100 protein-coding genes (1 of these 100 only partly in view) are annotated in these 115343 nt (G+C 41.3%); 38 read left to right on the plus strand and 62 right to left on the minus strand.

Translation table 11 applies throughout. From position 1 onward, the window contains the following. Together ACW6NC_RS08850 and ACW6NC_RS08855 are read left to right on the plus strand one after the other, a co-directional pair. Positions 1-791, plus strand: the 3' end of a protein-coding gene (locus ACW6NC_RS08850) for a metalloprotease (protein ID WP_457865319.1). The gene continues 2020 nt to the left of window position 1, outside the view; the window shows 791 of its 2811 coding nt (coding positions 2021-2811); its start codon lies off the left edge, out of view; it ends in the stop codon at positions 789-791. A gap of 204 nt (positions 792-995) precedes the next feature. Then, entirely contained in the window at positions 996-3398 is a 2403-nt protein-coding gene (locus ACW6NC_RS08855) for an alpha-ketoacid dehydrogenase subunit alpha/beta (protein WP_457865321.1), read from the plus strand. Between the two features lie 77 nt (positions 3399-3475). On the opposite strand, the gene ACW6NC_RS08860 is transcribed toward ACW6NC_RS08855, so the two are convergent. From ACW6NC_RS08860 to ACW6NC_RS08870, 3 genes are read right to left on the minus strand one after another with little or no spacing between them, the layout of a single operon-like run. Continuing rightward, entirely contained in the window at positions 3476-4996 is a 1521-nt protein-coding gene (locus ACW6NC_RS08860) for a PH domain-containing protein (protein WP_457865323.1), read from the minus strand. Continuing rightward, the gene (locus tag ACW6NC_RS08865; protein WP_457865325.1) at positions 4986-5513 is read right to left on the minus strand and encodes a PH domain-containing protein; all 528 of its coding nucleotides are present in this window, start codon (positions 5511-5513) and stop codon (positions 4986-4988) included. The genes ACW6NC_RS08860 and ACW6NC_RS08865 overlap by 11 nt, the downstream gene beginning before the upstream one ends. After that, entirely contained in the window at positions 5501-6340 is an 840-nt protein-coding gene (locus ACW6NC_RS08870; protein WP_457865326.1) for a 1,4-dihydroxy-2-naphthoyl-CoA synthase, read from the minus strand. Before ACW6NC_RS08870 ends, ACW6NC_RS08865 begins: the two co-directional genes overlap by 13 nt. A 113-nt stretch (positions 6341-6453) precedes the next feature. Here ACW6NC_RS08870 and ACW6NC_RS08875 point away from each other — a divergent pair, with 113 nt between their 5' ends. Then, the gene (locus ACW6NC_RS08875) at positions 6454-6936 is read left to right on the plus strand and encodes a hypothetical protein (protein WP_457865328.1); all 483 of its coding nucleotides are present in this window, start codon (positions 6454-6456) and stop codon (positions 6934-6936) included. Here ACW6NC_RS08875 and ACW6NC_RS08880 read toward each other — a convergent pair. The 5 genes from ACW6NC_RS08880 to ACW6NC_RS08900 all read right to left on the minus strand — a co-directional run bounded on the left by ACW6NC_RS08880 (position 6933) and on the right by ACW6NC_RS08900 (position 11716). Continuing rightward, complete coding sequence (locus tag ACW6NC_RS08880) at positions 6933-7769, minus strand: CvfB family protein (protein ID WP_457865330.1); 837 nt, start codon at positions 7767-7769, stop codon at positions 6933-6935. The genes ACW6NC_RS08875 and ACW6NC_RS08880 overlap by 4 nt on opposite strands. 110 nt (positions 7770-7879) lie before the next feature. Beyond that, a complete protein-coding gene (locus ACW6NC_RS08885) occupies positions 7880-8224 on the minus strand; it encodes a DUF2853 family protein (protein WP_457865332.1) in 345 nt (114 codons plus the stop codon). Positions 8225-8291: 67 nt separating this feature from the next. After that, positions 8292-10025 (minus strand): 2-succinyl-5-enolpyruvyl-6-hydroxy-3-cyclohexene-1-carboxylic-acid synthase, encoded by a 1734-nt coding sequence (menD, locus tag ACW6NC_RS08890; RefSeq protein ID WP_457865334.1) that lies wholly within the window; start codon positions 10023-10025, stop codon positions 8292-8294. Positions 10026-10141: 116 nt separating this feature from the next. Beyond that, positions 10142-11296 carry a chorismate-binding protein gene (locus tag ACW6NC_RS08895; RefSeq protein ID WP_457865336.1) on the minus strand — a complete coding sequence of 385 codons (1155 nt, stop codon included), beginning with the start codon at positions 11294-11296 and terminating at the stop codon, positions 10142-10144. After that, positions 11297-11716, minus strand: a complete 420-nt coding sequence (locus tag ACW6NC_RS08900; RefSeq protein ID WP_457865338.1) for a PaaI family thioesterase — start codon at positions 11714-11716, stop codon at positions 11297-11299. Between the two features lie 37 nt (positions 11717-11753). On the opposite strand from ACW6NC_RS08900, the gene ACW6NC_RS08905 reads away from it, so the two are divergent. Both ACW6NC_RS08905 and ACW6NC_RS08910 read left to right on the plus strand, forming a co-directional pair. After that, a complete protein-coding gene (locus ACW6NC_RS08905) occupies positions 11754-12389 on the plus strand; it encodes an alpha/beta hydrolase (RefSeq protein WP_457865340.1) in 636 nt (211 codons plus the stop codon). Between the two features lie 63 nt (positions 12390-12452). After that, the gene (locus ACW6NC_RS08910; RefSeq protein ID WP_457865342.1) at positions 12453-13721 is read left to right on the plus strand and encodes an Nramp family divalent metal transporter; all 1269 of its coding nucleotides are present in this window, start codon (positions 12453-12455) and stop codon (positions 13719-13721) included. 247 nt (positions 13722-13968) lie between these two features. On the opposite strand, the gene dnaK is transcribed toward ACW6NC_RS08910, so the two are convergent. Then, a complete protein-coding gene (dnaK, locus tag ACW6NC_RS08915) occupies positions 13969-15903 on the minus strand; it encodes a molecular chaperone DnaK (protein ID WP_457865343.1) in 1935 nt (644 codons plus the stop codon). A gap of 206 nt (positions 15904-16109) precedes the next feature. On the opposite strand from dnaK, the gene ACW6NC_RS08920 reads away from it, so the two are divergent. The 4 genes from ACW6NC_RS08920 (at position 16110) to ACW6NC_RS08935 (ending at position 20595) form a co-directional block, all read left to right on the plus strand. Beyond that, positions 16110-17543 carry an L-serine ammonia-lyase gene (locus ACW6NC_RS08920; protein WP_457865345.1) on the plus strand — a complete coding sequence of 478 codons (1434 nt, stop codon included), beginning with the start codon at positions 16110-16112 and terminating at the stop codon, positions 17541-17543. Positions 17544-17645: 102 nt separating this feature from the next. Continuing rightward, a complete protein-coding gene (locus tag ACW6NC_RS08925) occupies positions 17646-18323 on the plus strand; it encodes a CPBP family glutamic-type intramembrane protease (protein WP_457865347.1) in 678 nt (225 codons plus the stop codon). A gap of 66 nt (positions 18324-18389) precedes the next feature. Beyond that, the gene (locus ACW6NC_RS08930) at positions 18390-19394 is read left to right on the plus strand and encodes an alcohol dehydrogenase (protein ID WP_457865349.1); all 1005 of its coding nucleotides are present in this window, start codon (positions 18390-18392) and stop codon (positions 19392-19394) included. A 235-nt stretch (positions 19395-19629) separates the two neighbouring features. Then, entirely contained in the window at positions 19630-20595 is a 966-nt protein-coding gene (locus tag ACW6NC_RS08935) for a formylglycine-generating enzyme family protein (protein WP_457865351.1), read from the plus strand. On the opposite strand, the gene ACW6NC_RS08940 is transcribed toward ACW6NC_RS08935, so the two are convergent. Next, on the minus strand, positions 20592-21053 hold the full coding sequence (locus ACW6NC_RS08940) for a nuclear transport factor 2 family protein (RefSeq protein ID WP_457865353.1): 462 nt from the start codon (positions 21051-21053) through the stop codon (positions 20592-20594). The two genes, ACW6NC_RS08935 and ACW6NC_RS08940, sit on opposite strands and share 4 nt — an antisense overlap. Before the next feature lie 65 nt (positions 21054-21118). Here ACW6NC_RS08940 and ACW6NC_RS08945 point away from each other — a divergent pair, with 65 nt between their 5' ends. From ACW6NC_RS08945 to ACW6NC_RS08955, 3 genes are all read left to right on the plus strand, one after another. Further along, positions 21119-22249, plus strand: a complete 1131-nt coding sequence (locus ACW6NC_RS08945) for a glycoside hydrolase family 18 protein (RefSeq protein ID WP_457865355.1) — start codon at positions 21119-21121, stop codon at positions 22247-22249. A 61-nt stretch (positions 22250-22310) separates the two neighbouring features. Then, a complete protein-coding gene (panB, locus tag ACW6NC_RS08950) occupies positions 22311-23129 on the plus strand; it encodes a 3-methyl-2-oxobutanoate hydroxymethyltransferase (RefSeq protein ID WP_457865357.1) in 819 nt (272 codons plus the stop codon). 47 nt (positions 23130-23176) lie between these two features. Then, on the plus strand, positions 23177-23884 hold the full coding sequence (locus tag ACW6NC_RS08955; RefSeq protein ID WP_457865359.1) for an RluA family pseudouridine synthase: 708 nt from the start codon (positions 23177-23179) through the stop codon (positions 23882-23884). Positions 23885-23910: 26 nt separating this feature from the next. On the opposite strand, the gene ACW6NC_RS08960 is transcribed toward ACW6NC_RS08955, so the two are convergent. Beyond that, positions 23911-25458: a hypothetical protein gene (locus ACW6NC_RS08960; RefSeq protein ID WP_457865361.1), complete on the minus strand. Its 1548-nt coding sequence runs from the start codon at positions 25456-25458 to the stop codon at positions 23911-23913. A gap of 147 nt (positions 25459-25605) precedes the next feature. Here ACW6NC_RS08960 and ACW6NC_RS08965 point away from each other — a divergent pair, with 147 nt between their 5' ends. From ACW6NC_RS08965 to leuB, 4 genes are read left to right on the plus strand one after another with little or no spacing between them, the layout of a single operon-like run. Further along, entirely contained in the window at positions 25606-26778 is a 1173-nt protein-coding gene (locus ACW6NC_RS08965) for a 2-isopropylmalate synthase (RefSeq protein WP_457865362.1), read from the plus strand. After that, positions 26778-28160, plus strand: a complete 1383-nt coding sequence (gene leuC / locus ACW6NC_RS08970; RefSeq protein WP_457865364.1) for a 3-isopropylmalate dehydratase large subunit — start codon at positions 26778-26780, stop codon at positions 28158-28160. Before ACW6NC_RS08965 ends, leuC begins: the two co-directional genes overlap by 1 nt. Before the next feature lies 1 nt (position 28161). Continuing rightward, positions 28162-28776 carry a 3-isopropylmalate dehydratase small subunit gene (gene leuD / locus ACW6NC_RS08975; RefSeq protein ID WP_457865365.1) on the plus strand — a complete coding sequence of 205 codons (615 nt, stop codon included), beginning with the start codon at positions 28162-28164 and terminating at the stop codon, positions 28774-28776. A 57-nt stretch (positions 28777-28833) separates the two neighbouring features. Then, positions 28834-29949 carry a 3-isopropylmalate dehydrogenase gene (gene leuB, locus ACW6NC_RS08980; protein ID WP_457865367.1) on the plus strand — a complete coding sequence of 372 codons (1116 nt, stop codon included), beginning with the start codon at positions 28834-28836 and terminating at the stop codon, positions 29947-29949. Between the two features lie 111 nt (positions 29950-30060). On the opposite strand, the gene argH is transcribed toward leuB, so the two are convergent. The 33 genes from argH to ACW6NC_RS09145 all read right to left on the minus strand — a co-directional run bounded on the left by argH (position 30061) and on the right by ACW6NC_RS09145 (position 66623). Continuing rightward, positions 30061-31344, minus strand: coding sequence for an argininosuccinate lyase (gene argH / locus ACW6NC_RS08985; protein ID WP_457865368.1), 1284 nt, complete (start codon positions 31342-31344; stop codon positions 30061-30063). Positions 31345-31407: 63 nt separating this feature from the next. Next, positions 31408-32475, minus strand: a complete 1068-nt coding sequence (locus tag ACW6NC_RS08990; protein WP_457865370.1) for a M20 family metallo-hydrolase — start codon at positions 32473-32475, stop codon at positions 31408-31410. Beyond that, positions 32472-33248, minus strand: a complete 777-nt coding sequence (argB, locus tag ACW6NC_RS08995; RefSeq protein ID WP_457865371.1) for an acetylglutamate kinase — start codon at positions 33246-33248, stop codon at positions 32472-32474. The genes ACW6NC_RS08990 and argB overlap by 4 nt, the downstream gene beginning before the upstream one ends. Before the next feature lie 84 nt (positions 33249-33332). Beyond that, the gene (locus ACW6NC_RS09000; protein ID WP_457865372.1) at positions 33333-34307 is read right to left on the minus strand and encodes an N-acetylornithine carbamoyltransferase; all 975 of its coding nucleotides are present in this window, start codon (positions 34305-34307) and stop codon (positions 33333-33335) included. An 86-nt stretch (positions 34308-34393) separates the two neighbouring features. Beyond that, entirely contained in the window at positions 34394-35521 is a 1128-nt protein-coding gene (locus ACW6NC_RS09005; RefSeq protein ID WP_457865374.1) for an aspartate aminotransferase family protein, read from the minus strand. A gap of 2 nt (positions 35522-35523) precedes the next feature. After that, positions 35524-36318: a pyrroline-5-carboxylate reductase gene (gene proC, locus ACW6NC_RS09010; RefSeq protein WP_457865376.1), complete on the minus strand. Its 795-nt coding sequence runs from the start codon at positions 36316-36318 to the stop codon at positions 35524-35526. Between the two features lie 79 nt (positions 36319-36397). Further along, positions 36398-37360, minus strand: coding sequence for an N-acetyl-gamma-glutamyl-phosphate reductase (argC, locus tag ACW6NC_RS09015; protein WP_457865378.1), 963 nt, complete (start codon positions 37358-37360; stop codon positions 36398-36400). A 2-nt stretch (positions 37361-37362) separates the two neighbouring features. Continuing rightward, entirely contained in the window at positions 37363-38544 is a 1182-nt protein-coding gene (locus tag ACW6NC_RS09020; protein ID WP_457865380.1) for an argininosuccinate synthase, read from the minus strand. A 49-nt stretch (positions 38545-38593) separates the two neighbouring features. Further along, positions 38594-39220: a GNAT family N-acetyltransferase gene (locus ACW6NC_RS09025; RefSeq protein WP_457865382.1), complete on the minus strand. Its 627-nt coding sequence runs from the start codon at positions 39218-39220 to the stop codon at positions 38594-38596. 351 nt (positions 39221-39571) lie between these two features. Continuing rightward, positions 39572-40846 (minus strand): threonine ammonia-lyase IlvA, encoded by a 1275-nt coding sequence (ilvA, locus tag ACW6NC_RS09030; RefSeq protein WP_457865383.1) that lies wholly within the window; start codon positions 40844-40846, stop codon positions 39572-39574. Position 40847: 1 nt separating this feature from the next. Next, on the minus strand, positions 40848-42323 hold the full coding sequence (gene ilvC, locus ACW6NC_RS09035; RefSeq protein ID WP_457865385.1) for a ketol-acid reductoisomerase: 1476 nt from the start codon (positions 42321-42323) through the stop codon (positions 40848-40850). Positions 42324-42332: 9 nt separating this feature from the next. Next, a complete protein-coding gene (gene ilvN, locus ACW6NC_RS09040; protein WP_457865386.1) occupies positions 42333-42863 on the minus strand; it encodes an acetolactate synthase small subunit in 531 nt (176 codons plus the stop codon). Then, the gene (gene ilvB / locus ACW6NC_RS09045) at positions 42863-44596 is read right to left on the minus strand and encodes a biosynthetic-type acetolactate synthase large subunit (RefSeq protein ID WP_457865387.1); all 1734 of its coding nucleotides are present in this window, start codon (positions 44594-44596) and stop codon (positions 42863-42865) included. Before ilvB ends, ilvN begins: the two co-directional genes overlap by 1 nt. A gap of 11 nt (positions 44597-44607) precedes the next feature. Then, positions 44608-46281 (minus strand): dihydroxy-acid dehydratase, encoded by a 1674-nt coding sequence (gene ilvD / locus ACW6NC_RS09050; protein WP_457865389.1) that lies wholly within the window; start codon positions 46279-46281, stop codon positions 44608-44610. 467 nt (positions 46282-46748) lie between these two features. After that, positions 46749-48278 carry a bifunctional GNAT family N-acetyltransferase/carbon-nitrogen hydrolase family protein gene (locus ACW6NC_RS09055; RefSeq protein WP_457865391.1) on the minus strand — a complete coding sequence of 510 codons (1530 nt, stop codon included), beginning with the start codon at positions 48276-48278 and terminating at the stop codon, positions 46749-46751. A 140-nt stretch (positions 48279-48418) separates the two neighbouring features. Next, positions 48419-49051 (minus strand): response regulator transcription factor, encoded by a 633-nt coding sequence (locus ACW6NC_RS09060; protein WP_457865392.1) that lies wholly within the window; start codon positions 49049-49051, stop codon positions 48419-48421. A 2-nt stretch (positions 49052-49053) separates the two neighbouring features. After that, the gene (locus ACW6NC_RS09065; protein WP_457865394.1) at positions 49054-49836 is read right to left on the minus strand and encodes a sensor histidine kinase; all 783 of its coding nucleotides are present in this window, start codon (positions 49834-49836) and stop codon (positions 49054-49056) included. Next, positions 49826-50542 carry a hypothetical protein gene (locus tag ACW6NC_RS09070; RefSeq protein ID WP_457865395.1) on the minus strand — a complete coding sequence of 239 codons (717 nt, stop codon included), beginning with the start codon at positions 50540-50542 and terminating at the stop codon, positions 49826-49828. The genes ACW6NC_RS09065 and ACW6NC_RS09070 overlap by 11 nt, the downstream gene beginning before the upstream one ends. Beyond that, positions 50542-50928 carry a hypothetical protein gene (locus tag ACW6NC_RS09075; protein ID WP_457865396.1) on the minus strand — a complete coding sequence of 129 codons (387 nt, stop codon included), beginning with the start codon at positions 50926-50928 and terminating at the stop codon, positions 50542-50544. Before ACW6NC_RS09075 ends, ACW6NC_RS09070 begins: the two co-directional genes overlap by 1 nt. A 105-nt stretch (positions 50929-51033) precedes the next feature. Then, a complete protein-coding gene (locus ACW6NC_RS09080; RefSeq protein ID WP_457865398.1) occupies positions 51034-51786 on the minus strand; it encodes a hypothetical protein in 753 nt (250 codons plus the stop codon). Positions 51787-52127: 341 nt separating this feature from the next. Next, positions 52128-52985 carry a 5-oxoprolinase subunit C family protein gene (locus ACW6NC_RS09085; RefSeq protein ID WP_457865399.1) on the minus strand — a complete coding sequence of 286 codons (858 nt, stop codon included), beginning with the start codon at positions 52983-52985 and terminating at the stop codon, positions 52128-52130. Continuing rightward, complete coding sequence (gene pxpB, locus ACW6NC_RS09090) at positions 52975-53706, minus strand: 5-oxoprolinase subunit PxpB (protein WP_457865401.1); 732 nt, start codon at positions 53704-53706, stop codon at positions 52975-52977. The genes ACW6NC_RS09085 and pxpB overlap by 11 nt, the downstream gene beginning before the upstream one ends. Next, on the minus strand, positions 53706-54443 hold the full coding sequence (gene pxpA, locus ACW6NC_RS09095) for a 5-oxoprolinase subunit PxpA (RefSeq protein WP_457865402.1): 738 nt from the start codon (positions 54441-54443) through the stop codon (positions 53706-53708). The genes pxpB and pxpA overlap by 1 nt, the downstream gene beginning before the upstream one ends. Positions 54444-54467: 24 nt before the next feature. Continuing rightward, entirely contained in the window at positions 54468-55688 is a 1221-nt protein-coding gene (locus ACW6NC_RS09100) for an Nramp family divalent metal transporter (protein WP_457865404.1), read from the minus strand. Next, a complete protein-coding gene (locus ACW6NC_RS09105) occupies positions 55685-56830 on the minus strand; it encodes a DUF2891 domain-containing protein (RefSeq protein WP_457865406.1) in 1146 nt (381 codons plus the stop codon). Before ACW6NC_RS09105 ends, ACW6NC_RS09100 begins: the two co-directional genes overlap by 4 nt. Positions 56831-57403: 573 nt before the next feature. Beyond that, entirely contained in the window at positions 57404-58261 is an 858-nt protein-coding gene (locus ACW6NC_RS09110; protein ID WP_457865407.1) for a BadF/BadG/BcrA/BcrD ATPase family protein, read from the minus strand. 98 nt (positions 58262-58359) lie between these two features. Next, the gene (gene gap / locus ACW6NC_RS09115; protein WP_457865409.1) at positions 58360-59358 is read right to left on the minus strand and encodes a type I glyceraldehyde-3-phosphate dehydrogenase; all 999 of its coding nucleotides are present in this window, start codon (positions 59356-59358) and stop codon (positions 58360-58362) included. Positions 59359-59376: 18 nt separating this feature from the next. After that, the gene (pfkA, locus tag ACW6NC_RS09120) at positions 59377-60363 is read right to left on the minus strand and encodes a 6-phosphofructokinase (protein WP_457865410.1); all 987 of its coding nucleotides are present in this window, start codon (positions 60361-60363) and stop codon (positions 59377-59379) included. Between the two features lie 295 nt (positions 60364-60658). After that, positions 60659-60934, minus strand: coding sequence for a hypothetical protein (locus ACW6NC_RS09125; protein WP_457865412.1), 276 nt, complete (start codon positions 60932-60934; stop codon positions 60659-60661). A gap of 197 nt (positions 60935-61131) precedes the next feature. Next, positions 61132-63438, minus strand: a complete 2307-nt coding sequence (locus tag ACW6NC_RS09130; protein ID WP_457865414.1) for a glycoside hydrolase family 65 protein — start codon at positions 63436-63438, stop codon at positions 61132-61134. Between the two features lie 7 nt (positions 63439-63445). After that, complete coding sequence (pgmB, locus tag ACW6NC_RS09135) at positions 63446-64105, minus strand: beta-phosphoglucomutase (protein ID WP_457865515.1); 660 nt, start codon at positions 64103-64105, stop codon at positions 63446-63448. A gap of 12 nt (positions 64106-64117) precedes the next feature. Next, on the minus strand, positions 64118-65470 hold the full coding sequence (locus ACW6NC_RS09140; RefSeq protein WP_457865415.1) for an MFS transporter: 1353 nt from the start codon (positions 65468-65470) through the stop codon (positions 64118-64120). A 112-nt stretch (positions 65471-65582) separates the two neighbouring features. After that, entirely contained in the window at positions 65583-66623 is a 1041-nt protein-coding gene (locus tag ACW6NC_RS09145; protein ID WP_457865416.1) for a LacI family DNA-binding transcriptional regulator, read from the minus strand. A 1267-nt stretch (positions 66624-67890) separates the two neighbouring features. Here ACW6NC_RS09145 and ACW6NC_RS09150 point away from each other — a divergent pair. Continuing rightward, on the plus strand, positions 67891-68106 hold the full coding sequence (locus ACW6NC_RS09150; protein WP_457865417.1) for an alpha-amylase domain-containing protein: 216 nt from the start codon (positions 67891-67893) through the stop codon (positions 68104-68106). A gap of 299 nt (positions 68107-68405) precedes the next feature. Further along, positions 68406-70961 (plus strand): adenosylcobalamin-dependent ribonucleoside-diphosphate reductase, encoded by a 2556-nt coding sequence (locus tag ACW6NC_RS09155; RefSeq protein WP_457865418.1) that lies wholly within the window; start codon positions 68406-68408, stop codon positions 70959-70961. A gap of 226 nt (positions 70962-71187) precedes the next feature. On the opposite strand, the gene ACW6NC_RS09160 is transcribed toward ACW6NC_RS09155, so the two are convergent. Both ACW6NC_RS09160 and ACW6NC_RS09165 read right to left on the minus strand, forming a co-directional pair. Continuing rightward, positions 71188-72081, minus strand: a complete 894-nt coding sequence (locus tag ACW6NC_RS09160; RefSeq protein WP_457865420.1) for a hydroxypyruvate isomerase family protein — start codon at positions 72079-72081, stop codon at positions 71188-71190. Positions 72082-72201: 120 nt separating this feature from the next. Then, positions 72202-72906, minus strand: a complete 705-nt coding sequence (locus ACW6NC_RS09165) for an NUDIX hydrolase (RefSeq protein WP_457865422.1) — start codon at positions 72904-72906, stop codon at positions 72202-72204. Positions 72907-73015: 109 nt separating this feature from the next. Here ACW6NC_RS09165 and galK point away from each other — a divergent pair, with 109 nt between their 5' ends. Both galK and ACW6NC_RS09175 read left to right on the plus strand, forming a co-directional pair. Next, positions 73016-74167 carry a galactokinase gene (gene galK / locus ACW6NC_RS09170; RefSeq protein ID WP_457865423.1) on the plus strand — a complete coding sequence of 384 codons (1152 nt, stop codon included), beginning with the start codon at positions 73016-73018 and terminating at the stop codon, positions 74165-74167. A 4-nt stretch (positions 74168-74171) separates the two neighbouring features. Then, positions 74172-75212 carry a UDP-glucose--hexose-1-phosphate uridylyltransferase gene (locus tag ACW6NC_RS09175; RefSeq protein WP_457865424.1) on the plus strand — a complete coding sequence of 347 codons (1041 nt, stop codon included), beginning with the start codon at positions 74172-74174 and terminating at the stop codon, positions 75210-75212. A gap of 7 nt (positions 75213-75219) precedes the next feature. On the opposite strand, the gene ACW6NC_RS09180 is transcribed toward ACW6NC_RS09175, so the two are convergent. The 8 genes from ACW6NC_RS09180 to ACW6NC_RS09215 form a co-directional block, all read right to left on the minus strand. After that, entirely contained in the window at positions 75220-76896 is a 1677-nt protein-coding gene (locus ACW6NC_RS09180) for a sodium/sugar symporter (RefSeq protein WP_457865426.1), read from the minus strand. 111 nt (positions 76897-77007) lie between these two features. Further along, entirely contained in the window at positions 77008-77997 is a 990-nt protein-coding gene (locus ACW6NC_RS09185) for an aldose epimerase family protein (RefSeq protein ID WP_457865428.1), read from the minus strand. A gap of 19 nt (positions 77998-78016) precedes the next feature. Continuing rightward, on the minus strand, positions 78017-79837 hold the full coding sequence (locus ACW6NC_RS09190; protein WP_457865429.1) for a DUF885 domain-containing protein: 1821 nt from the start codon (positions 79835-79837) through the stop codon (positions 78017-78019). Positions 79838-79844: 7 nt separating this feature from the next. Continuing rightward, positions 79845-81692: a CocE/NonD family hydrolase gene (locus ACW6NC_RS09195; RefSeq protein ID WP_457865431.1), complete on the minus strand. Its 1848-nt coding sequence runs from the start codon at positions 81690-81692 to the stop codon at positions 79845-79847. Positions 81693-81754: 62 nt separating this feature from the next. Continuing rightward, the gene (locus ACW6NC_RS09200; RefSeq protein WP_457865432.1) at positions 81755-83773 is read right to left on the minus strand and encodes a cytochrome c biogenesis protein CcdA; all 2019 of its coding nucleotides are present in this window, start codon (positions 83771-83773) and stop codon (positions 81755-81757) included. Then, on the minus strand, positions 83770-85083 hold the full coding sequence (gene tilS, locus ACW6NC_RS09205; protein WP_457865434.1) for a tRNA lysidine(34) synthetase TilS: 1314 nt from the start codon (positions 85081-85083) through the stop codon (positions 83770-83772). The genes ACW6NC_RS09200 and tilS overlap by 4 nt, the downstream gene beginning before the upstream one ends. 27 nt (positions 85084-85110) lie before the next feature. Continuing rightward, a complete protein-coding gene (gene pabB / locus ACW6NC_RS09210; RefSeq protein WP_457865436.1) occupies positions 85111-86412 on the minus strand; it encodes an aminodeoxychorismate synthase component I in 1302 nt (433 codons plus the stop codon). Positions 86413-86535: 123 nt separating this feature from the next. After that, positions 86536-87096, minus strand: coding sequence for an NADPH-dependent FMN reductase (locus ACW6NC_RS09215; protein WP_457865438.1), 561 nt, complete (start codon positions 87094-87096; stop codon positions 86536-86538). Between the two features lie 229 nt (positions 87097-87325). On the opposite strand from ACW6NC_RS09215, the gene ACW6NC_RS09220 reads away from it, so the two are divergent. After that, a complete protein-coding gene (locus ACW6NC_RS09220; RefSeq protein ID WP_457865440.1) occupies positions 87326-88675 on the plus strand; it encodes a DEAD/DEAH box helicase in 1350 nt (449 codons plus the stop codon). Position 88676: 1 nt separating this feature from the next. Continuing rightward, a complete protein-coding gene (locus ACW6NC_RS09225) occupies positions 88677-89549 on the plus strand; it encodes an aldose 1-epimerase family protein (protein WP_457865441.1) in 873 nt (290 codons plus the stop codon). Between the two features lie 311 nt (positions 89550-89860). Here the strand turns inward: ACW6NC_RS09225 and lpdA are convergent, their stop codons facing one another. Both lpdA and ACW6NC_RS09235 read right to left on the minus strand, forming a co-directional pair. Further along, positions 89861-91267: a dihydrolipoyl dehydrogenase gene (gene lpdA, locus ACW6NC_RS09230; protein WP_457865443.1), complete on the minus strand. Its 1407-nt coding sequence runs from the start codon at positions 91265-91267 to the stop codon at positions 89861-89863. Positions 91268-91369: 102 nt separating this feature from the next. Beyond that, positions 91370-91828, minus strand: a complete 459-nt coding sequence (locus ACW6NC_RS09235) for an Lrp/AsnC family transcriptional regulator (RefSeq protein WP_457865516.1) — start codon at positions 91826-91828, stop codon at positions 91370-91372. Positions 91829-91989: 161 nt separating this feature from the next. On the opposite strand from ACW6NC_RS09235, the gene ACW6NC_RS09240 reads away from it, so the two are divergent. The 12 genes from ACW6NC_RS09240 to ribB all read left to right on the plus strand — a co-directional run bounded on the left by ACW6NC_RS09240 (position 91990) and on the right by ribB (position 103809). Beyond that, the gene (locus tag ACW6NC_RS09240) at positions 91990-93195 is read left to right on the plus strand and encodes an aminotransferase class I/II-fold pyridoxal phosphate-dependent enzyme (RefSeq protein WP_457865445.1); all 1206 of its coding nucleotides are present in this window, start codon (positions 91990-91992) and stop codon (positions 93193-93195) included. Between the two features lie 128 nt (positions 93196-93323). Then, entirely contained in the window at positions 93324-93905 is a 582-nt protein-coding gene (locus tag ACW6NC_RS09245) for an outer membrane beta-barrel protein (RefSeq protein ID WP_457865447.1), read from the plus strand. A gap of 125 nt (positions 93906-94030) precedes the next feature. After that, positions 94031-95509: a Na+/H+ antiporter NhaC gene (gene nhaC / locus ACW6NC_RS09250; RefSeq protein ID WP_457865450.1), complete on the plus strand. Its 1479-nt coding sequence runs from the start codon at positions 94031-94033 to the stop codon at positions 95507-95509. A 162-nt stretch (positions 95510-95671) separates the two neighbouring features. Further along, positions 95672-96310, plus strand: coding sequence for a redoxin domain-containing protein (locus ACW6NC_RS09255; protein WP_457865451.1), 639 nt, complete (start codon positions 95672-95674; stop codon positions 96308-96310). 18 nt (positions 96311-96328) lie between these two features. Further along, complete coding sequence (locus ACW6NC_RS09260; protein WP_457865453.1) at positions 96329-96643, plus strand: thioredoxin family protein; 315 nt, start codon at positions 96329-96331, stop codon at positions 96641-96643. Then, positions 96624-96872, plus strand: coding sequence for a DUF6952 family protein (locus tag ACW6NC_RS09265; RefSeq protein ID WP_457865455.1), 249 nt, complete (start codon positions 96624-96626; stop codon positions 96870-96872). Before ACW6NC_RS09260 ends, ACW6NC_RS09265 begins: the two co-directional genes overlap by 20 nt. Before the next feature lie 128 nt (positions 96873-97000). Beyond that, positions 97001-97501, plus strand: coding sequence for a thiol peroxidase (gene tpx, locus ACW6NC_RS09270; protein WP_457865457.1), 501 nt, complete (start codon positions 97001-97003; stop codon positions 97499-97501). Continuing rightward, complete coding sequence (locus tag ACW6NC_RS09275) at positions 97501-97863, plus strand: diacylglycerol kinase (protein ID WP_457865458.1); 363 nt, start codon at positions 97501-97503, stop codon at positions 97861-97863. Before tpx ends, ACW6NC_RS09275 begins: the two co-directional genes overlap by 1 nt. A gap of 295 nt (positions 97864-98158) precedes the next feature. Then, positions 98159-100531 carry a DNA translocase FtsK gene (locus ACW6NC_RS09280; protein ID WP_457865460.1) on the plus strand — a complete coding sequence of 791 codons (2373 nt, stop codon included), beginning with the start codon at positions 98159-98161 and terminating at the stop codon, positions 100529-100531. Between the two features lie 9 nt (positions 100532-100540). Then, positions 100541-101182 carry a LolA family protein gene (locus ACW6NC_RS09285; RefSeq protein ID WP_457865462.1) on the plus strand — a complete coding sequence of 214 codons (642 nt, stop codon included), beginning with the start codon at positions 100541-100543 and terminating at the stop codon, positions 101180-101182. Between the two features lie 70 nt (positions 101183-101252). Continuing rightward, positions 101253-102632, plus strand: a complete 1380-nt coding sequence (locus ACW6NC_RS09290) for an LptF/LptG family permease (protein ID WP_457865464.1) — start codon at positions 101253-101255, stop codon at positions 102630-102632. 28 nt (positions 102633-102660) lie between these two features. Then, positions 102661-103809: a 3,4-dihydroxy-2-butanone-4-phosphate synthase gene (gene ribB, locus ACW6NC_RS09295; protein ID WP_457865466.1), complete on the plus strand. Its 1149-nt coding sequence runs from the start codon at positions 102661-102663 to the stop codon at positions 103807-103809. On the opposite strand, the gene ACW6NC_RS09300 is transcribed toward ribB, so the two are convergent. Continuing rightward, positions 103806-104438, minus strand: a complete 633-nt coding sequence (locus ACW6NC_RS09300) for an NAD(P)H-dependent oxidoreductase (RefSeq protein WP_457865468.1) — start codon at positions 104436-104438, stop codon at positions 103806-103808. The two genes, ribB and ACW6NC_RS09300, sit on opposite strands and share 4 nt — an antisense overlap. Before the next feature lie 124 nt (positions 104439-104562). On the opposite strand from ACW6NC_RS09300, the gene ACW6NC_RS09305 reads away from it, so the two are divergent. The 3 genes from ACW6NC_RS09305 to ACW6NC_RS09315 all read left to right on the plus strand — a co-directional run bounded on the left by ACW6NC_RS09305 (position 104563) and on the right by ACW6NC_RS09315 (position 106585). Then, positions 104563-105192, plus strand: coding sequence for a SanA/YdcF family protein (locus tag ACW6NC_RS09305; protein ID WP_457865470.1), 630 nt, complete (start codon positions 104563-104565; stop codon positions 105190-105192). A 64-nt stretch (positions 105193-105256) separates the two neighbouring features. After that, the gene (locus tag ACW6NC_RS09310) at positions 105257-105613 is read left to right on the plus strand and encodes a phage holin family protein (RefSeq protein ID WP_457865471.1); all 357 of its coding nucleotides are present in this window, start codon (positions 105257-105259) and stop codon (positions 105611-105613) included. 153 nt (positions 105614-105766) lie between these two features. Next, complete coding sequence (locus tag ACW6NC_RS09315) at positions 105767-106585, plus strand: HAD family hydrolase (RefSeq protein ID WP_457865473.1); 819 nt, start codon at positions 105767-105769, stop codon at positions 106583-106585. 8 nt (positions 106586-106593) lie between these two features. On the opposite strand, the gene ACW6NC_RS09320 is transcribed toward ACW6NC_RS09315, so the two are convergent. Both ACW6NC_RS09320 and ACW6NC_RS09325 read right to left on the minus strand, forming a co-directional pair. Next, complete coding sequence (locus ACW6NC_RS09320) at positions 106594-107355, minus strand: hypothetical protein (RefSeq protein WP_457865474.1); 762 nt, start codon at positions 107353-107355, stop codon at positions 106594-106596. Between the two features lie 55 nt (positions 107356-107410). Continuing rightward, positions 107411-108343 (minus strand): L,D-transpeptidase, encoded by a 933-nt coding sequence (locus tag ACW6NC_RS09325; protein WP_457865475.1) that lies wholly within the window; start codon positions 108341-108343, stop codon positions 107411-107413. A 252-nt stretch (positions 108344-108595) separates the two neighbouring features. Here ACW6NC_RS09325 and ACW6NC_RS09330 point away from each other — a divergent pair, with 252 nt between their 5' ends. Then, a complete protein-coding gene (locus ACW6NC_RS09330; RefSeq protein ID WP_457865476.1) occupies positions 108596-109033 on the plus strand; it encodes a response regulator in 438 nt (145 codons plus the stop codon). 582 nt (positions 109034-109615) lie between these two features. Here the strand turns inward: ACW6NC_RS09330 and ACW6NC_RS09335 are convergent. The 3 genes from ACW6NC_RS09335 to ACW6NC_RS09345 all read right to left on the minus strand — a co-directional run bounded on the left by ACW6NC_RS09335 (position 109616) and on the right by ACW6NC_RS09345 (position 115102). After that, complete coding sequence (locus tag ACW6NC_RS09335; RefSeq protein ID WP_457865477.1) at positions 109616-111430, minus strand: TonB-dependent receptor plug domain-containing protein; 1815 nt, start codon at positions 111428-111430, stop codon at positions 109616-109618. Positions 111431-111623: 193 nt separating this feature from the next. Next, complete coding sequence (locus tag ACW6NC_RS09340) at positions 111624-112700, minus strand: PepSY-associated TM helix domain-containing protein (protein ID WP_457865478.1); 1077 nt, start codon at positions 112698-112700, stop codon at positions 111624-111626. Between the two features lie 47 nt (positions 112701-112747). Then, positions 112748-115102: a TonB-dependent receptor gene (locus ACW6NC_RS09345; protein ID WP_457865479.1), complete on the minus strand. Its 2355-nt coding sequence runs from the start codon at positions 115100-115102 to the stop codon at positions 112748-112750. Between the last annotated feature and the right edge of the window lie 241 nt (positions 115103-115343).

Below are 115343 nucleotides of genomic sequence, written 5' to 3' on the forward strand. Positions count from 1 at the left end.
TCTCTTACAACTATGGTCTTTTCTATGAGAAATACACTCCTTTTCTTGGCTTTTACTTTCGAAACAAATACTTAAGGAATAATGAAAGGCAACGCCTGCTTATCAGGAATGTGAACGTAAGGAGGGATAAAAACCCTGCTGTCCCACTTGACAGACCGGATTATAATGTGTTTAATATTAATTATCAATATAGTAAACCGCATTTGGTGGATTTTCACGGGGCATCCTTTGATTATCAACTTGCTGAAAAATTCAGCAAGGTCTCGATGAGCCTGGAATACCGTAAGCTATTTAAAAACAACCAGCAGATCAATCTAAGGTTCTTTGCAGGAGCATTTATTTATAACGATAGTCAGAAAACCGATTATTTCAGCTTTGCCCTTGATCGTCCGACAGATTACTTATTCGATTATAATTATTATGGAAGAAGCCAGGGAAGCGGGCTCTTCAGCCAGCAAATCATTGTAGCCGAAGGTGGCTTCAAATCGCAGTTGCAACCCGAATATGCTAACCAGTGGCTTACCACGGCCAATGCCAGTACCAATTTATGGAAATTCATTTTTGTCTATGCGGATGCCGGTTTGGTCAAGAATCAATTTGAAAGTGCAAAATTTCTTTACGATTCAGGCATACGCGTTAGCCTGGTAGAAGATTATTTCGAAGTCTTTTTCCCGGTGTATTCGAGTTTAGGCTGGGAATTCGGCAAAGAAAATTATGATCAGAAAATACGCTTCATTGTTTCCCTGGATATAAATACACTGATCAAACTATTTACCCGACGCTGGTATTAACAAATATTTAAAGCATTGGCATATTTATAGCGATACGCGATCCAATTATGCGAAATGCACTCAAACAGTTAAACACATTCATTATATTTCATAAATAGCAATTTGAGTCTTAAAAATTGATTATTTCGTAAAATATTGAGTTTTTAATGAATTGTATATAATTATAGTTTTCGCTACATTTGTTATTCAATAAAATGAACGTTCATGCAAAGCGAAACACAGACTAAAGATTCAATTTCATTTGAAGATTTCAAAGCACAAGTGCTGGAAGATTACCGAATAGCGGTCACCAGTCGCGAATGCAGTTTACTGGGAAGACGGGAAGTGCTCACCGGGAAAGCTAAATTCGGAATCTTCGGAGATGGAAAGGAAGTCCCGCAACTCGCTATGGCTAAGGCCTTTAAAAATGGTGATTTCAGGTCTGGCTATTATCGTGATCAAACTTTTATGATGGCCATTAATGCACTAAGCATAGAACAGTTCTTCGCAGGACTTTACGCCGATAATGACATTAAAAATGAACCCATGTCTGCAGGAAGACAAATGGGCGGTCATTTTTCCACCCATAGTTTAAACGAAGACGGAAGCTGGAAAAATCTGGTGCAGCAAAAGAATTCCAGCGCTGATATATCTCCTACGGCCGGGCAGATGCCACGGCTTTTAGGCCTTGCCCAGGCCTCAAAGATCTATCGCAATGTGGAGGGAATAGATGCGGAAAAATTTTCAAATAACGGGAATGAAGTAGCTTGGGGAACAATCGGGAATGCCAGTACCAGTGAAGGACATTTCTGGGAAACCTTCAATGCGGCCGGGGTCCTTCAAGTCCCTATGGTATTAAGTGTATGGGATGATGAATACGGAATTTCAGTCCATGCCCGCCATCAAACGACCAAGGAAAGTATTTCAGAAATCCTTCAGGGTTTTCAACGCGATGAAGAAAAGAAGGCTTACGAGATCATAACTGTCAATGGCTGGGATTATGTGGATTTGGTTGAAGCCTATGAGAAAGCGGCGACTATTGCCAGGGAAGAACACTCCCCGGTGCTGATTCACGTGAAGGAACTAACCCAACCTCAGGGTCACTCCACTTCCGGATCTCATGAACGATATAAAAGTGAACAAAGGCTAAACTGGGAACGTGAGTTTGACTGTAATGTGAAATTCAGAGAATGGATCATCAGTAATGATTTCGCTACCGACCAAGATCTGGAGCAGCTGGAAAAAGAGGTTAAAAAAGAGGTTCGGGAAGGAAAAAGGACAGCCTGGCTGAACTATTCCAGCCCGATGAAAGAAAAGCAAAGAGAACTGGTTAAACTTCTGGCAGATATTTCAAAATCTTCTGAAAAAAACAACGAACTGGTTAGCCTGGCCAAGGGCCTTAAAGCCATTAAAGATCCGCTTAAAAAGGATGTGGTTTCCACAGCCAGAAAAAGCCTACGCCACCTGGTTCGGGAAGCGCCCGCTTTAAGACAGAAGCTTCTGGATTGGATTGAAACCTATGAAAAGCAGGCAAAAGATGACTATAGCAGTCACTTATATATCGAAAATTCTTCGCCTATTGAAGAAGTGAAGCCTCAATACGGGCCCGATAGTTCTGAAGTAGACGGGCGGATTATCCTTCGCGATAATTTTGACCAGATCTTCGGAAGTAAACCGGAAACCTTGATTTTCGGTGAAGATTCCGGGGAAATTGGTGATGTGAACCAGGGGCTTGAAGGCCTGCAGAAAAAATACGGTAAACTACGGGTTGCCGATGTTGGCATTCGGGAAGCAACGATTTTAGGTCAGGGTATCGGAATGGCCATGCGAGGGCTGCGACCTATTGCAGAGATCCAATATTTGGACTATATCATGTATGCCCTGCAAATCATAAGTGACGATCTTTCAACCTTGCAATACCGTACTAAAGGAAAACAAAAAGCACCCCTTATTATCAGAACCCGTGGCCACAGGCTAGAAGGTATCTGGCATAGTGGCTCCCAGATGGGAGGGATTTTAAACCTGGTCCGGGGAATTTATGTCCTGGTTCCAAGGAATATGACAAAAGCTGCTGGTTTTTATAATACCCTGCTCGAACAGGATACTCCGGCGCTTTTAGTAGAATGCCTGAACGGGTATAGAATAAAAGAAAAGATGCCGCAGAATTTAGGCGAAATTCGCACGCCTATCGGGAAAGTGGAAACCATAAAGGAAGGAAAGGATATTACCCTGGTTTCCTATGGCTCCACTTTAAGGATCGTAGCGCAGACTGCCTATGAACTGGAAGATTTTGGTATTAGCGCTGAAGTGATCGATGTACAAAGCTTACTCCCATTTGATCTGGACCATGAAATTGTTAAAAGCGTCGAAAAGACCAATCGTCTTCTTGTTATCGATGAAGATGTTCCGGGCGGAGCTTCAGCATTTATCCTTGATAAAGTGCTTAATGAGCAAAATGCCTACAGGTTCCTGGATAGCAAACCCGATACCTTAACGGCAAAAGAACACCGTCCAGCCTACGGGACTGACGGAGACTATTTTTCAAAACCTTCTGCAGATGATATTTTCGAAAAGATATATGGCGTTTTCCACGAAGTAAATCCGGAAAAATACCCCAAACTCCGATAAATAAAAATTAATTAGTTAAAGGTGAAAAGCCACGGTTTTTTTAAATCCGTGGCTTTTTTAATCGGTACCTGAATTTCTTACATCCAGTTTTTAGGACTAGCTTCTGCTTTATACAAAACGTAATTGACATACGGCACAATGGCCTTAGTCACGGCATTAAAGCTAAGATCTCCCCCGGCAGTATGAAATACGACATTTACCAGATTTCTGCGACGATACCAGATCGGTTGTTTTACACTGATCGATTGGATTTTGTATAGTTCCAGGGTTTCTTCAGTCTTATTCCAGAAACCCGTTTTCTTTGCAAGGAATTCCTCGGTAAAGATAAGTTTTCGAGCCTTGAATGCCAGAAATAGTATACCTACCCCCGCCAAAATATATAAGCCTGACAGGGTCATCACCGCCCAGGATGCTAAGGGTATAAAACTCGAAAAATACCAAAAAGCCAGAAATACCCCAAGTGGCAATAGCAGCAGTGAGATTTTCCGAAATAACAATAATTTATGCGGGCAAAAGCTCGTTTGAAAGCTGGATTTAGAAGATTCAGGATACAGGAAATATTTTATTTTCGCAACGATATCTTTTCTCAATCCTGGGATCTTTATTTTATTTTTCTGAAGTTCATTCTCGCTGCTGGATAAAGAAATCTGGGCCTCATAGAGATTTAATCGCTGCTGCACCGGATTTGTTTTTACGCGCATCAACTGAAGCCTCCTGGGCTGTAGCGAAACCTTAGTATTGGTGCGCAGTCCCATTTCAACCTCAATTTTATCCTTATTCTGCTGAATTTTTAACCCGTAATACTTAATGAACACTTCAATAATCGTAATGCTGATACTCAGGACCAGCAGCAGTACAAAAAGGATGGCTAAAAACCCTATGGATTGCATTACCCCTGAAAACTGAGAGACATAGACCTCCATATCCTCCATCCGGTCTTTGAAATAGGTATTTATCCTATTGTAAATAGTCATTACAAAAGCGAAGATCAAAGACAAGCCTCGTAGATAATTGGTGCTGATTCCAATTTTCAATAAGGTAGGTATTCCAACTTTATGGGTCCAGACTTCCTGGTTTTCCCTTTCTGAAACAGGTTCTTCACTCAGTTGCTCTGCCTGGGATTTTTCAGATTTCGCCTTTAGAAGGATTTCTGAAAGCCTGTTGGCATCCTCCCTGGAGATAGCCTTTATTTCCACTTCTTTTTTATTGCTTCCAGCGGTATCTATGACCAGGCTATACACCCCTATTAGCCGCTGTAGCACCGAGCGTTTAAAATAAACCTGCTGAATTTTGTCAAAGGGAATCGCGGCATTCTCCGAGGCGAAAACCCCTTTTTCCAAAATAAATTCCTCCCGCTTATAATCTATATAGAAAATAAACCTCCGGTAATACAGGTAACTATAGACCATGGTTAAAACCCCTATTACCAGCACACCCAATCCCGCATAAATAAGCGTGCTTTTACTCGGGTTACTAATTAATAGATAGGCCCCCAGGGCCCAAAACATTCTAAACAATTTATAGATACTGGAAAGGTAAATGAGAAGAATTCCTACTGCGGATTGGTGCTGAGTGGTACTATAGGGATTAGAATTCATCACTGGAAATCTTTACCGCAATAGCTTCTTTTAAACGGAGTGCCATTTCCGGGGCTAAACCGGGAATGACAATATCGCTCCCGCTTCCACCTGCGGTAAAAATATTAAGACTGGAAATATTTAAAACCTTATCCCAAATACCCCTGGAGATAGAAGCGTGTTGCACCCTGTTAAAGGGGATTACAGTTGTTTTACTGAATAAAAATCCTCGTTTATAAATGATATCCTTTTCCCTTAGGGCATAACCCAGGCTTTGAAGCAATTTATAATTGTTCCAAAACCTCAAGAGAAAAACAATTAATATAAGGATAAAGATAAGACCTGGCCGGAACGTGCCCGGTTGAAAAAACCAGAATAATCCTAGTGCGATAAAAAGGATGAGCATCAAAATACCTGTCTGAATATTCATTTTCACAAGGTACTTCGAGGAAACCGAAGACAAAGCTACTGTTTCATATTTGGGTAAGGAAGCCAGGTCTATTTGCTGGTTGCTAAAATCTTTGGTTATGGGATCCATTTTTTATCGAAATTAGGTTTTCTTTTTTCCAGAAAAGCGTCTCGACCTTCTTTGGCTTCATCGGTCATATAAGCCAGGCGGGTCACTTCTCCGGCAAACACCTGCTGGCCTACCATTCCATCATCGGTCATGTTCATGGCGAATTTCAACATTTTTATGGAAGTTGGTGATTTGGCCATAATTTCCTGAGCCCATTGGTAAGCCGTATCCTCAAGTTCATTATGGGGAATTACCGCGTTTACCATCCCCATCTCATAGGCTTGTTGGGCTGAATAATTCCTCCCAAGGAAAAAGATCTCCCGGGCCTTTTTCTGTCCTACCATCTTGGCGAGGTAGGCTGAACCATACCCGGCATCAAAACTCGTTACATCGGCATCGGTTTGCTTGAAAATAGCATGTTCCTTACTGGCAAGGGTAAGATCACAAACTACATGGAGGCTATGTCCACCCCCTACTGCCCAGCCGGGAACCACACAAATTACCGCCTTAGGCATAAATCGAATTAAGCGTTGAACCTCCAGGATATTCAGGCGATGGTATCCGTCTTCTCCGACATATCCCTGGTGTCCGCGCGCTTTCTGATCACCTCCACTACAGAATGCCCATTTCCCGTCTTTCGGGGATGGTCCTTCAGCAGAGAGCAACACCACCCCTATTGCGGTGTCTTCATGTGCATCATGAAAGGCATCCAGTAATTCACTGGTGGTCTTTGGTCTGAAGGCATTTCTAACCTCCGGACGATTAAATGCTATACGGGCTACGCCATTTGCTTTCTTATAGGTGATATCCTCATAGGTTTTCACTGTTTTCCAGTCTATCTTGCTCATAATTTCTATTTTAATGTAAAAATAAGATTTTTTGATGCTTCCGGTGAAATTAATAATTTAAAGGAAAGTCGCTAGATTTGCATTATTTTTGAAGTCATATCAAAAAATCCAAGATGAAGTTCCGATTACTATTTCTTTTTTTCTTCTTTTGTATCACCTCAGGGCTTGTTGCTCAGGAATTTGAAACCTGGAATGCCGCCGATTTTGATCTAAGCCGAAAGGATCTCAATCGAGGTTTGGGAGATTTTGATTTCGGGTTTGAAAAATCCAATTTTAATTTACCCAGCGGAAAATTCCTCAATGTAGATAAAAATAAAAGGAACGCCGTTGACATCGTCGCACTGATCGATGAAAAAAATAACTACCAGCAACGCACGGTTGATATTGGTTCTCCTCTGCCTAAAAAAGAAAGAAAGGATTTTGAATTTACCAATCAAACCGGGTTGTACAGGCGGGCTGAAGTAGAAAACGATGCACTTAATTCAAACCCCTATTATCGCAACCAACGCATTTATCAAAACGCACTTCATAATTCAGGTTTGAGAAGCATGTATGGACGCAGGCCACTGTATTCCCCTTACGGGAGGTATTACTAAGAATCCCTTAAATAGATACCATCCTGAGTGATGTCTATTTTTCGTTGCTTATAAAGGTTCCCTGCAGCGCGTTTATAGCTTTTTTTACTCATTCCCAGAATATTTTGTATCATGGCAGGATCGGCTTTATCCGTGAGCTTTAAATGGCCATTATTTGCAGCAAGTTCATCGAGGATGCGTTGCGCATTGGGTTCAATACTTCTGTATCCTGGTCGTTGAAGCATCACATCGATCTTTCCGTCCGGCCTGGTTTTCTTTATAAAGCCTTTCATTTGATCCCCCACATTGAGCGGCTGGAAAATCTCATCATTATAGATGAGCCCCAGATGAATTTCATTGATGATTACGTTATATCCCAGATCGGATTTGTTGCTAATAATTAGATCCACTTCCTCAAAAGGTTCCACCGTTAATTCGGAATTATCAAGAAAAGCATGAACTTTGCTTGAAGCCACAAGACGATCGGTTTCTTCATCCAAATAACAAAAGATCAAATATCGCCCGCCCTTTTTCATCGGATAGGCCTGTTCCTTGAAAGGCACGAACAAATGTTTCTCCAATCCCCAGTCCAGGAAGGCTCCAAATTCATTTACTTCCACGCATTTTAAAAAGGCAAATTCGTCAAGTTTCACCAGGGGATTTAAAGTAGTGGCCACAGGGCGCTCCTGGTGGTCCAGGTAAACGAATACCTCAAGGGTTCCACCTATTTCCCAGGTTTGAGGAATGTATTTATTCGGTAGTAAAACCTCATCACCTTCTTCACTGGTAAGAAAAAGTCCCGGCTCGGTTTCCCGGTCTATCGTAAGGCTGTGATATTGACCAATTGTCAGCATACTAAAAATTTAAAATGCAAAGATACTTTTTAATTATCGGCTTTCCCTAAAAAACAGAAAATCCGCCAATTGTGACCAAAAAGCGGATTCTCAAATTATTAATTCTCTTCTTATTTATACACGTTTTCTTTCTTGAAATACCTGGTAAGCAGGTAATAGACCACCGCACGATACTTATTACGGTTCGATTTTCCATATTTTTCCATTACTGCATTAAGACCTACATCAAGCTTTTCATCGTCTTTAAGTCCTAGTTTCTTGATTAAAAAATTCCTTTTTACGGTATCCATTTCAGATTCCGAGGAACTTGAAACGGTTTCCGCATCACTTCTGAAGATACTTGGACCTAATTCTTCGGTTACTTTTCTAAGGAGATCCACATCAGGCTCTTCTCCAACTTTTTCCTTTACATCCTGAATATACTTCCCGACTTTTTCTTCTGTTTTAGTTGCCATACTTAATATTTTTTGGTTAATACCCCTAAAATTAGCAAAAACAGGACGCTATGCCGAAAATCAAATCTTAAGATTTCATAAAATTGAAGTATTCGAGCAAGACCTCATCATTGAGCTTTCGGGGAGTGAAAATTTCCAAAAGCTTAGGTCTTTCCGAAGGCTCAAAAAAGTTTTGCATTTCCTTTTTGATATCCTGGGAATCTTCGGCAAAAGCATACTCCAATCCATAATGTTCACAAACCGATCTGGCCTTGAGCTGATGTACCGTTTCGAAATAGGTATCGAAATTTTCGGTATTCTTATTTCCCGGAAGAATTCTGAATATACCTCCACCCTGGTTATTCAACACAATTATCCTGAAATTACCTGGCAAATAATTATTCCAAAGCGCATTACTGTCATAGAAAAAGCTTAAATCCCCTACGATCAAAAGTGTGGGGTCTTCAGAGACACAGGCGGCCCCGGCCGCTGTGGAAACACTGCCATCAATTCCGCTGGTACCACGGTTACAAAATATTGGTAAACTTTCTTTCCACTGGAATAACTGGGCATAACGGATAATGGAACTATTCCCCAGCTGTAGCATGTAATTTTCAGGTACTTCCGGTGCTACCATTTGCATTGCCATTAGATCGGAATAGGGTATCTCATCCATGTACTGCTCGTGCCTTTCCTGGCGTTTCTTCCAAATATTTTTCCAGAAATTTCCATAATCGCTTTTCTGGTGCTTTACCAAAGGAAGAAAATGGCCTAAAAAAGAATTCACATCGGTTTCGAAATGTTTATTCAGACAGAAAAAGGTATTGTAAGCTTTTTTATCATCAATATGCCAATGTTGTTGGGGCTGATATTTTCTTAGAAGGGCCTTGATTTTTTTCGATACGATCATTCCCCCAAAAGTAAGCAGGATCTCAGGCTGGAGTCTCCGGAAGAGCTGATCCGGATCTTCTTCTCTTTCAATTGGTCCAATGACGGTATCAATTCTGGTTATAAAATCGGGGTGATGCAAATTTGAAGTGGTTTCAGTAAAAAAGATGACCGAGTCATCTTTAGCTAGTTCTTCCAGAAATCGCTGTTCCACTGCATTGGGTTGGGCCACCCCCACAATCACCATCTTTCGCTTTGCCTTATTCCAGATATCAGCATATGCGGCTAATTGTTTCTCAGAATAAGTGCGTTCTTTCCGCTCAGGAAGAATTTGGAGGGGATTCACCTTCACATTTTCCACAAGATCATATAAGGGCTCATAAAACGGTACATTGATATGGACGGGACCTTTCCCTTCAATCGCCTTATTCAGGGCCAGGTTTATCTCTCTTTCGTTGTGTTTCTGCGCTTCAAATTGTTTCTGCTGAAGTTTAGGATCGTTGGAGCTCTGGTCTAACACCAATTCTGAGTGTAAATTCGCTGAATAAAGAATATGATTTTCAAAAACATTTTTCTGCCGTATGGTTTGCCCATCCCCTATATCAATACGTTCGACCGGTCGGTCTGCGGAAATGATCACCAGCGGAATATCACTGTAAAATGCCTCTGCGATGGCCGGATAATAATTCAGTAATGCTGATCCGGAACTGCAAACCAAGGCCACAGGTTGTTGGAGTTGTTGCGCCATTCCCAGGGCAAAAAATGCTGCCGATCGCTCATCTACTATACTGTAGGGCTTAATTTCAGGATGATGAGTGAATCCCAGGGTAAGGGGAGCATTTCGCGAACCCGGGGAGATTACTACATGATGAATATCTTTAGCCACACAAAGCGCTACAACCGAGCGGGCAACAGGAATTTTGGAGTATTTCACAAATATATATTTTGAAAAGTGTCACCCTGGATTTAACCAGGGCAGGCTACTTGGATTGTGTAATTTTTGTTGAAGACCTTTAGTTTGTCTTCCAAAATTACAATTTTCCGGCGGAATTATTTAACTAAAACCGCCTTGATGGTCTGGGCTTTATTTTGGGTTTCTTCGAACTCCCTTACCGGATCGGAATCTTTGGTAATTCCACCACCTACAAAGATCTCAGCTTCGTCATCCTCCATCTTCATACAGCGTAAATTCACAAACAAGGAGGTCATAGGGCTTATACTTGCATAAGCCTGGTTTTCCTGATTGCGTCGGTTGGAGCTTCGTTTAATCTCCTTTTTAAAATTCAGTTCACCCAGAAACCCAGTGTAGAACTCGCGATCGTAGTTTTCGTTATTCAATATAAATTCCCTTGCCTGTTCACGAGGCATCCCACAAACGGCAGGAGTGGGATGTAAGGCCGCTATCAGCGCCTTTAAATTGGAAGTGCCTGGTTGAATTTCACCCTGGATATCAGTGCGCAGGTGCAGGAGATTTCCGGCTCTCTTTGTATAGGCCTCAGAGCGGTCTGTTTTTCCGGTAGTTACCGCTTTGACGTTTTCCAGGATATAATCGGCCACGATCTGCTGTTCCTTAATTTCCTTCTTTCCCCAACTTACATCGGTAACCCCTTTAAAGGATTGAGTCCCGGCAAGGGCCATCGTTTGAAACTTATTCCTTTGCACTTTTAATAAGGTTTCCGGAGTAGCACCCAGCCAGGTATCGGTTTTAGGATGAAACCAGAGGTAAACAAAGGCATCTTTATATTTTTTAAGCAAGTCCTTAAAAATCTCGAGGGGACCCAGTTGCGTTTCTACCTCCTCCTTTCTGGAAAGTACAACCTTCTCAAAGACCCCCTCCTTTATGGCGTCTATGCCTCTTTGTACTAAATTTTCATGAATGGTCTTTTCCTTTTGAACAAATTGTTCCGGAGGGAATTCAGTCCCCTCCTTTTCCAGGGCCTTTTCATGGTCTATGAAACCAGAATATTCCGTTTGGAGGAATTCCGCCTTGTCTTGCTCAATGATATAAATGGGCAAGCCTCTTTCAAAGGGCGCGAAAATAAATCCACTTTCTGTGAAATCACTGACTAGGTTTTCCGAGGTATCTTCCTGCAACAGGGCGGTGGTCATCTCCCTGCCCGATCCCGGATCATGCCAGGCAACAAATGGCTTTCCCTGTTGTAATTGTTCTTTAAGCCTACTAAAAAAATCTTCTGCATTCATCATTTACTTATTTTTTGGTAAAGCGATCGTGGTGAGTTTTACAAGAGAAATCAGGTTATCCTGTTGATCGGTTATCCTTATTTCCCAGAGTTGCGTGGTACGGCCCTTATGAAGAACGCTTGCTTTGGCATACACGAAACCCTCAGAGATACTCTTTAAATGGTTAGCCGAAATCTCTATGCCTCGAACGAAGTAATCTTCTGTATTCAAAAATACGTAACTGGCCATACTCCCTACACTTTCGGCCAAAGCGACACTGGCACCCCCATGCAGCACACCATCGGGCTGATGCACCTTTGAGGTTACCGGCATTTTCGCCACAAGATAATTATCTCCAACTTCAGTAAATTCAATATCAAGGGTTTCCATCAAGGTGTTTTTACATACTTTTCTGGAAAGCGCTAAAATTTCTTCTTGGGTCATCACAATAAGATTGGTTACTTTGTAAAAATACGTAAAAATGAGCAGTGAGAAACAGGTTTCCTACCAAAGCATTAACACCTATGAGGTGTTGAATACCTTTACTCCAAAGACCAGAAACGTGTGGGTGGTTTGCCACGGAATTGGTTACTTAAGCAGGTATTTCCTGAAATACTTCCGACACCTGAATTCAGAGGAGAATTATTTCATCGCGCCTCAGGCACCCTCTAAATATTATCTCAACGGAAAGTATACCCACGTGGGGGCTTCCTGGTTAACCCGGGAAAACACTGAATTAGAAATCGAAAACCTAATGAATTATCTCGATGAAATTTATAAAGCAGAGCACCTGGAAAATGCTCCGAATCTACTTCTTTTTGGTTATTCCCAGGGTGTTTCCGTTGTGACCAGGTGGGTAGCCAGAAGAAAAATTGCCTGTAACCAGCTCATTATGCATTCAGGAAGGGTGCCTGCGGAATTGAAGGCAAAAGAATTCTCCTTCTTGAAAGACGCTAAATTCCATTTCATCTATGGAGAACAGGATGAATTCCTAAACCAGGAGATTATTAAAAAGGAAGAGAATCACCTAAAGGCTGTATTTCCAAGAAATTTGGAGATTCGGGTCTTCCAGGGTGGGCATGAGGTCAACAGAAAAATCCTCACAGAATTTGTTTAAATTGTGGAATTTTAATTATAAAATTGCTTTGGTATAAAGAACTGCTCAAGGCTCAAATACACCATGAAACTTAAAACCGCTTCAAAAAAATCTATTTTAAAAAATATCGGCCCTGGATTTTTATTAGCTGGAGCGGCTATTGGGGTTTCTCATTTAGTACAGGCCACCCGAGCGGGAGCCGATTACGGGTTTATTTTAATCTGGGCTTTGATCCTTGCCTGCATTTCCAAATATCCGTTCCTGGAATTCGGTCCGCGTTATGCGGCAGCCACAGGACAGCATCTTATTTCGGGCTATAAACGCCTGGGTAAATTCCCCTACTGGATCTATATTATCATAACTTTTGGTAGTATGTTCATCATCCAGGCCGCGGTTACCATAGTCTCCGCCGGGTTGGCTGAGCGACTGTTCTCCCTGGGATGGTCTCCGTTTCTCTGGAGCCTTAGCATTTTGGGGGCTAGTATCGCACTGCTTTTAATCGGAAAATATCCCGGTCTTGATAAAAGTATGAAGTTTATCGTGAGCTTGCTTACCCTGGCGACCTTGCTGGCTGTAATTATGGCTTTTGGCGCAGGAACCTTGAAAACCGTTCAAAACGCAACAGGGCCCTCCATCTGGACAACCGCCAGCTTTGGTTTTATCATTGCCTTTATGGGCTGGATGCCAATCCCGCTCGATGCTTCGGTATGGCATTCAATCTGGACCCGGGAAAAGGCGATTCAAAGCAAAGAGAAAACTTCGGTTAAAGGAGCTTTCGCCGATTTCAATGTAGGTTATCTGGCTGCTGCATTTATAGGTTTATTGTTCTTCCTACTGGGAGTCTTAGTGATGTTTGGCAGTGGGTCTTCTTTTTCAGGAAATAGCGTAGAATTCTCCAGTCAGCTTGTCGCACTCTATGGGAAAACACTGGGCTCCTGGAGTAAACCCCTGATTTCATTTGCTGCCTTTATCACTATGCTGAGTACGGTAATCACTGTCACCGATGCCTTTCCACGGGTAATCTCAGAATTAAAAAATCCTGAAAAAAACACCCCGGAGGACAGAAGGCAAAAATGGAAGATCTATAGCTGGGCCATTTTTGTTATCCCGCTTTTTTCGCTCTCCATATTATTTTTCCTTTCAGGTTCCTTTACCCTTCTAGTAGATTTCGCCGCCGGACTTTCATTTCTCTCGGCACCATTTTTAGCCTGGTTTAATTACAGACTTGTTACTGGAAAACAAATGCCCAAAAAATACCGCCCGGGTAAAAATTACAGGATCTTCAGCCTGGTGTGCTTCTGGTTTCTGGTGCTGTTCAATTTAGGATATCTCTATTACAGAATCCTTATGTAGGGTAACAACTTGCGGCTTTAAAATAATTGATATTTATAGCTATAGATTCGCCAATTAAGGAATGCTTTATTATAATTTAAAAAGCGCCCACCGATAATCTCGATGATGACGCTTTTCATAAAAAAATCCTTGCAGACCTGATGATCTGCAAGGATTATTATTATTTGATTTGTGAAACCGACCTTAGTCGGATTAAGCGGTCGATTTATTTTCAATGGACTGGGTCCTTTGAAAATAGCCCTCTGGCTTACTTCACTTCTTCAAAATCTACATCTTCAACATCGTCTCCTCCTTTGGAGTCTCCTCCTCCGGCTTGACCACCTTGAGCTCCCGCGCCAGGACCTCCTTGAGGACCTCCGGCCTGGCCGCCCTGGGCTTCCGCCTGTGCTTTGTACATCTCTTCAGATGCGGTTTTCCAGGCTTCATTGATCTTATCCAATGCAGGTTGAATAGTTTCAACTTCCTTGGTTTCATAGGCTTTCTTCAGTTCTTCCAAAGCTTCTTCGATAGGCTTTTTCTTTTCATCCGAAAGTTTGTCACCAAATTCCTTAAGTTGTTTTTCGGTCTGGAAGATCATAGCATCAGCCTCATTGAGCTTATCTACTTTCTCCTTGGCCTTTTTATCGGTTTCAGCGTTAGCCTCGGCTTCCTGCTTCATCTTTTCGATTTCCTCTTCGGTAAGACCTGAAGAAGCTTCAATTCGAATATCCTGAGATTTTCCGGTAGCCTTGTCGGTTGCACTTACTTTAATAATACCATTGGCATCGATATCAAAAGTCACTTCAATTTGAGGTGTTCCTCTTGGAGCTGGTGGAATTCCGTCTAAGTGGAATCTACCAATGGTCTTGTTATCGGCTGCCATCGGACGCTCTCCCTGTAACACGTGAATTTCTACTGAAGGCTGGTTATCGGCAGCGGTAGAGAAAGTCTGTGATTTCTTTGTAGGGATCGTGGTATTGGCCTCGATAAGTTTAGTGTTCACACCACCCATTGTTTCAATACCAAGGGAAAGTGGGGTCACATCTAAAAGCAATACATCTTTTACATCTCCGGTTAACACTCCACCCTGGATCGCGGCACCAATGGCCACAACCTCATCAGGGTTTACTCCTTTAGAAGGTTTCTTTCCGAAGAAAGCTTCTACTTCCTGTTGTATTTTAGGAATACGAGTTGAACCACCAACAAGAATTACCTCGTCAATATCGCTTTTGGAAAGCCCTGCATCATCTAAGGCTTTTTTCACCGGGTTCATAGAACGCTTCACCAATTCATCAGCAAGTTGCTCGAATTTAGAACGGGTAAGGGTTTCTACAAGGTGTTTTGGTCCACTCGAAGTAGCCGTTACATAAGGGAGATTGACCTCGGTTTGAGAAGAAGATGAAAGCTCGATCTTAGCTTTTTCTGCGGCTTCCTTCAAACGCTGAAGTGCCATAGGATCCTTTCTTAGATCGATATCTTCTGCTTTTTGAAAGGTGTCAGCAAGATAATCTATGATCACCTCATCAAAATCGTCACCTCCCAAGTGAGTATCTCCGTTGGTAGATAATACTTCAAAAACCCCGTCACCTAACTCAAGGATGGAGATATCAAAAGTACCACCACCAAGGTCATAAACAGCAATTTTCTGATCCTGTGATTTTTTATCTAATCCATAAGCAAGTGCTGCAGCGGTTGGCTCATTAATGATTCGCTGAACTTTAAGTCCGGCGATCTCCCCAGCCTCTTTTGTAGCCTGACGCTGAGAATCATTAAAATAAGCCGGCACAGTAATCACCGCTTCGGTTACATCTTGTCCCAGATAGTCTTCAGCAGTTTTCTTCATTTTCTGAAGGATCATTGCTGAAAGTTCCTGTGGTGTATATTTTCTTCCATCTATATCTACACGTGGAGTATCATTATCTCCTTTTATCACTTTATAAGGAACTCTTCCAGCTTCTTTAGAAGACTCAGAATATTTGTTCCCCATAAACCGTTTGATAGATGCTACAGTTTTTTCAGGGTTGGTTACAGCCTGACGCTTTGCAGGATCTCCTACTTTTATTTCGCCGCCTTCCACAAAGGCAATTACAGAAGGCGTAGTTCTCTTACCTTCGGCATTAGGTATCACCGTTGGCTCATTACCTTCCATTACGGCAACGCACGAGTTGGTAGTACCTAAGTCAATTCCAATTATTTTACTCATAACTTTATACGTTGAATTTTACTAGATTCTTTTTTAGTTCGCTGTGTTAAAGTCAATCATTATGCCAGCGGAAAACTTCTGACAGGTTGTCACATTATCCTGGAAGGCTTGTCAATTGCGTGTTACGAAATCGTTTTAAACTTTCTGTTATATACTATGCTTTAGCCTGACAAATCCTTATTTTTGCATTCAAATATGAGCTCTGAATGCGAAAAATTGAATGTATAAGTGTTTTTGATATGCTGAAGGTGGGCGTTGGCCCATCTAGCTCGCATACGCTTGGCCCCTGGCGGGCTGCCCAGCGATTTATCGCTGAATTAAAGAAAAAAGATTATTTCGATCAGGTGGAATCGCTCCATATAGATCTTTATGGATCACTTTCTTTAACAGGAAAAGGTCACGCTACAGATACTGCCACACTTTTAGGGCTATTAGGGCATGACCCGGTCACTATGGAAATCGGTATTATAGATAGCGAGATCGATAAAATCCGCCAGCATGGGGAATTACTGCTCAACGGGGAAAAATCAGTTCCTTTTAATCTTGAAGCGGACATAAAATTCAACCGTAAGTTCCTCGAATTCCATCCAAACGGAATGATTTTTAGAGCCGGGCTTTCCAGTGGTAAGAAATATTCTTCTTCCTTCTATTCCATCGGTGGTGGATTTGTAGTAAAAAAGGAACGCAAGAATGCCAGCCAAAAGATGCAGAACTTTTTGGAATTTCCCTATCCCATAGAAAAAGCCAGGGAATTATTACAATATTGTAAAGAACAAAACAAGAGCATTTCAGAAATAGTCCTGGAAAATGAAAGGTCACTACGAAGTGATCAGGAAATAGATCAGGGACTGCGCCAGGTATGGAATGTGATGTTGGAGTCCATGTACATCGGTTGTCATACCGAAGGCACGCTTCCGGGAGGCCTTAACGTAAAACGCCGTGCCTATGAGATGCACCAACGTCTTATAGGAGACCAGCAATACTCCAATCAGGATGAATGGATAAGCGCCATTAGAAGAACGGAGGTTAAGTTCAGGGAGATCCTTAAATGGGTTAGTTGCTTTGCTTTCAGTGTCAATGAAGTTAATGCTTCCCTGGGCAGGGTAGTTACTGCACCGACCAATGGTAGTTCGGGAACGCTTCCTGCGGTGATGATGTATTATATGGTCATTGAAAATCACCAGGCTACTTTTAAAGAACTTAAGCGTTTTATGCTTGTTGCTGGAGAAATTGGCAGCCTCTTTAAAAAAGGAGCTACTATTTCCGCAGCTATGGGTGGATGTCAGGCAGAAATTGGAGTTTCCTCTGCAATGGCCGCCGCGGGATTAACAGATCTATTGGGAGGTACGCCCGAACAATCGCTTATGGCCGCCGAAATCGCCATGGAACATCATCTTGGCCTGACCTGTGATCCTATTGCCGGGCTGGTACAGGTCCCATGTATTGAAAGGAATTCAATGGGAGCCATCAAAGCCATTAACGCCGCAGAAATAGCACTGGAAAGCGATGCCAGTAAAGCAAAGGTCCCCCTGGATAAGGTGATTGAAACCATGTGGGACACCGCAAAGGATATGAACTCCAAATACAAAGAAACCTCTAAGGGGGGGCTCGCAGTGAAAGTGAATTTGAGTGATTGTTAGCCCTTCCACCGGGAAAGACGATACCTATTTAAGTGCATAAGGCCGAAATTATTGGAAAATTTGCCCGAAATTGCAGTGATAATTAAAATTAAAAGCTAAATCTTGCAGTTACTGAAGCTCTCCCCTAAAACCAGGAACCTTTTCCGTAATTACTGGTTAATGTTGGGATCTTATTTTTTATTCTTTTTCCTGTTAGGTTTCATCAGTTCGGTAATTCCTTCGATAGATCTGGAAAAATACCAGCAAACCGAACTGTTTAATTTCATGAATGAAAGTCCGCTGGCCTTCGTTATTATGGCCGTGGTGATCGCTCCAGTTCTGGAGGAAAGTCTTTTTCGGAGCCTGATAAAACCAAGCCTTACCGAAATCTATATATTCTTTTGTGCGGTGTTAAGTTTTATCGCTTTGGGCTTTATTCCCCCAGAGGCCAATGCAGTCCTGAAATACAGCCTGGTAGTTCTTTCTGCCTTTCTTCTTTTTTTGTTTTTTTCTTCCTTAAGGCCAGCAAGGGTTTTGAGAAAATTAAGAGTCTTTCTTTACCGTAATTATATAAGCTTTTGGTTTATTACTGCCGGTCTTTTCGGATTGGTACACATATGGAATTACATTGAAGGTTGGCAGATTGACCTTATTCTTTTCATATTAATATTTCCCCGGATCATTGCTGGATATTTCTTTGGTAAAATAAAGGTGGAAAATCAAAGCCTTATCTGGCCGATCTTCCTCCACGCGATGAACAATGCCGTTGTAGTTTTCTTTCTCTTACCCCGCCTAGTTTAATTTAACAAAGGCTTAAATATTATTCCCTATCTCATTTTGTAACTTAACGACTAAACAAAATAAGTCATGAAAGCTGCACAAATTAAAGAAAAGGGAGGGGATTTTATCATTGTAGATATAGATAAACCTTCTCCAAAGGAAAATGAAGTTCTGATCAAAGTTGAGGCTTGTGGCATCTGCCATAGTGATGCTTTTGTAAAAGATGGAATATTTCCTGGAATTCAGTATCCACGAGTTCCCGGGCATGAAGTCGTAGGGACTGTGGAACAGGTAGGAGAAAAAGTTAAAAACTGGAAAAAAGGCCAGCGAGTCGGTGTGGGTTGGCATGGGGGACACTGCTTTGAATGCGAACCCTGTCGTCGCGGAGATTTTATCAGCTGTGAAAATGCCCAGATCAGCGGAATATCATATGATGGTGGTTACGCCCAATACATGTGCGCTCCCAAAGAGGCGCTTGCAGCCATTCCGGATGCCCTATCCTCTGCCGAGGCTGCCCCACTACTTTGTGCCGGAATCACGGTTTTTAATGCCCTTAGAAATTCAGGAATCAAACCAGGGGACCTGGTAGCTGTACAGGGAATTGGCGGCCTTGGCCATCTGGCTATACAATATGCTTCTAAGATGGGAATGAAAACCGTGGCAATTTCTACAAGCGACAGTAAGAAGGATTTGGCAGAAGAACTCGGAGCTCACCATTTTATCAATACCGATCAAACAGATCCTGCAAAGGAGTTACAAAAGCTGGGAGGCGCAAAATTAATCCTGGCCACCGCACCATATAGTAAGGCGATAACTTCAGTTGTTGGAGGCCTTGGGATTGATGGAAAGTTACTTATGGTAGCTGCAACCGGCGATCCGATTGAGGTATCGCCCATGGAACTGCTGATGGGGAGAAAATCAGTGGCAGGATGGCCCAGTGGCACCGCGATGGACTCTGAGGACACCCTTAATTTCAGTGCACTTACCAACTCCAGGCCAAAAATCGAAGAATTCCCACTGGATAAAGCCAATGAAGCCTATGAGCGAATGATCAATAACAAAGCCCGCTTCCGGGTGGTACTAAAACCCTAAGCTTTGGCCAGATCAGTGAAGTCGGGACTTTTATTACCCTAAAAAAATCCCGACTTCCGATCACATTAATCACAGAGATACCTCAGCATATGCTTTCTTTTAAAAGAATATAACCGGAATTTCCACCTCCTTTAATCTTTCTTATCTTAGCCGAAAATTTGCGGCTATGATCCCCTTATCAAAATTTCCATTCTTCTTACTCCCTCTCCTATTGTTTTTTACCGCTTGCAAAAACATGGAATCGGACAATGAAAACAAAGAAGTCTCCCTTGCTGCCAAGGAGAAGCCTCAGAGTTTTCACCAGAAAATGATGTCGGAGATTGAAAGCATTCAAGTTAGAAGGGATTCTGCCTCAACTAAGGGGATGATAAAAGTTCCGGGAGGCACTTATACCATGGGAGGAAATTCCCAGCAAGCCCGACAGGATGAGTTTCCGCAGCACCAGGAAACTATTGAGGACCTATGGGTTGATCAAACCGAAGTTACCAATGCCCAATTCCGGGAGTTTATTGAAGCCACAGGCTACATCACTACAGCGGAACGGGAATTTGAAGTTAAGGGTGAAACCTATCCACCGGGAGCACTGGTTTTTGACCCTGACAAGCCTCAGGCATGGTGGAAATTTATGGAAGGTGCCTCCTGGAAGCATCCTGAAGGACCTCAAAGCAGCATCCAAGGTAAGGACGACCTTCCTGTAGTCCAGATCTCCTGGTACGATGCGATGGCCTATGCCAAGTGGGCTGGAAAACGATTGCCCACAGAGGCAGAGTTTGAATACCTGGCCAGAGGCGGTAAAGAGAACCAGGTCTACCACTGGGGCGATGATTTTTCAAAAGCTAAGGATTATGTGAATTTTCATCAGGGAAACTTCCCTGATTTCAATTCCCAGGATGATAATTTCGAAAAAGCTTCTCCGGTTAAAAGCTTTCCGGCCAACGCTTTCGGACTTTATGATATTGCTGGAAATACCTGGGAATGGTGCCTGGATACCTACTACCCTAACGCCTATAGCAAAATAGAAAACCGAACTGATGGATATTTCAAGGAGTATTTTAACCCCGAACAACATAAAGTGATCCGGGGCGGTTCCTTTCTTTGTAGTGAATCTTACTGTACTGGTTATCGCAACGCTGCCAGGATGAGCTCTACCCCAGATAGCAGCCTGGAACACCTTGGCTTCCGCTGTGTGAAAGACATCTAATTCTCCTGGCAACCTGTTTTCTTTCGAGTATCTACCAGGTAAATAATCTTCCACTGATCTTCAACCTTCATAAGTTGAAAAGAATTAACCCCACAATGGCTGAATTTTTCATTGAGATAAAAAGAATAGGGCGTGGAAACATGAGCCATTTCTCCATAAATCGATATCTCAAAATCCTGAAGCTTTTCTTCAAAAGTGGTGGTTTCGGCAATTTTACCAATACCTTGTAAAAACCCGGAATAAGAATCAGTGGTGAGTTTGGTGACACCTCCTTTAGAAACCGATATGCTTTGCAAAACAATATCAGGGTGAGCGAAACTTCTGAGCTTTACTGTATCCTGTAGATGAAAAGCTTCAAAGAAGCTTTCAATGAGCATCCTGAGATTTTCTTTTTTTGTATTTTGGCTCAAGACTGCCTGGCTCATCAGTAAAAAACCTATTAGAAATAATTTCTTCATTGGTAAAGATATAATTAAAAGCTAATTTAGTAATTTGAATGTATATACGTAATGCTTTAAATATTATGCAAAAAACTACCACAAGCATTCTTTTTCTATTATTGATGTGTATTTGTACTCCATGGCAGATATACCCGCAGGAAAAGACCAACAAAAAAATTATAGGCTATATTGTTGGACACAATGTAGACGATAAGTTCGCGGAGATTTCAGCGCAAAAACTCACCCATATTAATTACGCCTTTGCAAATATCAAAAACGGAAAGATCATTGAGGGCGACCCAAAGGATACACAACGCCTGAAAAAGATCAACAGTCTAAAAGAAAAGAATCCTGATTTAAAAGTCCTGATTTCCGTAGGTGGATGGTCCTGGTCCGGAGGCTTTTCAGAAGCAGTTGCTACTAAAGCTGCAAGAGAGCGCTTTGCCAACAGCGGAATTTCTTTTCTTCAAAAACACCAAATTGACGGGATCGATTTAGACTGGGAATACCCCGGTCAACCAGGGGCGGGAAACCCACATTCCCCTGAGGATAAACAAAATTTCACATCGATCTTAAAGCTTTTCAGAAAAAAATTGGATTCTCTGGGAAAAATAGACCGGACCAATTATCTGCTGACCATTGCCACGGCCGCGAACCAGAATTATCTTGATCACGTCGAATTGAATAAAATTCATCCCTTCCTGGACTTTATAAATATTATGACTTATGATTATCAGGGAGGCTGGAACGATTCCACATCACATCATACCAATTTGTACGAATCAAAAACAGATCCTGAACCTTACAAGCAGAGTACGAAAATTGCCGTTGAAGAACATCTGGCTACAGGAGTCCCCCGAGAAAAAATCATTGTAGGGGTCGCTTTTTATGGAAGAGGCTGGCATGAGACAGAGAATAAGAATTTTGGATTACATCAAAAATCTCACGGAAATAGCTTCACTATCAATTATCGCGAATTAAAGGATAGTTTAAAAAGCGGGAAGTATAAACGCCATTGGGATCAAGCGGCCAAAGCGCCATTTCTTTGGAGTGAAGCTACCAGAACATTTATCACTTATGACGATGTAGCTTCCATCAGGGAGAAAGCTAAATTTATCGAAGAAAATGGTCTAGGTGGTGCCATGTTTTGGCAATATCACGGAGATGACGGGGAATTACTTAGCACCCTCTACCAGGAACTTAAAAAACAATAAAACGACCGCTATTATCTTATGACCACTCGTTTTTGTACTTTTACCTTCCAAAATTAAAAATATGTCTGTTGCAAAGAAGGAGTATAAAAGGGTTACTACTAAATCCCTGGTAGATATGAAACAAAATGGCGAGAAGATCGCCATGCTCACCGCCTACGATTATTCTATGGCAAAAATAGTTGATGGGGCCGGAATCGATGTGATTCTGGTAGGTGATTCGGCCAGCAACGTGATGGCTGGACACGAGACTACCCTCCCGATAACCCTGGATCAGATGATCTACCATGCACAAAGTGTGATCAGGGCTATTCATCGAGCATTAGTGGTGGTTGATCTTCCCTTTGGAAGTTATCAAAGCGATCCCAAGGAAGCCCTTAGATCCGCCATACGGATTATGAAAGAAAGTGGGGCACACGCAGTAAAATTAGAAGGAGGAAAGGAAATCAAGGAATCGCTTAAACGAATTCTTCACGCCGGGATTCCAGTGATGGGACATTTAGGGCTAACTCCGCAGTCTATTTATAAATTCGGTACTTATACCGTCCGAGCCAAAGAGGAAGCGGAAGCCGAAAAATTAAAATCCGATGCAAAACTACTTGAAAAGATCGGGTGTTTTGCCATAGTACTTGAAAAGGTGCCTGCCAAATTGGCCAAGGAAGTTGCCCAAAGTATCAGCATTCCAGTAATTGGTATCGGTGCAGGAAATGGCGTGGATGGCCAGGTATTGGTAGTTCACGATATGCTGGGAATGACCCACGAATTCAACCCGCGTTTTTTAAGACGATACGCCGATCTTCATGCTGATATGACCAAAGCTTTCGAAAATTACCGGGATGATGTGAAGAATAGGGATTTTCCTTCTGACCAGGAACAGTATTAATCTAATAGACGCTCCATTGCAGCAGGTAGCTGAGTTAAAGTTTTCGCTTGGAAAAAATCCTTTCAAATAAAAATAACCTTCAGGTACTTTACCAGGACAATCACATTATCGTGGTAAACAAACGCCCCGGAGATATTGTCCAGGGCGACAAAACCGGTGACAAGCCTCTTAGTGAAGTGGTAAAAGCCTACCTTAAGGAAGAACACAATAAACCCGGAAACGTATATCTTGGAGTAGTCCACCGGTTGGACCGGCCTACCAGCGGAATCGTGGTTTTTGCAAAAACCTCCAAGGCTTTGCCCCGACTCAATAAACTTTTTCAGAAGAAAGAGGCTAAGAAAACCTATTGGGCCGTGGTAAAGAATAAGCCTGCAAAACCGACTGAGACCTTAACCCATTTCCTAAAACGAAACCCTAAACAAAATAAATCTTATCCCCACACAAGGGAAGTACCTGGGAGTAAAAAAGCCATTCTCCATTACCGGGTGATCAAAAAACTTGATCATTATTACCTGCTGGAAGTGGATTTAGAAACTGGCAGGCATCATCAGATCCGCAGCCAGTTATCAGCCATCGGCAGTCCAATTAAAGGCGATCTTAAATACGGCTTCGATCGCAGTAACAAAGATGCAAGCATCCACTTACATGCCAGGGAAATAAGCTTTATACACCCGGTAAAAAAAGAGGTGATTCATTTGGTAGCCCCTTTGCCAGAAAAAGATCCTATTTGGCAAAGCATCGCCGCTGATTTTTGAAAAACCGGATCATTAGCAAAAGTTTTTCAAGACCGGCCTCTATGGGATAATTTCCTTGAAATCACCTCAGCCACCGGCCTGTTTTCTATCTTGCTTTCCAGCCAGGAGATTATATCTAAATATAAAAAGGCACGACGTTCGTAGGGATGAGTTTCATATTGCTTTAAGGTATCGTGTAAACGGCGAAATTCATCTTTGATATCCAGGGGAGAAACATCCGGTAAATGTCTCAGGAAACGAATCATTTCTTTCTGTACCTCGTGCAGGTCATCCATCTTAATGAGAAACTTATAGGTGGATTTGATGAGACTTTCCAAATGGTAATCCATCCCGGCCTCATAATGAGCCACAAGGTTTAGAATTCTGGAAAAACACATCAGATCCTCGCGCATCTCAAGAGATTTATTATCGATGATCTTTTTAAGAAACAAAATGCATTGCTTATTATCTCCATTCCCGAAATACAGACAGGCTATCTTATAATAGAATACCATTATATGGTGTTCATCTATACGCCCTTTATATTTTTTGATCTTTTTCTGTATCTTCCCTACCAGCTCTTCTCCATTGGCAAACTCTCCCTTCATAAAGCGTAAATTCAATTTATTGGAGTACAGGTATAGAAAGGATAGCGCCTTAATATTATCATCATCCGGAATTTTAGGATCCTTAAGGGTAGCCTCCATTTTTTTTAATACTTTCTCAAACAACCTCACATGATTCAGGTAAAAAAGCGACTCCAACAAGTAATGGTTCCCTTTTATATAAGAAACTGGATGTAAGGACACCAGATGTGGATATTCATTAAAGAGGTCTATCCATTTCATCGAGTAGCGGTAACAGGCTAAAAAATCCTGGGTGATAAAGCTAAACCATAAGTGTGCTTTATAAAGCCAGAGCTTCTCGTGAAAACCCAATTCCTTGAAGGAATATTCCGGGATGTTCTCATGGAAATAGCTTCTGATAGTAGCAGCTTCTCCCTGGGTCCTGGCATAGCCCATTTTCAGAAATATTCCGTAGAGTTGTAATGATAGGTTTGATAATTTAGCATTCAACTGGGTCCGTGCACTGAGATCTTCGGTTTGTTGAATCAATAGCTCAGCTCGGTTTCGTATACTCCTGGTGATGTATTGTGATTCTATGATCTTTTCCAGCTCAAGGATCTCATAGGCCAGGCTTTTTTCCTCGTAATGTAAAGCAGTAGTTTTGGTTTTATCAAGGAGTTTGAGAGCCTGGTTATATAAACCTTTTCTATAAAGTATATAGGCAAAATCCAGTTGTTCCCTGATTTGAACGGGCACCGTTTGATTTGCAGGATTAAGTCTTAAACTCACCAGGATCTGTTTGTATAAATGTGCTTTTACATTGGAAAGCTGCTGCTTACTGATCCTGGTTTTCTGTAATATTTCATTTTCATTATACTTCTTCATCTTGGTCATCACCTTAAATAAATTCAAAAATTTACTATCGGTGTTCACTCCAATTCTGCCTACGTATAAAGAAAATTGACGCTTTTCAGAGGGCGAAAGTGACTTAATTAACGAAAACAAATTATCGGTCAATTCATTAGTCATTGTAACAAGTAGGTTTATAAAGTGCTGTAAATCAGTTACATTACAGCCTATCATTAGTTTTTAATTATCGTAATACTCGTCCAGAAAACAATTTAAGGGCAGGCTAAAACTATACTTTAGTTAAAGATAAAGCAAAATAAATCTCTTATGAGCACAGAAAAGGTAGAAATTTTTGACACGACGTTACGAGACGGAGAGCAGGTTCCAGGATGTAAATTGAACACCAGCCAAAAACTCAAAATCGCTGAGCGCCTTGATGAGCTGGGAGTAGATGTTATTGAGGCGGGGTTTCCTGTTTCCAGTCCTGGTGACTTTCAATCGGTTAATGAAATCTCTAAGCTGGCAAAGAATGCTGCCGTATGTGGACTCACCCGTGCTGTAAAAAAAGATATTGAGGTTGCAGCCGAAGCTTTAAAATATGCAAAAAAACCGCGTATTCATACCGGGATCGGTACTTCAGATTCTCATATTAAATATAAATTCAATTCAACCAGGGAAGAAATTATTACGCGTGGGGTAGCCGCGGTTAAATACGCCAAGAATTTTGTAGATGATGTTGAATTTTATGCAGAAGACGCAGGAAGAACTGATAATGAATTTCTTGCCCGGGTGTGTACCGAGATGATCAAAGCCGGTGCAACAGTGCTAAACATTCCAGACACCACAGGATACTGTCTACCGGAAGAATATGGGAGAAAAATTAAGTATTTAAAGGATAATGTAAAAGATATTGATAAGGTAAGGCTTTCCTGCCATTGCCATAACGATCTTGGACTAGCTACGGCAAACGCTATTGCGGGAGTCATGAACGGAGCCCGCCAAATCGAATGTACCATAAATGGCATTGGTGAGCGTGCCGGAAATACCGCACTTGAAGAGGTTGTCATGATCTTAAGACAGCATCCTACCTTAAATTTAAACACTCAAATAGATCCAAAATTTCTTTTTGATACCAGTTGTATGGTCTCCCGGGAAATGGGAATGCTAGTTCAGCCAAACAAGGCTATAGTAGGGGCCAACGCCTTTGCCCATAGCTCCGGAATACACCAGGACGGGGTGATTAAAAACCGTGAAACCTACGAAATTATAGATCCAGCTGAAGTCGGGGTAACGGAATCGGCCATTGTGCTAACCGCAAGAAGCGGAAGAGCAGCTTTAGCCTATAAAGCTAAGAAAATGGGATACGATTTGACCAAACTTCAATTGGATACGGTATATCACGAGTTCCTGAATTATGCAGATTCCAGAAGATGTGTGGAGGACAATGACATCCATGAAATCATGGAGATATCAGAAAGAAAAATCAGAGCGATAGCCTAATGAAGAAAACATTATTTGATAAAATCTGGGATAGCCACGTGGTAGAATCCATACCCGACGGACCGGATATTTTATACATCGATAAGCACCTGATCCACGAAGTTACCAGTCCACAAGCCTTTAATGAGTTGAAGGAACGTGAGATTCCGGTATTTCGACCGGATCAGATAGTGGCCACGGCAGACCATAATACGCCTACTGAAAACCAGCATCTACCGGTTAAGGATCTGTTGTCAAGAAAACAGCTTAAAGAATTGACCCAAAATTGCGAGGAAAACAATATAACCCTTTACGGCCTGGGACATCCCTATAACGGGATAGTTCACGTAATGGCTCCGGAACTTGGGATTACCCAACCGGGCATGACGATGGTTTGCGGAGATAGTCACACCTCGACCCACGGTGCCTTTGGTACAATTGCCTTTGGAATCGGCACCAGTCAGGTTTCCCAGGCATTTGCCAGCCAGTGTCTGCTGGTTGAAAAGCCTAAGAAATTACGCGTCAATGTCAATGGGAAACTCAAAAAAGGTGTGTTACCCAAAGATGTGATTCTCTATATTATCAGCAAACTGGGCACAAATTCAGGTACCGGTTATTTTTGTGAGTATGCCGGAAATGTTTTTGAAGAGATGTCCATGGAGGGCCGGATGACCGTGTGTAATATGAGTATAGAGATGGGGGCTCGTGGGGGCTTGATCGCACCTGACCAAACGACTTTCCAATATGTAAAAGGAAAAGAATTCGCTCCAAAAGGACAGGATTTCGACGCGCTAAAAGCTTATTGGGAAACGCTAAAAACCGATGAAGGTGCGACCTTCGACCAGGAATACTCCTTTGATGCAGAAGATATTGAACCAATGATCACCTATGGGACAAACCCCGGAATGGGCATTAAGATTACCGAATCCATACCGACAGAAGGTAGCAAAAGCGATGCAAAAGCCTTGGCTTATATGGGCTTTAACCCTGGTGAATCTTTACTTGACAAGACCATTAACTGGATTTTCATCGGGAGTTGTACCAATTCCCGTATTGAAGACTTCAGGCAGGCCGCCTCTTATATAAAGGGTAAACAGAAAGCGGGGAATGTTAATGCGCTTATCGTACCGGGTTCTCGCCAGGTTTCCGCTCAGATAGAAGCCGAAGGATTACGTGAAATATTTGAAGATGCCGGCTTCAGGTTAAGACAACCAGGTTGCTCGGCCTGTTTGGCTATGAACGATGATAAAATTCCTGCAGGAGAATATTGCGTGTCGACCAGTAACAGAAATTTCGAAGGAAGACAGGGCCAGGGTTCGAGAACCATCCTAGCAAGCCCTTTAACGGCAGCAGCTACGGCTATTTCCGGTAAAATAACCGACTTTACAAAACATCTAAATTAAAATGGAAAAGTTTATCACATTAACCGATACGGCGGTTCCTTTAGAAATAGAAAACATTGATACCGACCAGATAATTCCAGCCCGGTTTTTAAAAGCAACGGATAAAGCTGGATTTGGAGAGAACCTGTTTCGAGACTGGCGATATGATAAAAACAACGAGAAAAATCCAGATTTTGCTTTAAACAAACCAGAATATAAAGGATCCATTCTTGTGGCGGGAGATAATTTCGGTTGTGGTTCCAGCCGGGAACATGCTGCCTGGGCTATTAAAGCTTACGGATTTACCGTCGTTGTTTCCAGTTATTTTGCGGATATCTTCAAGGGAAATGCGCTCAATAATGGTTTGCTTCCAGTTCAGGTTAGTCCGGAATTTCTGCAGCAGCTCTTTACGGAAATATATAAGGATCCGACGGTAAAAATAAAGGTTGACCTGGAGGCTCAGACCATCGGAATCCCCGAGCGAGAAATTTCAGAGGCCTTTGAAATAGATCCTTATAAGAAAACCTGTATGATCAATGGATTTGACGATATAGATTTTTTGGTAAGCAAACTCGATGCGATCAAAAAATTTGAAAAAGAACACGCTCCGAAATTAAAAACCCACACACTTATCTAGCTTTTTAAAAACTGAAAGACCGGAAGTTATGGAGAAACCACACATAAAGAAGAAAAAATGAAATTAAAAATAGCAGTTTTACCCGGAGACGGGATAGGTCCCGAAATCACACAGCAATCAGTAAAAGTTTTAAAAGCTGTAGCAGATCGTTTTGATCACCACTTTCAGTTTGAAGACGCCCTGGTAGGAGCGGCAGCAATAAATTTGCTGGACAATCCGCTACCTGAAGCTACGCTGGATTTGTGTAAGAATTCTGATGCTGTGTTGTTTGGGGCTATAGGAGATCCAAAATTTGACAATAATCCCGATGCAAAAGTAAGACCTGAGCAGGGCCTTTTACAATTGAGAAAAGGACTCGGACTTTATGCAAACATAAGACCGGTAAAGGCCTATGACAAGCTTATCGCGCAATCACCACTTAAGGAAGACCGCATTTCAGGGGCTGACATGGTGATCTATAGGGAACTTACCGGTGGGATCTATTTTGGGGATAAGCATACTGCAGAAGATGGCCAAAGCGCTACCGATGTTTGTACTTATTCGGTAGAGGAAATCTCCCGGGTGGCTCACCTGGCATTTAAAGCTGCCGAAAAACGTTCCAAAAAACTGACCCTGGTGGATAAAGCCAATGTTCTGGAAACTTCCCGGCTCTGGCGTAAAACGGTCACTGAAATTGGAAAAAAGTATCCAAAAGTGGAGCTGGACTTCCTTTTTGTCGATAATGCCGCCATGCAGATGATCCTTAATCCTACCCAGTTTGATGTGATTCTTACCGAAAATATGTTTGGCGATATTTTATCCGATGAAGCCAGTGTAATTGGAGGTAGCATCGGCCTGCTGGCATCGGCATCGGTAGGAAAAGAAAACGCCATGTTTGAACCCATTCACGGATCTTATCCGCAGGCAACCGGTAAAGGAATTGCAAATCCGGTAGCCTCCATTTTATCCGCTGCGATGCTTTTGGAACATTTCGGACTCACCGAAGAGGCCGAAGCCGTTAAAAAAGCGGTGGAACTAAGTATTAAACTCAATGTTTGTACCATAGATATCAATAAGGACAACCATTATACCACTGAAAAAGTTGGTGACTTCCTTGAGGGACTTATCAGTGAAGTTGATAATATCACCATTAATAACGAAAACTTAAACTTAGGTCAAATGACCATTATCTAAGATTATTTTTCTTCATTTATGTTTTGAACCTCTCGCATTTCGTGTGGTTTTGCGGGAGGTTTTTTTTATTAACTTTTTCAAAGTCGTAAGGCGATTTGGACCTGGATAGGACTATACCCTTATAGCATTGATCTTCTTGCGGATTTCCTCAAGAGCCAGGTTATCCTTACTTCCCAAATGCGAATGCTTTTTTCCCTCAGTAGCCTGGTAGGTTTTTGCCTGAACCTGTTCCCCGATTATTTGATAAGCTTCCCTAAATGATTTGCCCTGTATTACCAGGTCATTGATGCTATCCACGGTAAACAAATATTTATATTTTTCGTCTTCCAGGTCGATATCTTTAACTTTAATTAAAGCGATAGCATGGATCAGAACATCCAGAATTTCTTTGATGTTTTCTACCGAATAAATGCTGTTTTCCTTGATCAGCTGGTAATCCCGGTGATAACCACTTGGTAAATTATTAGTAATGAGAATCATTTCATTGGCAATGCTCTGAAGTTTATTGCATTTTCCACGAACCAATTCAAATACATCCGGATTTTTCTTATGAGGCATGATACTGGAACCCGTAGTGAGTTCATCAGGAAATGTGATAAAATCAAAATTCTGACTCATATACAAACAAATATCCATCGCAAAACGGGAAAGGGTATTGGAAACTGAGGCGATATTGGAAGTCACGGTTCGCTCGCATTTTCCTCTCCCCAATTGAGCAGCCACCACGTTATACTTAAGAGTCGAAAATCCTAATTCTTTGGTGGTAAATTCCCGGTCTATAGGGAAAGAAGAGCCGTAACCAGCTGCAGAACCCAAGGGGTTCTGGTCAACTACCTTTAACCCGGCTTGTAATAAATAAAGATCATCGATTAACAATTCAGCATAGGCTGAAAACCATAACCCAAAACTCGATGGCATGGCTACCTGCAAATGCGTATACCCCGGGAGCAATTTATCCCGGTGTTCTTCTGCAAGTTCTAAAAGCACGGTAATCAATTGCTTTGTTTTATCTGAAATCTCTAGCAGATTCTCCTTAAAATATAACTGCATCGCCACCAAAACCTGGTCGTTTCTGGATCGTGCTGTGTGGATTTTTTTTCCTGTATCCCCCAGGGATTGGGTTAATTCGAATTCAATTTTTGAATGCACATCTTCAAATCCTTCCTCAATTTCAAAGGTGCCATCCTCGAGTTGTTTTTCCAGCTGAGATAGTTCCCTTTCAATATCCTTTACCTCTTGCATGGACAAGATTCCGATTTTCCCCAGCATTTTTGCATGGGCCTTGGAAGCTTTTAGATCGTATTGTGCCAGATGCATATCCAATTCCCGGTCATTGCCTACGGTAAACCTTTCAATCTTTTTGTCAATTGCTAATCCTTTGTCCCAGAGTTTCATAATTTATAATTTTATTTAATCTTTAGACCACCATGGTTTTGGGAACCAAGGCAATCCTAATTCCTATTTACAAGCTTTCTCAAGCAATTTAATATAAGTATCAATCCCTTCGGTTATTTCTCTGACATAAATAAATTCATCGGCGCTGTGTGATCGTGTGGAATCTCCTGGTCCTAATTTCAAGGAAGGACAACTAAGCATGGCCTGATCCGAAAGAGTTGGAGAACCATAGGTTTCCATTCCCAGGTCAAGACCGGCTTTGATCAGCTTATGTTCTTTTATAATTGATGAGGAATTCAGACGCAAGGAACGGGCCTTTATCTCATCTACCGGTGCTTTTTCCTGTAAAATCTGATTGATTTCAGCATTGGAATAGGCGTCGTTGACCCGAACATCGATCACCAAATCGACGTGCCCTGGCACTACATTATGCTGGCTCCCTGCACTAATTTGAGTAACGGTAAGTTTGACTTTTCCCAGAGCCTCGGATTCCTTCGGAAAATCAAAGCTTTCGAACCATTTTAAAGCATCGGCGGTTTTATAAATCGCATTATTATTATTTGGATGCGCTGCATGGGAGGGTGTACCCTTAACTTTGGCATCAAAAACCACAAGGCCTTTTTCCGCTATGGCCAACTGCATCAGGGTAGGTTCTCCTACCAATGCTACATCGATTTTTGGCATTCTTGGCAACAGGCATGCAATCCCGTTTTCTCCGTTAATTTCCTCTTCTGCTGTTCCGGCAAAAATCAAATTATATTTCAAATCTTTAACATGGTAAAACCAGGTAAAGGTGGATAGCAAGGAAACTAGGCAGCCCCCCGCATCATTACTCCCTAAACCAAATAATTTTCCATCCTCTATTTTGGCCTCAAAAGGATCTCGCGTGTATGCGGAGTTCGGCCTAACCGTATCATGATGAGAGTTCAACAACAAACTTGGCTTTGTGGAATCAAAGTATTTGTTGGTAGCCCAAACATTGTTCAAATGCCGGAAAAAGCTCATCTCATTTTTCCTAAACCATTCTTCGAGCAAATTGGCTGTGCTATCTTCCTGGGTAGAAAAAGATTCCGTAGCGATTAGCCTTTTGAGTAAATCTATTGCCTCTTTGTGTAATTCTTGAGGTTTCATAAAGTGGTTATTTTAGTGTGGATCGATTCTTTTTTTAATAACCTGAAATCACCCAGGAATATTTTGTTTACCCCAGCTTCCAGGGCTTCAAAACAGTTATGTAATTTGGGAAGCATCCCCTGGCTTATTACCTTTTCCTCCAGCAACTCCTCATACTTTTCCCTGTTAATTTCTTCTATAACTGAATCATCATCTTGCGGATCGCCTAGAACCCCTTTCTTTTCAAAGCAAAAATAAAGCTCAGTATCATATATTGAGCCCATTGCCTTGGCCAGGGCGGCAGCCACAGAGTCGCCATTAGTATTTAAAAGCAAACCCTCCCGGGTGCAGGAAATCGCTGAGAAAACCGGTATGAGCTCTTGTTTTAAAAGCCCTTGTATAAACTTTGAATTTACCTGCTCCACATCACCTACAAAACCAAAATCTACCTCCCCGACAGGACGTTTCTTTGATACTATACTCATTCCGTCAGCTCCGCACAGTCCGATGGCATTATTAGCCTGCGCTTGAAGTTTAGCTACGATATTTTTACTGATAAGCCCTCCATATACCATGGTAATCACTTTCATGGATTGCGCATCGGTAATGCGACGACCTTCAAACATATGGGTGGGGTAACCGAGTTTTCCTGCAATTTCAGTGGCCAGATTCCCACCGCCGTGAACCAGGATCTTTGGCCCCTCCAAAGCTGCGAAATCCTGGATAAATTCAGCGAATTTAGCCTTATTCTCAATTAACTTCCCTCCTATTTTTACAACCTTTAAAACTTCCATTTTTATTAATTCTTACTTGGTCCCTTTCGACAGCCCCAAAGCTCAATGGCTTATGCCATAGCCCGGGTTTCTTCTGTGATCTGGTTATGCATTTTTTCCTAATTCCCTTGGCATTACCTTCTCCTCTAAAATCCTTTTTAATACTCCCTGCGCAGCAAAGGTCCTGTTTGCGGCCTGCTGGATAACCACGGCATTTTCTGAATCCAGCACCTGATCAGTAATTACCATATTTCGTCTTACCGGTAGACAATGCATAACTTTAGCGTTTCTGGTTAGGCCCAATTTATCGATGCTGAAAGTCCAGTTTTTATCTTCACTAAGTTTCTGTCCATAATTCTCATAACTACTCCAGTTTTTCACATAGACAAAATCGGCATCTTTCAGGGCTTCTTCCTGATTGTGAATTACCGGAACATTTTGAGTGATTTCAGGATTCAAATCGTAACCTTCCGGATTGGTGATCACAAATTCCACATCCATTTTCTGCATTATTTCCGCAAAGGAATTGGGTACGCTTTGAGGCAGGGCCTTAGGGTGCGGCGCCCAACTAAGCACCACCTTCGGCTTACTTCTCTTTCTTAATTCCGTAATGGTCATGGCATCAGCAAGAGCCTGAAGGGGATGCCCTGTTGCACTTTCTAGATTCACTACAGGAACCAAGGCATACTTTTTAAAACTATTGATCACGGCTTCCGCCTGGTCTTTCTCCTTATCCTGCAATTCAGGAAAGGCTCTAACACCAATAATATCGCAGTATTGTGACAAAACCGCCGCGGCTTCCTTGATATGCTCCGCTTTATCACTATCCATTACCACACCATCTTCAAACTCCAGTTTCCAGCTATCGCTACCTGCATTGATAACACTTACCTCCATGCCCAGGTTTTTTGCTGCTTTTTCGGTACTCAAACGGGTTCTCAAACTCGGATTGAAAAACAGCATCCCCATGGTTTTTCCTTTTCCGATTTCCATGGTTGAAGCACCCTTTTTTAATTCCAGAGCTTCTGTGATCAAAGCTTGTAAATCCGTTATATCTGATAATTCTGTGTAATTCTTCATCTTATATTATTTTTCCAGATTTTGTATATTTTATTCAGGGAGCCCCATTAAATATCCGAATTTGGAGAACCTCCCCAGTTTTCCCTCTAATTCAAAGCCACTTTCAAAGCTTGAAATAACTCATCAAAATGTTCCTTGTTCACATTTAAGGGCGGTAAAATCCGGAGTAGCTTTTTGTTGGCAGCCGCACCGGTAAATATCTGATGCTTATACAAAAGGGTTTTTCTTAATTGTGAAATCTCAAAATCGAATTCCAAACCAATCATTAATCCCCGACCTTTGACTTTCTTTATCTGTGGAATTTCCTCCGACTTATTTTTGACATAGTCGAAGAGTTCCCTGGCATTTTTTAGCAGGTTTTCCTTTTCAATTACTTTCAGAACTGAAATCCCTGCGGCACAGGCAAGATGATTGCCACCAAAGGTAGTCCCCAACATACCCGGTTCAGCCTTTATCTCCTTATCGATTAAAATTCCGCCAATCGGAAAGCCATTGCCCATTCCTTTAGCTATGGAAATAATATCAGGACGAATGCCGTGTTTTTGAAAAGCAAAGAAATCTCCGGTTCTTCCATAACCAGATTGCACTTCATCAGCGATTAAAACCGAATCAAACCTTTTACACAATTGGGAGGTTTTCTGATAAAATTCAGTGGATGCTTCCTCTAAGCCCCCGACCCCCTGAATCACCTCGAAAATCACTGCAGCCACATCGCCCTTTTTCAATTCGGTTTCAAGAGCATCGACATCCTCAAAAGCCAGTTTGGTTACCTTATGATGTTGGTTATAAGGCGCTTTGATCTTTTCATTATCCGTGATCGCAACTACTCCTGAAGTCCTTCCATGAAAGGCCTTTTCGAAATAAATAACCCGCTCTTTACCGGTGTGGAAAGAAGCAAGCTTTACGGCATTTTCGTTGGCCTCCGCACCCGAATTACATAAAAACAGGTTATAGTCCGATATGCCAGAAAGCGTTTCCAACCTATCGGCAAGTTCTTGTTGTAAAGGGTTTTTAACCGAATTCGAGTAAAACCCGAGTTCAGCAACCTGGTGGGAAATGGCATTGATGTAGGCCGGGTGAGAATGGCCGATTGCAATTACGGCATGGCCGCCATAAAGATCCAGGTATTTATTTCCTTCCTTATCAAAAATATAAGCTCCCTTTCCCTTGACAGGGCTTATATCATAGAGTGGGTATACATCAAATAAATCCATAATTAGTCAGTTGTAATGGTGTTAATTTTTTTAAATGAAGCCTGAATCCCTTTGATCAAAGAAGAACTAAGTCCGTTATGTTCCATTTCGTTCAAACCTTCGATCGTACAGCCACGTGGGGTGGTCACCTTATCGATTTCTTCTTCCGGGTGGTTGCCGGATTCTATGAGCAGACTCGCGGCACCAAGGCAGGTTTGCATAGAAAGTTCATGAGCGTCTTTGGCATCGAAACCGAGCTGCACAGCACCCTGTGTCGTTGCCCGGATAAGGCGCATCCAGAAAGCAATTCCACTGGCACAAATTACCGTGGCCGCCTGCATTTTGTTTTCCGCAATAATAATACTTGTACCTAGTCGGTTAAAGATAGCCTCTGCAATGGCAATGCGATGGTTTCCTTTTTCGTTACTGCACAGACAGGTCATGGATTTTCCTACGGCAATTGCCGTATTAGGCATTGACCGAATGATAAACTGTTCTTTTCCTACAATGGCTTCCATAGCAGCGATCTTAAAACCGGTAACGGTGGAAATAAGGACATGTTTTTCGGTGAGAAGGTCTTTTATTTCCTCCATTATAGCCTCCATTTGAGTGGGCTGGACGGCAAAAATCAGAATATCGGAATTTTCAACCGCAACCGAATTATCCTTTGTCACCTCAACTTTTGCATATTCCTGAAAGTGTTGAATCTCCTGGGTGTCCCTCTTAGTGAGATACAGGCTCGTATAGGCATTATTAAAGATAAGCCCCTTTGCAATGGAAAGTCCCAGGTTACCAGCTCCAATTATCGCTATTTTCATTTGTCAGATTTTATTTTTTATTTTCTCAGTTTTTCAACTTCAATCGATGTGATCCATGCACGGGCCGATACCCCATTGCTTAAAAATAATTGGCCTTCAGTTGTAAGCCTGCGTTTTCCTCAAATCCAAACATCAAATTCATATTTTGTACAGCCTGGCCTGAAGCTCCTTTCAGCAAGTTATCAATAATGCTGGTTATCAATATATTATCCTTAAACTTCTGTAATTTCAGCAAACATTTATTGGTGTTGACGACCTGTTTTAAATGCAAATCTTCCTCAACTACAAAGGTAAAACGGGCATCTTCATAGGCTTTGGAATAAATAGCTTTAGCCTCCTGGAGGTCTCCCTTAAATTTAGTGTAGGCTGTGGCATGAATTCCCCTGGAAAAATTACCTCGATTGGGAATAAAATTAATCTCCGGCATAGGATCATCCTGCAAGGCTTTGATGCTCTGCCCAATTTCATTCAAATGCTGGTGTTCAAAGGCTTTATAACTGGAGAAGTTATTGTCTCGCCACGAAAAATGGGTAGTTGCCGAAAGTGAGGTTCCTGCACCAGTGGCCCCGGTTACTGCGTTGACATGTAGTGCTTGGGTTAACAAATTTGCCTGGGCAAGTGGTAGAATAGCAAGACTGATTGCTGTAGCAAAACAACCGGGATTTGCGATATAGTTCGCTTTTTGAATTTTTGCTTTATTATATTCAGGCAGGCCGTAGACAAATGAATGCGTCCCATACATTCTGTAATCCGTACTAAGGTCCACAATCTTTGTATGTTGTGAAAACTGGGTTTGAGCCAGAAATTTCTCTGAATTTCCATGTCCCAGGCATAAAAAAACAACATCTACGTTTTTGTTCACCTCCCCGACAAACTGCAAATCGGTTTCTCCAAGTAAATCCTGATGAATTCCGGCAACCGATTTTCCCGGTTGAGAAGTGCTATACACAAAATCCAGTTTCACCTTGGGATGATGAATTAATATCCTTATCAATTCCCCGGCGGTATATCCCGCCCCTCCAATTATTCCAACTGTTTTCATATTCATTTATTTACGTGTTGGTAGATCTTACCTGCATTGGATAAAATCCTGATGAATCCTTTTGCATCATCGGCCGTCCAGGCTTTATTTTCCTCTCCGTAGTTTCCAAAGCTTGAATTCATCAAATCCTTCTGAGATTTTATTCCATCCAGGGTGAATCGGTAAGGATGTAAGGTTACAAAAACCTCTCCACTTACCTGCTCCTGGGAACTTTGCAGGAAAGCCTCCAGGTCTCTCATGACAGGATCAAGATACTGGCCTTCGTGCAAATGCGTTCCGTACCAATTGGCCATATAATCCTTGTGCTGTAGTTGCCATTTACTCAGGTTATGTTTTTCCAGCAAATGATGAGCTTTAATAATAATTAGGGCTGCCCCAGCTTCAAAACCAACTCTTCCTTTTATACCGATAATGGTATCTCCGACATGAATATCCCTGCCAATGGCGTATTTGGAGGCGATCTCTTCGAGAACTTCAATATTCTTCTCCGGGGAATTCTCTTGGCCATTAATCCCAACAAGTTCCCCCTTGTCAAAACGCAAGCTAATCTCCCTTGCCTCTTTTTCCTGAAGTTGCGAAGGATAGGCACTTTCCGGCAAGGCCTTTTCTGAGGTCAGGGTTTCGGCTCCTCCAACACTGGTTCCCCAGAGCCCCTTATTGACCGAATATTTTGATTTCTCCCAATTCATCTCCACGCCCTGCTCTTGTAAATAAGCGATCTCCTCTTGTCGACTAAGCTGCTTATCTCGAATGGGGGTGATGATCTCAATATCCGGGGCCATGATCTGAAAAATCATATCAAATCTAACCTGATCATTCCCGGCGCCGGTACTGCCATGAGCGATATATTTGGCACCGATATCTTTGGCGTAATTTACAATTTCTATGGCCTGTACTATCCTTTCAGCACTAACTGAAAGTGGATAGGTATTGTTCTTCAATACATTCCCAAAGATTAAATACTTCACCACTTTCTGATAAAATGAGGAAACCGCATCGATATTTTTATAGGTCTTTGCCCCTATTTTTTGGGCGTTCTCTCCTATTTTTTTTATTTCTTCCTCCGAGAATCCACCGGTATTGACACTCACGGCATGCACCTCAAAATTCTCTTCTTTAGATAAATATTTTGCGCAGTAAGAAGTATCTAAACCTCCGCTGTATGCAATCACTACTTTTTTCATTTCTTTTAAAAATTAAACCGTAGCGTACTCCTACGATTATACTGATAATCTATTTTTCTTTTTTATAGAACAAAGTCTGTTTTATGCTCTTTAATCTCTTAAATGCCTTACCATTAAAACTTTCCTTCTTTTCTGGCTTTTCCGGCTCCTTTTTTCTCTCAGGATCATACATCATCCCTGTACAAAGACACATTTTACGCTCAGTTCTGGTAAGGATATCGTAATTTTTACAGGTTTGGCACCCTTTCCAAAAAGCATCATCATCGGTAAGTTCAGAAAAGGTAACGGGCTGATACCCCAATTCATAATTTATCTTCATCACGGCGAGTCCCGTGGTAATTCCAAATATTTTTGCATGGGGGTATTTCTTCCTGGAATGCTCAAAGATCACCTCCTTTATGCCTTTAGCCAGTCCCTGGTTCCGATAATCCGGGTGCACAATTAAACCTGAATTTGCCACATACCTTTCGTGGCTCCAGGTTTCGATATAGCAGAAACCGGCAAATTTTTCACCGTCAAGAGCGATCACGGCGTTGCCTTTTTCCATCTTATTGATGATGTATTGTGGTGTTCTTCTGGCGATCCCGGTACCACGGACCTTTGCGGATTCTTCGATAGTATCACAAATGATCCCGGCGTACTGGGAATGGGAATTATTAGCAATGAGTATTTTCACTGGCTAAGAAATTAAGGATGAATTGAAATTAAATTACTTGGTCGCTGATGGGGAACCGGACTCACCTGAGTTCCAATAGAATTACACACGCCAGGGGCGGCGGCGAGTAAAACGGGGGTTCCTTCCCGGAACCATAGTAAATGCAGGATTTTCAGAAAGATTTCTGAAGAAGTCTGAAGTAAATATGTAAAAAAGTTTTTTCAAAATGTGATATTCAAATAATATTAAAAAAGCAGAACAGGTTAATCGCTTAGCAACGGCGAATGCGGCGCAAGCGAGAAACGGGGAATATTATTTGTGTCATTTGTATCACGCTGTAAATGTAATGCATTTTTTTAACCAACAAAAAATTCACACCAAAAATTGAAATAAATTTGGTTTATCATTTAAATATTCCCCATAAAAATTCTTCGCTTTCATCCGGGCTACTAAAGGTTCAAAGTCTACCGGATCATTCAGTTCTATCCCAACAACCGCTGGGCCATTTTCCCGGTGATGTTTCTTTGAGTATTCAAAATGAGTGATATCATCATTAGGTCCCAAAACTTTCGCTACGAATTCCTTCAGGGCTCCGGCCCTTTGTGGAAAGCTTATTACAAAATAATGTTTCAGTCCGGCATATAACAGAGCTCTTTCCTTGATCTCTGCTGTTCTGGTGATATCATTATTGCTGCCACTGACAATACACACAACATTTTTGCCTTTAATATCCTGGGCAAAATAATCCAGGGCAGAAATAGCCATAGCTCCTGCCGGTTCCACAACGATGGCATCCTGATTGTAAAGATCGAGAATGGTTTGACAAATTTTTCCTTCAGGGATGGTGATCATTTTATCGAGATTCTCCTTACATATCGCGAAATTTCTGCTCCCCACCTTTTGCACGGCTGCCCCGTCCACAAAACGTTCAATTTCTCCCAGTTCCACCACTTTCCCCTGTTTCAACGAAGAGGTCATCGATGGCGCTCCTTCAGGTTCTATACCGATTATTTTGGTGTTCGGGGAAAGTTCCTTGAAAACCGAGGAAAGGCCGGCCAGGAGGCCTCCACCTCCTAAGGGTGCAAAGACGTAATCTATAGGTTCACTGGATTGCTCCAGGATCTCCAGTCCGATAGTGGCTTGTCCTTCTATGACTTTCTCATCATCAAAAGGATGTATAAAAACCAAACCATATTTCTCCCGGTGTTGCATCGCATTTTTAAAGGCATCATCGAAGGTATCTCCTTTTAGAATGACTTCAACCCAATCTCCTCCAAACATCCGTGTTTGTTCCACCTTTTGCCGTGGGGTGGTACCGGGCATATATATCACGCCCTTTGCCTGTAGTTTATTACAGGCAAAGGCAACACCCTGTGCGTGATTTCCGGCGCTGGCACAAATCACTCCCTTCTCCAGTTGCTTCTTTGGAAGGCTTGAGATCTTATTGAAAGCCCCCCGAATCTTATAGGAACGTACCTGTTGCAGGTCTTCTCGTTTCAGCAAAATATTTGCTGAGTAGCGATTACTGTAGGTAAAAGAGGGTGCCAGCGGTGTTTTAACCACCACCTTTTTGATTCGCTCCACAGCTTCTTTTACCGATTCGAGACTGGGTTTATAAGTTTTGGTTTCTGCCAGCAAAGTGCTCATCTTATTGGTGTATTTTCTTCATTGCGGTCATCGCCTGTCGTAATGTGGCGCCTACCTTTTCTACGGGGTGATTTCTGATCCCGTCATTTACACTGATCAACTCTTGGTTATCAACCCCGGTATCCTCTGTTCCGTAATTCTGACCTATAACAGCAGGCTCAAGACCACTTACATAGTCTTTCAACAAAGGTTTAGCCGCATGATCAAAGAGGTAACAGCCGTATTCGGCAGTATCTGAAATGATGCGGTTCATTTCATATAATTTTTTCCTTGCAATGGTATTGGCAATAAGGGGAACCTCGTGTAAGGACTCATAATATGCCGATTCCTCGATGATCCCTGCCTCCACCATAGTTTCGAATGCAAGCTCCACGCCTGATTTTACAAAGGCTGTAAGCAGGACGCCTTTATCGAAATATTCCTGTTCACCGATCTTCTCAGAAGTAGCTTCGGTCTTTTCAAAAGCGGTCTTACCGGTTTCTTCGCGCCACTCCAGGAGTTCTTTATCATTGTTTGCCCAGTCCTGCATCATCCTGCTGCTGAAAGCACCCGAAATGATATCATCCATGTGTTTTCTAAAAAGCGGACGCATTTTCTGTTTTAGTTCTTCCGCGATTTCATTGGCTCTTAATTTGGCAGGATTGGACAGGCGGTCCATCATATTGGTAACCCCACCATGCTTTAGAGCTTCGGTAATGGTTTCCCAGCCATACTGAATTAGTTTTGCGGCATATTCCGGTTCAATACCATCGGCCACCATTTTATCAAAGCTCAGAATAGACCCGGTTTGTAATACTCCACAAAGAATGGTTTGTTCTCCCATAAGGTCGGATTTCACTTCCGCTACAAAAGAAGATTCCAGCACTCCAGCCCGATCTCCACCGGTTGCCACAGCATAGGCCTTCGCCCATTCCAAACCTTTACCCGCAGGGTCGTTCTCCGGATGCACCGCTATGAGTGTCGGAACTCCAAAGCCACGTTTGTATTCCTCCCGCACCTCAGTGCCAGGACATTTGGGAGCGACCATAATTACGGTAATGTCTTCCCGAATCTTCATCCCTTCTTCCACGATATTAAATCCATGGGAATAAGAAAGCACTGCATCTTTCTTAATATGAGGTTGGATCGCTTTGATAACCGGAGTATGTTGTTTGTCCGGTGTAAGGTTGATCACAAGGTCAGCCTGCGGAATAAGTTCCTCATAAGTACCAACCTTGAAGTCATTTTCTGTGGCATTTTTATAGGATTGACGTTTCTCACTAATTGCGCCATCTCTAAGGGCGTAGGAAATATCCAAACCGCTATCACGCATATTGAGTCCCTGGTTGAGTCCCTGGGCTCCACAGCCAACAATTACTATTTTTTTGTCTTTTAAGGCAGCTACACCATCCTTGAATTCTTCGGTTTGCATAAAACGACAGGTCCCTAACTGAGCCAGTTGTTCTCTTAATGGCAAGCTGTTAAAATAGTTTGTCATAATTTCTAATTAATTGATTGTATTAAATTTTTCTAATAATCTTGAGATCTGCATCTCTTCTTTGGTTACAGCAATAGTGCCCGAACGCACAAACTGCATCAACCCGTATGGTTTTAGTTTTTCGTATAGACTATCGGTCTCACTGCGCTTCCCGGTTTTTTCTATCACAAAGAATTTTGGGGTTACCGTTACGATTCTGGCGTTGGTTTCCTTGATAAAATCCTGAATGCTCATATCATCCACAAATTCCTGAGAATTCACCTTGTATAAGGCGGTTTCCTGATAGATCATTTCCTGATCGGTATGGTAAAAGGCTTTGATTACCTCTATTTGTTTCTCAATCTGCTTAACGACTTTTTGCACCTGCTCTTCATTAACCTCTACTACGATGATAAAGCGCATCACACCCTCCACCTCGCTTTTGGACACGGTAACACTTTCTATATTGATATGCCTCTTAAGGAAGATCGCAGCAATACGACTCAACAGGCCAACATTGTTTTCGGTATAGATTGAAATTGTATAATTCTTCTTTTCCATTACTCCAATAATATTTCTGAAACTGCCGCCCCGGTTGGAACCATGGGAAATACATTTTCTTCCTGTTCAACTTTTACTTCAAGGAAATAAGCTTCCTTGGATTCCATCATTTCCTTAACAGCCTCTTCGAGTTGAGCCCTTTCGGTAACCTGATTCGTTTTGATATGATAACCTTTGGCAATGGTCACAAAGTCAGGGTTAACCATTTCCGTAGAGGCATAGCGCTTATCAAAGAAAAGCTGTTGCCACTGTCGAACCATACCCAGGAAACCATTGTTGAGGATCACGATCTTCACCGGAGTTTTCGTTTGAAAAATGGTTCCCAATTCCTGGATGGTCATCTGGTATCCGCCGTCTCCAATAACAGCTACGACCTCCCTGTGGGGAACCCCCATTTTTGCTCCAATGGCTGCTGGAAGGGCAAAACCCATAGTACCCAATCCTCCGGAAGTCACCTTACTACGCGTTTGATTAAATTTGGAATACCTGCAGGTCACCATCTGGTGCTGCCCCACATCGGTAACGATCACCGCATCCCCCTTTGAACAGGTATTGATCTGGTCGATCACCTCTGCCATTCCTATTTTCCCTCGTTCGCTGTTAAGGTCATTTTTGATGATCTTTTCAAACTCAATCTTATAAAGATCCTTGAACTGTTGATGCCATGATTTGTGCTCCCTGGCTTCAACAAGATCAAGCAATAAGGCTAAGGTTTTATTGACATTTCCTAAAACAGGGATATCCGCTTTTACATTTTTATCAATCTCAGCAGGGTCTATTTCAAAATGAATCACCTTGGCCTGTTTGGCATATTTATCAAGGTTCCCCGTTACCCGATCGTCAAATCGCATCCCAATGGCAATAAGCACATCGCATTCGTTTGTCAGCATATTAGGAGCGTAATTACCGTGCATTCCTACCATACCAACATTGAGCGGATGATCAGAAGGAAGTGCCGAAAGCCCCAGAATGGTCCAGGCAGTCGGAATTCCGGTTTTATCTACCAATTGCTTCAAAAGTTTTTCTGCACCACCCAGGATGACACCCTGACCAAAAACGATAAAGGGCTTTTTAGCCGAGTTGATGGCCTGGGCAGCTTTTTCAAGCTGAGCCGAACTAATTTCAGGTTCGGGTTTATAGCTGCGAATTCCTGAGCATTTTTTATACTCAAATTCCAGGGAAGCGAATTGAGCATCTTTAGTGATATCGATAAGAACCGGTCCCGGTCTTCCCGACCTGGCAATAAAGAATGCTCTGGCCATTATCTCCGGAATTTCTTCGGCTTTGGTAATCTGGTAATTCCATTTTGTAATTGGGGTAGAGATTCCCACAATATCGGTTTCCTGGAAGGCATCGCTACCCAGCAAATGGGAGCCTACCTGCCCGGTAATGCATACCAGCGGAGTAGAATCTATTTGAGCATCAGCAATCCCTGTAACCAGATTGGTAGCTCCGGGTCCGGAAGTGGCAATAGCCACTCCAACTTTTCCCGTGACCCTGGCATAACCCTGGGCAGCATGAGTAGCGCCCTGCTCGTGACGGGTAAGGACGTGGTGAATCTCATTCTGATATTTATACAATTCGTCATAAACAGGCATTATAGCCCCTCCCGGGTACCCGTAAATGGTTTTTACACCCTCCTCCAATAAACATTTTATCACGGCTTCAGCTCCTGAAACTGTAGGGGTGGCAGGGGTGGCAAGCTTTTCGAAACTAGCTGTTTTTACTTCCATAATTCACCATATTAAAATTCGTCAGTTACGCAGCCCTGTGAAGCTGAAGCAACCGTTCTTGCATATTTATAAAGCACCCCTTTGCTGAATTTAAGCGCGGGAGCTTTCCAGTTTTTCTTTCTTTCTTCTATTTCCTGTTCGGAAAGTGCTACCTCAATCCTGTTGGTTTCTGCATTGATAGTGATCTGGTCTCCATCCTTGATAAAAGCAATAAGGCCACCTTCCTGTGCTTCAGGGGTAATATGCCCTACTACAAAACCATGTGTTCCGCCGGAAAACCTTCCGTCAGTGATCAGGGCCACATCTTTCCCGAGTTTCGCCCCCATGATTGCAGAAGTTGGTTTTAACATCTCGGGCATTCCCGGACCACCTTTAGGACCTTCATATCGTATTACTACCACATCGCCTTTTTTCACCTTCCCTTGAGAAATCCCATCATTAGCGGCATATTCCGAATCAAAAACCCGTGCTTTCCCGGTAAATTCCAGGCCTTCTTTACCAGTGATTTTCGCTACCGACCCCCCTTTGGCCAGGTTGCCATAAAGCACCCGGATATGGCCGGTTTTCTTGACCGGGTTATCCAGATCGTGAATCACATCCTGTCCGGATTCCAGATCAGGAACATTCTCTAAATTTTCTGCTAAACTCTTTCCGGTTACGGTAAGGCACTCTCCATGGAGCATCCCATTGTTTAGCATATATTTTAGGACAGCGGGGATTCCGCCAATTCTGTGAACATCTTCCATGGCATATTTCCCACTGGGTTTGAGGTTAGCTAAAAAAGGCGTGTTATCACAGATTTTCTGAAACTCATCTAGACTAAATTCCACTTCTGCCGCTTTGGCTATAGCCAGAAAATGCAACACAGCATTTGTAGACCCCCCAAGCACAGTAAGAAGCCTGATGGCGTTTTCCAGTGATTTTTTCGTCACGATATCCCGGGGTTTAATATCCTTTTCAAGAAGCAAACGCATTGCTTTTCCGGCTTCAATACTTTCAGTTCTCTTCTCCGATCCAGTAGCTGGGTTGGAAGAGTTATAAGGCAGAGACATTCCTAAAGCCTCAATAGCTGAGGCCATTGTGTTAGCGGTGTACATCCCGCCGCAGGCACCCGCGCCTGGACAGGCTTTTTCAATAATACTTTCGTATTCCTCATTATCGATATCACCCGCTGTCTTGGCGCCCCAGGCTTCAAAAGCAGACACCACGTCCAATTTCTTTCCGTTATGACAACCGGAAGCTATGGTTCCACCATAAACCAAAACAGCCGGACGATTAATACGCAACATCGCCATAAGCGCGCCGGGCATGTTTTTATCACATCCTACTACGGTAACCATTCCATCATAAGACATTGCGTGCACCACGGTTTCCATAGAATCCGCAATGATATCACGAGATGGAAGGGAATATCTCATCCCAGGGGTTCCCATGGAAATTCCATCACTTACGCCAATGGTATTAAATATCAAACCAACCAGTTCTGCATCGGAACAACCCTGTTTTACCAGTTTGGCAAGATCATTAAGATGCATATTACAGGGGTTTCCCTCATAACCTGTACTGGCAATCCCCACAAAAGGTTTTTTAAAATCTTCTTTAGTAAGCCCTATCGCGTGCAACATTGCCTGCGAGGCCGGTTGCGAATCGCTTTGTGTTAAAATTTTACTGTATTTATTAGGCATTGCTTTATTTTCTTTCTTTTATGAAAGATTAAAAGTAGCCTGATAAGATTTTGATCTGAGCTGTTAAGCCCTTGCTTAATTACTTTCAGGATGTTTTATTCAGGTTTAACACCCTGTTAATCAGTGACTTGAACTCAATATAATTACGATAGCTGAAAACAGTGCTTTTTAAGAAAACAATTATAGGCTCTAATTGTACTGAAAAGTACTAAAAACAAGGCCTTTGCAAGATTCTTATTCTTTATTCGCTTATTTTATAAAATGAGATTTTTAAAGAGCAATTAATGAGAAATCGGCAATCCTCCGTATCCCTGGAAGATTTTTAAAGTCCGAAGAAAAATAGGGGTAAAAGAGATGTTTTTCACCTTATCCAAGCCCATGCCCTGGTGTCCTATGCCAGTTGATTTCCCGAGGAATTTTCATAGGGATCAAGGTTAGTAAATCTTCCGAAATTATTTCCTGGAATTCTATTTCTTTTTTTTCAGCGAATAGAGGTCCTTTCGTCGGTCTTTCATATTTCTTACACTCCCGAAATTATGAAGCTCCTTAAGCAGGTCCAGATCAACATCAGCCAGCAGTGTACTTTCTGTATTCGGTGTGGCTTCAGCCTTGATCCCGTTCACCGGAAAAGCAAAGTCTGATGGGGTTAATACCGCGCTTTGGGCATATTGAATATCCATATTATTTACCTTAGGTAAATTCCCCACCGATCCGGCTATGGCGACATAGCATTCATTTTCAACTGCCCTGGCCTGGGCACAGATTTTCACCCGGGAATAACCATTCTGGGTATCGGTCATAAAGGGAACAAAGAGAATATTCATACCTTCTTCAGCAAGAATTCTTGAAACCTCCGGAAATTCTATGTCATAACAAATTAAAACCCCAACCTTTCCGCAATCGGTATCGAAGGTTTGGAGCTTACTCCCCCCTTTCATCCCCCAGGCTGTTTCTTCTGCAGGAGTGATATGCAATTTTTCATAACGCTCGTAAGTTCCATCCCGTCGGCAGAGCCAACCTACATTATACATATGTTCACCGATAACCATAGGCATGCTACCGGAAATGATATTGATATTATAGGTGACCGCGAAATCCCTAAAAGTTTCCAAAAGACGTTCGGTGTATGTGGAAAGTCCGCGAATGGCTTCAGGTTCATTCAAATGATTGTACTCTGCCATTAGCGGGGCATTGAACAGTTCCGGAAAAAGAATAAAATCACTTTGGTAATCGCTAACGGCATCCACAAAGAATTCAATCTGGGAAACAAGGGCATCATAATCCCTGAAAAGCCTCATCTGCCATTGTACTAAACCAAGCCTGACTACGGTTTTCGGAGTGTCTATCAGCTTTTTGGTTTTGGTGTAGTAGATGTTATTCCACTCCATAAGCACCGCATATTCCTTGCTTTCTAAATCACCTGGAAGGTAACCTTTGATCACCTTTTTAACATGAAAATCATTGGATAACTGAAAAGACAGGACTGGGTCATGGATTTCCTGCAATTTTACTTTTTCTATATATTTTTTGGGCGTAAGTTCCTTGGCATATTTGGAAAAGTTTGGAATTCTTCCCCCGAAGACAATTGATTTTAAATTTAGTTGTTCACAGAGTTCTTTCCTGGCCTCATATAAACGCCTGCCCAGGCGCATACCGCGATATTCAGGATGTATAAAAACATCTATCCCATAAAGCACATCGCCATTTTGGGTATGGGTTGAAAAATTCTCCCCGCCAATGATCTCCTCATAGGTATGGTTCTCGTCGAATTTTTTGGAATCTATGATAATTGCCAGTGCACAACCCGCGATTTTATTATCGATCTCAATACAAAACTGTCCCTCAGGAAACTTGTTCACAAGATTCCTGATTTCATCTTTACTCCAATACTCATCGGGCATCTTTTGATAACTCTTTATCATGGATACCTTGAGTTCCTGGTAATCCTTCAGTCTTAGGTTTCGGAGTTCTATTTTAGGTGTTTCATTCACGATCATAAGGTTTTACAGCCAGCGAAGATACTGCGGAAATTAATGCTTTGAAAGCGCTTAATCTTAAAGAAGATCAAAAAATCAAGCCGGATTTCAGAAAATGCTCCCGGGGTCCCTTTGGAAAATCACCTTCCTCCCTGGTCGAGCTATATCAGGTATATTTTATGTTTTATGGCAAATAAGACCAGGCCAATGCGGCTGCGGACATTGAGCTTATTAAAAAGACTTTCCCGGTAACCGTCTATGGTCTTCGGACTTAAATTCATCTCAGCGGCCACTTGTTTGTAGGTCATTTCAGTACAGGCCAGGCTAAGAAATTCCACTTCCCGAGCAGTTAGATTTTCGAAGGATTTTGCCTTCCCGTGGTTCTCTATGGCTTCCGATACCTCATCGGTATAATAATACCCATCCTGGACCACTTGCTTTAAAGCGTAATGAAATTCATCGGGATCAATATCCTTGAGCAAATAGCCGCGGCAGCCTAGTTTGACCATTCTAAAAATGGTTTCTTCATCATCCTCCATGGTCAGGGCCAGCACTTTTTGCTCAGGAAAATTTTCCTTAAGCCAGGCCATAGTTTCAGGCCCATCCATAACCGGCATTTTAATATCCAAAAGGATGACATCCGGTTTGGGACGGTTGGCACCGAAGAAGTCGACAAGTTCCTGGCCATTTTTATATAGCCCGGAAACCTCAAAATTCCCGAAGGAATTTACCAGGTTTTGTAAAGATTTTGCGAATAAATTGTGATCATCAACAATCGCGATGGTATTACTCATAATTATTTTTGCCCCTTTGTTGGATAGGCTAAAGATAAGCAAGTTCCCGTACCTATCGAAGAATCCAGCGAAAACTTAGTGTTAACCAGTAATGCCCTGCTCTCCATATTAAAAAGCCCGGAATTTCTGGCGATATGGTCCTTATCAAAGCCCTTACCGTTATCACAGGCTCTAATCCTTATCTCTTTCGGCTCATAAGCTATATGAACCTCTAACTTTGAGGCCTGTGCATGCTTGATAACATTGGAAAAGAACTCCTGGAGTATTCTAAATAAGATAATGCTGTGTTGCTGCGGAATCTCCTGTTTTTCCCCGGAAACCTCCAGATGGGTTTCAATTACACCCATTCGCTGAAATCTTGCGAGTTCATTTTCAACAGAAGGAATCAACCCGGCATAGCCAATAACCTGATTATTCAATGATTTCGAAAGCGATCGCACCTCCTGAAGGGAACTGGCCACGGTTTCTTTGATTTCCTGGATTGAGGTTTTCCCGGATTCAGGTTGAGTTTTGGCGAATATATTGAGTTGCATGTTGGCCACCGAAAGGAGCTGACCAATATTATCGTGCAACTCCCAGCCCACATCCTTTAAGGTTTGTTCCTGCATTTCGATACGGGAACTGGCTATTTCCCGTTCAAAACGTTGCTGGGTTTCAAACTGTTCCTGTAGCATCTTATTCTTTCGTCTTTGATACACCACAAAAAACACGATCACAAAGGCCGTAAGTAAAAGAATAACAACGATAAAATAGACGATGAGTAAGAGTTCTTCTTTAGAAAGCATTCTTGAAATTCTTTGGGTAAGACTTCTCTTTGTTGGCCAGCCATAAAAAAACACTGCTGTAGGAGCTGTACATAAAGATATTCATTGCGATTAAAACTATACTACTAAGTTCTATGAATTCAGGACTTTTGTTGGTAAAATACCTGTAGTAGATAAAAATAGGGGTTGTGGTTAAAAAATATAATAGCGTTATAATCGAAATATAAAAACTAATCTCTCTTTTAATGCTAAGAATCCTGGAGCTCAATAAAATTTCAAAATAATAATAGAAAATAACTCCTAGAAGCAAAAAACTTCCTCCTACGTAAGTTAGCGAAGAATGGCTTTGAAAAAACACATCTGAAAAAATTAAGTTGACAATACAGACCACGACATAAACCATCAGTATTCTTTCAATAAGTTTGCCTGCGCCCACATTAGATATGTTCGATTTAAAATAAAGGACATATACGACAAAGCTGATAATCGAATAGGGATTATAGAGCCAGAAATTACTGTATAAAAAAGTGCCTTTAAGGAAATGTAAGGGCTCATTCCAGTAGATAATTGTAGGAATTAAAGCTAAAACTTCTACAAAAAAGGTCAGCAACAGAAAATATGAAAAGAAACCGACTGATTTACTGGTCGGTTTCTTTTGGTAATAATAAAGCCCTGAAATAGCGGCAAAGCCTTCGAGTAAAAGTACTAGAAATCTTAGGTCCTGCATTAATAATTGGTTGGAGGATAACCACCGTGGGTCATATTCATGGGTTCTATTTCATAATTATTGGGATCGGAATCCTCCTGGGTACTTTCCTGATCTCCCCCGGCCTCTTTGGTAGGGGCTAAAAACATGGTGGTATAGCCTTTTTCGTTCTTGGTTTTAGGATAAGCACCTAAATAAAAACGAATACCCGGTTTCTCAACCCCCTGTTCTTTGGATTTCTCCCGCACATAATCAAGATATTCCTGTAATTCATCCAGGCTATACCAGAATTCACGGGTATCTTCATAACCCTGTCCCCTTTGTATTTCTCTCCCGCGGGTTCGCACCCATTCGTCTTGTTCCTTGCGTGCATCTTCGACGCTAATGCATTTTTTTGGTGTTTCCATTTTGTTGGTTTTAGCTAGTTTCCTTAAAATTTTGTTAAGTTAAATCTATATAAAGTTTTTGACGTAAACAACTCTTTCTGCAGGAACAACCCAACCTGGTTGACTTTATCCTGTATGCTTGGATTCAATACTTTGCTCTCTTGTTTTATTAAAGATCAGCACCATAAATCCAATGATATACATGCCGTAAAGAAAAATATTGGCATACCTCAAAACAAAAGCAAAAAGGTTAATAAAATCCGGATTGGATTTTGAAAAATAAACCGAATAGATATTCAGAGGCTGAACGATTAAAAAGTGAATCAAAATTGCAGTAAAAACATAGAAAAACATGTTTTTATTAAAATGTAGGATCTTATCACTGGTAAGCAAATCATATAAATAGCCCCCTATACTTATCAAAATCCAAATGGCACCCACCAACAGGATGGGCAGGTTATAAGCCGTAAAAATATCACTGCCCAGAAGGATTAAACTAGCAGCATACAGCAGGTATAATCCAGTAACAATCCTGATTAAGGATTTTAGTTTAGCATTTAGAATTTCCGACTGAATAAAATAGGCATAACACGAGATAAAGTATATCTGTGCTAGATTAAAATACCAGGTATTTCTTGAAAATGAAGAATCCTTCAGAAACGGCGCTGATTGATAATTGTCAAAATACGCCCATAAGGAATAGCCGCCAAAAGTATCTATGAGAAAGACTGACCAGAGAAAATATACAAACAATCTTTTATTTCGCGCCACATTGGGATTTAGTAACAGGAACATACTGCCAGAAAAAGCAGCTAAAAATTCCATTAAAAGGCTTACATAGATTTTATTTTCAATATTGAATTCAAAAAGCTCGTTCAAAAATTTAAATTGTTTAATGAATAACTCTGCACCAATAGACATATTCCACTTCCGAAATATTAAATCTCCTTGTGCCTGTTTAAAATCAGCGGTAGCATTGAAGGTACACACTGTCAAAAAATAAAAAAGTGCCGTCTCGGTTTTTCGGAAAACTAACTACCCTACCAATTAGTCTCCCACCTTAACGACACTTTTTTGCCCCAAAACACTTTAGCTAACTAAAATGACTGATACAAATGTAGCTGAGAAGGTATTCCTCTACAAGGGGAAAAATCCCCTTTCTAATACAAGCAATGAAAAAAAGTAAATAATATTGTTAAGCCCGCCGGTTATAATGATTTTCAGTAGCTCCAATTAAAAGTCACCTTCTCTCCTGTCATCTTTTGGGCAAGGATATTGAGAGAATGCTCCTTTAGCTGAAGTATTCTGGGATAACCTCCCGTGGTCTGGCAATCTCTCATTAAAATAATGAGATTTCCTGCCGGGGTGAGTTGCACGGTACCTGGTAAGACCGGTCCGGTGATAATCGGTTTCAACTGGTTTTCCAGTTTGTTCTCTAACTGAACCGCCATACGGTTATTATACTTGCTAACAGGCAATGAAGTATGCCGGAGGTGGTATATAATTTCTTTTGGAAGACGCTCAAATTCAGGTCCTGGATAAACATCCAGCTGGGAGGCATCCAGATAAGAAGCATCGAATTTAAGGGAAGCCAGAGTTTGTTTTATTTCTCCTCCGACCGCATTATAAGGTAAACCTTGTCCTTTCTCTAATTTGTTAAATGCTGTAATCCCTTCATACCAACTACGGCTATCCAAAACTTTTTCGGTCTGGAAACCCCCGGCGATAGCCAAATATGCCCGAAAACCCTTTACGGGTCTTCCAAAACTGAGAATGTCTTCCTTCTGGACTTTTATAACCTGATTATTGGCTATAGCCTGATCATTGAGTTTGGGACTTAGATAAGCTCCGCTGATAGCGATCTTGGTAGAGGCCGGGAATTTAAGTCTTGGGCCCAACTGGGTAATTTCCAAAACAGCTGCATCGGCTTTGTTCCGCAAAATGAGGTTTGCAGTTTTTAATGCCAGGGCATCCATAGCTCCGGAAAAAGGAACCCCGTATTTCTGAAATCCTCTCCGGCCAAAATCCTGAATACTGGAAAACAAACCCGGCTGTAAAACTTCGATATCAGCTTTCATAGTTTTCTTTTTTAAGCTGAAATTTACCCTGGGAAACCCTTTGGGAAATCGCATTGAATTCTTCCTTTGAAACCGAATAAAATCTCACCTTATCCCCCGGGGAAATCTCACAAGGGGGATTGGAGTTTTTATCAAAAAAATTCACCGGACAATTCCCTAATATTTGCCAGCCGCCAGGACTGGATTTCGGGTAGATTCCCGTCTGATTTTCCCCTATACCCACAGCGCCTTTTTCAATCTTTAATCGCGGTTGTTTTTTTCGTGAAATATGAAGGTTTTCATCCAAACCTCCCAGGTATAAAAAACCAGGTAAAAAACCTATAAAATAAACCGTATAAAGCGGGGCGGTATGAAGCTCGATAACCTGTGATTCCGTCAGCTCCTTCTGTCTGGAAATTTCCTCAAGATCCCATCCAAATTCCCTATCATAACACACAGGCAAATGAAAAATCCTCCTGTTGGTTAATTTTGTTATCTTAGCCTCATCAAAGAGGCGTTTTAAAGCCGAAACCTCTCCATAGACATCTTCTATAGCAAACATATAATTAATTAATAACGAGTTATATGTGTTAATTACTTCAACCTTTACTTCATCATAAAGTTCTTCCAGCTTATTTTTATAGAAAAGTAATTTCTCGAGCAGGTTTTCATCGATTTCAGGCTCAAATTGAACCAAAACTGCCCGTTCCCCCATCACAGATATTTTTGGAAATTCAGCCATTAGGTGTTTTTAATTTTTATGTTTTCTTCTGCCAGCCTCCCATGGAGATATTTAAGAATTTCCATGGAATTTGGGGTGTCGCTATGCAGGCAAAAAGTGTTTGCCTGAGTATTGATTTCCCTGCCGTTTTCGCAACGGATTTTTCCCTGGGAAACCATGGTAAAAAGATGCTCAAAAACCTTTTCTTTTTCAGTGATAAGGGCATGGGGTTTTGACCGGGAAACAAGGCTGTAATTTTCATTGTAATTTCTATCTGCAAAGGCCTCAAAAATCATTGGGATTTTTCCCTTTGCCATATCAGAAATCACCGAATGTTCAGGAACAAAAAGAGGAATCCTTAGATCAAATTCCAACACCGAATCAATTATGATCTGAGCGATATTTTCATTTTTCGCAGCCTCGTTATAAAGCGCCCCATGAGGTTTAATATGGCTTAGTTTTCCGCCATTGGCTTCAGCTATCTCTTTAAGTCTTGAGATCTGGACTATTATCGAACCTTGTAAATCACCCCCTGTAATTTCCATTGTTTTTCTGCCGAAATTCTTTTTATCGGGATAGGAAGGATGCGCCCCTATTTCAACATCATACCTACGTGCCAGAGCTATGGTTTGTTGCATTGTCTCCAGGGTGCCGGCGTGGCCACCACAAGCGATATTACAGGCCGAAATAAGCGGCATTAACTGCTCATCGTTATTACCGCCTTCTCCCAGATCGCAGTTAATATGAATTTCTTTCACAAGTCAAGGTTTTATCAATAAGGTTCAGGAATTACCGATCACACTTATTATGGCTTTAACGCCTAAAAATAAGGACAGTGCGATTACCAGAACCCCCAAAATATTTTGCCAAATACTGTTGCGATAATGCCCCAGTACAGCATGTTTATTCACTACCCAAAATAAGAAAATTGCGATGACAGGCAATAAAATTCCATTGGCTATTTGAGCAAAACGAATAATCTCGATGGGATTGATCTGCAAAGACGAGAACAAAACACCAAGGATCAGCACTATTGTCCATACCATTTTGAATTTTGGAGAAGCCATTCCTTCTTTCCATCCCAGAGAACCCTGCACCACATAAGCTGCCGCCAGGGGCGCTGTAATCGAAGAAGTGATTCCGGCCGCCAATAACCCAAGGGCCATAAACCAGGTGGCGAATTTACCGAAAAGCGGCTCCAGGCTTACAGCCATATCGGCCGCTGAATTTACATCGGTGATTCCGGCTGAAGCAGCCGAAATAAGGATCGCCATTGACACGGTGCCTCCCAGTAGGATCGAAACTACCAGTTCTTTTCTGGCTGTAGGCAGAAAGCTGGCATCCTTCCATTTTTCACCTACCAGGGAAGCATGTAGAAACAAATTATAGGGAACCACCGTAGTACCCACAATAGCCATAACTGTAAGCAAACCTGCGGCATTGGTCACTGGAATGAAACCTTTGAGGACCTCGAAGAAATTGGGTTTAGTAAGAATGGCCGTAAGGACAAAACTGAAACTCATTAGCAAAACGAGGCCTATAAATACTTTCTCAAGGGTTTTGTAGCTTCCTGAGAATAGCAAAAGGAAAGCGATTAAACCGATGATCAGGCTCCATAGATTAAGCTCGAAATCACCCAGCTGCAAACTTGCTTTTCCAAATAAGGCTTGACTTCCCAGCACAGCACCGGTTATATTACCAGCTTCATAGGCGGCATTACCCACTACAATAGCTGAAAAGATCAGAATGATAGCAAGGGTTTTCAAAATTGGATTTTTAATTTCCAGTCGAATCACTTCACTGAGTCCTTTTTGCGATACCACTCCTAAACGGGCAGACATTTCCTGCAATATAATACAGGAAATAACCGAGAGTAAAAGGGCCCATAACAGGCTATACCCAAACTCCACTCCAGCCAGGGTACAAACCGTAACGGTTCCCGGACCGATAAATGCTGCTGAGACCAGGATACCAGGTCCTAGGTTTTTTAAAAAACTTTTCACTGGCCCTGACGGGATTCATTGAGGGCATATATAGCAAAGCTACCTAACCAGTGTCCTCCTTCATAACTATCCCCTACCAGATTGGGAAAAGAATAAGCCACATGGCTATCGGCAAGCTTTTTTAAGTGCCCGAATTCTTCAGGATATTGATTGGCCAGGCCATAGAAAACCCAGGCGCGACTAAAATTAAGGCCATCGAGATGCACTAGTTTTCCATCGCTACGATCGGAAACCTCGCCTACTTCTATATCAAAGCTTTCCTCTTTAAGATTAGGCATAAAATCATCCAACCACATCATAAAGGCATTTTTGGGTAAAACACGGCGCATAATATTGACCTCTTCCAAACAGGGAGAAAGAAAATCGAAACCACTGGGTTCCCAGGTTATGGGACACTGGTCATCACTGAGGTAAAAATCCCTCGCCCGCTTTGAAATAAGCTCTTGGAATTTTTCATTCTCGGCAACAATGGCATAATCCCAGGCGTAAGAAAGCCCAAATGCGGTATTTTCGTGTTCTCCAACCCTGATGGGGTAATTGAGTTTGGGTAGAAATTCCTCATAGCGCTGCACAATGAGATTGGTCAGAGGCTGGAGATTTTGATCAAGTTCTACGGCCAGGGGATCCTCCCAGGTCTTTAGTTCCTGTGATAATTTGAGCAACCAGGCCCAACCATAGGTGCGTTCATAAGAATCACTTTCAGCTCTTGTGAAATACTCCAATTCTCCCTGAATATTCTCCCGGGAAAGACTCTCTTGTAGTAATTCTCTGATTTCCTTACGCTTTTCAAGTTTTGGAAACTGTTTAAGCAGACTTACCAGTGACCAATGCCCGTGTACCGAGGAATGCCAGTCGAAACAGCCATAGAAGGCCGGATGTAACTGGTGAGGCTCCCCTATGGCTTCCTTGTTTTCAAGGGTTTGTCCCAGTTTATTAGGGTATTCAGTTCCGATACAATTCAAAGGGAGCTCAGCCAGTTTATTGGCCTGTTCTAGATCCAGGTCAATACTTTCACTTAGTAAAGTATCGCTGATATCGGTCTCTTTAACACTATCAGCCTGCTTTCCAGAAGCCGATTGAGGGTTCTCGTTATTTTTACAGGCGGACATTATAATTAAAAGCAGCAGGATAATTCGTTTCATCGGTTTTTAGATTGTGAACTAGTAAAGATAAAAGTTTATAAATAAACCTTTTGAAAATTTCCACTGATTTATGGCTATGAATTTGAATAAGGTTGGAATTGCCATGTTTTAAAGCACCACCTGAAAGCGCCTTGGAATAGGAAATTACTTAAGCCATAGCCTTAATGGCGGTCCCAACCCTTTTTGTCGGGCCAGATTAAGGCATGGAAATATTCTCGGCAGGATTCTCAATGTCGCAAGAACAACGGCATTGCTTCTTGCAGCCGGGATCCCCAGGGTCTGATAAATTTGATTTCAGATTACCAGCATTTACGGGAATGACCTGGAATTTCTTAATGAGTAATAGGATCCCTGGAAAAAAAGCACTTGATTTATTGAAACTGACAAGCGCTACTTCTCTGTTAATCCTCTGGAAAGTTGTCTTTGGTTAAGAAAGGCCCTAAGAAGGAATCCCATCGGCGGGCCTAATTTTAAATCTACAAAAATACCTGGTGGACTTACCTATCAAGGACATCATCTGAAGTCCTGTGCAGTGGTATTGATCTTGGAAAGAATCAAAGAATAAAAGGCGTGTTAAACATTTAATACGTTCTCCCTATAGTAGCCAATAAGACCATCAATAGGTCTTCTGACGATATTCCCGATCTCGATACCATAGGGCTGAGCCACAGCACGAATTATATCTTCGCTAAAATAAGCAATACTCCCTATAAAATGTACCGGTACATTTTGAGCCTGTTTATAGGAAAGCACCCTGGAATGCATAAAATCGGTAATGCCTTCGTGAACCAGTTTATAGAAATATCCGTTTCGCTCATTGGTAAAGATGAATTCCGCAAAGTTTGCGAGATAAGTATTTGGATTGTCTCTACGGTAAAGGTTTTTCTTAATCTCGTCTGACCGAAGGTCGTATTTTTCCTCGAAAATAGACACTAATTCCGGGGGCATTCTTTTGTAATAATAATCCCGAATAAGCCTTTTCCCGAAATAATTACCACTGGCCTCGTCCATTAGAATATACCCCAGGGAATGAACAACCTGGTGAATTTCCTTTCCATCGTAAAAACAGGAATTAGAACCTGTGCCCAGGATACAAACTATACCGGGTTCTGTAGTGGCTGCATATACAGCAGCTACGATATCTTCTTTCACGATCACTTCGTCGGCATTGGTAAAAAAGTTATGAAAGATATCTTCCAAAAGTTTACGGGGGGTATCAGTCCCGCAGCCTGCACCAAAAAAGTGTATCCTTTCTACCTTATCTTTTACTTCACGTAAATCTGCATTTTCTTCAATTCGCTGTTCAAGAACCAACTCAGGAAATACCGCTGGGTTAAGCCCTTTGGTCCTGGTTTTTAAAACCTGTTCTCCTTGGGCGTTAAGTAAAATCCAATCACATTTTGTTGAGCCACCGTCTGCTAATAAAATCATTGTCTTAGTGTGGTTTAAAAAAAAGCCTGACGAAAACGGCTGCAGATTTAATAAATCTTACAGTTCCAATCTTCCTTCAGGCTTTTTTCATTTGAATATTATAATGATGCAACGTGCATCGCCAGTTTAATTATTGAGGCAGAATAACCATATTCGTTATCATACCAGGCCACTAATTTAAAGAAATTATCGTTTAATGCAATTCCGGCTCCTGCATCAAAATTACAGGTGTGGGCTTCAGAGACAAAATCTTGAGACACAACGGCTTCTTCAGTATAAGAAATCACTCCTTTGTAATCTCCTTCAGCGGCTTTTTTGAAAGCAGCTTTTACCTGATCGTAAGAAACAGATTTGTCAGTACGTACGGTAAGGTCTACTGCGGAAACATCTGCAGTGGGAACTCTAAAGGCCATTCCCGTAAGCTTACCGTCCAATTTAGGAATTACTTTTCCAACGGCCTTGGCAGCTCCGGTTGAAGCAGGAATGATATTCAGTAACGCACTACGGCCACCTCTGAAATCCTTTTTAGAGGGACCATCAACGGTAAGCTGCGTAGCAGTAGTCGCATGAACAGTAGTCATTAATCCTTCAACGATTCCAAACTCATCATCGATCACCTTGGCCAGCGGAGCCAGACAGTTGGTGGTACAGGAGGCGTTTGAAACGATATTATCATCGGCTTTCACATCTTTATGATTAACCCCCATTACGAACATTGGTGCATCTTTAGAAGGCGCTGAGATCACTACTTTTTTAGCTCCGGCATTAATATGTGATTGTGCCTGATCCTTCCCGGTAAAGATTCCGGTACATTCCAATACCACATCTACATCCACATCACCCCATTTAAGATCTTCTGGATTTTTTTCTGCCGTTACACGAACGCTGTTCCCATTGACGATAAGATTCCCGTCTTTCACATCAACATCACCTTTGAATTTTCCGTGAACAGAATCATATTTAAGCAGGTATGCCAGGTGATCCACATCAAGTAGATCATTGATTGCAACAACCTCAACATCTTTATTTTCAGCCGCAATTCTAAAGGCTATTCGCCCAATACGACCAAAACCATTAATTCCAATTTTAGTACTCATAATTTTAAATTTTAAATTTTACACTGAAGTGATGTTTGCCACCCTTCTTAATTCTTTGTCTAACTTACGCTCCTCTTTAAGCGCTTTTTCCAGTAATACATGAACCACCTTCTGATGGTGCACGCCAATCATAATATTGGATTTACCATCGGTAAGTGCTTCTACTGCCCCGACCCCAAGTTTACTTGCCAGCACCCGGTCAAAACAACTTGGAGAACCTCCACGCTGTATATGCCCCAGTACGGAAACCCTGATGTCGTACTCTTCATATTTCTCGCCTATATGTTCGGCGAGTTCAAAAATTGTTTTTCCGCTTTTCTCTCCTTCTGCTACCACGATAATGCTTGAGGTCTTCCCGGATTTTTTACTTTTTTCCAGGGATTCCATCATCAGCTGGATTCCATCATCTTCTTCAGGGATAAGAATTTCTTCCGCACCTGCCCCAATTCCGCTGTTCAAAGCAATATCACCGGCATCGCGGCCCATAACCTCCACTAGAAATAACCTGTTATGCGAGCTGGCCGTATCCCTAATTTTATCTATGGCTTCCACCACGGTATTTAAAGCTGTATCGTAACCAAGGGTGTAATCGGTACCACTGATATCGTTATCGATGGTCGCCGGAATTCCAACTACCGGAAAATCGAACTCCTGATTAAATAAAAGTCCTCCGGTAAAGGTTCCATCTCCCCCGATGACTACAAGTGCATCAACATTCGCTTTTTTAAGGTTTTCATATGCTTTGGCCCGGCCTTCCTTGGTTTTGAATTCCATGGAACGGGTAGATTTAAGGAAAGTACCGCCTTTATTAATTACATTTCTTACGGATCTTGCGTCAAGCTTTTCAAAATCCCCTTCAATGAGACCCTGATAGCCACGGTAGATACCCGTACAATCCAGATTGTAATAAGAACAAGCCCTCACAACGGCTCTTATTGCGGCATTCATTCCGGGTGCATCTCCCCCGGAAGTCAAAACTGCTATATTATTAATATTTTTCACCATTAGCCCAAAGCTATTTTAATTAGTCAATATAACCTAATTTTCACAAAAACTAAATCGTTTTCGGTTAATAACTAAGAAAAACAGCCCTCGGAAGCGGGCTGTTTTTAATAATTTAGGAGTTTTTTTAGTTTTTTACTAATACCTCATAGTTCCAGGCTTGATATTCCAGATTATCATTTTCTTTAAATTCCCGCCTTTTTCCTGTTAAATAATTTGTATAAGCCCCATTTAGTTCGAGAGTAAAACTAATCGGAGCATCACTAAAATTGGCGAGATAGACAACCTCCTGTCCTTTTTATTCGCGTTTGAAAGCCATGATTTTCTCCTTCTCGGAAGTTTCCAGGGCCTTATAAAAGGCTGCCTTTTTTGCACCATGCAGAGTAACATTTTCATTCTTAAGCTTTCCTAACTTCTTAAGGAGTGTCCATACGTGACCATTTTCTTTCGAGATGGTATCCTTTTCAAAAAAACGAAGTCTTTTATCCATATCATATTCCTGTCCACTATAAATAAGAGGCATAAAGGAAATGCTAGCATAGTTTCTGAGGTTAATTCCAGAGGGTTTTTCCATTGGATTGCCTTGTCAGCGGGAAAATGGCTTTTATCTACATTGCATTAAGATATTACCTTTACCATTTTCACCGGATTATATTATGAGGTTTTCAAAAAACTTTTGATGCCAAAAGTATAACTTAGGTAAGGCAACTGCCCTAATATTTTTCATCCAGGAATAATTTGAGTGTCTCAACTTTCCTGACAGAATAGATATTACATGATCTTCTCCTCATTGGGTTTAATCTCCACTGGTTCACCATCAACTTTAATCTCAATTGCATTGTCTCCCTCAAGGAAAAAGCTCGTCTTATCAAGGTTTACAGTAACCTTTAGGATCTGGTCTCTAAAATTAACTTTAAAGGAATACTCCTGCCACTGTTCAGGAATTTTTGGGGAAAATTCAAGCTGATCATCCCTCACCCGCATGCCTCCAAAACCTTCTACAATACTCATCCAGGTTCCGGCCATACTGGTAATGTGACAACCTTGTTCCACTTCATTATTGTAATCATCCAGATCCAGTCGGGAAGTTCTCAGGTAAAATTCATAGGCCTGTTCCATCCTTCCCAATACCGCAGCCTGAATGCTGTGCACACACGGAGACAAGGAGGATTCGTGAACGGTAAGGGGCTCATAAAAATCAAAATGTTTTTCTAGCTCTTCCCGGCTGAAGTGATCTTCAAAGAAATAAAAGCCCTGGAGCACATCGGCCTGTTTTATATAACAGGAGCGAAGAATACGGTCCCAACTCCATTTTTGATTAATAGGTCTTTGATTTCTGGCGAGTTTCTCTACCGGTTTTATCTCCTTATCCAGAAAACCGTCCTGTTGAAGAAAAACCCCATCTTTCTCGGAAAAGGGAAAATACATCTCATCGGCGACTTCGTTCCAGGCAATCAACTCTCCATCGGTGAGGCTGGTATGACCCATGATCCGCTCATAATCCTCTTCATAACCCTGCTTCACCTTTTCGATCATTTCCATGGTGTATTCCAGGCACCACTTAGCAAGGTAGTTGGTATACCAGTTATTATTTACATTGTTTTCATATTCATTGGGTCCGGTGACCCCCAAAATGACATATTTATTCTTTTCACTGCTGAAGTTGGCTCTTTGGTGCCAGAATCTGGCAATGGCGATCATCACTTCCAGGCCTTTTTCAGGAATGTATTCAAAATCCCCGGTAAAACGAACGTAATTATATATAGCATAAACCATAGCACCATTTCGGTGGATCTCCTCAAAGGTGATTTCCCATTCATTATGACTTTCCTCCCCATTCATTGTCACCATGGGGTAAAGGGCAGCACCTTTCTTAAAACCTAATTTTTTGGCATTTTCAATCGCCTTTTCGAGGTGATTATAGCGATAGGTCAGCAGGTTCCTTGCTACCTTCTGGTCTTTAGTGGCCATATAAAAAGGGATGCAGTAGGCTTCGGTATCCCAATAGGTACTTCCGCCGTATTTTTCTCCCGTGAAGCCTTTAGGTCCTATGTTCAGTCTTTCATCTTTCCCTAGATAAGTCTGGTTAAGCTGAAAGATATTAAATCGTATTCCCTGTTGAGCTTTAACATCCCCGGTTATGGTAATATCTGCCATTTCCCAAATCCCGGCCCAGGCTTCCTTTTGCTGCTCAAGGAGTTTTTCAAAACCGCATACCATTGCCCTTTCCAAAAGCTTTTGTGCCGCAGCTATTAGTTGGCTCCTCTTGTGGTTCATATCGGTCACATAACCGGCATATTTTCGAAGACTTACTTTCTGGCCCTTTTCCACATCAAGAGTATAGGAGAATGTTAACTTATCCTCGGTCTTGGTTTCTTTGACTTCCAGGTCCTTCTTTTCTCCATCAACCAAAACTTCTGACTGCATAAAACTCCCCACATGGAATTCAGTTTTTAGTGTTTTGGAAATGACAAAACCCTGTTCTCCCTGAGTATTTACATCCAGGGTTTTCCAGAAACGCTCCTCCCAGTTGGCGTCGGTATTGGTGATCCCGCCATCGAGATAGGGTTCAAAACAGAGGCTAGCCTCACCATTTAAGACTTCGACCTGAAAATCGATGGCCCCCAGTTCATCCTCTACTATAGATAAAAACCTGGTGGCCTGAACAGAAATTTCCATGTCATTGGGAAGAACGGCCACAAAACTGCGTCGATGATAACCCTCTTTCATATTCAGCTCACGCTTAAAGCCCTTTACTTCTTTACAGGTAAAAAGATCCAGGGCCTGGCCGTTAACAAATACATTGATGCCTATCCAATTTGGCGCATTGAGCACTTTTGCAAAATATTCCGGATAACCGTTTTTCCACCAGCCCACCTTTGTTTTATCGGGATAATATATCCCGCCAATATAGCTTCCCTGGAAACTTGGTCCCGAATACTTTTCTTCGAAATTGGCACGCTGGCCCATCGCCCCATTTCCCAAGCTGAACAGGCTTTCCGATGATTTTACGCGATCGACATCGAAACCTTCTTCAAGGATGGACCACTTATCTGGTTGTATATAATCCTGATTCATTTGTCTCTTATTTTCTAAGTAATTGTTCTAAAAATTCTTCTTCTATTTCGGTAAAATCGGAAAATACATAATCGGCCTGCCCTAAAGTCAGGCTATCGCCTATTCCAATACTGATCATCTTAGCGCGGTTGGCCGCCAAGATCCCCGCTACTGCATCCTCAAAAACAACACTGTCTTCAGGCTTTATTTTCAATTTTTCAGCAGCGATCAAAAAGACTTCGGGATCGGGTTTGGCCCTGGTCACATCGGTACCATCAACAATAGCATCAAAGCTTTCCAGCAAATCCATTTTCTCTAAGATATTACGGGCATTCTTACTGGCAGAACCCAAGGCAAAGGGGATATCATTTTCATTAAGATAATCCAGTATTTTTGAGACTCCCGGTAAGATTTCCGACTTATCCATTTCATTAACATAAGACAAGTAATTTTCGTTCTTTAGGTCCATTTGGCGCTGGAATTCTTCTTCGGAAAGGGCTCTACCACCCCATCTCAATATTTTCTTTAGGGAATTTACACGACTTACTCCTTTGAGTTGCTCGTTTTGTTCCTGGGTGAAATCGAAGCCCAGGTCGTTGGCCAGTTTCCTCCAGGCCAGGAAATGGAATTTAGCCGTGTCCACTATGACTCCGTCAAGATCGAAAATCACTCCTTTTCTCTTCTTCATGTTCATAATTTATTATTTTACTTCAACGGGTTCATCCACATCATAGATTCGTATGGTAAGCAAAGCGGCTATAAGGAAGGCTACACCACTGGTTACAAGGGCGTAGATAGGATTTCCTCCGTATAGGTATTTCACCATCGGTCCCCCAATAAGGGCATTGATAATTTGAGGTATCACGATAAAGAAATTGAATATCCCCATATAAACGCCCATTTTTCTTGGCGGGATCGAACCGGCAAGAATCGCATAAGGCATAGCCAGAATACTCGCCCAACCAATCCCTATACCTACCATAGAAAGTAGCAACCAATATTGGTCCGGTGCGATATATATGGATAATAAACCAAGGCCTCCTATAATAAGAGACACCATATGGGTGCTTTTTCTACCGATCTTAAGGGCTATAGCAGGCAAAAAGAATGCAAAAACAGCCGATACGCCGTTGTAAACTCCAAACAGGACTCCTACCCAGTCACCGGCATCCTGATAGGTCTCACTGCTATTGTCGCTCAGGGGTAAGTCGTAAATATGATGCGCAATTGCCGGGGTGGAAAACACCCACATTCCGAATAAGCCAAACCAGGAAAAAAACTGGACCCAGGCTAGCTGCCGCATGGTAAAAGGCATATTTTTAAAATCTGTGAAAATATCCCACAAGCTTGATTTTTTTGCATCTTCAGACAGCTCTTCTTCCTTGTGACCATCCATTTTTTCAAGCTCCTCAGGAGCGTATTCTTTAGTAGTCAGGACAGTGACCAGAATACTTGTGACCAGTATCGCTGCTCCGATCACAAAAGAAAGAAGCAGGTTTAAAGGAACCTCCCCGGCTATGGTACGGTTACTTATATCAAACCAATTAGCCAGCACATAGGGCAGCCAGGAACCGATTACAGCACCGATTCCGATTAAAACTGTTTGTACGCTAAAACCAAGGGTACGTTGGTCTGAAGGCAGATTATCTGCCACCAGGGCTCTAAAAGGTTCCATAGCAATATTAAAGGAAGCGTCCATCACAAATAGCATACCTGCTCCTATCCACAGAGAAGGCAAAATCGCTATGAACATATCGGCATTGGGCATTAAAATTAGACCAGCCGCTGCAAGAATAGCTCCTGTAAGGAAAAAAGGACGACGGCGGCCAAGTTTGGTCCACGTCCTGTCACTATAATATCCAATGATGGGTTGGACAACCAGTCCGGTGATAGGCGCAACCAGCCAGAACCACGAGAGTTCATGGACATCGGCACCAAAAATTTGTAAGATTCTACTCGCGTTGGCATTCTGTAGAGCAAAACCCAGTTGTATTCCCAGGAATCCAAAACTCATGTTCCAGATCTCCCAAAAACTCAAACTTCGTTTCTGCATATCGTAAGTTTAAATGTGTTACGATAAGCGCTATGACTTATCAAAACTTATTAAGGTAGGAAGTAAAATATAAGTTCTGATTATTTGAAACTGGGACAAATATAATGAAATTTTAAAAGCAATCCTCTTTATCCGTTTTTGTAGATTCCCTGCAAACCAGACTGGTTTCTACAATTACAGTTTTATAGAACTCTACCTCATCTGGTTTTCTTTCCAGTTTATCGATCAGTAGCTGTGCTGCTTCTGCCCCCATCCTACTCCCGTGTTGGCTAACTGTGGTCAGGCTTGGGATGAAGTTCTTGGAAAGTTCCCCATCTGTAAATCCAACAACCGAAACATCCTCAGGCACATTTCTTCCCTGGCGTCGTAAGGCCCCTATTGCAGAAACCGCGAACTGCTCATTTACAGCGAAAACGCCATCCACGTCTCTTGTCCTAAGAAACTCGCTAATTTCCTTTTGGCTGTTTTCCATATCTTCTATCTTTAGGATAAGGTCTTCATCTACAGGATAAGCATTCTCCTCAAGAGCTTCGATATACCCTTTAGTTCTCAGTTTACCTACACTGACATAATCAACCGTAGTAAGAATCCCAACCTTTTTACAACCCGAAGCGATTAGATGGTCGACCGCTTTTTTAGCACCAATGATATCATCAATAATAACCTTATCGCAATGAACCTGCTCGGCTACCCTGTCAAAAAGCACCAAGGGCATCCCCTGGTTTATCACCTCGGTAAGGTGATGGTAATCCTCCCGTTGCATGGTTTCCTTGGCCAGGGAAAGGATAAAACCATCGGTACTACCGTTGGCCAAAAGATCAAGGTTAAGGACCTCTCTGTCAAAGGAATTATTGGAAAGACAAACAATTACATTATAACCTTTTTCATTGGCTACCTTCTCGACTCCGCTGATCACTGTCGTAAAAAAATAATGCACGATCTCAGGAATGATAATCCCAATGGTCTTGGTCTTTCGGTTTTTAAGGCTTAAGGCAATGTTGTTGGGTTTGTAATTATAAAGTTTTGCAAAGGCTTTTATTTTCTGTTTGGTGTCCTCCCCGATTTCAGGGCTGTTTTTAAGAGCCTTTGAAACGGTAGAAATGGAAACATCCAACTCTCGTGCAATTTGCTTTAAGGTTAGTTTAGGGCGCATAATTTTAAAAAAGAAATTAATAAATCAATAAGCGTAACACAATTGTAGGGTAAAAATATCACAATCTTTAGAGGCAATCCCTTAAACTAAAAAAGTTTTCAACACGAAAACGTTTTCGAATGATTGTTTAGAGGATAATTAGGATAAAGGCATCGAAATTTATTTACTTTTAACCGTAGGAAGTTAAAATATAAGATTAATACCTAGCTAACACAAAAAAACAAATAATGAAAATCAACGCTAAAGCACGTAGTAATTGCTGCCCCTACTACACAATCAGTTTCTTCGGTTAATAAGGGATTACCTTAATTATATAACTCGGATAAAGGAGATCATATTCTCTTTCTAAGGTTGATGCAACTAAAGAATTTCGAAGATGAATGAGCCCCCTATTGATGTGCTAGGTGAAGATACAACTACAACGGAAGAAATCGTATTGATAGTCTATAAAATCCTAAAGAATGGAAATTGAACCTTCAGATTATTTTAATTTTGAAAAAACGACCCCTACCCTATTTCTATCTAATTAGGATTGAAGCTTCACTGGAAAATCTAATAGCCAAATCGACTGATCTCGATTTTGAATTCATCGACAATATGATACTGCATCATAACTCAGCTAGAGGAAAATGATAGATACCTCAATTTAACCTGCCCCCAGGAAATACCTCCAGTATTTTTCCAGTATTAATTCACGAATATTTTCCAAAATCACCAGTTAAATAATAAGAATCCTTCGTTTTTTAAAGAAAGGAACCCTGGACATCACTAGGTAAAAGGCTGGTTATAAATTATGTTATGGCATTCGAACCCTGAGTGGTAAAGCTGGATGAAAAGCTGGCGGGTTTTCAGTTGCGGAGTTTTGAGATGGAAATGAATCAAACCTGACCAGTTACCTTGAGGATCCTTAGGGTAGAGTATTTGATTTTGCCACTTTTTATAAACTGGATGAAGCCTTTGATCGTCACAGGGATCTTACTTATTTAGTACAATGATTTGCTATGGAAAACCCATCCGGATAAAGCGGTGAGTTTTACTGCTAATCATGATGCGGAGAAAATTAGCAATGAGGACAGTAATATTTCGGTAGAAAATAAAATGAAAGACTTATGTTTTTATTTTAACACATCCAGGATATCCCACTATTTTTTATTTAGATTATGAAAATGATAATTTTAAGCCGGGAAATCGGCAATTAATTAAAATTCATAATAGCCTGACTCTGAAGGCCACTGAAAATCTACATGTAGATAAAGATAAATACCTCATGAAAAAAAGTGGAGATAATGAAAACCCCGGATTAATTCTTTATATTAGCACCGGCGATAATATCAAACGCCGAAATGTTCAAACAAATTGGAAGAATGTTACCCTTATAGATTATAATGGTGACTCAACATACACCCCTACCTCCGATGAAAGCGGAACAGTCAATCTGGAAGCTCCTGCAAATGGATACGCCATTTGGTCTGTTTCAAAATAAGAATCTATTTTGAATTTTCATAGGTGTTAATTCAAAGAAGGCCGGCTAATTTTTAGTCGGCCTCTTTTTTTGCCTTAAGTTTCAGGCGCTTATTTCTCACCAAACTTAAATTAGCTTTTTTTCAAAATTTGTAAACTTTTAACTGTTAATAAATTTTTAAATTACTGATTTTTAGCCTATTAACAATTTGTTTTTGATAACTTTTTATTTTTAAGATGTAAAATGTTGTTTAGGTTTATCTATATTTACAAAACAGTTTTTCAAGAACTGGATTACTAACCTGAAAATTTAAATAGAATATGAGCGCGCCAACAACTACCGCCCCTCCTAAAACTTACGGTCAGGATGAAGCCTATAAGGCTTCCCTGGAGTATTTTAAAGGAGATGATTTAGCTGCCCGGGTATGGGTAAATAAATATGCCCTGAAAGATTCTCAAGGCAATATTTACGAACTTACTCCTAACGATATGCATCGCCGTATTGCTAAAGAGATTGCCCGAGTAGAAAAACGCTACCCTAATCCGATGAGCGAAGACGAGGTTTTTGATTTGATCAAGGACTTCAAATACATCGTTCCACAGGGAAGCCCGATGGCAGGAATTGGCAATCCATACCAGATCGCCTCGCTTTCCAACTGCTTTGTGATAGGCAATGAAGGAAATTCCGATTCCTATGGTGGGGTTATGAAAATAGATCAGGAACAGGTGCAGCTGATGAAACGCCGCGGTGGTGTGGGTCATGACCTTTCTCATATACGCCCAAAAGGTTCTGCGGTAAAAAATTCAGCCCTTACTTCTACCGGGATCGTTCCTTTTATGGAACGCTATTCCAATTCAACGCGTGAGGTCGCCCAGGATGGTAGACGAGGTGCCCTTATGCTTTCTGTTTCTATTAACCACCCTGATTCTGAAGATTTTATCAATGCCAAAATGGAGCAGGGAAAAGTTACAGGTGCCAATGTTTCTGTTCGTATTGATGATGAATTCATGCGTGCGGTAAAGGACGACAAAAATTACGTTCAGAAATACCCGATCTTCAGTGAGAATCCCAAAAACACCAGGGAAATTGAAGCAGGTAAACTTTGGAAAAAAATTATTCACAATGCCTGGAAATCGGCCGAACCAGGAATCCTTTTTTGGGACACCATCATAAATGAATCAGTGCCGGATTGTTATGCCGACCTGGGTTACAAAACAGTGTCTACAAATCCATGTGGTGAAATTCCACTTTGTCCTTATGATTCCTGCAGACTTTTGGCCATCAACCTTTATTCTTACGTAGAAGACCCTTTTACCGAAAAAGCAAGTTTTAATTTCGAGTTATTCAAAAAACATATTGCCGCAGCGCAGCGAATTATGGATGACATCATCGATCTTGAACTGGAAAAAATAGACAAGATCATTGAAAAGATCGATGCCGATCCGGAAGGTCTTGAAATTAAAGGTGTTGAACGTGATTTATGGTTGAATATCCAGAAAAAAGCCAACGAAGGTAGAAGAACTGGAATTGGTATCACAGCAGAAGGTGATATGCTGGCTGGATTGGGAATTAAGTACGGTAGTGAAGATGGTATTGCCTTCTCCACAGAGATACATAAAACCATTGCTCTTGAAGCCTATCGCGCATCGGTTTATGCAGCAAAAGAACGCGGGCCTTTCGGAATTTTCGACTCGGAAAGGGAAAAGAACAATCCATTTATTCTTCGTCTTAAAGATGCCGATGAAAAACTTTATTATGATATGCTGGAATACGGCCGTAGAAATATCGCCTTACTTACCATTGCACCCACAGGAACCACAAGCCTGATGACTCAGACTACTTCCGGAATAGAACCGGTATTTTTACCTGTTTACAAACGCAGGCGAAAGGTCAATCCAAACGACAAGGATAGCAGGGTGGACTTTGTGGATGAAGTCGGTGATTCCTGGGAAGAATATGTTGTTTTTCATCATCGCTTTAAAGAATGGATGAGAATAAAAGGTCATGATATAGACCGTCCTTACACCCAGACCGAACTGGACGAACTGGTCAAGGCCTCACCATATTACCAGGCCACTTCCAATGATGTGGACTGGTTGAGTAAAGTGCGCATGCAAGGTGCAGTGCAAAAATGGGTGGACCACTCCATCAGTGTAACCATCAACCTTCCTAATGATGCTACTGAAGAACTGGTTGGACAACTTTATCTTGAAGCCTGGCAGGCCGGCTGTAAAGGAGTAACGGTTTATCGCGACGGTTCTCGAAGCGGAGTGCTTTTATCCAATGAGGATAAAAAACAAGAAGAAGAAACAAAGAGTAACTCTCCTTTTCCAACCACCAGACCGGAAGTCCTTACTGCCGATGTGGTAAGATTTCAGAACAACAAAGACAAATGGATCGCTTTTATAGGACTTATTGACGATAGACCCTACGAGATCTTTACCGGTTTCTCCGATGACGAAGATGGGATTCTTATTCCACGCTGGGTCAACGAAGGCCTGATCATCAAAAACAGAAATGAAGACGGAAGTTCGAGATACGATTTCCAGTACCAGAACAAACGGGGATATAAGACCACCATTGAGGGCTTATCCCATAAGTTTAATCCGGAATACTGGAACTACGCAAAACTTATTTCAAGTACCCTTCGTCATGGTATGTCTATCGAGAAAGTCGTAGATCTTATCAATAGCCTGCAACTGGATAGCGAATCTATTAATACCTGGAAAAATGGGGTAGCACGAGCCCTGAAGCGTTATATCGCCGATGGTACCATGGCTCAAAAACAGAAATGCAGCAATTGTGGTTCATCTAATCTTATGTATCAGGAAGGCTGTTTGACCTGTCAGGACTGCGGTTCTTCCAAATGTGGATAGACAACTCTTGTAGGATTAGATTAAAAAAGGTCTTTTAGAAAAGAATATCTAAAAGACCTTTTTGTTTTTAATGCACTTGGTATTCTTTAAGCTATTGCAATACCTACGCCCTGTTTATCTTTCAGGCGCTCTCTAATCCAGACCGTAAAGTATGCTATTCACCCCTCCTGGAGAAATAGGCTTTACAGTGAAAACTGCCAATTTAAAATTCATTTCATCGAGCTTCTTAGACATCACAAATTTCAATAGCTTCTTTAAGAGCCGCTATTTTATTGTCGTAGGTTGGAATAAATTCTTGAGCAACAAAACCATCATAACCGGTCTCCAAAATTGCCTTCATAATAGCCGGATAATTTAGTTCCTGGCTATCATTGATTTCGTTTCGTCCTGGAACACCTGCCGTATGGTAGTGGCCAATATGCTGGTGATGTTCTTTTATTGTGGCAATGATATCACCTTCCATTACCTGCATATGATAAATATCATAAAGCAGTTTAAAGTTAGGCTTATCCAGGGCTTGGGCTAGGGCCACCCCCCATTTTGTATTATCGCACATATAATCCGGGTGATCCACCTTGCTATTGAGCAGTTCCATGACCAGGTTTACATTTTTTTGCTCTGCGTATTCGAGCAAAGGCTTGAGACCTTTGACACAATTTTGTATTCCGGTTTCCTCATCCATTCCCCGGCGATTTCCGGAAAACACTATTACATTTTTTATCTTATGGTTTGCAGCTTTATCGATAAGATCCCTGTAATTATCCTGAAGGGCCTGGTGATTTTCAGGAGCATTAAAGCCATTTTCTATATCTGCAAAATCATCGGTAGCCATAGAACACACAAGACCATGCTTTTCTACCGTATCCCATTCGGTAGGCTTCAAAAGATCTATGGCCACTATCCCTAAAGCTGCACATTGCTGGGCGAATTCATTGAGGGGAATATCCTGAAAACACCATCGACAGACGGAATGATTTATCTCCCGGCCTGTTTTTCCTTCATGGTGGTTGTCGATCATATTTATAGCTGCAAAAGATGAAACCACTCCACCTATGCTAAGTGCCCCGGAACCGATAACCATTGTTTTAAGTGCATCACGCCTTGAATATTTGTTGCCCATAACGCTTTTCTTTTTCTGAATTCCTATAAATGTAAATTTTACGATTAAATTGCAATTAACAAAGGAATTAGTCTTAATTTTTTTAAGAATAATTTTAGATTCAAACCTACCACGACACTCTCAGGTTATTTCAAAATTATATCCTGATTTGAGTAATTTCTGATAGTTTTTATGATCAAACTTATAGAGAAAGGCACCCCGACGGGAAGACGATTTGTCTTTTTCATCCAGCTTAATCAACACATTTAGAGAAAGGAGCTTTTTACGAAAATTCCTTCCATCGAGTTCCTTCTGGTAAATTACCTCATAGAGTTTCTGCAACTGCGGTATGGTGAATTTTTCCGGTAAAAGTTCAAATCCAATGGGTTGGTACCGTGCTTTTCTTCTTAGTTTCTCAAGCCCATCGGCCAGCATCTTATCATGATCCAAGACAAGTTCGGGCACCTCTCTTATATCAAACCAATGGGCTCCATGATTTTCCACCAGCTGTTTATCATAATCGTTTATCCTTATCAGGGCATACTGGGCAATGGAAATTGTTCTATACCCTGGATCCCGAGCTGCCGCCCCGTATGCCCCGAGTTGTTCCATGTAAACGTTTTCCAGCCCGGTAATTTCGGCAAGAACCCTTTTGGCGGCCTGATCCACATCTTCATTAAGATTCACAAAACTCCCTATTAAAGACCATTCTCCTTTCCTGGGCGCTACCCTTCGTTTGAAAACCAATAATTTTAACTGCCCATCATCAAATCCAAAGATCAAGCAATCTGTGGCGACATACATTTTTTCACTAGGGGTATAAAAATCAATAAGGGCTTCAGACATTTAAATAAATTTTTGTTTAAATATATGCAAAAAGAAAAATTTCCTTCTAATTAAATGAATGTAATTTTTACATTTATTATCTTTGAAATTCATTATAAAAAATAAAATATTGGACAGCGAGTTTAGCATCAGAAGTTACGAAGAATTTTTGGGCCAGGTTACCGTGGAATCTCCCGGTAGAATCAACCTCATCGGAGAACACACCGATTACAATAATGGTTTTGTGATGCCTACGGCCATTGACAAAAAAATTTATTTCAAGCTTCGGGAAAACAATTCAGACTCCATTTGCCGAATTTACAGTGAGACCTTCGATTCCACCTTGATATTCAATTTGAGAGATTTTAAAAAGAGTGAAAATGCCTGGGAGAATTATATCCTTGGTGTGGTCAGTGAAATTCAAAAATTAGGAAAGAAACTCAGAGGCTTCGATGGGGTGATAAAAAGCGATTTGCCCATTGGGGCGGGCATAAGTTCATCCGCAGCATTGGAATGCGGTCTGGCCAGCGGGTTGAACGAGTTATTTGATCTAAAGCTAACCAAGATGAATATCATTGCCCTGGCTCAAGGGGCAGAACATAATTTTGTGGGCTCCAATTGCGGGATCATGGACCAGTATGCCTCTGTAATGAGCAAAAAGGATCATTTAATTCTTCTTGATTGTAAAAGTCTCGATGCCCATTATATTCATGCCGATTTCAAGAATTGTAAAATTTTACTTCTCAATACCAGGATCTCTCACAGTCTTGCTGATAGCCAATATAATAAGCGAAGACAGCAATGCGAAGAAGGAGTCAGTATTATCGCAAAGGCCCATCCTGAAGTAAAAAGCCTCAGAGATGTCGATACACATCTTCTTGAAGAATTTAAAACTCGTTTCCATGGAAGAATCTATGACCGGTGTCGTTATGTGATCGAGGAAAACAAAAGGGTACTTATAGCTGCTAAGGCCATTAAAAATCGGGATCTTAATCAATTTGGTGATCTGATGTACGCTTCTCACCAAGGACTTCAACATCAATATGAAGTAAGTTGCCGGGAATTGGATTTTCTCGTGGATTTTACTCGTGAAAAAGATTTTATTTACGGAGCCCGAATGATGGGCGGTGGCTTTGGAGGCTGCACCATCAATATCATTGAAACAGATCAAATTGATAATTTTATACGCGAAGTGGAAAAGGCCTATTTCAAGGAATTCGGTCTTAGGCCCGAACCCATTACCGTACAGGCCGATGCAGGCACCCTTATTTACAAAAACTAAGATCATGAGCACAACTATCAATACCACACCACATAGAAGATATAATATCCTAACCGGGGAATGGACCCTGGTTTCACCCCACAGGACCAAACGACCCTGGCAAGGAAAAACCGAAAAACAAACCACCGAAAAAAGGGAAGTATACGAGCCTACCTGTTACCTCTGTCCTGGAAACACCCGTAATAGCGGAAAAACCAATCCTGATTACCAAAAGCCCTTTTCTTTTGTTAATGATTTCCCCGCACTACTCCCTGAAAATTCATCGCAAGCAAAGGAGCAGGGTCTTCTAAAAGCTGAACCTGAAAGCGGCATTTGTAAGGTGGTGTGTTTTTCCCCAGATCATTCCCTTACCTTACCCCTTATGAAAATTAAAGCTATCACCGATGTGATAAAGCTATGGAAGCAGGAATATGCAGCTTTGGGAACTCAGCCGGACATCAATTATGTACAGATCTTTGAGAATAAAGGAGAGCTGATGGGCTGTAGCAATCCGCATCCCCATGGGCAAATCTGGTCCCAGAAATCAATTCCGACCGAAGTCCAGAAAAAAACAGCACAACTAAATCAATACTGGAAAGAAAATAATCGCAGCCTTTTAGGTGATTATTTAAAGCAGGAGCTAAAGGCAAAAGAACGGATCCTTGAAGTGACCGAACACTTTGTTGCCCTGGTACCTTATTGGGCCGTTTGGCCCTTTGAGGCTATGATCATTCCAAAAAACCATTATCAGCATATCGGGCAATTAAATCAGGAGGAGGAAGTCGATTTTGCCAGGATAATAAAGAAGCTTACCATTAAATATGATAATCTTTTTGAGACATCTTTTCCTTATTCTTCGGGGATTCACCAGGCGCCTACCGATGGCCAGGAACACCCTCACTGGCATTTTCATATGAGTTTCTACCCTCCTCTTCTGCGCTCGGCTACAGTGAAGAAGTTTATGGTAGGCTATGAAATGCTGGCTGGCCCGCAGCGTGATATCACAGCGGAACAGGCAGCACAAAGACTAAGGGAATGTCCGGAAGAACATTACACTTCCCGGTAAGGGTTTCTTACCAAAACAATGCATAGAGCATAACCAGAATTAGCAAAAGCGTAAAACTTCCAATATTAAAGGCGGAGCCTGTTTTAAATAATTCTTTACTTAAAGGAATGGATTTTTCGTGGTTTTCACCCTTGCCCTCCACCAGGCTGATAATGACCATTATGGCCATGGTTAAAAGCCAGGTCGCCATCATTTGATGCATAAAAGGAAGATTAAGGAAGAACGGGCTTTCCACCCATCCGTTTGGTCCTATTTTGAAATAGAAGGCAATAGGAATAGAAGCCAGGACTCCGTAAATGGCCGCCTTATTAGTGGTTTTTCTCCAGAAAAGCCCAAGGATAAAGACAGCCAGAATTCCCGGGCTTACCACCCCTGTATATTCCTGAATATACTGAAATACCTGTCCCAGGTTCTTTAATTGCGGCGCCAGTATTACCGCAATAATAAGCGCAAGTCCTGCAGAGATCCGGCCTACTTTCACCAAACCTTTTTCAGAATTCCCTTTCTGGAAATAAGGTTTATAAATATCCATGGTAAAGATAGTTGCCGTGGAATTAAGCATGGAAGCCACTGAGGAAACGATTGCCGCAGCAAGGGCTGCTAATACAAGCCCCTTAAGTCCGGCTGGAATGAATTCCCTGATCAACCAGGGAGCTGCATTATCATTGATCACATTTCCTGTACTCGAGAAAAAAGAAATATCGGTGAAAGCTGAAGCGATCTCTCCGTTGGGACCGGTATTCATCACAAAGGCAATAATACCGGGAATGACCACGATTAATGGAATAATCAACTTTAGAAAAGCGGCAAGCACGATCCCTTTTTGAGATTCTCTTAAACTTTTTGCTGCCAGGGTCCTCTGAATGATATATTGGTTAAAGCCCCAGTAATAAAGATTGGCTACCCACATCCCACCTATAAGAACGGCAAGACCCGGAAGGTCCCACCAGGCATCTTTACCATTGGGTGTAATGATTTCTCCCTTTTCCAGGATCATGGAAAATTTCTCGGGCACCTGATCATATATAGAGACCATTCCGTTGATCACCCCACCCCCTTCAGTAACATTATCCAGAGCGATATAAGTCATAATCAATCCGCCGATAATAAGGAGAATAACCTGTACAACATCAGTCCAGGCTACCGCGGAAAGACCCCCATAAAGTGAGTAAGCCGCAGCAAAAAGTGCAAGGCCAAAGATCGAATAAAGGAATAGGGAACCATCTCCATTACCAATTATGGTGTCCAAGGCAGTAGCCCCAAGATAGAGTACCGAGGTAAGATTCACAAAGATAAATAGTGCGATCCAGAATACCGCAAGGATGGTTTTCAGGCTTGTCCCATAACGCACCTCTACAAATTCAGGGATGGTATAGAGGCCTTTTTTTATGAAGATAGGCAGGAAGAATTTACCCACTATAAGAAGGGTAAAGGCAGCCATCCACTCATAAGAAGCAATGGCAAGACCGATGGCAAAACCAGAACCAGACATTCCGATAAATTGTTCGGCCGAGATATTAGCAGCGATTAGCGAGGCTCCAATAGCCCACCAGGGGAGTGATTTTCCTGCCAGGAAGTAATCTTCAGAAGTGCTCCCTTTACCCCGGGAAACCCATAAGCCTATCGCTACAATGCTTAAAGCGTAAATTACAAAGACAACCTGATCTAAAAAGCCAAACTCCATACCTAATTCATATTTGTATTAAAAAGCTTTCCTATTCTCAGAAACCTCCTTAAATTTTTGATAAAAAAAGTGCAAAATTTTAATAAGCTTCATTAATACGCTTATTTTTTTTCATGATACAACCTTAAAGCTTAGAGTGATCTTATTGCTATAGGTGTCGCCGGGTTTAAGAACACTGGAAGGAAAATTTCTGAAATTCGGAGCATCGGGAAAATTTTGGGCTTCCAGACAGATGGAGGGATATTTATCTGAAATCTTGGTTTTATACTCCAGGTCTTTTGGCAAGTCTTCAGGGGCATAAGCCACTAGTGCCGGTTGATTCGTTTTAAGCTCCATTTTTATCCCGGTTAAAGGGGCAAACAGCACCGCGGCATTTTCACTCTCCTCATTATCAAGTACAAAACTGTCATCCAAGGGACGATTTCCGATAAGTTTGCTTTTGCTAAAATCCTTAGGGTGATTTTTAAGTTTTACCAGGTCCCCCGTGGGCAATAGCTGATCGTCTACCTGCAAAATTTTCCTGGCGGCAATTTGGAGAAAATGATCGCTCACACTTCCTTCTCCATTGAGATTAAAATAGGCATGATTGGTCAGGTTGATCACTGTTTTCTTATCGCTGGTGGCGTTATACTCAATTAAAATTTCATTTTCTTCCGTAAGGGTGTATTTCACAAAGGCCCTTAAATTTCCAGGATACCCCTCTTCCCCATCTTCACTTAGATAAGAAAGTTTAACAGATGGGTTCTCCCCTGATGTTTGGGTATCTATTTTCCAAATTCTATAGGCAAACCCATAATCCCCACCATGCAAATGCACACCATTTTTCTCATGAAGCTCATAAGTTTTATCATCAAGTTTGAATTGTCCACCCGAGATACGGCCGGCATAGCGCCCTACGGAAGCTCCAAAACATTTATTATGCTCCTTATAAACCGGCTTTACAAATTCACTTGCCCGGGGAGAAACTATAACATTCGTAGCCTCCTCCTTTTTATCCTTAATTACAAAACTAAGGATGGCCGCACCATAATTGAGAATTTCCAGCTTGCTTTGCTGTTTGTTCACCAATTGGATTGTCTTCAACTCGTCTTCTGTGATCATTCTCAATATCGCTGTTTAATTAGTTATATTCTTCTATCCAATTCATCACTCTTTCCTCTAGAATATTTAAGGGCATTGCCCCATTTAATAGGATCAGGTCATGGAATTCTCTTATATCAAAATCATCACCTAACTCGTTCCTGGCTGTCTCCCTTAATTCGAGGATTTTGTTCATTCCCACTTTATATGCCGTGGCCTGCCCAGGCATAACAATATGCCTTTCTACCATCTTTATAGCATCGCTTTCGGCATTGGGGGTGTTTTGTTTATAATATTCAATACCTTCTTCCCGGGTCCATTTTTTCGCATGGATTCCGGTATCTACCACAAGGCGACAGGAACGCCAGAGTTCCATAGCAAGCCTGCCAAAATCCGAATAAGGATCCTTATAAAATCCTATTTCCTTGGGAAGAAGTTCACTATATAACCCCCATCCTTCAATATAGGCGGTATAAAAGCTGTGTTTTCTAAATTCAGGAATATTTTCCAATTCCTGGGCGATAGCCAGTTGCATGTGATGACCGGGTATACCCTCATGATATGCCAGGGCTTCCATCTGATAGATCGGCATAGCTTTCATATCGTACAGGTTGGCATAATAAGTACCGGGCCGGGAACCATCTTTAGCAGGTAGCTGATAAAAAGCCTTTCCTGCACTGCGTTCCCTAAAAGGTTCTACTGCCTTTACCACAATATCAGCTTTGGGCTTGGTTAAAAAGAGTTCATCAAGTCGGCCTTTCATCGTATTAATAATCTCAGTGGCATTGGCCAGGTACCTCGCACGCCCTTCTGGAGAATCTTCATAATAGAATTGTGGATCTTCCCGCATAAAATCAAAGAATTCCTGCATTGATCCCTCAAATCCAACTTCATTCATGAGCACTTCCATTTCAGCATGGATTCTGGCTACTTCGGATTTTCCCATCTCGTGAATTTCCTCAGCAGTGAGATCAGTTGTGGTATATCGCTTTAAAGCATTGTTATAAAATTCAATTCCCTTTGGGAACTTCCAGGCTCCGGCATCGATATTAGCACGCTTTTGCTGATTCTCCAGGGTAGCGATCAGGTTCTCATATGCGGGTTTTACCTTATCGATAAGAGCCTGCTGTGCTTCATTAATAAGTCTTCTTTTTTCCTCATCCGTAATATCCAGTCCCTGCACCTTGGTATAAAAGTCCTTTAATAATACACTGCGCTCCTTGGCTTTACCAAAAGGTTTTCCTTTAATAACATTCCTACTGTCTTCCAGGACTTTATCAAAAACAAATTTTGGAGGGACGATGCCATTTTGCTCCCTTATTTTAATATTTCCTATAATATCTTCTACCAGTTCGGGAAAAGCTTTGAGGCGCGCAATATAGGCTCGGGCATCACTGATTGAATCGATCCGGTGCATGTTGATAAGAAAGGCAGGCAGCTCCGATTGGTACCCGTGCATCTGGTTTACCGGATAATTATAGAAGCGGTAATCATAATCAGCGATCTCATTTTCGATTTGCTGTTTATACAACCTGTAGCTTAACCGGGTTTCTTCATTGAGGGCTTCTACATCAACCGTCTTTAGGTATTCAAGACGTTTTTTGGCTTTTTTAAGATCTTCTGCATATTTAAGGTGAGAAAGATCATCCCATTTATCATAATCTGATTTCTCGCCCAGCCTGGTCTGCAACATTGGAGAATCATCAACATCCTTCTGAAATTCCATTTCAAAATACTGGTTGAGCTTCTCCGATGCTTCTTTTTTTTCAGCCTTCGAATAATTGTTTTTTTCTTCTCCGCAAGCCACTATAGCCCCCAGCAGAAGTATTAATATATAATGTTTCTTAATTCTGAAATTCATTAAACACTTAATTTATAATTTCGATGAATTTAATCTTGGAATCACCATAAACCGTATGTGTTTGCGTTTTGAAATCTTCTTCTGAAGCCTCAAAAATATTCGGCACGTAGGTCTGAGGGTTAAGATCTATAAGGGGAAACCAGGTACTCTGCACCTGAATCTGCAATTTATGTCCTTTCTTAAAGGTATGGTTTATGTCCTGAAGCTTAATGGCCACTTCGGTTTTTTGATTGGGCACAAAAGGTTCAGGATTTTCAAAACTGTTTCTAAAGCGACCGCGCATTACTTCACTTCGAACCATCATATGATAGTTATCCATATCCAGATGAGGCATGGTTTCTTCATAATCCTCGGCATCCATAGGATATACATCGATGACCTTAACGATCCAGTCAGCACTGGTCCCGGTAGTGGCAACCTGAAGAACAGCCTCGATTTCCCCTGCGAGTTTCATATCCTGCTCAAGACGCTCGGTTTCAAAAACAAGCACATCTGGTCGTCTTGCGGCAAAACGCTGGTCACCAGTCATATATTCACGAGGGGTGAAAACCGCTTTAATCTCATCATTATAAGGTACCGGCTTTTTTATATCACTGACAAAACGCTTTTCTGTTTGGCTAGGCTCATCGGTAAGCTTTTGATCAGGCCCCAGGAAAAAAACCTTTTCCTCTCCCTCTGGCGGCCATTGGTCATAGGTATTCCATTGGCGCTGTCCAGTGTCATACAAATAGGCTTCCGGCAATTCGGGATCTTCATTGGTATCCCCTTTCAGGAAATGATTGAAGAAGACTGTTTCGATATTTCGCTGGTAATCCTCCGAGAGGTGGTCTCCAAAATAAACGTTTCCCACGGCCTGCCGCTGGCTTAAACGCGCCCAGTCACCATGACTCCATGGGCCCATAACCATGGTATTGTAATTATCGCTTCGCGCTTCAATATTTTTATAAGTCTCGAAAGGTCCATAGAGATCTTCCGCATCAAACAAACCTCCCACGACCATCACCGCAGGTTCAATATCTTCCAGGTGTTGTATGATTCCACGGCTTTGCCAGAATTCATCGTAATTAGGATGTTCTTTTAACTGTTGCCAGAATTCATTATCCTCACCGTAATATTTATCGAGATTGCTCAAAGGGCCTACGTCCAGGAAAAACTGGTACTGGTCCTGGGTTCCCAGTCCGGGAAGTTCATACCAGGGCTCATCAGTTGGACCCTCTTTTTGGTAGCCAAACAGGGCCGTTGCTCTCCAATAACTTAAAAGATAGGCACCATTGTGATGGAAATCATCAAAATAAAAATCTCCAATACCAGCCTGAGGAGAGGCTGCTTTAAGAGCCGGATGTGCATCGAGCAAGGAAGCTACCGCGTAATGTCCGGGATAAGAAATCCCCCAGGTACCGACCCGGCCGTTATTGTTCTCAACATTATTGATTAACCATTCAATAGTATCATAAGTATCACTGGATTCATCGGTTTGATTCCCTTTTTTTTCAGGAATAAAAGCCCTCATATTATCATACTTCCCTTCACTCATCCATCTGCCCCGTACATCCTGATAGACAATAATATTACCTTCCTCCATCAAGAACTTATTGGGTCCTATAAGGGATCGAAATTGATCTTCCCCATAGGGTCGGGCACTGTAAGGAGTACGTTGCAAAAGAATAGGGTATTCTTTGGAGGTGTCTTTAGGCCGATAAATTGTGGTATGCAACTCAACCCCATCCCGCATTGGAATGGCAACTTCGGTTTTATGATAATGCTCTTTTACCTCAAATTCCTGGGATTGCGCAACAATTTGCAGGCTAAGGGTACTGATAAACAATACAATAAATACATTCCGGAGTAATTTCATCTTAAGGCTATATTTTTAAAGTTCCTAAAGATAGAAATTACCTGCATAAAGAGGAAGAAAATTTAATTTTTAGAATCCTCCCGGAATTTTTCCAGTCCTTCCTGCAACCAGTTGTAATACCTACCGGCATCGGGCATATACCCTACCGGCTTATGCAACATATTGACCTCCGGGTCAACCAGAACATAAAAAGGTTGCGAATTGTTTCGGAAATTGATAGTCTGAAAAGTGGCCCATTTATCACCAATTGTTTCAATAGGCTTTATACTGCCATTTGGTCTAATATAATTAAACTGTTGGTCTTCTTCCAGATCTTTGCGATCATCCACATAAAGGGATATAAGGATATATTCATCCCGAATAGTGCGAAATACCTCAGGTTCACTCCAAACCTGTTCCTCCATTTTACGACAGTTTACACAGGCCCAGCCGGTAAAGTCCAACATGATAGGTTTGTTTTCCCTTTTGGCTGCCTTAAGCCCTTCATCCCAATCTTTATAGGCCTCCAGACCAAGCGGTGCTTCGGTGTCCTTATCATACACACTGTAAAATAAAGGAGGTGGAAATCCGCTTAGTAATTTCAGGTTAGCATGGCTGGTATTGGTAAGTCCTGGTATTAAATAGATCACAAATAAAAGAAACAGGATACCTACTCCAAAACGGCCTTTACTGATTCTTTGCTTAGGCCCCTCATGGGGAAAACGAAGCAAGCCAAAGAGATAAGCTACAAGCCCTAAGCCAATAAGGATCCAAATCCCGATAAATATCTCGCGTTTTAAAATTCCCCAGTGTTGCACCAAATCCGCATTGGAGAGAAATTTAAAAGCCAGGCCTAGTTCAACAAAACCTAAGGTCACCTTTACGGTATTAAGCCATCCACCACTCTTTGGCAGGGAATTCAACCAGTTCGGAAATAGGGCAAAAAGAGCGAAGGGTAAGGCCAGGGCAAGACCAAAACCTCCCATTCCTACGGAAAGCTGCATGGCTCCCCCATCACTGGTCAAGGATCCTCCAAGCAAAGAACCAAGGATAGGCCCGGTACAGGAGAACGACACCAGGGCCAGGGTTAGCGCCATAAAGAAAATTCCTATGAATCCTCCAACACTGGAGGCCTTATCATCCATTTTACTGCTCCATGAACTGGGCAGGGTTATTTCATAATATCCAAAAAAGGAAAAAGCAAAAATGATAAATATGATAAAGAAAAGCACATTAAGACTAACATTAGTGGAGATATTATTCAGTAATTCAGGGTTCACACTGTCCAAAAGGTGAAAAGGTATACTGAGAATAAGGTAGATTAAGACAATAAAAAAACCATAGGAAATAGCATTTACAGTGCCTTTCTTTTTGTTTTTAGCTCCCTTGGTAAAGAAGGAAACCGTTAATGGGATCATAGGAAATACACATGGGGTCAGTAAGGCGATGAGTCCTCCCAGAAAACCAAGAAAAAATATACTGGTAAAATTATTACCCTCTTCTTCACTGGTCTGGTAAGCTTCCATTCCCTGAAGGTTCATATCCAGGGCATCGGCAAGCTCCTGATCTTTCTCGGTAACCTCAAGGTCAGTAAAACCGGAGGTGACCTTTTTGTTCTCAAGGGCTATGGTAAAACGCTCGGTTTCCGGAGGCAGACATTGCTCATCGTCACAAACCGAAAAATAGACCTCAGCAACCACTTCCAGGCCTTCCGGATTAAAAACCTTGATTTTCTGAGTAAAGACCGCCTCATCATCAAAATAAATAATATCAGCACCAAAGACTTCATCATAATAGGGTTCGGCATCGGGCTCTTCGGTCTGGCCTATTAGTTCATAGGTATCAGGAGCATCATTATAAGTGAATTTTGTTGGAATGGGTGCGATTTCAATATCGGCTTCCTGCTGAGAATACAGGTGCCAGCCTTCTTCCAGGGTAGCGGTAAATATTAGATTGTATATACTATCGTTTTCCTGGGTGACCTCTGCTTCCCAGCTAATTGGATTAGAAAACTGATAATTTTGTTCATTGTCATCAAAAAACTGTGCATTAGCCGTTGCAAATGAAAAAACTAATAGACACAGACTTGCCAGGTACCTCATAAACTATAGGTGATTTTTAATATTTTCTGATCGGGTGAAGTTATTGCGAATCGATTATCCGCACGTTTATTGATCACCCAAACAATTTTTTCTCCCGAACACAGCAACCAGCTGTTCTCCTTTTCGGGAATGGATAATTTTTTGTCCTTAAAGAAGTCGCTAAGCTTTTTCTTTCCTTTCATTCCAAAGGGATAAAAGTAATCCCCTTTTCGCCATTTACGCACAACTAACGGATACTCAAGTAACTCCGGGTTAACATAAATACTATACGTAGTCTTTTCCTCTATTTTCCTAACCTGAGAAAATGTAAAGGTACCCATAGGTAACATGACAACTTCCTCATCCTCCTCAATTTGAAATTCCCTCTCAAGGTTTTCCGAGGGAAGTTCGGTAAGTATAAGTTTTTCCCTGTCCTTTATCAACCTGTGGGTTGGTGAGAAGACCATCTTCCCGGGCTGAGCATCCAGCAGGTTATACACATCGTTCCATTGGGTAAAACCAAAAGTCTTTAGCATTTGGTAAAGCACCGATTTTGTATTGGGTATCTTTCTAAGAAAGGCAATATCAAGCTCATAACCCAACTTTCCTTTTTCAACAACCTCCGGATATATAAGGCTGATATAGTCCTCCACCAGCTCCTGACTTTCCTTTAAATGCGCTTGTGTTTGTAAAAATGAATTTAAAAACTCAGGGTTAAGTGCTTCGAAGAGAGGAACCATTTCGTGCCTTATTTTATTTCTGAGGTATTTGGTAGAGGCATTGCTGCTATCTTCCCTCCATACAACACCATGGTCCTTGGCATAGGCTTCAATCTCCTTCCGTGAGAATTGCAACAAGGGACGAATTACCCTGTTATTTTCCGGTCTGATCCCTGAGAGGCCTTCCAGCCCTGTACCGCGAACAAGATTTATAAGAAAAGTCTCCAAATCGTCATTGGCGTGATGTGCCGTAAGAATATAATCCAGTTTCTTAGTGACTCTTATTTCCTCGAACCAATGGTAGCGCAAGTCTCGCGCCGCCATTTGAATTGAAAGTTTTTTATCCGCGGCATATTCAGCGGTGTCAAATTTCTGCAGGTAAACCTCTACCCCCATCTTCTGGGCCAATTCTTTGACAAAGCGCTCATCAGCATCGCTCTCTTTCCCCCGAAGATTAAAATTACAATGCGCAACGGCAAAATCCAGTTTGGCCTCTTTGCATAAATGCAAAAGCACTGCACTATCCAGACCACCACTTACCGCCAGCAATAACCTGGAATTACAGAGGTAAGAAAAATCATTCTTGATCAGATTCTTAAAGGCTTTTTCCATCACCATCCAAAGATACAAAAGCCGCAATTAAGAAAGCACCTGCCGCATCGCTTTTGCCTTTAAAAGACATTCTTCATATTCCTTCTCGGGAATGGACTGGGCCGTTATGGCACCCCCCACCGAGAAAGACACATATTCTTTTTCAGAATTGTACAGTATACTGCGAATGACTACATTAAAATCAAAATCGCCCTCCGGAGTGAAATACCCCACCGCACCACTATATAGACCACGTTTGGAATCTTCCAGTTCCTCGATGATCTTCATGGCAGAAATCTTAGGTGCTCCAGTCATACTGCCCATAGGAAAGGTCAAGCGTAAGCTCTCCACCGGCGGTATATCATCTTCAATTTCTGCAGAGACCGTAGAGATTAACTGGTGTACCTGCTTAAATGGATATACCCGACACAGCTCTTCCACCTTCACACTTCCTTTTTTTGCGATCCTGGAAAGGTCATTGCGTACCAGATCCACGATCATTACATTTTCCGAATATTCCTTGGGGTCTTTTGTGAGGTTTTCAGCTATAAGGGAATCCTCATCCTTGTTTTCTGAGCGCCTGGCTGTTCCCTTTATAGGTTGGGAAATAAGTTTGGATCCTTTTTTCTTCAGGTAGCGCTCGGGCGAGCTGGAGAGCATATAAAATTCTTCCAGCCGTAAAAACGCAGCAAATGGTGGTTCAGAAATAGCATTGAGATCCTGAAAAACCCCAATGGGATGGATCCGCTGATTTTCAAGGTAGAATTCCTGACAAAGATTGGCCTCGTAAATATCACCTCGTTGAATATGATTTAGCATTCGTTCCACTTTTTCCAGGTAGTTTTTCTCAGAGGTCCTAGCCTGGATTTCAGATACCTTGTAAAGAGGCACCTTATATTCATGGTCAGGGCTGGGGTCACCCTTTTTAATCTGAGCCAGGTCATCTTCCATTTCATCGTCTATCATCCTTAGGTAATGCATCTCCAGGGTATTACCCTTAAGCAAAAATAAACGCTGAGGCTGAAAAAAATACATATCAGGAAAGCCTAAACCATCATAATTTTCACTGCGAAGCATTTCCACGTCATTCTTAAGATCATATGACAAATAGCCAAAAATCCAGTCCCTGGTTGTCTGCTGATATTCCTGAAGTTGTTCAAAAGCCTGATGATAGTCAGTTTTAATAGCGGTAAAGGCTTCCACTGCAAGCAAGGCATCGAATTCTCCATGCTTTTGAGAATAATCATTGCTATCGAGCCAGACCACCTCCTGAAACTGCCTGCTCCATCGAAGCAACTTTTGTTTAAAATCTCCGGGGTTTTCTACGGTAAATTGTTTTAGGCTTCGCACGAGTAATTAGGTTTGGGAGGCAAAGGTAAAAAGACGAAAATTAAAGCATGAAAGATCGAACCAGGCTTTTTCTTATGGTGGTATTTATTCCAGCCGGTCTTTTTAACAGAACCATGGTAAGAATTACTTATCAATATCCTTTTCCGGGATTTCTTCCACATCCTGGGAAAAACTGGTTAGCACATCCTGGACCCCTAACTCCAGCACTTCGTTTATTATCTCACCATCCTTGAAATTATCCCGAAAGGAGGGAAAACTAAAACTCTGCACTATCTTTCCTCCAAAACGGGGAAAAATAGTTTTACAATATTCCAGTGCTGCAGCTCCACCACGGGCTCCCGGAGAGGTGCTCATAAGCAGTATCTTTTTGCCCGAAAGAAAACTACGATCAAGCCTTGAAAGCCAATCGATAATATTTTTAAAAAAGGCAGAAATATTCCGGTTATGTTCGTTAACTGTAATGACAAGGGCATCATGTTGTGCAATCTGGTTCTTAATAATACTTGCATTTAGTGGGATGCCGCGCTGGGTTTCAATATCTGCACTATATATCGGTAGCTGGTAATCGGTTAGTTGAATGATTTTGATCTGGTGTCCCTGTATGCGATCTGTGATATGGTTTAATAGTTGCATATTGATAGACCGACTGCTGTTAGAGCCCGTAAAGGCAAGAATTTTCTTCATAACTACTTAGACTTATCTCCAAAAATATAGAATCTAAAAGCTTTTCAACCAGATTTTATGATTTTCCTTAACATTTTCACAGGATCATTTTACCCCGGAATCAAAGCTCTGAAGTCAACGAGAGCCCAACACTTAATCCCCCCGGCCTATCAAATGCTTTTAAATGTTCCCAGGGGCAGATTTAAAACAGAGTTTCACTAACTTTGCCGACCCATAAAAACTTCAAACTGTGACTTTTCAGGATTTAAACATTACCACTCCTTTGCGCAATGCCCTGGATGATATCGGAATTACTTCTCCGACCCCGATCCAAGAACAAAGCTTTTCTACTATAATGTCCGGCAGAGATATGGTGGGAATTGCCCAAACCGGAACGGGAAAGACCTTTGCCTACATCCTTCCGATTTTGAGATTGCTTAAATTTTCTAAGCAAAAAAACCCCAGGGTACTTATTATAGTGCCTACCAGGGAATTGGTAATACAGGTCCTCGAAGAGATTGAAAAACTTACGGCCTATATGAATGTTCGCACTGCCGGGGTCTATGGTGGGGTAAATATCAATACGCAACAGCAAAGGCTTCTGCAGGGCCAGGATATTGTAGTGGCAACCCCCGGGCGTCTTTACGATTTGGTTCTCAGAAGAGCATTACAGTTAAAATCCATTCAAAAACTGGTGATCGACGAAGTAGATGTTATGCTAGACCTGGGATTCAAATTTCAGATCAATAATATTCTAGAATTGCTTCCAGAAAACAGACAGAACATCATGTTTTCAGCTACCATAACTGAAAATGTTGAAAGCCTTATCGAGTCCAATTTCAAACGCCCTGAAAAAATTTCTGTCGCAGCCAGCGGTACACCCCTGGACAATATCGAACAATCCGGGTACAGAATACCGAACTTCCACACCAAAGTTAATTTCCTAAAGCATATTCTCCGAGATAAAGAAAGCTATTCCAAGGTACTGATTTTTGTGGCTTATAAACGAATAGCTGATCGGCTTCACCAGGAACTTGAATCGCATTTCCCTGATCAGGCCACAGTAATCCATTCCAATAAGACCCAGAATTACAGGCTTCGAAGCATCAAGCAATTCAGTAGCGGGTTTTCCCGGATTCTGGTTGCTACCGATGTGATGGCCCGGGGTTTGGACATTGAAGCTGTGAGTCATGTGATCAATTTTGATACGCCAAAATATCCCGAAAATTATATGCACCGTATCGGCCGAACGGGAAGAGCCGAAAAAGAAGGAAAATCCTTATTATTAACCACAGAAAGCGAAATGGGATACCTGGAGGATATCGAAGCCTTAATGAAAATGGATGTTCCGGTAAAAGCGCTCCCGGAAGAAGTTGCGATTTCCAGGGAACTTATCCCGGAGGAGCAGCCCAGAATCTTGGAAACAAACAATCCTTCAAAACCCTCTGATGTCTATACGCCCGGGCCTGCTTTCCACGAGAAAAAAGAGAAAAACAAAAAAGAAAACCTCGGGGGATCTTATAAAAGAGAAATCGTTAAAAAATATAAGAAACCTAAAACCCGGGGAGATAAAAATGCTAACCGAAGAAAAAAGAAATAAGATGCATAAACTTAAAAATAAGTTTCTAAATATCGAAGTTAATCCTGTAGGCGCTGAACTTGCCAGTATCAAAAACCTGGAATCGGGAATTGAATACTTATGGCAGGGAAATCCTGATATCTGGGCAAACCAGGCTCCGAATTTATTTCCGGTGATTGGAATACTGAAAAACGGGCAATACAAATTCGAAGGTAAATCCTATAATATGCCTAAACACGGGTTTGTGCGTTACAATGAAAACATGGTACTGAAATCCAGCAGCAATGACCAACTGGTTTTCGAATTAGGTGCTTCCCAGGAAAGTCTGCAGTATTACCCGTTTCGTTTTAGTTTTGAAATCAGCTTCAGACTTAATGGAAAAGCATTGGAAGTTTCTCACAAGGTCACTAACCTGGATGATAAAACCATGTATTTCTCCCTGGGGGGCCATCCGGCATTTAACGTTCCTCTTTCCAAAAATGAGGATTATCAGGATTATTACCTTGAATTCGATCAAAAGCTGGACCTACGCAGTTATCTGCTGAATGAAGAAGGCCTGGTTAGTGAAAAAACAGAAGGAATCCTGGATAATGAAAATAAAATATGGTTAAAAAAAGATCTCTTTGAGAATGATGCCCTTATTTTTAAAAATATTAGCTCCAAAAAAGTCACCCTTAAAAGCAAAGCTCATGGCGCTGTATTAAGTATGGGATATCCAGGTTTTAAAAATCTCGGAATTTGGGCTAAACCCGGGGCTCCATTTGTTTGCATAGAACCCTGGCTGGGCATTGCTGATGTGGAAGGCACTGATCAAAACCTTAAAACCAAAGAAGGCATCGAGCAGCTGGAACCCAAAGAAAATTTTGAAGTGACCTATGTGATCACTATTCACTAAAAGAGCTACTAAAGAATAGCCATTCTGGCTAAAAAGAAAAATCCCGACAAGGCGGGATTAATTTTAGCTACTTTTAAGTCCTGTTCTTTTTCTTAGCGGCCTTGGCAGCCCGCTTTTCCTTTAAGCTCAATACCGGCTCTTTTTTGGCCGAATTCTTCGAGGGTGATTTTCCTTTTGGCATTTTTTCTATCTTTAATTTCAACCCCTAAATATAGGCAAAGAACAGCTACCAAATTGAATCCCAAGGAATAAAAAATCAAACCCGGAAATCAGAGGATTCCCGGGTTTGAAAATTTGATTTCCGGTATCAACTATACGTGCAACGGACGGTTGTCAGTAGCAGCAAGTGCCGCTTCCTTAACGGCTTCCGCGTATGTTGGATGTGCGTGGCTCATTCTAGAGATATCCTCAGCAGAAGCACGGAATTCCATAGCCGTAACTGCCTCAGCAATAAGATCGGCAGTTCGGGCACCTATCATATGGACTCCAAGCACTTCATCGGTCTTTTCATCTGCTAGAATTTTGACGAATCCATCTATATCGCCACTGGCCCGCGAGCGTCCCAGGGCACGCATTGGAAATTTTCCTTCTTTATAGTTTATTCCTTCTTCCTTAAGTTGTTCCTGAGTTTTACCTACCGAAGCAACCTCGGGCCAGGTGTAAACTACCCCAGGAATCAGATTATAGTCGATATGAGGTTTTTGTCCTGCAATGGTTTCAGCAACAAATGTTCCTTCTTCCTCAGCTTTATGCGCCAGCATAGCTCCGCGTACCACATCCCCAATAGCATAAATATTCTCTACATTGGTCTGAAGATGGTCATTCACATCGATGGTTCCCTTATCGGAGACTTTCACCCCGGCCGCCTCGGCATTGAGACCATCGGTATAAGGACGACGCCCAACCGAAACAAGGCAATAATCTCCCTTTAATTCAAGTTCTTTACCTTTTTTATCATCGGCTTTAATAATCACCTGATCGCCGTCACGGGCCACCGATTTTACTTTAGTGGAGAGGTGGAATTTCACCCCCTGTTTCTTTAAGACTTTCTGCAGTTCTTTTGAAAGAGCACCATCCATGGTCGGAATAATGCGATCCATAAATTCAACGACGGTAACTTCAGCTCCCAGTCTGCGGTATACCTGTCCAAGTTCAAGACCGATCACCCCACCCCCTATAACGATCATGTGCTTAGGGACCTCTTTCAGGGTTAAAGCTTCTGTAGAGGTGATTACCCGCTCCTTATCTAATTCGATAAAGGGAAGATTGGAGGGCTTAGATCCGGTAGCTATAATTGTTTTTGCAGCCTCGATGGTTTGTGTTTTATCATCTTTATTTTTGATATTGATATGAGTATTGTCCTTAAAAGACCCCATACCTTCATACACATCGATCTTGTTCTTATCCATAAGGTATTTAACACCATCTGATGTCTGCTTCACCACAGAGGCCTTTCGCTGGATCATCTTTTCCAGGTTGACCTTTATCTCTCCCGGAATCTCGATTCCGTGCTCTTTAAAATGAGCCACCGCATCGTGATAGTGATGGGAGGAATCTAGCAAAGCCTTACTTGGGATACATCCCACATTAAGGCAAGTACCACCAAGGCTAGAATATTTTTCAATGATCGCAGTTTTCATTCCCAGTTGTGCGCAGCGTATGGCAGCCACGTAACCTCCGGGGCCTGAACCTATAACTGCAACATCATATTTACTCATAATTCAATGGTTTGTGTTGATTTTTATACAAATTAAGCACAAAAGTACAACTATTCGTGCCAATGACCAATGTGGAGACCCTTCCTGTCAAAACTTTAAGAATTAAAGTTTAATTGCCGTGGTATTTTTCACCTTTTCAATCGTAAAGGTACTCTGGGTACTGCCTATATGATCCAGGGTGGTAAGTTTAGTTACCATAAATTCTCTATAGGCCGCCATATCTTTAACCAGCACTTTTAAAATATAATCATACTCCCCGCTCACATGAAAACATTCTAAAACTTCAGGTAGGCTTGTAACTTCAGCTTCAAAACGAGTAAGATAGTCTTTGGTATGCTGGATTAGTTTTATCTGGCAAAATACCGTAAATGCCTTTTCCACCTTATCAGGGTTTAACAAGGCCACATATCTCGAAATCACTTCTTCCCTTTCCAGACGTTTGATCCGTTCATACACAGCAGTTACCGAAAGGTCCAATTTTACCGCAATCTCTTTATTGGTCATTTTACTGTCCCCTTGTAAATGCTGTAAGATCTGCAGGTCTTTCTCATCGAGTTTCATATGCTGAAAAATTTTCTGTTCTGAAAACCAAAAATACATAAGACTAGATTAATATTTTTAATTTCCACCTTTTAATAGTTTATTTTTCTAAATATTAAATTTAGGGTTGATTTTTATTCTAATAAACCTGTTATTTGGTAATACCTTAAATTTAAATTTTTATGAAATACAAACCAGCAGATAAAATCCAGGATTTACAATACTTTGGGGAATTCGGAGGAGTGAACCCTTCTATTTCGGATTCTTCCACATATACTTTCCTTTCGGCCAAAACCATGTTTGATACCTTTGAGGGGAATGCGGAAGGCTGTTATCTTTATTCCAGACATTCTTCTCCCTCGAATCTTTATCTAGGAGAAGCCCTGGCAGCCATGGAAGGCACTGAAACTGCGAACGTCGCCGCCAGTGGAATGGGTGCGATAACCCCCACCCTACTTCAGCTGTGCCAGGCAGGAGATCATATTGTTTCTAGCAGAACCATTTACGGGGGAACCTATGCGTTTCTGAAAAACTTCGCACCAAGACTAAATATCAACACTTCATTTGTTGATATTACCGATGTGGAAAAAGTCGAAGCTGCGATAACTGAAAAGACAAAGGTTTTATATTGCGAAGCTGTGAGCAACCCCTTACTGGAAGTGGCCGATCTCCCTGAACTGGCCAAAATTGCAAAAAAGCACGGGCTCACTTTTATTGTAGATAATACCTTTTCCCCTTTATCGATAAGCCCGAAAGTAATGGGTGCCGATATCGTGATCCATAGTTTAACCAAATTCATTAATGGTAGTAGTGATACCGTTGGTGGAGTAACATGCGGAAGTCAGGAGTTTATCGATTCCCTTAGAAGTGTGAATGACGGTGCTTCCATGCTCTTAGGTCCAACCATGGACAGTATGAGAGCTGCCTCGGTTTTAAAAAACCTGAGGACCCTGCATATTCGCATCAAGCAGCATAGCCACAATGCGATGTACCTGGCAAAAAAATTCCAGAATGAGGGCCTTAGAACGGTATATCCGGGTCTGGAATCCCATCCTGGACATAGCACTTTCAAAAGCATGATGAATGAAGATTATGGATTTGGAGGCTTGCTTACCCTCGATGTTGGAAGTCTGGATAAGGCTAATGAACTTATGGAGTTAATGCAGAAAAAAAATCTAGGTTACCTGGCTGTTAGTTTAGGCTTTTATAAAACCTTATTCAGCGCTCCAGGGAGTTCCACTTCTTCTGAAATTCCCGAGGAAGAACAAAAAGAAATGGGACTAAGTGATGGGCTGATTCGTTTCAGTATAGGCTTGGATAATGATATTGAAAGGACCTTCCAAACCATGAAAGAATGCATGGTTGAAGTAGGAATCCTTAAAAATTAATTTCCCCGGCATCTCCGGAGTAATCATTCCTTACAGACCTCATCGTTATTGCGCGATGAGGTCTTTTATTTTAAGTTACCTATCTTTAATAAAAATAATCCATTTCCTGCATTCAATATCGACAAATCATGAAGACCTTAAAATATTGCTTAATCCTTGTTCTTCTCAATTACCCCTTTACAGTCTCAGCCCAGAACCAAAGTGAATTAAGGGGGTATTATGGAATTTCTTCTTACCAGTTAGAGGGGAGCCAAAACCTTGACGGGGGCTCAAGTTATGATCCCGAAACCGCTTATGAACTGGGCTTACGATATATACTTCGATTACCCAATGGTCTTGGACTTGAAACTGGAGTTGGATTCTGGACTGGAGATATCGGAATTCATTCAGCCCCGTCGCTCGAACAAACTTCCAGAAGAGAAAGACTTCAAATCACCTCAATCCCGGTTTTACTTAATTACAGGTTCCTGAATTATTTATTTGCCAATGCTGGACTGGTTATGGATTTTCAGAATTCAGACAATAGTTTTGATTCCCAATCCGGTATTGGTTTTAGTGCCGGAATAGGTATAAATCACTATATCAGAAACTTCCAGATGTTTATCATCCCCAATTACAAACAATTTGCATTGGTACCCTTTGAAAAGGAAGATCATCATTTTAAACTTTCAGGTTTGGGTATTCAGTTTGGAATGGGCTATAGTTTTTAATTATAGACCCATGTAAAACTTGTTGGTTTTACAGTAAAATCGTAAAATTACGGGCAGAAACGATATTTTAACTCCGCTCCCCGGGAAAAATAATCTCTGGGAAGTTTTATCACACCAAAGCCCTAATGGAAAACGAATCAACCAGCCCCCAGGATGAACAAATTGTTGAGAATAGAGAATTAAATATTTGGGAAGCATTAATTCCTGTTTTCGCTTTAGTAGCGATGCTTGCTTTTAATGTTTATGTTTTTGGAGATGACGCCCTTAGTGGTTCCAATCAATTTATTCTTTTACTCGGAGGAGCGGTTGCGGCCATTGTCGGATACTTCAATAACACAAAGTACGACAAAATGATCGATGAGGTAGCCTCTAATATCCAGAGCACTTCCGGAGCGATCCTTATTCTTCTGATGGTTGGAGCCCTGGCTGGAACCTGGCTTATTTCGGGAATTATCCCTACCATGATCTATTACGGGCTACAAATTTTAAATCCCACTATATTTCTTGCAGCCTGTGTGGTGATCTGCTCGGTAATCTCGGTAGCCACCGGGAGTAGTTGGACTACTTCAGCTACAGTGGGTATTGCCTTGATTGGGATCGCGGAAGCTTTGGGAATCTCAGTTGGAATGACCGCAGGTGCGATTCTATCTGGGGCATATTTTGGGGATAAATTGTCTCCATTGAGCGATACCACCAACCTTGCCCCAGCTATGGCAGGAACCGACCTTTTTACGCATATCCGATACATGACCCTTACTACCGTGCCCACAATTTTAGTGACCATCACCGTGTTTGTAATAATTGGCTTAAACCTCGAACCATCCGGCATCACCGATACTTCCTCGATACTTAAATCTATCGAAAATTCATTCACGATCTCTCAATGGCTTTTTGTAGTCCCCCTGCTGGTAATTCTTTTAATCGTTAAGAAGGTGTCCCCACTTATTGCACTTTTACTGGGAACATTATTGGGAGCCGCAGCTGCACTGATTTTTCAGCCTGGAATTGTCGCACAAATTGCCGGGTCTGACAACCTAACCTTTATAAGTGGTTATAAAGGAGTTATGCAAGCTATTACGGTAGATACTGCCGTGGAAACCGATAATGAAAACCTTAACGACCTCTTTTCGGCAGGAGGAATGGCCGGGATGCTCGGCACTATCTGGTTAATCATTTGTGCAATGGTTTTTGGCGGAATAATGGATGCTATTGGCGCTCTTGCACGCATAAGCAAAGCCTTGCTAAATTTATTCCATACTACCTTCGGACTTTTTGCAAGTACAGTGTTTAGCTGTCTTGCTCTTAATGCTACGGCCTCCGACCAATACCTGGCCATCGTGGTCCCTGGGAAAATGTTTGCAAAAGCCTATAGGGATAAGGGACTTGCACCTGAGAATCTAAGCCGGACCCTTGAGGATTCAGGTACGGTAACCTCAGTATTAGTTCCCTGGAATACTTGTGGCGCCTATCACAGTGGGGTTCTGGGAGTCCCCGTAGCCTCATATTTCGGTTATGCCATCTTTAATTACTTAAGCCCGTTTATGACCTTGACTTTTGCAGCTTTTGGAATTAAGATCAAACAGCTCAAGGAAAAAACTGCTTAGGAATCGAATAGAGCTTTTCTATTTATTTTCACTAAAAGCATAAACAAAACTTATAATCAGATAAACAATAAAAATTTGAATCTGTAGTAACTTTGAAGTCATTCTCTAAATTTGCACGCAGAAATAAAAACCAATAAATTAAATTTTAAAAATTAAAACAATATGTCATTAGTAGGAAAAAAATTTCCAAACCTTAGCGTAGATGCAATGAATGAAATGGGTGATACTTTCAAGATCAATGTTCTTGAAGAAGCTCAGAAAAACAACAAAAAAGTATTGCTTTTCTGGTACCCTAAAGATTTCACCTTTGTTTGCCCCACGGAACTTCACGCCTTCCAGCAAGCTTTGGATGAATTTGAAAAAAGAAATGTTATGGTAATTGGAGCTTCTTGTGATACTCCAGAAGTACATTTCGCCTGGTTAAACACACCAAAAGATAATGGTGGTATTGAAGGTGTAACTTACCCTATCCTGGCCGATAGTAACCGTAACCTTAGTTCACGCCTTGGTATTCTGGACATTACCGGAGAGTCTTATGACGAGGAAACCGGAGATCTTACTTTAGAAGGTGACAACGTCACTTATCGGGCTACTTACCTTATTGATGAAGAGGGAAAGATCTTCCATGAAGGTGTAAACGATATGCCATTAGGTAGAAACGTTGCTGAATTCTTAAGATTGGTAGATGCCTATACTCATGTACAGGAAAAAGGTGAGGTTTGCCCGGCTAACTGGGAAGAAGGTAAAGAAGCGATGGACGCCAACCGTGACGGAGTTGCCTCTTACCTAAGCTTAAATTAAAAAAAGAAAAACACTGTTATGGTAAAGGAATTAGATCAGGATAACCTGGGCGAGATTGTGGAGCAAAATGACACCGTTGTGGTCCAGTATATGGCCGGATGGTGTGGTAATTGCCGTTTGATGAAGCCTAAGTTCAAGAAACTGGCTTCTGAAAACGAGAACACCACCTTTTTAATGGTTGATGCCGAGAAATTTCCGGAGTCCAGAAAACTGGCTAAGGTAGACAACCTTCCCACATTCGCGACTTTTAAAAACGGAAGTTTTAAAAACCAGGTTCAAACCAATAAATTCGAGCCTTTAAAAGACTTAGTAAATGAAGTTACCAATAATTAGACACCTGCAGCGCAATAACGAGCTGGAAAAGCTTGAAAATGCCATAGAGGTTCTGGAAAATTATACCGAACATCGTGCTGTCAAAGACGAGGAAATGGATGTGATCGGGGAAATGGTCTCTAACCTTTGTGGAGCTGTAGAAGTGCAAAAAATGATCGATGGAGGCGCCGATGAAAAGGATGCCGCCAACGGGTTTATGAAGAAGGTGATTGGCTCTATAGACCAATAGACTTTTCTCAAAAACCCTTAAAAACAGGCCGCTTTCGAAAGAAGCGGCCTTTTTGTTTTTATGATAATTTTAGTAAAAGCCTATCGCATAAATCCTAAATTTATCTTCCTTAACCAATAAAATATATTATGTCACAGATCACATTAAAAGGAGAGCGGGTTAACACCTATGGAAGCCTGCCTGAAAAGGGAGAGAAAGCTCCCCATTTTCAACTCTTAAAAACCGACTTATCAACGGCTACCCTAGAGGATTTCAAGGGAAAAAGAGTAATTATGAATATTTTTCCAAGTATTGATACCGGGGTATGTGCTACTTCAGTTAGGAACTTCAATCAAAAAGCAACCGAGCTTGACAATACCGTGGTGCTATGTATTTCGAGAGATCTACCATTTGCTCAGAAAAGGTTTGTAAATGATGAAGGATTAAAAAACGTAATAAATCTTTCAGATTTCCGGGAAAGAAATTTCGGAAAGGATTACGGACTTGAAATGATCGATGGCCCAATGGAGGGTTTGCTTTCCAGGGTGGTCATTGTACTGGATGAGGATGGACAGGTTATTCATAGCCAGCAGGTGCCCGAGATCTCCGAGGAACCTGATTACCTATCGGCACTTAAAAATCTTCTGTAATGCGGGATTCTTTTCTCGGAAAGCGCATTAGAGGTGGAGGATACGCCATAAAAGGAGCCTGGCTTTTAATTCGGCACGAAGCCAGCATTCAAGTCCAGCTTGCAATAGCTGTTATTGTCACCATAACAGGAATCTATTTTGATATCACTAAAACCGAATGGCTGTTCCAGTTTACAGCCATCGGGGTGGTGATGGCAGCCGAAGGCCTAAACAGTGCCATAGAAGCCCTGGCAGATTTTGTCCATCCAGACTTCCACAGTAAGATCGGTCATATTAAAGATGTGGCAGCCGGTGGGGTTTTCTTTGTCGCCTTGATTGCTGCCATTATCGGTGCGTTTATTTACTTCCCTTATATTTTCTGAATTACAGGTGGAACCATATCAATTAAGCCTTTAACACTTTAGCAGAATATTGCAGATTCTCCCTGGCTGCATTTACTTAGCTTGTGTTTTTTCCCACTTTCCAATTACTGAGTAATTTTCAGTTTATTTATATTATCAATGCAGTTTGGATAAAAGATTTCGTATCCACCGGGCCATATTTTTTCAATTTTTGAGTTAATCCTATATCGAAAATGTTAATTTTAAATACAAAATAGCTTTTCCGTACATTAGATAATCTAATTTGTATTTTTGCCCAAAATCTCTCAATGCTTATATGGCCAGAAAAAAAACCAAAACAAAAAAAAACACCACAAACAAAAGCAAAAAGGTCTCTCTCAAATTAAACAGGCAGCAAAAGGTGGTTCTAGGGAGTTTTTTAATGTTATTTGGCATTGCCCTAATCATAGCTTTTACCTCATTTTTGTTCAATTGGCATGCCGATCAAAGTACGCTTTCTGAATTCGGCAACAGGGATATTGAAGCCAGGAACTGGCTAAGCAAATTTGGTGCATTGGTCAGTGACTTTTTTATGTATAAGGGTTTTGGCCTGGCCTCCTTTGTCTTTGCAGGCCTAATTGGTATAAGCGGCATATATCTCTTTTTTAATCTCAAGTCATTAAAACTAGGAAGTTATTGGTTTTGGGGAATTTTAGTGATGCTTTGGATTTCAGTTTTCTTTGGTTTTTTTGCTCAAAGCAATGCACTTTTAGGAGGAAGGGTTGGTTTTGAAACCAACGACTTTCTCCAGGATTATCTCGGTTTCTTCGGTACAGCGCTTTTAATGTTGTTCCTGTTAATCGCCTATCTTAGCCTTAGGTTGAAAATCACCCCTGAAATGGTGGGGGGCTTTATTAGTAAAAAACATAAGAGTTTACAAAGTGAGTTCTCGACTAATAAGGATGAAATCTCGGAAACCGATGAGGAGCTAAACTGGAAAGAAGAGACCATAAATACCCCAGAGCCGCAGACCTCAGAAGTTAAGCTGGACCCAGAATTATCCAGGGACAAAAAGAAGGAATCGCCGGTTCCTCCGGAGAAAAAAACCGATTCTTATGATGAAGTGGCTATGGAAGTTGAAACCCCACCTGAGGAAGATGTAGAAGAAGATAAACAGAGCAGAAAATTGGTAGAGGATTTTGGTGAATTTGATCCCACCCTGGAACTTCGCAACTACACCTTCCCTACTCTGGAATTATTAAAAGATTATGGTGGAACTATCACCGTAGACCAGGAAGAGCTTGAAGAGAATAAGAACCGGATCGTAGACACCCTTAAGAACTATAAAATAGAGATCGCACAAATAAAGGCGACAGTAGGACCTACTGTTACCCTGTATGAGATCGTGCCAGAGGCAGGTATCAGGATTTCCAAGATCAAGAACCTGGAAGATGATATCGCGCTTTCTCTTTCTGCTCTTGGAATAAGAATTATTGCGCCAATTCCGGGAAAAGGAACTATCGGGATCGAAGTTCCAAATAAAAATGCTTCCATAGTTTCTATGCGCTCGGTGATCGCCTCCTCGAAATTCCGAAATGCCGAAATGGAACTTCCTATGGCTCTGGGAAAAAGCATTTCGAACGAAACTTTCGTAGTAGACCTAGCAAAAATGCCTCACTTACTTATGGCCGGGGCCACAGGCCAGGGAAAATCGGTTGGCTTAAACGCCATTCTGACCTCATTGTTATATTCCAAACATCCTGCTGAAGTAAAGTTTGTGCTAGTGGATCCGAAAAAAGTTGAACTTACTCTTTTCAATAAGATAGAGCGCCATTACCTGGCTAAATTGCCCGATACTGAAGATGCCATCATAACCGATAACACAAAAGTGATCAACACCCTGAATTCCATGTGTATCGAGATGGACAACAGGTACGAACTGCTAAAGGATGCGATGGTGCGCAACATAAAAGAGTATAATATCAAATTCAAAGCTCGTAAGCTCAATCCGGAAAACGGACATAAATTCCTGCCTTATATCGTATTGGTGGTGGATGAATTTGCTGACCTGATCATGACGGCCGGAAAAGAAGTGGAAGCCCCTATTGCCAGGCTGGCGCAGTTAGCCCGGGCTATTGGAATTCATTTAATAATCGCTACCCAACGTCCCTCGGTAAACGTGATCACGGGAATTATAAAAGCCAATTTCCCTGCAAGAATAGCCTTCAGAGTGACATCGAAAATAGACTCCAGGACCATCCTGGATGGCCAGGGTGCTGATCAGCTTATTGGCCGGGGAGATATGCTTTTTACCCAGGGAAATGAATTAAAACGATTACAATGTGCCTTTGTCGACACTCCAGAGGTCGATAAGATCACCGAATTCATTGGCTCTCAGAAGGCCTATCCTGATGCTTATCAATTACCTGCCTATGAAGGCGAAGATAGTGGCACAGGAGTTGATATAGATGTGAGCGAAAGGGACAAACTCTTTCGGGAGGCCGCAGAAGTGATCGTAACAGCGCAACAAGGCTCGGCTTCTTTATTGCAACGTAAATTAAAACTTGGCTACAATCGTGCAGGTCGAATTATAGATCAGCTGGAGGCTGCAGGAATAGTGGGACCTTTTGAAGGAAGTAAAGCCCGACAGGTATTAATTAATGATCTCGTTGCACTGGACCAATTACTAAATGAAGAACCAAACAATTAAAAAAGAGTAATGAAAAAGTTAGTATTTATTATTGCAGCCCTGGTGAGCATCAATCTTAGCGCCCAGAATTCACAAAAAGCTGAAAAGCTATTAAATGAGGTTTCCTCAAAAGTGAAAGCCTACGATAATATGGTAATCGATTTTAAGTATTCCCTGGAGAATACTGCCGAGAATGTTAGTCAGGAAACTCGTGGGGATGTAAGCATTAAGGGAGAAAAATACCTTCTTAATCTAATGGGGACAACCCAATTATTTGATGGAAACAAGATTTACACCATAATTCCCGAAGATGAGGAAATTAACATCTCTACCTACGTGGAAGAGGACGAGAACAACATCACCCCTTCCAAAATGTTTAGCTTCTATGAAGACGGGTATAATTATCAATGGGATGCGACCCAAAATGTAAATGGCAGACAAATTCAATATATCAAACTTACCCCGATAGACAGTGATGCCGAAGTAAAAAACATCCTGCTGGGCATTGACAGTCAGACCAAGCACATTTACAACCTTATTCAAACCCAGGATAATGATACCAAAATCACCATTACGGTAAAAAGTTTCAAAACCAATCAACCCCTTTCACAAAACCTCTTTACCTTTGACGAAACTCGCTATGATTCATTCTATATAAATAGGCTCGACTAAATTGAAAATATTAGACAGGTACATATTAATCAGCTACCTCAAGACATTTTTTACAGTTTTTATTATCCTTATGTTCATCTTTGTACTCCAAACTATTTGGTTGTACATTGGTGAACTTGCTGGTAAAGATCTTGATGCAGAGATTATTTTTAAGTTCCTGCTCTATTTTTCTCCAAAACTAGTACCTCTGGTTTTGCCCCTGACCATTTTGCTTACCTCTATTATGACATTCGGGAATTTTGCCGAAAATTATGAGTTTGCTGCGATGAAATCCTCTGGGATTTCCCTGCAAAGAGCCATGCGAAGCCTTACCTTTTTTATTCTTCTGGTAAGCCTTACCGCTTTTTTCTTTGCCAACAATGTGATCCCTGCAGCCGAATTCAAATCCATCAACCTTCGGAAAAATATCGCACAACTTAAACCGGCCATGGCCATCACAGAAGGAGTTTTTAATGAAGTGGGCACTATCAATATTAAAGTCGATGAAAAAAGCGGTCCAAATGATCAGTACCTCAATGATGTAATCATCCACCAAAAAACTGCAAGAAGCGGTAATTTCACTGTGATAAAGGCAGTAGAAGGAGAGCTTGTAGGAAGCACAGATTCCGAAGTGCTTTCCCTTATTTTAAAAGATGGAAATTACTATGATGAGATTCAGCCCTCAGATCTTTCAAAACGTAGAGATAAGCCTTTTGCCAAAAGTCATTTCAGGGAATACACCATCAATCTGGACCTATCGGAGATCAACAATGTTGACCTGGAAGACGAATCCTATAGTAATACTCAGGGAATGCTCAAGATTTCAGAATTAAACCAAAGTATTGATTCCTTTTCTACCAGTTATAATACCAATATCAAGCAGTTTTCCCGTAGTATGTTCAACCGAACAGGCATGCGCAACATTAACACCAATCTCCAACCGGCAGATACCGTAACGGTGGTTGAAAATTCCCTATTACAGGAGTATGACAATAACCAGGCGGTCCAAATCGTAAATCTCGCATTAGGAAGTGTAAACGGTGCCATGTCTCATATTATCTTAAAAAAGAACGAATTTAGAACAGCTACCAAACAACTCAACAAGTTTGAGATCGCGCTGCACGAAAAATACGTACTGGCCGTTGCATGTATCGTACTGTTCTTTGTGGGTGCCCCGCTTGGAGCCATAATACGAAAGGGAGGAATGGGCTTACCAATGGTCGTAGCGATACTTATTTTCCTTACCTATCATTTTATTGGGATCTTTGCCAAAAACAGTGCAGAAGACGGTAGTATAAGCCCTTTTATTGCTAGTTGGCTATCTACCCTTATTATGTTGCCCCTAGGAATTTACCTCACATACAGGGCTACTACGGACCAAGGGCTTTTTGTCTTTGATAATTTAATTGAACCCTTTAAAAAGGGCCTTAAAAAAGCCGGCTTATTGCGCCGGAAAACCGAAATAGAATAAATATCTTTGCAGCCAAATATCCGCAAAAATGCCGCATAAAACTTCAACCCAGCAAAATATTAAACTGCATAATATCAAAGACGCCATAGATGATATCCGTGCAGGAAAGGTCATTATAGTTGTTGATGATATCGATCGTGAAAATGAAGGAGATTTTGTTGCGGCTGCTGAAATGGTGACCCCAGAAATGATCAATTTTATGGCCACCCACGGACGCGGGCTAATATGTGCACCGATTACCGAAGAACGATGTCGGGACCTAAAACTTGAAATGATGGTTGGTAAAAACACCGACCCTCTGGAAACCGCTTTTACTATTTCTGTAGATCTTAAAGGACATGGGGTGACTACTGGAATTTCAGCTGCAGATCGGGCCAAGACCATAAAATCCCTAATAGATCCATCTACCAAAGCCACCGATCTAAATCGACCAGGTCATATTTTTCCCCTCAAAGCCAGGGAAGGCGGGGTTTTAAGAAGAACGGGGCATACCGAAGCAGCAATTGATTTTGCTCGTCTTGCTGGCTTTGAACCAGCCGGAGTGATCGTAGAGATCATGAATGAAGATGGCACCATGGCCAGGTTACCTCAGCTTATGGAAGTTGCCCAACGTTTTGATCTAAAGGTAGTATCCATTGAAGACCTGATTGCATACCGAATGCAACACGATTCTTTAATAGAGAAAAAAGAGGATTTTGACATTGAAACACGCTTTGGGAAATTCAGACTAAGAGCCTATCTGCAAACCACCAACAATCAGGTTCATATCGCCCTTAGCAAAGGTGCCTGGAGTCCTGATGAAGAGGTCCTGGTTCGCGTTAATTCGACGCTAATTAACAATGATATCCTGGGAACCTTAACCAATAATGCCGATAAAAAATTAGATAGTATGTTCCGGGCAATTAATGAAGAAGGCCGTGGAGCAATTGTTTTTATCAATCCCGCCAGCCAATCTTTAAACCTTCTCAATAGGCTCTCTGAACTTAAAGACCTTCAGAAACAAGGTGAAACAAAAGCACCCCCCATTCATATGGACAATAAGGATTTTGGAATAGGCGCCCAGATACTACATGACCTGGAAATTCATAAATTTAAATTGTTATCCAATTCACAGCAAACCAAAAGGGTAGGAATGATTGGGTATGGCCTGGAAATCACCAGATATGTAAATTATTAATCGATTTCAATAATCACCTCTTCCAGGGGTCTGCGCACTTTCTTGAAGTTTGAGAACATATCATCAGCTGCACGATAGCCTACAGGGAGGACCAGTACGGATCTCAGGTTGCGTTGCCCAAGATCTAATAATTTATCATATTCTTCAGGCTGAAAACCTTCCATGGGACAGGCATCAATCTCTTCTACTGCACAAATCGTAAGTAAGTTGCCAAGGCTTAAATAAGCCTGGTTTATAGCCCACTGTGTAATCTCGGCAGAAGCTTTCCCCTCAAAATCTTCTATTAAAAATTCTTTGAAAGGTTCCAGAATCTCCTCTGGGGTCTCCCTCACATGCTTTACCAATTTAAAATAGTTTTCAATAAATTCTTTCCCAACTTTCTTTTCGATACATATAATTAACACATGAGAAGCCGTTCCTACCTGTTTCTGGTTAAATGAAAAAGCTTGTAACTGCTCTTGGAGCTTTTTATTCTTAACAATCACCAACCTTAAAGGCTGTAGACCATATGAGGTCGCAGTTAGATTAAAAGCCTTTTTAAGAACTTCAATTTTCTCCGTGGTTAATTCTTTTTCAGCATCAAATTTTTTGGTAGCATATCGCCATTCCAGTGCTTTTATATTGCCCATATACTGTCCTTGTATTTTCAGGCAAAGGTAAACAATGTTGTAAGCCCGGTAAACGTTAAGGAATAAAATAAAACTATAGGTAAATAATATAAACTATATTTATCCAGTATAACAGCAGGAGAAAATGAAACAAATCAAAAAGGTAATTCTCACCTCAGTACTTTTCTTAATTATTGCCATTTTGATTGTTCTGGGGCTTAAAGCTTATATTGAAAGAGATACCCAACACCTTATTTTTGAAGACATGTCCCTGGTTCCCTCATCAGAGACTGTTATAGTTCTTGGGGCGAGCGTTCACTCAGATGGGCAACTATCCCCAATTCTAAAAGACCGGGTCGATACTGCCATTGAATTATATAGAACTAAAAAAGTAAATCGCTTCCTGGTCACCGGTGACCACAGCACTGAAGATTACAATGAGGTAAATGCCATGGGAAATTATCTTATGAACCGGGGAATTCCTAAAGACAAAATTCTTCTTGACCATGCCGGCCTTGACACTTATGACAGTATGTATCGGTCCAATGCACTATTTGGAATCGAGGACGCTATTGTGGTGACACAAAAATTCCATTTACCCCGTACTATTTTTATCGCCAAAGGCCTAGGCCTTCCCTATACCGGATATGCCGCGCGAAGTCATGAATACAAAACTACCAATAAAATAGAACGCCGGGAACTACTGGCTAATTTCAAGGCGCTCTATGAAGTGCTCTTAAAAAAAGAACCCACCACCCTGGATGAGAGGCTATAATATTTTAATTTTTTTTACGGTTTTTTTGTACCTTTAATAGGACTAACCTGATAACCCAACTGCAATGTTTCAATGGCTCGTCCATATTATCATTGATGCTTTAGTACTGCTTGCTGCAGCTCAAATGATGCCCAAAGTAACACTCAAAGGTTTTAAAACGGCAATTATTGTAGCCCTGATTATTGGAATACTTAGCTTCTTACTAAGTTGGGTACTCACCGCCATACTTAATGTAGCCACCCTCGGTATATTTTATTTCCTGGGTCTAGGCTTTATTACCCGGGTAATTGCCTACGCAATAATCATTGAAATCGCTGATAAATTCAGCACGGGGTTTAAAACTGTTGGTTTTCTTCCTTCACTTTGGTTAGCTATAATTTTGGCTGTTGTAGGAGGGATTGTAGACGCCATCTTATTTTAGGTTAAGACCTCTTTTTCAGAAAGTCTTAATAGAAAAAGTCCAAAGCATATATTTTGGCATTAATACCTGTATAAACAAATTTGATACAGAATTAACACCAGAAGGCCATTGATACCCTATATTTGTAGGTTTGATGCTGAATCGGATTAAACTATGGAAACACTTAAGGGCCAAAAGAATATAAAACTAATCGTGACAGATATGGATGGAACATTGCTGAATGATCAGCACGAAATCCATCCTGATTTCTGGGAAATAGAAAAAAAGCTTACGCAGAAGGGTATTATGTTTTCCGTGGCCAGCGGCAGGCAATTCTACAACCTTGAAACCAACTTCGAGCCCATTAAAGACAGGATCATGTTTTTTGCGGAAAATGGAACTTTCGTTTCACACAAGGGCAAGGAGTTATATGTCAACCCTTTAAATCATCAGGATGCTATTGGTTTTATCGAAATGGGCCGAAAACTGGAAGACACCAAATTGGTGCTCTGTGGAAAAGAATCCGCCTATGTGGAAACAGAAGACGAGGATTTTATCGCACATATTTCTCAGTTTTACCAACGCTTAAAACCAGTTGATGACCTTACCAAGGTCAACGACGTCATTTTAAAAGTGACCCTATGTAATGATAAGGGAGTGGAAGAACATACCTACCCTCATTTTGTAAACTATACCGACAGGTTTAAAGTTGCCATTGCAGCAAAGGTTTTTATCGATATAACGGCCTTGGATGCCAATAAGGGAAATGCCATAAAGGATATACAACGGGAATTGAATATTAGCCCGGAGGAGACCATGGTGTTCGGGGATTACCTAAATGACCTGGAAATGATGAAAAACGCCAAATACAGCTTCGCAATGAAAAATGCTCATCCTGAGATCAAGCAGGTAAGTAATTATATAACCCGTTATAGCAACAATGAAAATGGAGTTTTAAAAACCATCGAGGAGCTAGGCTTGCTATATAATTAAAATTTGAGCTAATTCACAAGGATATTTACCTTATCCAGACCTGTATTTCCGGTTTTTGGATCATAAGCATACACGGTAATTTCATACTCCCCTTTTTCGAGTTTAAGAGTATGAGAAAAAGTACTCTCTTTATCGGTTGGATTTAAATTGATTTCCTTTTGCTCCTCCCCTTGCGAGGAAATAAGAGCTTTTATCTCATAACCAGAGGCATCCCAAGTACCTCCTTGGGTTACCGGACATCCGCACATCATCACTATATTCGCCTTAATTTCTACCTCGGTTTCAGCACTAATGGTTTCATGGGTTTGAGGTGAAAGAATATCTATCACAAAACCGGGGATTTTCAAAATGATTCCATCCCCTGTGATGTCTTTTCCGGGAATTACCCACAATTGGGTTGAAGCTAATACTTTAGCCTGTTTTTTATTCATGGGACCCTGAGCTTCTATACTCACAAAGGTTGGTTTTTTTACGTTCAGGCTAGCTAGGTACCCAGCAGTTTGGGCAGTGGTAATTTCCTTATATCGTTTAGCGGGTGAGAGTAGAATCGCCTCAGTATCTCCCGTACTTCCTGTGGTAAGACCTTCATCCAGTATGCTACCGGTTTCGACATCCTTTACAATGATTCTAGCTCCGCCCATAGAAGTTCCTATGAACTTAGCATCATTGGCCAGCGCCCTGATCATAATCTTTGTTTCCTGAGCAAACAGGTCCCCCGGGGAAAGCATTACCATACTCAGGAGCAAAACTAGGCTGAAAATTTTTTTCATAATAAAAGTGTTATGCGTACTAATTTATAAAAACCCATAATGATCTGGTATTAATTTAAAGCAAAACTTGCTTTTCCAAAGAAATCGCCTTTATAAAATTTAGGGAATCAGCCTGAAAACGCTGAATGTAATTTTTTATAGTATCGAGTTCTTCCCTATTGATAAAATTTGACCTTGGATCTTCAGCTAGTTCAAGCCAGGGCACCGGCGCAATGAAATCATAGCTTCCAAAAATCATAATGGGTGTTCCATTTCTCTTTATTTGGTCCCCGCTTAACTGCCACATATCTGCCCAGTAATATATATACTTTGCATCTTCCATGAAAAGCCTGACACAGGAGTGGCTAGCTGGAAACCCAGGTAAGGTATACTGGTGTAAAGCCAGGCCTTCAAAATTCATAAAATTAAAATAATAAGGCATAATCCAGGAAGCGTTCACCGTACTTATTTTCCTTTTCGCTTTATAATTTGCATAATGGAGACCATTTGGAGTTGGTGTTGATTGTTTTCCTGAGCTTACCGGTCCCCAACGACATAAGGCTCCATTTTCATATATTGCGAAAGCCTGTACTCTCTGACTGACCAGGAGGGCCTTCGGCAGGGATTCCAGAAGTTCCAGATTTTCGGGAAAGGGACTATAATCGAAGAAACGCTCAGAAATGCTGTCTGGCAAAATGAGTATTAAACCAGGTACGATGCGTTGTGGGTCTATTCTGTTAAGACTATAAATTATTTCTTTTTGTATCGCAGAATAATCTTGAAAAAGGGCTTCAAGATGAGAATGGTCTTTTATTGAATCCAGGTGATAAGAGGGACTATAAACTTCAGTACCACTGTCTGTAACAAGGCTGATAACAGGCTTCTCATTCCTTTGGAAATTTCCAGGCAACATCATCCCTTCCTTTTCCAGATCCTTTCCACATCCAAGAAGAAAAAAAATAGAAAAGCCAATCAGACACCAGTTGATATTTTGAATGTATTTTTTCAAAAATAAAAGCTTTGAAATATTAAGTATAGCCCTATCTAATATATATTTTACCTCTCTTATTATTAGCCAAGAAAGCGTTAAAAAGGCCAGGAGACTGCAGCGATTCTCTACGATTTTGAAGTAAAACCTCCCCCAGGGATGATCCTGATCAGTTATTTTATATTTTTTCTTATAATATTAATTTTAAGCCCTTTGGTTTTATACCTTTACAGGCCTTCAGATTTACCTGCTGGTTTATAAACTTTCGGTTAAATGACCAAAACAACCTCCTTAGAAATACTGATTGCCGAAGACGATCACCTTATTACTGAGTTACAAAAAAGACAATTGGTTAAACTGGTTGATTCTCCCCTTAAAACCTTTTGGAATGGCAAAGAGTTAATGAGTTATTTGCAAGAAATAATTCAAAAGAGGGAATCCATACTTATTTTTTTGGATATAAATATGCCCATAATGGGGGGTTGGGAAGTATTAGAGCAAATCAATACCCTATACGCAAATAAGAATATTTTTGTAGTTATGCTGACCTCCTCGGTATGTCCTGCAGATAGGGAAAAAGCACTTTCCTACCCTCAGGTAATTAGTTTTAACGAAAAATTTCTGGAACGCGAGGATTACAAAAAATTGCTGAACCTGAAAAACCTAAGTCCGTTTTTTAATTCTGAAATTACATCCGATCAATTTCCTTGAAAAGGCCTTGCCCCCCTTTTATAGACAAAACACCTTCTTTTTCGGATCAACTACATTCTAGGTTAAATTTTTACAATTCATTTAACGCAGTGATCCTTATGTCGCTATTTAATAGTGTATAAATTTGGGGTGTCAGCATCAGCTTTCTAATTGTTAAACCCACCGGTTAAGGAATTTGAAATCAAAAATTTTGGATTATCTCTTAATTATTATCGCTGTTTTAGCCTGCTCCGTTGGAGGAGCTGCCCTCTACCTCCTGGTTAAATTCAGTAAAAAACAAAACCGGGATCAATCTTAATTTCTGATTAATTATTTTATAAAACCAGAGCCTGCGTTACTTTCCTTAAAAACAAACTTGCAGGTTAACCTATACAGAAAGAATGATCAACAGTAGCAAGGAGGGTTATAAGTACACTGAATATCCAGTGAAAATTGTATTTTTTTTTAGGTAGCCTTTTTGAATAAGCTGGAATTAAACTTTTTTCCTTGCTCTATATAAAAAGGTTTGCCAATGCAGCAAACCTTTTTATATCAATAGAAATATCAATTTAATTTCTTCCAGTTGAAACTAAAATTTTTTAATTATTTAAAATTATATCTGATTCCAAAAAGCATATTCCCTTTAGGCATTGGCACCAGATTGGTTTCAGTATACTCAGTATTGAAAATATTATTGGCCATAGCATAAATTTCAAATTCTTCCAGGCTTAAGCTAATGTTAAGATCTACAACACTGTAAGAATCACCCATGGTACGCTCGGCATAACTATATATAATAGTGTGATTAAGATTCTTAATAAACTGCGAGGTGTATGCCGCAGTAAAATGATGCTTGAGCGAATTAATGGAGTATTGGGAGAAATCAAGAGAAAGATCTTTTACTTCATCGCTCAGATAGGTATATCCAAAATCCATGCTTTGCTGGTAATTTTTAATGGTGTAGGCATAAGTCAAATTAGCCTCTACCCCTTTTGAGTTAACATCCCGCACATTTCTTGCCTGCCAGAGATCGTCTTCATTCTCCTTTACATAATCTATTAGGTTTCGTGCATCTCGATTGAATAAGGCCACAGAAAACTGCAAATGGGGTGCTATATATTTCAGACCTATTTCTTCTGAAATAGCTTCTTCCGGTTCAAGATCTGCATTACCAATAGTGTTAGGGGAGGCATAATAAAGATCGGTGTAAGTAGGTATTCTATAGGTGTACCCCATATTCCCGTAGGCTCGCCAATTATTTGCCACCTGATAACCTATATCAACTCCAGGGAAGGCGTGAAATTTGAAATCAGAAAAATAATTGACAGCTACCCCCGGGGTGATGTCAAGCCTATCACTTAATAAACTAAACTGATGCTCCAAAAACACAGTGGTCATGAAGCGTTCTCTATCCCCCAGATTATTACTGGAAAGAAAAACCTTGGCCATATCAACGCCAAATCCAGTGACCCCGAGGCCGGAAACATAGGAAGCATTTAATTCTGCCCCTACTTTATTACTGATATGCAAATTTCGGTATACCGAAGGATCCTGTCGTAAATAAATATATTCATCTTCATTTCTTCGCCAGTAAATCCTAGGTTTCAGGCTTAGATTACCTTTTTCTATTAAACTGGAAAAACCAAGCAGGCTAGCCTGGGTTTCTTCATACTGATCAGTAGCCTCAGGGGATGCATAAAAACCGTTAGCGCCAAATTTACGGTCGGCAAAAGCTGCGATCATTTCAATAGGTAAACTTTCAGACTTGAATTTGCTTTTTATAAAGTACTGTTGATTATCATAATCCGTGTTATAACGATAACCGTCTGAAAGTTGTCGGGAGTAATTTACAATATGAGAGGATTTTTCCAGGTTGCTACTTACGGTTAATGAAGCGTTTTTTTGAGAATAGGAACCACCTTCAAGCTCAAGGGAAACTCCATTATTTACGGCATCCTTTGTAACAATATTAACGGCACCTGTAAAAGCATTTTGGCCGTATACACGAGCCGCTGGGCCTTTAATTATTTCTATTCGTTCGATAACTTCCATTGGTAAAGCCAGATTGAGAGTATGATGACCGGTTTGGGCATCTTCCACTTTAATCCCGTCTATTAGAAGCAAAGTTTGATCAAAGCTCCCCCCGCGTATGTAAAGGTCCGCCTGTGCTCCGCCAACCCCTCTGCGCCGAATATCCACGCCTGTGACTTGCTGAAGGAGATCGGCAAGATTATTCGCTCCGCTGTTTTTTATTTCTTCTGAAGAAATGATCTTAATTGTTCTTGAATTCTTGGAAAACGACAGATCGATACGGCCTGCAGTTAATGTTACTTCTTCGAGTTGTTCAGTGTTATCCTGGGCTCGGCCCACACCGAAGTTCAGAAGTAAAACGGTAAAAAAAAGTAGGTTTCTTTTCATTTTTTGGTTGTTTAATTGATAGTAAAAGGAGGATTTAACCCCTTTATAATCTCAAAAAGTTCTAAAATTCAAGCCGGCGAAGATAAAAATTATTTCCAAGTAGGTAGCATTTTAGTTTTTTGAACTAAATTATTAAAAAACCTAATTACCCAACTGTTTGTTTACTGTTCCAGGTACGGAATTAATCCAAACCCTATTGTTTCCTGGTGTTAATTCGGCTTCCTTTTCTCCTTGAATTTCTCCTTCTTCCTTTCAACCAGATTAGAAAACCGGTAATAGAGAGAAAAGGTCCGGAAAGCCCTATGAAGGAATAAAGGATTTTCACGGTTAATCCTCCAAATTCGGCATAATGCAATGGCATTACTGTACTGGCAAGTTTTTCAGAAAAAGAGGATTGCCTCACTTTCTTTACGGAAGTAATTTCAGCGGTACGATGGTCCAAACGGATATAGTTATAGAATTCGCTGTAAAAAAAAGGATCCTGAGAAAATCGTCCAAACACCGTAATATCTCCATCTTGTCTTAAAGGAAGACGAATATAGGTGGGTGTAAAACGAGGATAGTCCATTTCTATTTCCTTAAGACTTTCATTCATTGAAATTTCTATTGACGGTCCTGATGGTGCCGGCAGAGGATTAAGGCCAGCTTTAGCCACAGTATAGGCAAGAACAATTCCGGTTATAACCAAAACCAGATTTAGCAAAAGCGCCCAAACGCCTATATACCGGTGAAGCGAGGAATACATACTTCTTTTCTTGTGATGATTAAGCCGAACGCTAAAAGCGAGAACCTTCCAAATAGATTTTCTGTAAAGAATAATACCAGTTAGTAAAGAAAGAAAAAATAGGATCCCTATTAATAACACTATAATTCGACCTATAACTCCTAAATGCAGGGAATAATGCAACTTTAAAAGCCAGGAAGTAAAGTGTTTACTGGTATCTACTTCTTTTAAGATCTTTCCCGAGACCGGATGCACAAAAAGATAGGCTCGTTGTTTTTGATTACGCAAATCAAAAATTAATACTTTTCCCGGGTTAAATTGCTTGACCCGGGTATCCCAACCCGGATAGTTTTTTTGCACATTTTTTATGGCCTGATCCAGTTGCTGCGGCCCACTATAATTTTCCTGATACTGATTCTTAAAAATCCAGGAATCGATTTGTTTATGAAATACCAGGATACTGCCCGATATTCCCATTATTAATAGGAAAAGTCCGGCAATAAGCCCGAACCAGGAATGATATTTTAGTAATTTTCTGTTATTCATTAAAACCGATAAAACTGCAGCCATCAAAAGATGGCTGCAGCATATAATTAAAGGGCCAGTTTAAGAGATAGATTAAAGCGGGTTCCGTTGGCTTTAATATAGTTGGAATCCCGTGCACTCCATTGAGAAATAAGATTATAATAATCTTCATTTAATAGGTTTTCAATTCCCAAACCAAGTGTCGTATTTTCCGTTAAATGGTACGTACTGGTAAGGTTTACCAAATTAAAACTTTCTACCGGACCTTTCCCATAGGTATAATTGCCATTTGCATCGGGTTCGAAATGGTCCCTATTGCCACTGTATACGTGAGACAACCTTGCATTCCATTTGGGATTAATGTCATAACCCAGGTAAGTTACTGTTTTCAAAGGAGGTATCCGATCGCCGTTCATATAAGTATCATAGTCTCCATTATTTGCCGAATCCAATTTACCTTCAGTATAGGACACAGAACTACCGAAACTTAGGTCGGAAGTAAAACGGGTATCTATAGCCAGTTCAAATCCATATACCTTCTCCGGTTGACGTGCAATCTGAAAAATACCCTCTACTTCACGATAAGTTGCACCGAGATCTGAAGTACTTATAAAGTAGGCTCCACTTAAACGGGTAGCCCCTAAATTACTATTAAACCCAACTTCGTAATTATTGGCGATCACCGCTTCCGAAGAGATGAGACTTACGGTATTCTCTGTAGCCGTTCTAAGGGTTCGGCCAAGATCTGCTATCGAGAAGCTCTGGGAAAAACTCACAAAGGGTTTAAAAACCTTAAGGCCATTATACCTAAGGCCAATGTTATAGGTGGTGGCATCATAGGATATTTCCCCACCATCGACACTCACACCTCCATTAGGTGTTTCCTGAGCATACGGATATATGTAGATGGTACTGTAATCTGGCACCTGAATATTAATATTTTCAAAGCGAAGTCCTGCCTTAAGTACAAAATCCCGGTATAGCGTTTTAAGTTGTGCGTAAGGCGCAAGGTTAGTCATATCCATTTCAGGGGCCCAAATTCTTCCGTCTATTAATTTTTGAGAAGTCTTGTCATTAAGCAAGTCGAATCCGTATAATAAATCCCCGGTAATCTCATTCCCTAACGCATAAGGAGATTTTAGATTAAGACGGAGTCCTTTTTTAGTCGATTCTACTGTAGACTGGCCTCCCTCAAATCCTTCTTCAGCATTATAAAAATAGTCACTGAAACCATATACTGTTTGAAAATCCTGCATGTATAAATTCAGGTTAAGGTCGGTATTGCCAATAAGATCAGTAGCATCATAGGTAAGTTGTGCATTATGATTATATCGGTTTCCCTGATCAACTCCGAGCACCTCACCAATTACACCGATTGCCGGCCGCTGGCCATAGACTCCATTTTGATTAACATACTCGGTATCCTGATTACTGCTAAAATAATTATACATCAGTTCTACTGAATGATCAGGAGCCAACTTGTAGTTCATTTTTCCAAAAAGGCTATACTGATTGGTTTCCCCTAACCCATATGTTGGAGACACAACCTCCCCCTTAGCATCTCTAAAAATTCCAGTTTGCTGAAAGTTCCCGGAAAATACATATCCTAGTTGCTTAGTACCTCCAGAAAAAGTTTGCGAAATTTTAGAACCTACAGTATGTTCTATGTTGACCAAAGAACCCTGGGTACTCATTTCCGTAACACTTTTTACCTTTCCAGTGGTATCGGGCTTTTTCGTGATATAATTAATTATCCCGCCATCGGCACCATTCCCATAAATAGCTGTAGCTCCCTTGATTACTTCAATACGTTCAATGGTATTTGGGTCAATAGTATTTATATCGCGACCCCCGCTTCTTAATGGAGTCGATTGCGGAATTCCATCGATAAGTACGAGCATATTTCTTCCCCGTAAGGTTTGACCCGTATTGCTGGTTTTATTGGTACTTAGGGATATCCCCGGAATTTCAGTTAACAAAGCTGCAACAGAATTGCTCGTTCTATTTTGTCTCTCTATTTCTTTAGCTGTCAGAATGGATACGGAAGAAGGAACTTCATCCAGGGTTTCCCGGGAACGGTTGGAAGTGATTATTATTTCTCCAAGATCCTGCTGGTCCGTTTTTAAACTTATATCTATTTTCTTAATGTTTCCTTCAGGTAAATCTATTTCTTTAGTTAGCGTTTTATACCCAATTGCTGAAAAAGTAACCTGATAAGTACCCGGTTTTAAATCCTGTAACTGATAAAACCCATCAATATTTGAGGTAGTCCCACTGCCAGCATCCTCCAGGATCACGTTTACAAACGGGATTGGTTCATTCTCTTTATTTGTAATTAATCCCTGTAGGCTTGCTTTTTCCTCTTGTGCGTAACTCGAAAATCCTGCTACCAATAGGGCCCATAGAAAGACGATATGTTTCATTTTATAAAATTGTTTTTATTTAGACTTGTTTTAAATTAGGGCAAATGTAGAATCAATCTAAATAAAAAACAACACTGTTTGGCTATAAAAACAGGGCTCAGAGCAGGAATTTTAGTAACCCATTGAGTACGTAAAAGTTACATTTTAAGAAAAAAAAATAAAATCGGGGTAAAGTTCCCACATGTGTAGCAAAATGAGGAGGAAACATAGCTGGATGTTGTGAAATATAAGAGGTAGGAAT

Source organism: Salegentibacter profundi (assembly GCF_054121475.1).

What these genes read in the sequence shown, in the direction of transcription:
- pgmB (WP_457865515.1), bottom strand. Translation starts at nt 64,105, where the DNA reads ATGAAGAAGAGAAAAGGAGTGATTTTCGATCTTGACGGAGTCATAGTG.
- ACW6NC_RS09255 (WP_457865451.1), top strand. Translation starts at nt 95,672, where the DNA reads ATGTCATTAGTAGGAAAAAAATTTCCAAACCTTAGCGTAGATGCAATG.
- ACW6NC_RS09110 (WP_457865407.1), bottom strand. Translation starts at nt 58,261, where the DNA reads ATGATTTTATTAGCAGACGGTGGCTCAACAAAATGTGATTGGATTTTA.
- pfkA (WP_457865410.1), bottom strand. Translation starts at nt 60,363, where the DNA reads ATGGTGAAAAATATTAATAATATAGCAGTTTTGACTTCCGGGGGAGAT.
- ACW6NC_RS08905 (WP_457865340.1), top strand. Translation starts at nt 11,754, where the DNA reads ATGAGCAGTGAGAAACAGGTTTCCTACCAAAGCATTAACACCTATGAG.
- dnaK (WP_457865343.1), bottom strand. Translation starts at nt 15,903, where the DNA reads ATGAGTAAAATAATTGGAATTGACTTAGGTACTACCAACTCGTGCGTT.
- ACW6NC_RS09085 (WP_457865399.1), bottom strand. Translation starts at nt 52,985, where the DNA reads ATGAAAGCTGATATCGAAGTTTTACAGCCGGGTTTGTTTTCCAGTATT.
- ACW6NC_RS08895 (WP_457865336.1), bottom strand. Translation starts at nt 11,296, where the DNA reads ATGATGAATGCAGAAGATTTTTTTAGTAGGCTTAAAGAACAATTACAA.
- tilS (WP_457865434.1), bottom strand. Translation starts at nt 85,083, where the DNA reads ATGGAAAAAGCCTTTAAGAATCTGATCAAGAATGATTTTTCTTACCTC.
- ACW6NC_RS08880 (WP_457865330.1), bottom strand. Translation starts at nt 7,769, where the DNA reads ATGCTGACAATTGGTCAATATCACAGCCTTACGATAGACCGGGAAACC.
- ACW6NC_RS09020 (WP_457865380.1), bottom strand. Translation starts at nt 38,544, where the DNA reads ATGAAAAAAGTAGTGATTGCATACAGCGGAGGTTTAGATACTTCTTAC.
- ACW6NC_RS08960 (WP_457865361.1), bottom strand. Translation starts at nt 25,458, where the DNA reads ATGACTAATGAATTGACCGATAATTTGTTTTCGTTAATTAAGTCACTT.
- ACW6NC_RS08930 (WP_457865349.1), top strand. Translation starts at nt 18,390, where the DNA reads ATGAAAGCTGCACAAATTAAAGAAAAGGGAGGGGATTTTATCATTGTA.
- ACW6NC_RS09335 (WP_457865477.1), bottom strand. Translation starts at nt 111,430, where the DNA reads ATGAAAAGAAACCTACTTTTTTTTACCGTTTTACTTCTGAACTTCGGT.
- ACW6NC_RS08870 (WP_457865326.1), bottom strand. Translation starts at nt 6,340, where the DNA reads ATGAGCAAGATAGACTGGAAAACAGTGAAAACCTATGAGGATATCACC.
- ACW6NC_RS09245 (WP_457865447.1), top strand. Translation starts at nt 93,324, where the DNA reads ATGAAGACCTTAAAATATTGCTTAATCCTTGTTCTTCTCAATTACCCC.
- tpx (WP_457865457.1), top strand. Translation starts at nt 97,001, where the DNA reads ATGTCACAGATCACATTAAAAGGAGAGCGGGTTAACACCTATGGAAGC.
- ACW6NC_RS08900 (WP_457865338.1), bottom strand. Translation starts at nt 11,716, where the DNA reads ATGACCCAAGAAGAAATTTTAGCGCTTTCCAGAAAAGTATGTAAAAAC.
- argB (WP_457865371.1), bottom strand. Translation starts at nt 33,248, where the DNA reads ATGGAAGTTTTAAAGGTTGTAAAAATAGGAGGGAAGTTAATTGAGAAT.
- ACW6NC_RS09225 (WP_457865441.1), top strand. Translation starts at nt 88,677, where the DNA reads ATGCATAAACTTAAAAATAAGTTTCTAAATATCGAAGTTAATCCTGTA.
- ACW6NC_RS08855 (WP_457865321.1), top strand. Translation starts at nt 996, where the DNA reads ATGCAAAGCGAAACACAGACTAAAGATTCAATTTCATTTGAAGATTTC.
- ACW6NC_RS09305 (WP_457865470.1), top strand. Translation starts at nt 104,563, where the DNA reads ATGAAACAAATCAAAAAGGTAATTCTCACCTCAGTACTTTTCTTAATT.
- ACW6NC_RS09060 (WP_457865392.1), bottom strand. Translation starts at nt 49,051, where the DNA reads ATGAGTAATACCATCGCGATTGTTGATGATCACAATTTATTCGCAAAA.
- ACW6NC_RS09155 (WP_457865418.1), top strand. Translation starts at nt 68,406, where the DNA reads ATGAGCGCGCCAACAACTACCGCCCCTCCTAAAACTTACGGTCAGGAT.
- ACW6NC_RS09280 (WP_457865460.1), top strand. Translation starts at nt 98,159, where the DNA reads ATGGCCAGAAAAAAAACCAAAACAAAAAAAAACACCACAAACAAAAGC.
- ACW6NC_RS09260 (WP_457865453.1), top strand. Translation starts at nt 96,329, where the DNA reads ATGGTAAAGGAATTAGATCAGGATAACCTGGGCGAGATTGTGGAGCAA.
- ilvC (WP_457865385.1), bottom strand. Translation starts at nt 42,323, where the DNA reads ATGACAAACTATTTTAACAGCTTGCCATTAAGAGAACAACTGGCTCAG.
- ACW6NC_RS09150 (WP_457865417.1), top strand. Translation starts at nt 67,891, where the DNA reads ATGAAAAAAAGTGGAGATAATGAAAACCCCGGATTAATTCTTTATATT.
- ACW6NC_RS09190 (WP_457865429.1), bottom strand. Translation starts at nt 79,837, where the DNA reads ATGAATTTCAGAATTAAGAAACATTATATATTAATACTTCTGCTGGGG.
- ACW6NC_RS08885 (WP_457865332.1), bottom strand. Translation starts at nt 8,224, where the DNA reads ATGGCAACTAAAACAGAAGAAAAAGTCGGGAAGTATATTCAGGATGTA.
- ACW6NC_RS09165 (WP_457865422.1), bottom strand. Translation starts at nt 72,906, where the DNA reads ATGTCTGAAGCCCTTATTGATTTTTATACCCCTAGTGAAAAAATGTAT.
- ACW6NC_RS09240 (WP_457865445.1), top strand. Translation starts at nt 91,990, where the DNA reads ATGAAATACAAACCAGCAGATAAAATCCAGGATTTACAATACTTTGGG.
- lpdA (WP_457865443.1), bottom strand. Translation starts at nt 91,267, where the DNA reads ATGAGTAAATATGATGTTGCAGTTATAGGTTCAGGCCCCGGAGGTTAC.
- ACW6NC_RS08920 (WP_457865345.1), top strand. Translation starts at nt 16,110, where the DNA reads ATGCGAAAAATTGAATGTATAAGTGTTTTTGATATGCTGAAGGTGGGC.
- ACW6NC_RS09000 (WP_457865372.1), bottom strand. Translation starts at nt 34,307, where the DNA reads ATGAAGAATTACACAGAATTATCAGATATAACGGATTTACAAGCTTTG.
- ACW6NC_RS09340 (WP_457865478.1), bottom strand. Translation starts at nt 112,700, where the DNA reads ATGAATAACAGAAAATTACTAAAATATCATTCCTGGTTCGGGCTTATT.
- ACW6NC_RS08935 (WP_457865351.1), top strand. Translation starts at nt 19,630, where the DNA reads ATGGAATCGGACAATGAAAACAAAGAAGTCTCCCTTGCTGCCAAGGAG.
- ACW6NC_RS09215 (WP_457865438.1), bottom strand. Translation starts at nt 87,096, where the DNA reads ATGAAGAAAATTCTTGCCTTTACGGGCTCTAACAGCAGTCGGTCTATC.
- ACW6NC_RS09200 (WP_457865432.1), bottom strand. Translation starts at nt 83,773, where the DNA reads ATGAGGTACCTGGCAAGTCTGTGTCTATTAGTTTTTTCATTTGCAACG.
- ACW6NC_RS09075 (WP_457865396.1), bottom strand. Translation starts at nt 50,928, where the DNA reads ATGGAAACACCAAAAAAATGCATTAGCGTCGAAGATGCACGCAAGGAA.
- ACW6NC_RS08965 (WP_457865362.1), top strand. Translation starts at nt 25,606, where the DNA reads ATGAGCACAGAAAAGGTAGAAATTTTTGACACGACGTTACGAGACGGA.
- ACW6NC_RS09235 (WP_457865516.1), bottom strand. Translation starts at nt 91,828, where the DNA reads ATGAAACTCGATGAGAAAGACCTGCAGATCTTACAGCATTTACAAGGG.
- gap (WP_457865409.1), bottom strand. Translation starts at nt 59,358, where the DNA reads ATGAGTACTAAAATTGGAATTAATGGTTTTGGTCGTATTGGGCGAATA.
- ACW6NC_RS09145 (WP_457865416.1), bottom strand. Translation starts at nt 66,623, where the DNA reads ATGCGCCCTAAACTAACCTTAAAGCAAATTGCACGAGAGTTGGATGTT.
- proC (WP_457865376.1), bottom strand. Translation starts at nt 36,318, where the DNA reads ATGAAAATAGCGATAATTGGAGCTGGTAACCTGGGACTTTCCATTGCA.
- ACW6NC_RS09105 (WP_457865406.1), bottom strand. Translation starts at nt 56,830, where the DNA reads ATGAAACGAATTATCCTGCTGCTTTTAATTATAATGTCCGCCTGTAAA.
- ilvN (WP_457865386.1), bottom strand. Translation starts at nt 42,863, where the DNA reads ATGGAAAAGAAGAATTATACAATTTCAATCTATACCGAAAACAATGTT.
- ACW6NC_RS09005 (WP_457865374.1), bottom strand. Translation starts at nt 35,521, where the DNA reads ATGGATTTATTTGATGTATACCCACTCTATGATATAAGCCCTGTCAAG.
- ACW6NC_RS09130 (WP_457865414.1), bottom strand. Translation starts at nt 63,438, where the DNA reads ATGAATCAGGATTATATACAACCAGATAAGTGGTCCATCCTTGAAGAA.
- ilvD (WP_457865389.1), bottom strand. Translation starts at nt 46,281, where the DNA reads ATGCCTAATAAATACAGTAAAATTTTAACACAAAGCGATTCGCAACCG.
- argH (WP_457865368.1), bottom strand. Translation starts at nt 31,344, where the DNA reads ATGAAACTCTGGGACAAAGGATTAGCAATTGACAAAAAGATTGAAAGG.
- panB (WP_457865357.1), top strand. Translation starts at nt 22,311, where the DNA reads ATGTCTGTTGCAAAGAAGGAGTATAAAAGGGTTACTACTAAATCCCTG.
- ACW6NC_RS08860 (WP_457865323.1), bottom strand. Translation starts at nt 4,996, where the DNA reads ATGAATTCTAATCCCTATAGTACCACTCAGCACCAATCCGCAGTAGGA.
- ACW6NC_RS09330 (WP_457865476.1), top strand. Translation starts at nt 108,596, where the DNA reads ATGACCAAAACAACCTCCTTAGAAATACTGATTGCCGAAGACGATCAC.
- ACW6NC_RS09180 (WP_457865426.1), bottom strand. Translation starts at nt 76,896, where the DNA reads ATGGAGTTTGGCTTTTTAGATCAGGTTGTCTTTGTAATTTACGCTTTA.
- ilvB (WP_457865387.1), bottom strand. Translation starts at nt 44,596, where the DNA reads ATGGAAGTAAAAACAGCTAGTTTCGAAAAGCTTGCCACCCCTGCCACC.
- ACW6NC_RS08990 (WP_457865370.1), bottom strand. Translation starts at nt 32,475, where the DNA reads ATGAAACCTCAAGAATTACACAAAGAGGCAATAGATTTACTCAAAAGG.
- ACW6NC_RS09065 (WP_457865394.1), bottom strand. Translation starts at nt 49,836, where the DNA reads ATGCTTTCTAAAGAAGAACTCTTACTCATCGTCTATTTTATCGTTGTT.
- leuB (WP_457865367.1), top strand. Translation starts at nt 28,834, where the DNA reads ATGAAATTAAAAATAGCAGTTTTACCCGGAGACGGGATAGGTCCCGAA.
- ACW6NC_RS09315 (WP_457865473.1), top strand. Translation starts at nt 105,767, where the DNA reads ATGGAAACACTTAAGGGCCAAAAGAATATAAAACTAATCGTGACAGAT.
- ACW6NC_RS08865 (WP_457865325.1), bottom strand. Translation starts at nt 5,513, where the DNA reads ATGGATCCCATAACCAAAGATTTTAGCAACCAGCAAATAGACCTGGCT.
- ACW6NC_RS09285 (WP_457865462.1), top strand. Translation starts at nt 100,541, where the DNA reads ATGAAAAAGTTAGTATTTATTATTGCAGCCCTGGTGAGCATCAATCTT.
- argC (WP_457865378.1), bottom strand. Translation starts at nt 37,360, where the DNA reads ATGAAAACAGTTGGAATAATTGGAGGGGCGGGATATACCGCCGGGGAA.
- ACW6NC_RS09175 (WP_457865424.1), top strand. Translation starts at nt 74,172, where the DNA reads ATGAGCACAACTATCAATACCACACCACATAGAAGATATAATATCCTA.
- ACW6NC_RS09345 (WP_457865479.1), bottom strand. Translation starts at nt 115,102, where the DNA reads ATGAAACATATCGTCTTTCTATGGGCCCTATTGGTAGCAGGATTTTCG.
- ACW6NC_RS09310 (WP_457865471.1), top strand. Translation starts at nt 105,257, where the DNA reads ATGTTTCAATGGCTCGTCCATATTATCATTGATGCTTTAGTACTGCTT.
- leuD (WP_457865365.1), top strand. Translation starts at nt 28,162, where the DNA reads ATGGAAAAGTTTATCACATTAACCGATACGGCGGTTCCTTTAGAAATA.
- ACW6NC_RS09320 (WP_457865474.1), bottom strand. Translation starts at nt 107,355, where the DNA reads ATGAAAAAAATTTTCAGCCTAGTTTTGCTCCTGAGTATGGTAATGCTT.
- ilvA (WP_457865383.1), bottom strand. Translation starts at nt 40,846, where the DNA reads ATGAGCACTTTGCTGGCAGAAACCAAAACTTATAAACCCAGTCTCGAA.
- ACW6NC_RS08945 (WP_457865355.1), top strand. Translation starts at nt 21,119, where the DNA reads ATGCAAAAAACTACCACAAGCATTCTTTTTCTATTATTGATGTGTATT.
- ACW6NC_RS09185 (WP_457865428.1), bottom strand. Translation starts at nt 77,997, where the DNA reads ATGATCACAGAAGACGAGTTGAAGACAATCCAATTGGTGAACAAACAG.
- ACW6NC_RS09300 (WP_457865468.1), bottom strand. Translation starts at nt 104,438, where the DNA reads ATGGGCAATATAAAAGCACTGGAATGGCGATATGCTACCAAAAAATTT.
- ACW6NC_RS08875 (WP_457865328.1), top strand. Translation starts at nt 6,454, where the DNA reads ATGAAGTTCCGATTACTATTTCTTTTTTTCTTCTTTTGTATCACCTCA.
- ACW6NC_RS09275 (WP_457865458.1), top strand. Translation starts at nt 97,501, where the DNA reads ATGCGGGATTCTTTTCTCGGAAAGCGCATTAGAGGTGGAGGATACGCC.
- ACW6NC_RS09160 (WP_457865420.1), bottom strand. Translation starts at nt 72,081, where the DNA reads ATGGGCAACAAATATTCAAGGCGTGATGCACTTAAAACAATGGTTATC.
- ACW6NC_RS08910 (WP_457865342.1), top strand. Translation starts at nt 12,453, where the DNA reads ATGAAACTTAAAACCGCTTCAAAAAAATCTATTTTAAAAAATATCGGC.
- ACW6NC_RS08940 (WP_457865353.1), bottom strand. Translation starts at nt 21,053, where the DNA reads ATGAAGAAATTATTTCTAATAGGTTTTTTACTGATGAGCCAGGCAGTC.
- ACW6NC_RS09125 (WP_457865412.1), bottom strand. Translation starts at nt 60,934, where the DNA reads ATGGAAAAACCCTCTGGAATTAACCTCAGAAACTATGCTAGCATTTCC.
- ACW6NC_RS09140 (WP_457865415.1), bottom strand. Translation starts at nt 65,470, where the DNA reads ATGCAGAAACGAAGTTTGAGTTTTTGGGAGATCTGGAACATGAGTTTT.
- ACW6NC_RS09195 (WP_457865431.1), bottom strand. Translation starts at nt 81,692, where the DNA reads ATGAAATTACTCCGGAATGTATTTATTGTATTGTTTATCAGTACCCTT.
- leuC (WP_457865364.1), top strand. Translation starts at nt 26,778, where the DNA reads ATGAAGAAAACATTATTTGATAAAATCTGGGATAGCCACGTGGTAGAA.
- ACW6NC_RS09265 (WP_457865455.1), top strand. Translation starts at nt 96,624, where the DNA reads ATGAAGTTACCAATAATTAGACACCTGCAGCGCAATAACGAGCTGGAA.
- pxpB (WP_457865401.1), bottom strand. Translation starts at nt 53,706, where the DNA reads ATGGCTGAATTTCCAAAAATATCTGTGATGGGGGAACGGGCAGTTTTG.
- ACW6NC_RS09070 (WP_457865395.1), bottom strand. Translation starts at nt 50,542, where the DNA reads ATGCAGGACCTAAGATTTCTAGTACTTTTACTCGAAGGCTTTGCCGCT.
- ACW6NC_RS09290 (WP_457865464.1), top strand. Translation starts at nt 101,253, where the DNA reads ATGTTCATCTTTGTACTCCAAACTATTTGGTTGTACATTGGTGAACTT.
- nhaC (WP_457865450.1), top strand. Translation starts at nt 94,031, where the DNA reads ATGGAAAACGAATCAACCAGCCCCCAGGATGAACAAATTGTTGAGAAT.
- ribB (WP_457865466.1), top strand. Translation starts at nt 102,661, where the DNA reads ATGCCGCATAAAACTTCAACCCAGCAAAATATTAAACTGCATAATATC.
- ACW6NC_RS09055 (WP_457865391.1), bottom strand. Translation starts at nt 48,278, where the DNA reads ATGATCGTGAATGAAACACCTAAAATAGAACTCCGAAACCTAAGACTG.